The following is a 115,343-nucleotide window of genomic DNA, read 5'->3' on the forward strand; positions in this document are numbered from 1 at the left end:
GTACCTGTACCGCCGGTTACTGTTAAATCAACAGTACCGTTGCTGCCACCGTTGCAGCTTACATTAGTAGCTACACCCGCAGCTGAAAGTACAGTTGGCTCTGTAATAGTTACAGAAGCTGTACCTGTACAACCGTTGGCATCAGTTACCGTTACAGTATATGTACCGGCTGAAAGGCCTGTAAGGTCTTCTGTTACAGCACTGTTACTCCATACAAAAGTATAAGGAGCTGTACCGCCTGTTACAGTTATATCTGCTGATCCGTTACTGCCTCCGTTACAAGCAACATTAACTTGAGATGTTACTGAAACAGATGGTGCAGGCGGAGCAGTAATTGTTACGCTGTCAGTAGCTGTACATCCGTTTGCGTCGGTTACAGTTACAGAGTATGTTCCTGCCGCAAGGCCGGTTACAGAAGCTGTTATAGCTCCGTTACTCCATAAGTAGGTGTATCCGGCTGTACCGCCTGTTACACTTACTGTAGCCTCACCGTCATTGTTAGCACATGTAGCGTTATTATCTACAACTGCTGATGCATTAAGAGCAGTTGGCTGTGTTACAGTAGCTGAAACTGTACCTGTACATCCGTTAGCATCGGTAATGGTTACAGAATAAGTACCTGCCGAAAGACCTGTCCTGTCTTCTGTAGTTACGCCAACACCCCAGTCAAAAGTATAAGGAGCAGTACCGCCTGTTGGTGTAAGGTTTATTGCTCCTGTGTTACCACCGTTGCACGCCACATTGGTTACAACTGTTGTGCCCGATACTGCTGTTGTAGGCTCGATAACAGTAGCAGAAGCTGTGCCTGTACATCCATTAGCGTCGGTAATTGTTACAGAATAAGTACCGGCTGAAAGGCCTGTCCTGTCTTCTGTAGTTACGCCACCACCCCAGTCAAAAGTATAAGGAGCAGTACCGCCTGTTGGTGTAAGGTTTATTGCACCTGTGTTTCCACCGTTGCATGCTACATTGGTTACAACTGTTGTGCCCGATACTGCCGATGTAGGCTCGGTAACAGTAGCTGAAACTGTACCTGTACATCCGTTAGCATCGGTTATGGTTACAGAATAAGTACCGGCTGAAAGGCCTGTCCTGTCTTCTGTAGTTATGCCACCACCCCAGTCAAAAGTATAAGGGCCTGTACCACCTGTTGGTGTAAGGTTTATTGCACCTGTGTTACCGCCGTTGCATGCTACATTGGTTACAACTGTTGTGCCCGATACTGCCGCTGTAGGCTCGGTAACAGTGGCTGAAACTGTACCTGTACATCCGTTGGCATCAGTTATGGTTACAGAATAAGTACCGGCTGTAAGGCCTGTCCTGTCTTCTGTGGTTATACCTCCACCCCAGTCAAAAGTATAAGGAGCAGTACCACCTGTTGGTGTAAGGTTTATTGCACCTGTGTTACCACCGTTGCACGCTATATTGGTTACAACTGTTGTACCTGATAATGCCGTTGTAGGCTCGGTTAAGGTTGCAGAAGCAGTAGCTGTACAGCTGTTTGCATCTGTTACAGTTACAGTATATGTACCTGCTGCAAGACCATTAATAGAAGCTGCTGTTGCACCATTACTCCATAAATAAGTATATGGGGCTGCACCATTTGTTGCCGTAACCGTTAGGGCGCCTGTGGCTCCTCCGTTACACGCAATATTGGTTTGCGAACTTATTGAAGCATCTACACCTGAAACTGTTACGTTTACAGTGGTAGAAGCAGTTGCAAATCCGTCAGATACCTGTACAGTAAAGCTGTCGTTACCTGTGTAGTTAGCATTTGGTGTATAGGTTAAACCAACCGGAGTAACCTGGCCGCCATTACTTGAAGTACTGTAAGAAGCTGCCACAGTTCCGTTAGAAGCTGCTGAAGTTACACTCCACGTAAGGGTTTGGCCATTATTAGTATCATTTACTTGCAATAAGTTGTTTATAGAAACAGCAGTGCTGTTCTCACAAAGTGACAGTGCCTGGGTTGCCCCGCCTACAAAAGTTGGCGCACTGTTAGGGTTAGCAACAGTTACCGTAAATATTGTAGATGTACTGTTACATGTTGCAGTTTGTACCCTAACTGCTGCTACATATGTATTAGTAGGTGCGGTTGCGGGTACTGTTATAACTATTGGCGACGCCGGTAATGGCTGCGGAGTAGAAATGTTTGTAAAACCTGCAGCCAATGCCGTTGCCGACCATGTTATAGTATAGGTTACAGGGCTGTTAGTAGTTGCCGTATAAGGTAAATTTGCCGACGTAGAACCCTGAGGAACCGTAGGGCTTGTGCCAAGTGTTATGGTTGGCAAAGGATTTACCGTTATAGAGGCACTGCCATTCATGTCTTCCTGGCAACTGCCGCCATCGCTGGCTACAACTGTATAAGTACCTGCCGTAGTACGGGTACCAAACGAGATATTGTTTCCTGTACCGACTACCGGAGACCCTGACGGGTTAGCCCCAAGGTAAAGCTGGTAAGAAACACCTACATCAGAATCGGCAAGGCCGATAAATACGCCTGAACCTCCCTGGCAGAAAGAACCGCCACCGGTTACGTTATATACCGTTAAAGAACACGCAGGTGCATCAGGTGTAATATTAATACCTGAATAGTTTGATGGTAATATACCTAAATCAGTACTACCGCTATTTGTCCAGTTAGCAGGATTATTAATGGCTGCCCTTACAGTACTTGCAGTACCTGTAAGCGTGCCCGTATATTTATTGTAACCCACTTCAGGTCCCGGGTCAGGGAAAAGTGAAACACAGTTAACACCGTTTGTAAGCCCCGATGGAACTATAGATTCTGAACCAGCGTTAAGCGGCATAAGATCATTCCAAGTAGTGGTTGAATTATAGTTAGTACTGTTATAGTCACCATGCACACCCGAAATAAATGTAGGTGCAACGGGCCTTGCCCCGCTTGTACTTTGGTAGGCCAATATCTGGTCGCCACCAAGCAGGTTAAAGTTAACAGCAGAACCTGTAGGGTTTAACAGTGTAACCCCGTTTGAAGAGCCTGTAACCGTAAAGGTATTTGGTGCAGTTTCAACAACAGATACAATAGTACCTATTGTAGTTCCTGCGGGGATAACCCAGGATAAGTGAGGCTCAAACTCATTGTTCCAGCCGGTTGCACTCCACCCTTCTTCGGTAAAATAAAGGGTTTCTCCGGCAGGCAGATCCTTTAAAGCAATAATGGAAAAACCATCAGAGCCGCTAAAGTTATAACCTATAAAGGCTATATCTCCCGCCGCCAGCGATTGTGCACGCATACCCGTGACTGCAAAGAGCCCGAGGAGCAGCATCAAATAACAAGATAATTTTTGTTTCATGTAAAGATTGGATTAATTAATGACATAAGTAAGCGTTGTGCCAGCCCCCAAGCTTTGGAGGTACAGGCATTTGTAAAACCCTTTTCAGGAACCCCCCGTCATTTTTAAGGGTTTCAACCTGTTGAAATGAAAAATTGTTTTCGTCATAGGCAATTGTTTTAAATATATAATGGTTAAAAAATGTTCTGTTGGTTTCTTTATCAATAGTTATAATGCCCCTGGGCCCTTCTATAGCACAATTGGCAATAGTGCTGCACATAGCATCATAAGATTCCGCTCCTTTGCCAATTATTTCGCTCAATAGCAAATATGATTCATAGCCCAGCATTGCAAAAACAGTTGGCTCTTCGTTATGCTTTTCTTTAAAGGATGTATAAAAATCATCAGTAGCCATGCCGGGCATCCACGATGATACAACCAAAAATTCTCCTGCCGTATCTTGTTGAATAAAACCATTACTAATTGTAAATGGCGTTACATAATAGGGATAGCTGCCAAGCAGCGAAGTATTGGATATAAAATCTTTATGCTCCTGTGCATACAAACCGCTGTGGAAGGCAACAACCGCATCGGGCGAAGCTGATGTTATAGCCTGTTCCATACATTCCGGCTCATTTTCCCGTGGTTGGAATGGTGTAATATAATGCCCTGAAAATTGAAGTCCTGCCTCAGCAATACCACTTTCGAGCGCCATAAGCAAGCCATATCCGGCATCATAATATGACGTAGAAGTGCATATAGTATTGTACCCCTTTTCTTTTAGCGACCTGCCAAGCAGGTAAACCGATTCATTAAGTGCATAAGAGTTAATAAATACACCTTTTCTCTTTACAGAATTAAATGGCAGTGTGGCCCCCAGATCATTAACAATCAGTACAATATTATTCGATTCGGCATAACTGTACAGGTTATCAATATTGTTGTGCCCGGTAAAAGCAACAAAAACCTGCACATCGTCCTGCAAATGCATTTTCTGCATTTTGTCGATGGCAAGTTTATCATCATTCCCTATCCCAATACTCTCTATCAGAAATTTTACAGGCTGCTGCTTCAACTTTAAACCCTTTATAAAATCTGTCCCGATAGTTTTGTATTGTTCTGACAGCGGATATAAAACACCTATTTTTATCTGTTCACTGTTCATCAAAATATTTTTACAAAACAGGCCGGGGCAAACCTGTTACCCCGGCCTTATAATTAATTATCTCTTGGCGGAAAAATACCGTACAAACATATACTCGTATATACACCAAGATATGGGTCGCGTATATAAGTACTATTGTTATATCCTGAATTAGATGTACTGCCGGATATGGTGGAATGTGACGATATACCTCCTACTATATCATTATAGGTACCTCCTTCAGAAAATATATTAGGCGCACTACCGCCAGCCATAAAAGGCAGTGTTCCGCCATCTGTTACATTTATTCCCGGCCCTGCTCCTGTGGCAACTCTTGTTACAGTATTTATTGCTGCCATACCACTTACCAATTGATGGCTATGAGAGGGGAGGTTACTTAGTAGCAAAGTAACCGTTTCAGCCCCTCCTTTTTCACCTCTTGTTACTTGTGAAAGGCCGGGACCTGTGCCGGGGTGTACAATTGAGCGTCCACGTAAATCCGGAAGGCCAAATGTAGTTTGCCCGTCTCCCCCATAAGTAGTGCCAAGCAACGAATAAAGAGCCTGGTTTTGGGATATTGGCAGTAGCTGCCCGTCGCAAAAGGCCCATCCTTTAGGTGGAAAATTAAATCCGAAGGCCTTAATTACTCCTATAAATTCATCCATGTGTATTTCTGATTATAATTAATAATTAAATATTGCAGCTATTAACATACAATATTGCCTTTTTTAGTTCCTGGAAGGATATATTCCATATATACATATGCAGGTATAAATACCTAAATATGGGCTTCTTATAGAAAATGGCTGGCTACCGCCTGCCGCTCCTGTAGCGCCACTTATATAGCTTTGGCTTGTAATACCGCCTACAGTATCTGTTGGCGTGGCCGATTCTGAATACATATTAGGTGCAGAACCTCCTGCAGCAAACGGATAAGTCCCGTTATCCGGCACATTAACTAAAGGATCTCCGGCTACATTTACCTGCGTAGTTGTTGTTACAACTGCCTGTCCGTCAACTAAAACGTGGTTATGTGCAGGCATGTTAAGCACAGTTAGGGTTTCTGTTTCAGTCCCTCCCATTTGTCCCCATCTTATAGTGCTGAATCCGGGGCCTGTACCCGGGTGTACAATAGAGCGTCCCCGTAAATCAGGAAGGCCAAAAGTAGTGCGGCCGTCTCCGCCAAAGGTTGTTCCTAATAACGAAAAAAGCGCTGTGTTAGAAGAAATAGCCATTAACTGGCCGTCACAAAATGCCCACCCGCGTGGTGCGAAATTAAAGCCGAAAGCTTTGATTGCTCCCATAATCTCATCCATAATTGTTTAGATTTATTGGTTAATAATATTTTTTAGTTAAAAGTACCGTAGTACCCTGGATACATTGAACGCATTTATACCCGTTTTATAAAAACCGGTAAAAACACTTAATGCTGTAATTACAAAAAGTATATATAATTAAATAATAATTACAGAAAATACTGCAACTACAGCGTTATAGTAACTCTGCTAATATAAATAACATTTTATTATAATTAACATTTCATATTATATTTTTTAAGATAAAAAAGCATTCACAGGTAACTATATAACATAATAAGTAGTATATCTAAAAAGTTTTAAACATATTTAACAACAAAAAAAGCAGCTTAAATAAAGCTGCTTTTTGTAATATTTAATGTAAGTATCAATTACACCGCGCCTTGTGCCAGCATAGCATCAGCTACTTTTACAAACCCTGCAATGTTAGCACCTTTTACATAATCTATATAACCATCTTCTTCTGTACCGAAGGTTAAACATGCATAGTGTATGTTTGCCATGATTGACTTTAGTTTTTCATCCACTTCTTCCCTTGTCCAGCTAAGGCGAAGTGAGTTTTGAGACATTTCAAGGCCTGAAGTAGCAACACCGCCGGCATTACTTGCCTTACCCGGTGCAAATAACAGTTTGGCCTTCTGGAATGCTATTACCGCCTCAGGTGTACATGGCATATTAGCGCCCTCTGCCACACATATACAGCCATTTTTGATAAGCATTTCTGCCTCTTCACCATTAACCTCATTCTGGGTGGCACATGGCAGTGCAATATCACACTTTACTTCCCATGGCTGTCCGCCATCAATATATTTGGCATTGGTATATTTATCTGTATATTCTTTTATCCTGCCATAACAAACGTTTTTAATTTCCATGATGTATGAAAGCTTTTCTTCATTAAGGCCTTCTTCATCATAAATATATCCGCTGCTGTCGCTCATGGTTACCACCTTACCGCCAAGCTGCATTGCTTTTTCGGCAGCATATTGTGCCACGTTACCAGAACCTGATATAACTACTGTTTTACCGATAAAGCTGGTATCGCGGGTTGCAAGCATGCTCTGTGCAAAATAAACACAGCCATAGCCTGTAGCTTCAGGACGTATTAATGAACCACCGAAGCTTATGCCCTTACCGGTTAATACTCCTGTAAATTCATTACGTATCCTTTTATACTGCCCGTACATATAGCCAACCTCGCGGCCGCCCACACCAATATCACCCGCAGGTACATCTGTGTCAGCGCCAATATGTTTGCAAAGCTCTGTCATGAAAGCCTGGCAGAATTTCATTATCTCGTTATCTGATTTTCCTTTAGGATCAAAGTCAGAACCACCCTTACCACCACCCATAGGCAGGGTTGTAAGGCTGTTTTTAAACGTTTGCTCAAACGCAAGGAATTTTAATATACTAAGGTTTACAGATGGGTGAAAACGAAGCCCGCCTTTATATGGACCTATAGCCGAATTCATTTGTATCCTGTAACCCCTGTTTACCTGAACGTTGCCTGCGTCATCAAGCCACGTTACACGGAACATGATTACCCTTTCAGGCTCTGACATGCGCTCTAAAAGCATTTTACCCTGGTATTTAGGGTTCTTTTCTATAAACGGGATTACCGTTTCGGCAACCTCATGCACTGCCTGAAGGAATTCCGGTTCGTTAGGGTTCTTTTTAGAAACTGCGTCCATAAAAGATTGTACACTTCCACTCATATTGTAAAGATTTTAGTGTTTAAGAAAACGTTTTCGTTAATTACCGGCAAATATACATTTTTCTTATATACAGCTATATAATTTTGCCGATTGTTTATTTTTAAACCGTTATACTGTTAATGTTTTGCACAGCAACAGGTTAAAGCTGTATTTTATGCGTTAAAAGCCTGCTCCAGGTCGGCAATTAGGTCGTCTATATCCTCTACCCCAACGCTAAGCCTTACCATATCATCTGTAATGCCAAGTGCTTTCCTGTTTTCTTCGGGTATAGAGGCGTGTGTCATTAGCGCAGGGTGGTTGGCTAAAGACTCAACTCCGCCCAACGATTCTGCCAGTGTAAACACCTTTACCCTCTCTAAAAAGGCAATACTATCTTCCTTTTTACCCGATTTAAAGGTAAAGGTCACCATCCCGCCAAAGCCACCTTTCATCTGCTTTTTGGCAATGCTGTTATAGGGATGGCTTTCAAGCCCCGGGTAAAACACTTTACCTACCGCCGGGTGCTGCTCTAAATATTCGGCAACTTTTTGACCGTTTTCGCAATGGCGCTGCATGCGCAGGTGCAGGGTTTTGATGCCCCTAAGCACCAGGTAGCTGTCCTGAGGCCCAAGTGTGGCGCCGGTAGCAAACTGTGCAAAATGTAGCTTTTCGCCCAGCTCTTCGGTTTTTGCAACAAGTGCCCCCGCTATAACATCACTATGTCCGCCAAGGTATTTGGTGGCGCTGTGCATAACAATATCGGCACCCATGTTAAGGGGCTGCTGCAGGTATGGTGTTGCAAAAGTGTTATCTACTGCAAACAGCACCTGCTTTTCTTTGCATATAGCGGCAATAGCCTCTATATCGGCAAGCTTCATCAGCGGGTTGGTTGGCGTTTCTACCCAAACCAGCTTAGTATTTTCATTAAAAAGGCTTTTAAACTTATCAAGGTCATTCATATCCACAAAGTGGAACTTAATACCAAAGTGGCTGTATATGCGGCTGAACATACGGTAAGTACCGCCATACAGGTCGTCCATTGCAATAACCTCATCATTAGGCTTCAGCAGTTTCATAACACAATCGGTAGCGGCAAGCCCCGATGAAAAGGCAAGTCCGCGTGCGCCATTCTCTATACTGGCAAGTGCATTTTCCAGAGCGGTGCGCGTGGGGTTTGCCGCACGGCTGTACTCGTAACCGCTGTGAACGCCCGGGCTGGTTTGTGCAAATGTAGATGTCTGGAATACGGGAGGCATTACAGCGCCTGTAGCAGGTTCGTGCTGCTGCCCTCCATGAATGGCTTTTGTGTTAAATTTCATATAATTTAAATTCGTGTTTATATAAATTTTGAGCAAATTTACTGGAATTTGTTTATCCTTGCATAAGGATTTACCCCCTTTTACAAAACAATAACATTATTATGAAACATTACATAGCCCTGTTTATTGCTGCTTTTTTACTGTATGGCTGCAAGGATGAGAAAAAGAATACCGATGAAAACGAAGCCATTGAAAATGAAGCAGTAAAGCCACTAATCTTTGAAACCCGTTACTACAAGCAAACCAGCGATACCGACTGTAAGGAAAACTGCCCTATGGTAACTATAGAAGTACCGGAAGCCGCAGGCAGGCAGCCTGCTGCCGACAGCATTAACAAGCGCGTATTTGAGGTAGTGCGCTCTATAGTATATTTTGGAGAGAAGCCGTATCAGGCTAATTCTTATGATGAGATTATGAATTCTTTCATGAAATCGTATAAAGAACTGAAACGTGATTATCCAAAAGAAACCCTGGGCTGGGAAGGCAGGATTAAGGGTGAGGTTAGCTATAAAACCGACAGCATAATAAATATAAAGCTGAACAATTATATGTACACTGGCGGCGCGCATGGTTATGAGGGCAACCGTTCGCTTTTGTTTGACCCCGCCACCGGGCACAGCCTTACCCACCGCGACCTATTTAACGATGTTAAGGGCTTTACTGATTATGCCGAAAAGCAGTTCAGGAAAAAGTTTAAAATAAATGAAATGCAGCCTATCAACGGTACCGGTTTTTTATTTGAAGATGAAACCTTTGCACTGCCTCAAGCCATGTTCTTTACCAAAGAAGGCCTTTTGCTATACTACAACACCTATGAAATTTCATCGTATGCCGAAGGCCCTAAAGAGCTGCTGTTGCCTTATAAAGATATTAAGCAATACCTGAAAAGGATGTAATTAATTCCTGCCGTTTTCTTCCGGATACAGTTTATAAACCGGTTCGCTTTGCCAAAACTCTTTGGTATCGGCATCCATTACAGTGAGCGGGCCTTTAAAGGCAGCCCCGGTATCTACATTCCATATATTAGCTTTTAGTTGAGGCGTAGTCTCACCTATACGCGTTACAGGTGTGTGCCCTATAAAAATTTCATGATACAGCGTAAAACGCTTAGGGTACTGCGGGTGGTTATGGTCCAGCCTGTCATCAAGGGCAAGGGCTGTCTCCCAAAGTGTACGCTCCCAGTAAAACATGCGTGTAAAATACTCATGCTTAACCCCGTTGAGGTTGGTAAAACCGGCATGTACAAAAAGGCGGTTGTGCCCGTCGAGATAATAATCTTCCAGGCTTTCTAAAAAGAGTATATGCAGCTCAAGGCGGTCTTTACTTAAATCTTTATACTTTTCTGTAGTAAGCTGCCCACCGTGGGTAAACCATTGCTCTGTATATTCTCCTGTCTTAAGCCACTCCAAAAGCAGGTCATCATGGTTGCCACGCATAAAAATGCAGCGGTATTCTGATTTTAATTTAATAAGATAATCTATCACCTGCGGCGATTCTCCCCATCCGTCAACATAATCGCCTAAAAAAATCAGTTCGTCATTTTTTGTAACTTCTGCACGTTCCAAAACCTGCTGTAATGCCCTGTAAGCGCCATGTACGTCGCCAATTACAAGTGTTCTTCCCATAGCTCTTTTATATAATATTTATCAGCTAAAACCCTAAATCTATAATTTTTTTGTGTAAGTTAGTATTACCAGACCTGTTTTTTTGCCAATTATTTATTAAAACCTACAAAATTATAACTATAAAAAACAATTTGTTATGAAAGAAAAATTACTCGGTTTTTTACTGTTAGTTTTCACAGGTGCTTATGCACAAATACCTACAGAAGGATTTGAGCAGGCTTTTCCGCCTGCGGGTTGGACAATAACCGATAATGGTATTGGTGCCGGAGAAAGCTGGAGCCAAATACCTTTAGGAAGCCCTGCACTGCCACCTTATGCAGGCAATTATGCAGCCTACATACTTGGAGAGGATGTACCAACGGGAACTGCTGAAGACTGGCTTATAAGCCCTGCAATAACGGTACCGCCAAACGGAACTATTTCTTTTTACTCACGCCTGTTCCAGAATAATAACCAGGGGAGCCTGTACCGCATGATGATTACTAATAGCGACCCTCAGGATTTAAGCGCTTATACTTTGCTGCAACAATGGACAGAAACAGAAATTAATCCCTCACAAGCCACATATACACAAAAGATTGTAAGCATACCATCTGTATATACAGGTACACAGGTGCATATTGCTTTTGTGCTGGTTACAGATGATGGTGATGGCTGGCTTGTTGATGAGGTATCGGTTACAGAAGGTTGTGTGCAACCGTTAAATGTAATGATAAGCGAAGCAACAGGTACCGAGCTGACCGTAAGCTGGGAAGATGCGCCGGGCGTATCTGATTATGAGATAATAATTCTGCCTGCCGGAGTTCCCTTTACCGGGAATGAGCAGGGTATTGTTACAACCTCGAACTCTTATGTATTTACAGGACTTACAGAAGATTCCGTATATCAGGTTTATATACGCAGCCTTTGCCCGCAGGGAGGCGTAAGCGAATGGGCAGGGCCTGTTTACAGCGGTATTTTAACAAGCAACACACTTAGCGGCACAGTTACTTTTGATGCGGATGGAGACGATAATTGTGAGGAAGTAGATATTGTGCCTTTTGTGCCGATTGCTGTTAATATAGATGGACTGTTTGCTTACTACACCTATACTGATATGAACGGGGAATATACCATTTATAATATCGGAGATGGCGAAAGCACTATTATATTGCAGCCGGAACCGCAATCATTTTTTCCTACAGTAGAAGCTGTTACGGTATCGGTAAACTTTGACGGTTCAACGACAGAGGAAACTGCCGATATTTGCCTGCCTCAGCCCGAAAGCTTTATTGATGCTGCAATAACGCTTACCCCTATTAACGCTGCAAGGCCGGGCTTCCAGGCGTACTATAACCTGACCGTGCGTAACAATGGCAGTATGCCCCTTAATAACGTTACCGCTACTGTTACTTTTGATGATAACAGGTTTGATTATACCTCATCCGAGGGCAACAGTGCTGCAACGGGCAATATCATTACTTTTACCATTGGCGATTTAAATGCATTTGCTGCAGAACATTACATGATAGACCTCTATACGCTTGCACCGCCTGTAAATGTTGGGGGAGAAGTGGTTAGCTTTAACCTGGAAGTTATGCACGATGAAACAGATGACAATCCTGATGATAACACAGCCGTTACACAGCAAACCATAATTAACTCGTGGGACCCTAATGATATTATTGTGCATGAAGGCCCCGAAATACTTTTAGAACAGGCTGATGATTATTTAACCTATACTATCAGGTTCCAGAATACGGGTACGGCATCAGCTATAAATGTAAGGCTTGAAAATGAACTTGAGGAAAAACTGGACTGGGATACTTTTCAGCCGATAGCGGCAAGCCATGATTATACGGTTAACCGTGAAGAAGGCGATCTTGAGTTTTTATTTAATGATATAAACCTGCCGGATGATGAAAGTGACGAGCCGGGCAGCCACGGTTTTGTAACCTACAGGATTAAGCCGCAAAGCACTGTAGTATTAGGCGATATATTTTATAATGGGGCAGGTATATTCTTCGACTTTAACGAGCCCGTAATTACCAACACCGCCGAAACTGAGATTGTTGCCGAAACATCAGGGCTTACAGATGCCCTTCAAAACAAGGTCTCAATATATCCTAACCCGGTGGTTAATTACCTCAATATTAATACCGATGGCAGTGAACTGTATACCATCACTATTTACGACCTTAATGGCAGAAAATGCCTTACAGGGTCAGGTGAAAAGATGGATGTATCTTCATTAAGAGCAGGGTTATATCTTGCAGAAGTTACAACTCAAAATGGTACTTCGGTATTTAAGCTTGTAAAACAGTAGTATATTAAAAAACAGGAATTTTAAGCCGCACTTTTTGAGTGCGGCTTTGTTTTTATATTTACCAAAAAGGGAAAATTCATTTTGATTAAGCTGTAACTTACTCCGATTCAGCAGGCCTGTCATACTTCATTTTGCGCAGTACCCGCATGGCTTCCTTAAAAGAAACATATACCGAAGCGTCAGGAAATGCCTTAAGGTAAGGCTTGGCTTCCGCCAGTCTGTACTTGGCATCCTCAAAACCGTTGAGGTAACATATCATGAGCGTGTGGGGCAGGTTGCGCAGGTCGCGTTCCTCCCGTTCAGAAAGCGCTAATCCTTTCTCAAGCTTTGCAATAAGCGAAAGGTTGGCATTATAGATATGGTACATCATTTTGCGGTTGTACTGCGGTGGGTCGAACAACATCTGGCTCTCCATGTTATAGTAGCCGTTATCATGAAAATGGATGCTTACTTTTTCTAATGGGTAATAGCTGGTTTTGTCATTTAGCCCTAACGATACATATTCGGTTATAGAAAAAGTGTCATCTGTTAAATCGATGCTTACCTCATCCAGCGCCGAATAAAAAAGCTTTACCTGCTCATTAATCAGCTCTATATCTACACGTGAATAATAGGTGTTGCCCTTAACCACTTTTTTATTCCCTGCCCAGCATACAATAAACAGTTCTTTAAAAACCCTGTAGCCCGAAGCCATATCTTTGTGGCGATTGTTTAAAAAATCTATTACGCCTTCCAGCGTATGGCCTATGCTGTTCCGCGAGCTGTTCTCTATATCAATTACCGTAGCAGTATTCTGGTAGTTCATCTCTTCTGCTTTTTCTACGGGTACAGAATTGCTGCCCCTGCGCATAAAAGCAGTACCGTAGGGTATGGTGTGTACCGGCTTTTTAAAATAAGATATCTTGTTGTTGGGCCTTATGGTAACAAGGCCCACAACCTTGTCTTTTGGCAACCCGGGGAAGGGTACATTTTCATATTGTATGCGTGGCGGGTTATCAAGATAAGCGTTAACCAGGTTTTGTATACGGCTATCATCATAAAAGTCTGTGCCCACAATCTCATTATCCTTATCCTCAACCCCCACCACAATATAAGAGTTATTAGATGGGTTAGAGTTGCTAAGGGCACATATATGCTTCACGAATTTACCCTTACCCTCTTTAGTATGCAAGTTTAACTGACGCTTTTTGTCATAAAAACTGCTCTCATCATTGTGAGCCAGCAGGTTTTTTATGAGCAGGCGCTTGTTAATCATTACGGGTTACGGGTTATGAGTTGCGGGTTACGGGTTGCTGTTATAAATATACACACTAATAATTATATAAACCTTACTCAATAATAATGGTTCGGCTTCCATTTCGAGCTTGCCGAGAAATCTATCCCTTTGACAAAAAGATTTCTCAATTTCGCTTCGCTTCATTCGAAATGGAACAAATCTCAATTATACCGATTTATTCAAAATAGTTGCAGAGGCCTGTGCCGTAGGCAGTACCATTAAGTCAGCTATATTTACATGATACGGGCGTGTAACCACAAAGGTTATAATATCGGCAATGTCATCAGCTTTAAGCGGTTCGTAGCCTTTATAAACACCGGCTGCACGGTCAGTGTCGCCTTTAAAGCGCACTTCGCTGAATTCCGTTGCCACAAGCCCGGGGTTAATAGCACCAACCCTAATGCCATACTGGTTAAGGTCCATACGCATACCCTGATTAATGGCATCTACCGCATGTTTGCTGGCACAATACACATTACCGTTAGGGTAAACCTCTTTACCCGCAATAGAGCCTATGTTTATAATATGCCCATGCCTGCGCTCTACCATTCCGGGTATAATGGCTCTCGATACATACAGCAAGCCCTTAACATTAATATCCATCATCGAGTCCCAGTCGTTCAGGTCGCCGTTTTGTATCGGGTCAAGCCCATGTGCATTCCCCGCGTTGTTTACCAGTATGTCAATATTCTTCAGGTCATCAGGAATACTTTCTATCGAAGCGGTAATGGCCTCTTTATCGCGCACATCAAAGTTAAGGGTGTGCACGCGCGTTAGCGGTGCAAACTCATCCTGAAGCTCTGCCAGCCTGTCGTCGCGGCGCCCGCACAGTATAAGCCTGAAATGGTTCTTGGCAAAATATTTTGCCGTTGCCCTTCCTATACCGCTGGTTGCCCCTGTTATCAATGCTGTTTTCATATTTTTAATTTAAAGATTCAACAATTTAAGATTGAAAGATTGTGGATTCCCCCTTTGGGGTTAGTGGGCTCTACGGCACCTTCTCCCCCATGCTCTCCGTCCAGATGGCAAACCAGTCTTCCAGCTCAAGCTGCACATCGGCAGCCTTCATCTGGTTCTTTAACCTCTCAGAGTTTGCAGAGCCGGTTACCGGGATAATCTTTGCCGGGTGGCGCAGTATCCATGCCAGCAGTATTACATCAGCTGTAACCTCATATTTCACCACAAGTTCCATAAGCAGCGTCCTCAGCCTTTGTGTTTGCTCGGTATCCGTTTTAAACACACAGCCAATAGGGCTCCAAGCCAACGCCCTTATGTTGTTAAGGTGCATATAATCAAGCGAACCATCCAGCATCGGCTGGTAGGCCGTTGCCGAAAATTCTATCTGGTTACAAAAAACCTCGGTGCGCGAGCGTATAAGTTCCGTCTGGCTGTTGGTAAAGTTAGATACCCCGAAAGCTTTGATTTTTCCATCAGCTTTCAGTTGCTCTGCCGCTTCTGCAATTTCGTCAGGTTCCATAAGCGGGCTGGGGCGGTGCAACAACAGCACGTCGAGATAATCGGTTTGCAGGTTTTTTAAAGAACCTTCGGTAGATTTTATAATGTACTCTTTGCTATAGTCATAATGTTTAATGCGGTTGTTGCGGTTGCCCATAACGTGCTGTATGCCGCATTTAGAGATAAGCTGCATTTGCTCCCGCGCTATGCCGCTGTGCTTAAACGCCGCACCAAACTCAGCCTCGGTGGTATAGCCGCCATAAATATCGGCATGGTCAAAAGTGGTGATGCCATATTCCAGGCACGAATGTATAAGGGCTGCCATTTCGGTTGTGGTAAGGTTTTTGCTCCACACTCCCCAGTTCATGGCACCCGCAATTATAGGTGATAAGGTAATTTTCATTGAAAATAGAACAGTTATTATGATTTTAGAATGCGATGCTAAAAATAGGAAAAATCTGCTTGCTAAAGCTTTAGCACAGTGTAACATTCCGCCCGATTTAACAACTCATTAACAAGCAATACATATTAAATTTCAATTTGCACCGTTACTTTAACATTATTAACTTCACAGCACCAAAAGATAAATAATATGGAAGAAAATACTGCTACTTTAGACATAAGGGCAATTAATGAAAAAATAGAAAGGGAAAGTGCCTTTGTAGACCTCCTGACAATGGAGATGAACAAAGTGATAGTTGGGCAAAAGTATATGATAGAAAGGCTGCTTATAGGGCTTTTGGGTCAAGGCCACATATTACTTGAGGGTGTGCCGGGGCTTGCCAAAACCCTTGCCATTAACACGCTTAGCCAGGCAGTGCACGGCAGCTTCAGCCGTATTCAGTTTACGCCCGACCTGCTTCCTGCCGATGTGGTGGGAACCCTTATCTACAACATTAAGCAAAATGAATTCTCCATAAAAAAAGGGCCTATATTCGCCAACTTTGTTTTAGCTGACGAAATTAACCGTGCCCCCGCAAAAGTGCAGAGTGCGCTGCTGGAAGCCATGCAGGAAAAGCAGGTAACCATTGGCGAGGAAACCTTTAAGCTGGAAAAGCCTTTCCTGGTTATGGCTACCCAAAACCCGGTAGAGCAGGAAGGTACTTACCCGCTGCCTGAAGCACAGGTTGATCGTTTTATGCTGAAGGCGGTTATAGATTATCCTAAAATTGAAGATGAAAGGCTGGTAATACGCCAAAACCTGAAAGGCGCTTTTGAGAAAGTAAACCCGGTAGTATCGCTGGAGCAGATATTGCGTGCACAGCAGGCCGTGCGTGAGGTGTATATGGATGAAAAAATAGAGAAATACATACTCGACCTGATATTTGCTACACGTTTCCCTGAGCAGTACAAACTTGACAGCCTTAAGCCGCTTATCAGCTTCGGCTCATCGCCAAGGGGAAGTATCAACCTTGCCATAGCTGCCAAGTGCTACGCGTTCATAAAACGCAGGGGGTATGTAATTCCGGAAGACGTAAGGGCGGTAGTGCACGATGTACTGCGCCACAGGATAGGCATTACCTATGAAGCCGAAGCCGAGAACATAACCTCTATGGATATCATCAATAAAATAGTAAACCAGGTTGAAGTGCCATAAAATTTGTTCAAAGTTTAAGGTTTAAAGTTAAGAGATTAGCTTGCTCAACTTGAACCTGGAACATTAAACTTTAAACAAAAGAAAATGGATACAAAAGAGATACTTAAAAAGGTTCGGAAAATAGAGATAAAAACCCGTAGGCTGAGCGACCACATTTTCTCGGGAGAGTACCACACATCTTTCAAGGGGCGAGGTATGACCTTTAGCGAAGTGCGGCAGTACCAGTTTGGCGACGATGTGCGTGCTATAGACTGGAATGTTACCGCCCGCTACAACGAACCCTACATAAAGGTTTTTGAAGAAGAGCGCGAACTCACCATGATGCTTATGGTAGATGTAAGCGGCTCTGAAAGCTTTGGGTCGCAAAACGCTTTTAAAAAAGATATTGTTACCGAGATTGCTGCCACTATGGCATTCAGCGCTACGCAAAACAATGATAAAATAGGGCTGATATTATTTTCAGACCAGATTGAGCTTTACATACCACCCAAAAAGGGTAAAAGCCATGTACTGCGCATTATCCGGGAGCTGATAGAGTTTACGCCAAAGAGTAAAAAAACAGACTTGGCGCAGGCACTAAAATTCCTGAGCGGGGTACAAAAAAAGAAAGCTATTGTTTTCCTGATATCCGACTTTATTACTGAAGGTTATGAGCACACCCTGAAGATTGCCGCCAAAAGGCACGATGTAACGGGTGTGAGGGTTTATGACCACCGCGAGGAGCAGATGCCCAACCTGGGCATTGTGAACATGACAGATGCCGAAACGGGCGAATCGGTGCTTGTAAACACAGGCTCTAAGCAGGTAAGGCTACAGTATGAAAAGTACTATCAGGATAAGGTAAAATATTTTAAGGAAACCTTTAGCCGTTGCGGTGCAGGGGCGGTAAGCACCCGCACAGACGAATCGTATGTTACCAGGCTCCTCGGCTATTTTAAAGCCCGGGCATAATCACGTTGTTATACAACCATGAAACAAATAAAACTACATAAATACTTTACTGTTTTCATGCTTTTGGCGGCTGCAACATTGTTTGCACAACAGCCAAAAGTAGAAACGAGTATTGATTCTACCCGCATAAAAATAGGCTCGCAGTTTAACCTTACGCTAAAGACAACTGTTGATACAGCAGCTAAGGTAAACTTCCCCGAAGGTAAGAACTTCGGGCAGCTCGAGGTGTTGGAAAGCTACCCGGTAGATACCGTGCGCAAGGGGGCAATGTATGAGCTTGTCAAAAAATACGGGCTCACGCAGTTTGACTCCGGGCGGTATGTAGTACCGCAGCTACCTGTTTTTATAAACGACACCAATATAAAAACCGACTCGGTCGCGATAGAAGTTACTCCTGTAGCGGTAGATACACTGCAACAGAAAATGTACGACATTAAAGATGTGGCTACTGCATCGGGCAGTAACAGCTTCTGGATCTGGCTGCTTGCAGGCATACTCATTGCAGCGGCAATAGCTTTTGGTGTATGGTTGTTTATTAAAAAACGTAAAAAACCGGAAGTTAAAGAGGAAGAAGTGCATTATACTTCTCCTATAGAGAAAGCCACAACACAGCTAAAAGCGCTTGAAGGCAAAGCATTACTTCAAAAAGGCGCGGTTAAAGATTATTACAGCGAACTTACCGATATTGCCCGTACCTACATAGAAGAGGCCATACACATACCGGCAATGGAGAGCACCACCGGAGAACTGATAGAAGCCATGCGCAACGCCGTACGCCGCAAGAACATGAAGCTGACGCAGGAAACCTTTGAAGAGCTTGAGAAAGTACTCCGTAATGCCGATATGGTAAAATTTGCCAAGGTGCGCCCTGTTGACTTTGAGATTGCCGAAGACCGCAGCCGTATAGAAAAAACCATCGTTAAGATAGACCAGAGCATACCGGAGGAAAAAGAGGAAGATGAAGAGCATACCCTTTCATGGCTTGAGGCACAACGCAAAAAAGAGGCCATGCAGAAGCGAAAGAAAAAACGCATCATTATTATTGTTGCGGCAGTAGTAGTGTTGCTTACAGGTTTATTTTTCGTGGGCAGGGCCATTGCTTTGAAAGCTTACGGCGAAAGCAGCGAGCAGCTTTTAGCCGGAGAATGGATTAAAAGCGCCTACGGCAGTCCGCCAATAGTAATAGAAACGCCCAAAGTGCTCGTACGCCAGGATGTTGAAAAATTATATCCTGAAAATGCAATGGCAATTTATAAAGAAATGCAGGTGTTTAGCTACGGGACGCTGGGCGGCCATTTTAACGTAAGCGTAAGCACCATGCGCTATAAGCAGGAAATAGACCCCGACCTTGCCCGTACTGCCGAAGGCTACATACAGGTTATGGAAGCCGCAGGTAGCAGGGATATCATCGTAAAAACTGAGGAATTTGCCACTCCTGGCGGATTGCAGGGGTTACGTGCCTATGGTAATATGGCTACGCCGCACCCGGTAACCAAACAAATGCAGCGCATGTATTATGAACTGCTTTTCTTTAAGCAGGAAAACGGCCTCCAGATAGTATCAATTATGTACCGTGAGGGCGATGAGTATGGCGCACAGGTGCTTGACAGGGTTAAGAATTCCATCGAAATATATAAATTGAACTAACAATGGGAGACGTTACTTTTTTACATCCTCAAATGTTTTGGCTGTTCCTGCTGCTCCCTGCGGCAATAGGCTGGTACATCTGGAAAAGGAAACAGCAAACGGCAACGCTCACCATAAGCACGCTAAACGGCTTTAAGGCTGCCCCTTCTTTATTAGCAAAATTAAAACCTGCATTGTTCGTACTGCGGCTGCTGGCACTCAGCGCCATGATAGTAGCACTTGCCCGCCCGCGCAGTGTAGATGTAAGCAGCAAAATACGTACAACAAGAGGTATCGATATTGTTATGGCAATGGACGTTTCGGGCAGTATGCTTGCCAAAGACCTTAAGCCTAACCGCCTTGAAGCCCTTAAAGATGTAGCCGCCACCTTTGTAGATAACCGCCCTAACGACAGGATAGGGCTTGTTGTTTATGCCGGGGAGAGTTACACCAAAACTCCCGTAACCAGCGATAAAGAACTTGTCAAACAGGCAATACAATCGGTTAAGTATGACGATACCGTTTTACAGGATGGTACCGGTATTGGTGTAGGCCTTGCTACAGCCATTAACCGCCTTAAGGAAAGCAAGGCAAAAAGCAAGGTAATAATACTGCTTACAGACGGGGTTAACAATGCCGGTTTTATAGACCCGCGCATGGCTGCCGAAATAGCTAAAGAGTATGACATTAAAGTATATACCATTGGCATCGGTACAAACGGCAACGCTATGTTCCCCTATGCTAAAACTGATGACGGCCGCTTTTTATACCAGATGATGAAAGTGGAGATAGACGAATCGCTGATGAAGGAAATTGCCAAAACTACCGACGGGCAGTACTTCAGGGCAACAAGCAACAGCAAGCTAAAGGCTATTTATGACGAGATAAACAAGCTGGAAACTACCGAGATAAACGAAGAGAAGTTTTATAATTATGACGAAAAGTACCGCCCGTGGGTATTAGCCGCGCTAGGGCTGCTGCTTGCAGAGGTACTGCTTAGAAAAACCGTTTACAGAAGCTTTATTTAACCATGTACGAATTAGACGAACCCAAATACCTGTATCTTTTAGGCATAGTGCCCGTGCTGGTGCTGCTGTACCTCATCAACCTGTGGTGGCAGCGCAAAAAACAGCGCGAGTTTGGCAATACCGAGCTTGTAAAACGGCTAACGCCGGAGCGTTCGGTATTTAAGCCTGCGTTAAAGCTGGCATTTATACTGCTTGGGCTGTCAGGCATAATTATTGCGCTGGTAAACCCTAAAATAGGTACCAAGACCGAAACCGTTAAACGCGAGGGTATTGATATTGTGTTTGCCATAGATGTATCTAAGAGTATGCTGGCAGAAGATGTTGCGCCAAGCAGGCTCGAAAAGTCGAAGCAGATAGTATCGCAAATAATAAACGAATTGGGTAACGACAGGATTGGTATAGTGGGCTATGCCGGGAGCGCCTACCCTGTTTTACCCATAACGTCAGATTACAGCGTGGCTAAAATGTTCCTGCAAAACATGAATACCGATATGGTTTCCTCTCAGGGTACTGCCATAAGCGAGGCGCTGGAGCTTGCAACTACTTTTTTTGACGACCCGCAAACCAGCAAGCTGGTTATATTGGTATCTGACGGTGAAGACCACGGGCAGGACAGTATTGAAGCGGCAAGGCTGGCAAAAGAAAAAGGCATTAAAATAATAACCGTGGGCGTGGGTACCGAAAAGGGCGGCCCCATTCCGCTAAAGCGAAACGGTATTACAGAGAGCTTTAAGCGTGATAATAATGGCGAGGTGGTGGTTACAAAAATGTACCCCAACGAGCTTAAAGCAATAGCCGAAGCCACACAGGGAGGCTACGTTTATGGCGGCAGCACACGCGATGTAGAGCAATATGTGTCTAAAGCACTTGAGAACGTAGAAAAGACAGAATTTGAGTCGAAAGAAATATCACTGTATGAGTCGCAGTTTCAATGGTTTTTAGGAGCGGCTTTTGTTTTGCTGTTCCTCGAAATTTTTATGCTGGAAAAACGCACAGCGTGGATTAGGAAACTTAACCTGTTTAACGAAAAAGAACAATGAAGCTGAAAACCTCATTTACATACATTATGCTGCTGATGGCAGTGCTTGCTTTTTCACAGGAAGAAGATAAAAAATACCTGCCAAAGGGTAACAGGCAGTATAACGATAAAGAGTATGCCTCGGCAGAAGCCAATTACCGGATAGCACAATCTCAAAACCAGGGCAACAACAAAGCATCTTATAATCTGGGTAATGCCATTTACAGGCAGGGGCAGGAAATTGAGGCTGCCTATGCCTATCTTAAAGCGGTAGAAGGCTCTGACGACAAGTCGCTAAAGCATAAGGCATATCATAATATAGGCAATGTGCTGATGAAGACAAAAGATTATCAAAAAGCAGTGGAAGCCTATAAGAATGCCTTACGCAATAACCCGTATGACGAGGAAACCCGTTATAACTTTGCCCTTGCCAAAAAGATGCTGAAAGAAAACCCGCCCAAGCCGCAGCCTCCGCAGGACCAGAACAAGGACCAGAAAGACAAGCAGGACAAAAGCAAGCAGCCGAAAGACCAGGGCGGCGGTGGCGGTGGCGACAATAAGGATAAAGGAGACAAGGGCGACCAGAAAGATAAAGATAACAACAAGGACAAAGGCGATCAAAAAGATAAAAGCCAGGGCAAAGACAAAGAAGATAAAGCAGGCGACGGTGGCGAGCAGGAGCAGGATGGCCCAAGCCCGGGCAGGCAGCGCATGGAAAACCTGCTGGATGCCATGAACAATGAAGAAAAAAAGATACAGGACAAGGTTAACGCACGAAAAGTAAAGGTGCAGCCCAAACAGCCTGAAAAAGACTGGTAACGGCCTGATGATTGATACTGATTTGAAACTGTTTTCAGATTAAGGATTAGAGAAAGCAATGAAAAAACACATCTTACTATTATTGCTGTTGTGCCTGCAGGCAGTTCTTGCCCAGCAGGTAGAATTTAAAGCGGTTCCGAGTAAAACCACGCTGGGCGTTAACGAGCGCCTCAGGGTGGAGTTTACCATGAATGAGGACGGCGATAACTTTAACCCGCCTTCGTTTGAGGGTTTCAGGGCATCGGGACCAAGCCAAATGATAAGCAACTCGTGGGTAAACGGCAAGCGTACCTTTAGTAAAACCTATACCTATGTGCTTACGCCAACAGCACGGGGTACCTTTACCGTTGGGCAGGCAAGTATCGAAATTAATGGTGAAACCTATAAAACCATACCTTTTAAGGTTACTGTTACCGCAGCCGTAAAAAATGCCAATGATCCTAACGCACCCCAACAGGACGCAGGCGAAGGCATACATGTAGTGGCAGAGGTAAGTGACACCAACCCGTATGTAAATGAACCTATAAGCGTGGTTTACAAATTATATGTAAGCCCAAATGCCAGCGTGCGTGGCACCCGCCAGGTAGATGTACCGCAGTTTAACGACTTCTGGAGCCAGGATATACCCGTTAAAGATAATGGCGTGCAGCAGGGTACTTATAATGGTGAAAGCTATCGTTATGTGGTGCTTAAAAGGGTTGTGCTGTACCCGCAAAAAAGCGGCAGGCTTGAGATTGAGCCGCTTACTCTTGAACTGACTATTGATGTGCCGACAGGCCGCAGGGACTTTTTCGGGAACCAGTTCATGACGCAGGTTAACAAAAATATGTCGAGTGGTACCAAATACATCAATGTAAAACCGTTGCCGGAAAACGGCAGGCCGGCAGATTTTAACGGTGCAGTGGGTAAATTCGACTTTAAGGTAACGCCGAATAAAACAAAGCTTAATGCAGGCGAATCGTTACAACTAAATGTATCTGTAAGCGGTACGGGCAACCTTAAACTCTTTACATTGCCTAAGCCCGTAGTGCCATCTGCTCTTGAAATGTATGACCCTGAGCATAGGGAAAACATCTCAATACCGCTTAGCGGCATGCGCGGCAGCATATCTGATAATTATACCATCATTCCGCAAAATAAAGGCAAGTATCCTGTAAAAGCAATGTCGTTCTCTTATTTTGATACTTCGGCAGGCAGGTATAAAACCATCACATCTGATGAAATTATGATAGATGTGCAGGACGGGCCTGTATCTGCCGGGGGCGATGCTACCGCTATGGGCTCTGGCACAGCAAAGCAGGATGTAAAAACAAGGGAGCAGTTCCGCTTTGTTGATCTTGCTACATCTCTTAAGCCTATAGGCCAAAAAGACTTTTTTGGTTCGGGATTATTCTATGTGCTGCTTTTTGCACCTTTCCTTGCAATACCATTTATAGTACTGGCAAAAAGGCAAAAGCAGGCACGAGATAACGATGTTACAGGCAACCGCATACGCAAAAACAACAGGCTTGCCAAAAAATACCTGGGTGAAGCCAAAAAGCAACTGGGCAACAAAGAACCGTTTTATGTGGCGATGGAAAAAGCCCTGCACAACTTCCTGAAAGCAAAGCTGAACATTGAAACATCTGAAATGACGAAACCTAATATACAGGAGCTTCTGCTTACAAGAGGCGCTAAAGCCGAAACGGTTGAGGAGTTCATTAAGATAATGAACAGTTGCGAGTTTGCCAGGTATGCGCCATCAAGCGGGGCAGCCATGCAGCAGGATTATGACAATGCCGTTAAAGTAATAACTAAGCTTGAAAAAGAAATTTAGTACGTATTATGTATAGTTACCCAAGAATGAAGAAACTGATATATATACTTGCACTATTTATTACCCTGCACGGCTGGGCGCAGCAGGCATTTGAAAAAGGCAACGAGCTATACCGCCAGGGTAAATATAAAGAAGCAGCCGAAAGTTATGAAAGCATATTAAAAAACGGACAGGAGTCGGCTGAGGTCTATTTTAACCTTGGCAATGCTTACTATAAAATGAATAAGGTAGCACCTGCTATTTACAATTACGAAAAGTCGTTACTATTAAAGCCGAATGACAAAGACACTAAAATAAACCTGGACTACGCCCGCAAAATGACCATTGATAACATTGAGGCAGTGCCGCAGGTGGGCTTTAGTAAAATGCTGTATAATTTTACCGGCAGTTATCATTATGATACCTGGGCATGGGCAGCCATTGGAGGCTCTGTATTTTTCCTGCTGTTTTTTATAAGTTACTACTTTTCGGGCACTACGCTTTTAAAGAGGATTTTCTTTGTTGCCATGTTGGTTGCGCTGGTTGCAATAGTGGTATCGGTACTCTCGGCAGTTTTTGTAAAATCGGAAAGCAATAAAGAACGCCCGGCAATAGTATTTGATGAGGTGGTGTCGGTAAAGAGCGAACCTAATGATACCGCAACCGATGCTTTCATACTGCACGAAGGCACAAAGGTTTTTGTAGAAGAAACGTTAGGCAATTACAAGAAAATTAAACTTGAAGACGACAGCGAAGGCTGGATAATTAAAGATGCTATCCGAGAAATTAAATAATAAATCGATTTGGAAATATGAAGATTAAGATTCCTCGGCAAGCTCGGAATGGAAAACAGTTAGTACATTTTCAAATCTTCAGATTAATCAATTCTCAAATTGTATCAAACTGACCTGTCAAGTCCTTCAATGGGTTTCTCGTCTGTCGACCTTTCTTCGGTGTCAGGCTCTGCTGCGGCATCTTTAAAGTCGGCAACCCATTCTTCCAATACCGGGTACAGGGTTCGAGAAACCTTTAGTACCGGGTAAAAGAAAACAGATTTTTGAAGGGTGGCTTCATCTGCAAGTGCATTGCTGCTGTTCATCTGTAGAAAAAAGTTGAGCAGCACACTTACTATCAGTGCCCATTTAATGAGCCCAAACAATCCGCCCAGCAACCTGTTGAGCCAGCCCATCATAACCAGTCCGGCCATTTTGGTAAACACACGTCCCATTACGGTTACCACTACCACAACGATAGCAAACGTGAGGATAAAGGCAGCTATTTTAATGTATTTGTCTTCCCAGCCAAAAACGCCGTTTAGCCAGTTGCCCATATAGCCCGAAAACTTTATAGCCGCATAAAGCCCAAGTGCCAGCGAGAGTAATGCGGCAAGCTCGGCAAAGAGGCCTTTCCACATACCGCGGATGAGTCCGTACAGCAGGGCAAGCCCGATAAATATGTCTATAACCGCCATAAGGCAAAGTTAACTTTCCCTGCCGATTATGCAAACCAAAAAGCAGGCGGCATTAAATGCAAACGCACTATCTTTGCGCTTATAAACATGATATATGTCGCGCGACGAACAACTGAAAGAACGCTGGGAACAGCTTGTAACAATATTATCTAACCGCTTTGCCGATGGCGAAACGCTTGACCTTGATGCTATTATTTACCTGATAGGGGTGCAGGAACTGGGTAAGTTTAACCGCAAGTTTAAGAAAGATGAAAAGGTGAACCTGATGCACATTGCTATTTGCCGCCTGCTGGAACCATATGGTTATTATGAATTTGACTATTTTGATGAAGACGGCTGGCCCCATTATACTGTAAAAGAGCAACTGCCTGCACTTAAAGCCGGCGAACAGTCAGTTTTAATGAAAGGCGCTATAGTGGATTATTTTATCGAGAAAGGGGTAATTGAGTAGTAATTATTTTATATTTACTATTGAAAAACTACTATATGCCTCATAAACATATTGTTTCTTCGGTGCTATTATTGCTTATCTGGTTATCTGTTTTTGGACAAAACAATTCGGCGGATAAACAAAAGGAAGTTTTTGCTGAAATAAGAAAAGACAGAATTGAAATTTTAATTGATACAATATCCTTTAAAAATTTTCTATCCAGAAACTTAAGTGAGGCGATAATTAAATCGTGTAGACTTAATAACGTTTGTCCGTTGAAATTTCAAAATATAGCCGTTAAAAAACAGGAATCGGAAGAGAATGGTCTTGATTTTTTTTATGTTACAGCTATAAGGAATGGCAGTATTCAGGTAGCAAGGCGATTGAAGCAAATTGGAAATAAGCTTTACTTGGCAGATGATATAAACAACGAATTATATCACGTGTTCGCCATATCTTGTGGTAGCCAGGATTGCAAGCTAAAAATAGTTTCGATTAATGGCAAACTTTCATGGATAGGTGTCGTGGGTGATAATTATAACAATCGGTGTATTGTTGACATAGTTACTACCGGAAGCAAATTTTAGCGGAGTTCATATGCTTTCTAAGTTTAATTAATGGCACAACATTTTTAAAATGCCTAAATTTGCATTCGCTTTACTGAATAACAATGATAGATAAGATTAAAGGGTATATAGCCGAAGCCGAAGCTTTCAGCACGCAGAGCAAAGAAGAACTGGAAGCATTCCGTATAAAATTCCTGGGTAAGAAAGGAATTGTAAATGATTTTCTTGCCGAATTTAAAAACGTGCCTAACGAGCAGAAGAAAGAATTCGGGCAGGTAATCAACGGCCTTAAAAATGCGGCGCAGGACAAGGTAAAAGACCTTACCGAAGCCATGGAAAGCAAGGAAGAGGCTAAAGGCATTTATGGCGACCTTACGCGCCCCGGCGAGCCTTTTACTATTGGCTCCCGCCACCCTATCTCTATCGTTAAGAACCAAATTATAGACATTTTCTCTAACATAGGCTTTAACGTAAGTGAAGGCCCTGAAATTGAAGATGACTGGCATAACTTTACCGCGCTTAACCTGCCGGAATACCATCCGGCACGCGATATGCAGGACACCTTTTTTATACAAACCAACCCTGATGTGCTGCTGCGCACGCATACCTCATCGGTACAGGTACGCTATATGGAAAATAACAAGCCGCCCATCCGTACCATATCTCCGGGAAGGGTGTTCCGTAATGAGGCTATCTCATCGCGCTCACACTGTATCTTCCACCAGATTGAAGGACTGTATATAGATAAAGATGTTTCGTTTGCCGACCTGAAGCAGACATTATTATATTTTACCAAAGAAATGTTCGGCAAGAGCAAGATACGCCTGCGCCCGAGTTATTTCCCCTTTACAGAACCAAGCGCCGAGGTAGATATTTACTGGGGGCTTAAAACTGAAACCGACTACCGCATTACAAAAGGTACCGGCTGGCTGGAAATTATGGGCTGCGGTATGGTTGACCCTAATGTTTTGAAGAACTGCGGCATAGACGATACCAAGTATAACGGTTTTGCATTTGGTATGGGCATAGAGCGTATTGCCATGCTGCTGTACCAGATAAGCGACATCCGTATGTTTTATGAAAACGATGTGCGTTTCTTAGAACAGTTTAAGGCTACGATATAATTCAATAGGCTCGTTTTTACGAGCCTTTTTTACTGAATCTTACGAAGCTGGTACCGCGCTTGTGGCGCACCCTGCTCTTCATTGCCAAACTTATCCAGCTTTTTTAGCATGTTCTCCATTACCCTGAATTTAAGGTGGTCACCCTCTGCATCAAGGGTAATAATTGTTCCTTCTTCATTCCATGTAAAGCTGCCTTTAATTTCTCTTGGTTCTTTTTCCTGCCCCAGTTGTTGCAGCCATAAAGCATAGGTATTGTCATTATGCAGTTCAATCACGTGCTTGTAACCATCGCATCCTTGCCAACAAGGTAGTACGCCGCTGTATTTACCGGGCCAGTCGAGGGCGTTTTCGCTGTTATGCATATTGGGCGCTTTATCGTTTTCCAGTCCGGATGCTTCTGCCGAAGGTGCAGGCTTGTTTTGCGCATCAGCGGCATTTTTGCCATCTTTGCAGGCTGTCAGCCCCAATAAGGCAAACAGGCATATTAATTGTAAATATTTCATCTGTAAAGTGTTTATAGTAAAGGTAAAACCTAACCCGTAAAAAGTATATTAAAGAAATGAAAAAAGATATTGTTATCCCGAAAGTAGAAAATGTATATGTAGCTGCGCTGCAGGAGTGGAATGACGATTTTATGGAAAACACCTGGTATGCCTACCTGGTTAATGACAGCGATGAAAAACTGGAAACCGCCATTGTGGTAAGCAACGCGAGCGGGCTGATTAACGGCGAAGAACGCAAAACAAGCACCATGCGCCACGCATTTACCGAAGTTCCTGCCAACACAGCCGTAAAGATTGAAATATTAGAGGAAAGCGTGCTGGAGCTTAACAACAACTTTATGGTAACCTTTTTTAAAGGAAATACACTATATGATAAAAACTTCAGCTTTACTGCGGGCAGCATCAGTACAGATAACCTTACCGAAGTCCCTGTAATTTACAAGGACGGCGTACTGGCTAAATAGAACCAGATGAGAGGCAGTGGCCGCGCAAAGCGTGCTACTTTAAACAAGAAACAGCATCTAAATTCGTTATCTTAGTACACTGCAAACAACATGCTGAACATAACAATACATGCAATGAAAAAACTGCTGTTGGCTATCGCACTGCTTACTGCCATAACTGCACCCGCTCAGGAATACCACAAATACGTTAACCCGTTTATCGGTACAGGTGGACACGGGCATACATTTCCCGGGGCTACAGTGCCACATGGGATGGTGCAGCTAAGCCCCGACACACGTATAGATGGCAGTTGGGACGGTTGCAGCGGCTATCATTATTCCGACAATATCATTTACGGGTTTTCGCATACCCACCTTAACGGCACAGGTGTATCAGACTATGGCGATATTATGCTGATGCCAACTATGGGCGAACCCAGCCTTGACAAAAAAGAGTATTCCTCAACCTTTTCTCATGACAATGAAACCGCGAGTGCGGGTTACTATAGCGTACTGCTTGATGATGATGCTATAAAAGCAGCGTTTACCGCAACACAGCGCGTTGGGCTTCACCAATATACCTTCAGCAAAAAAGGGCAGGCCAATATAGTACTCGACCTTAACCACCGCGACCACCTGCTGATGGGTGAAGTCCGCATCATTGATGCTAAAACCATTGAGGTACTTCGCCAAAGCGAGGCATGGGCGCGAAACCAGTATGTATATGCGCGAATAGAGTTCAGCAAGCCTATGAAGGTTACTGCCGTAAACAACAATGCTTTTGCCCCTGCCAAAACTACCGATACTTTTTTTGCCGGTTCGTTGCTCGCGCTAAGTTTTAGTACCGAGGTTAAAAAAGGTGAGAAGCTGCTTGTAAAAGTAGCGCTATCGCCCACAGGTTATGAGGGTGCAGCAAAGAATATGAAAGCCGAATTGCCAAAATGGAACTTTAAAAAAACCAAAAAAGCTGCCGAGAAACTTTGGAATGAAGAGCTTTCTAAAATAGAAGTGACCTCATCGGATAAAGATAAACTCGCCATCTTTTATACCGCGCTGTACCACACCATGATGCAGCCTAACATTGCTATGGACGTTGATGGTATGTACCGCGGACGCGATAATGAAATACACAAAGCCGAAGGTTTTGATTATTATACCGTATTCTCTCTGTGGGATACTTTTCGTGCCGCGCATCCGCTTTACACGCTTATAGATAAAAAGCGTACTGCCGATTATATTAATACTTTTATTAAGCAATATGAGCAGGGCGGCAGGCTGCCGGTTTGGGAACTGGCCAGCAATGAAACCGACTGCATGATTGGCTATCACTCTGTTTCTGTAATAGCCGATGCTATGGCAAAAGGCATTAAAGGGTTTGACTACCAAAAAGCGTATGAGGCGGCAAGGCACAGCGCCATGCAGGAGCATTTCGGGCTTAATGCCTATAAATACCAGGGTTTCATTAGTATTGACGATGAGCATGAAAGCGTATCTAAGACCCTTGAATATGCCTATGACGACTGGTGCATCGCGCAAATGGCGCAGATGTTGGGAGAAAATGATGATTACCTATTCTTTATGAAACGCTCTCAGTACTGGAAGAATATATTTGACCCCGAAGTTAAGCACATGCGCCCTAAAAAGAACGGCGGTTGGGACACACCGTTTGACCCTCGCGAAGTAAACAATAACTTTACTGAAGGCAATAGTTGGCAATACAGTTTTTTTGTGCCGCAGGATATAGAAGGAATGATTGAAGCCTATGGCGGTGCTGACGCCTTTGAAGCCAAGCTTGACGAAATGTTTAACGCTCCCAGCCAAACCACAGGACGCGAGCAGGCAGATGTTACAGGCCTTATAGGGCAGTATGCACACGGCAACGAGCCGAGCCACCACATGGCATACCTGTACTACTATGTAGATAAACCTGACAAAACAAAAGAGAAAGTACATTACATACTTGATAACTTTTATAAAAATTCGCCCGACGGGCTTATTGGTAATGAAGACTGCGGGCAGATGAGCGCGTGGTATGTGTTGAGCAGTATGGGGATTTATCCCGTTACGCCCGGTAAGAAGATCTGGACGCCTGTACAACCCTATTTTGAAAACACTGTTATCCATTTAGAAGATGGTACCACCAAAACTACAGGAAAAGTAATGCCTGTTGATAACTTGCGTTTCTTAAATTACACAGAAGAAGAGTACCGAGGCAGGCCGACATCGGTAATAGATTCATCAGCAACAGATATTGTTCCTGTGCCTGTAGTGCTTGCAGGTGGAAAAGCTTTTAAAGGCAGTATGCAGGTTGAAATGAAAGCTCCTTTTGGTGCTGACAAAATGTATTACATCATCAATACAGAAAGTAATGAACATGAAAGCCGTACCTTCGAAGAATATACCGGGCCATTTGAGGTAACCGAAAGCTGCCAGATTCGCGCATATGCAGAGAAAGGCAGGACTATAAGCCATGTGGTAACGGCAAACTTTGTTAAGAAGCCAAATGACTACACCGTGAGGCTACTGTCTGAATACAACCGTCAATACCATGCAGGCGGGGCTGATGGGCTTACAGACGGTATTTATGGCGACGGTAACTGGCGCAAGGGCGACTGGCAGGGCTACCAGGGGCAGGACTTTGAAGCGGTAATAGACCTTCAAAAACAAATGCCTGTAAGCAGTATAGCTGCCAACTTTTTACAGGACAGCCGTTCCTGGATACTTATGCCTGTAAAAGTGGAGTATTATACCAGTGATAATAACAAAGATTTTAAGCTTATTGGCAGTGTTGATAATACCATTCCGGCAGACGACTATAACACGCAAATAGAAAACTTCAGCATTACTGCCGATGGTATAAAAGCCCGCTACATAAAAATTAAAGCCTACAATTATGGCACGCTTCCTGACTGGCACCAAGGACATGGCGGTGAATCTTTTATCTTTATTGATGAAATTACCGTAGAATAACACAAAAGCCTGCTAATGATTAGCAGGCTTTTGTGTATATATAATGGTGCACTAATCTATAACCATTTCAGGGATATCGCCTTCTATAATAAGGTTTCCTTCGGTAGCCTTTTTTATATCTTCTACAGTTACACCAGGTGCACGCTCCAACAATTTAAAGCCTTCCGGTACAATTTCAAGTACCGCAAGCTCTGTTACTACTTTTTTTACGCAGCCAACACCTGTAAGCGGCAGTGTGCAGCGCTTCAGCAGCTTGCTTTCGCCTGCTTTGTTAACGTGCATCATTGCCACAATGATATTCTCGGCAGAAGCAACTAAATCCATAGCGCCACCCATACCTTTTACCATTTTACCCGGAATTTTCCAGTTGGCAATATCACCATTCTCTGCTACTTCCATAGCGCCAAGTATGGTAAGGTCAACCTTTTGGGCACGTATCATACCGAAGCTAAGCGCCGAATCAAAGAATGACGCGCCGGGCAATGTGGTAATGGTTTGCTTACCTGCGTTGATTATGTCGGCATCCTCCTCGCCTTCAAAAGGAAACGGACCCATGCCCAGAACACCATTCTCACTCTGGAATTCAACTGAAATATCGTCGCGTACATAATTTGCCACAAGGGTAGGAATACCAATCCCAAGGTTTACATAGTAACCGTCTTTTACTTCTTTTGCTATACGTTTTGCTATTTGCTCTTTTCCTATTGCCATACTAGTTGCGTTGTCTGGTTGTACGTTGTTCTATCCTTTTTTCATACTTTTCGCCTTTAAAAATACGCTGCACAAAAATGCCGGGTATGTGTATCTGGTTAGGGTCAAGCTCACCTGCCGGGACTAATTCTTCCACTTCGGCAATGGTGATTTTTGCAGCACCCGCCATACATGCATTAAAGTTACGCGCAGTACCCTTAAATATAAGGTTTCCTGCCTCGTCGCCCTTCCATGCCTTAACTATGGCAAAATCGGCTTTATAAGCTTCTTCCAGTATGTGCATCTTGCCGTTCCATTCGCGCGATTCTTTTCCTTCGGCTACTTCGGTACCATAACCTGCAGGGGTATAAAATGCGGGTATCCCAGCCTGTGCGGCGCGGCATTTTTCCGCAAGAGTTCCCTGTGGCGTAAGTTCCACTTCAAGCTCGCCGCTTAGCATCTGCCTTTCAAATTCGGCATTCTCGCCTACGTATGATGATATCATTTTTTTGATTTGCTTTTTTTGTAAAAGCAACCCAAGCCCAAAATCGTCAACTCCTGCATTGTTAGATATACAGGTAAGGTTAGTTACATTCTTCCTAACCAGTTCGGCTATGCTGTTTTCGGGAATACCGCAAAGCCCGAAACCGCCAAGCATAATGGTCATACCATCTTCTATACCTTTAAGCGCATCTTCAACGTTTTGTATTTTTTTATTAATCATACAATTAATTTTAATTTTAGCGTATAAATATATAAAAAAACGCCTTCTTTTGAAGGCGTTCACTATTAAAAGTTAAATTCATCTATTTCGAGTTCCACATCGGTGGTATCTTTCACGGCAGGCTTCCAGCAATCTACTTTAATAGAAAGATTATCAGGCCGCTCAAACGGTTTTTGAGACACATTCAGGTTGTCGTCCGCATAGCACTTTTTCATGAAGATACCCCATATCGGCAATGCCATGGTAGCGCCCTGCCCGTAGGTAAGGCTCTTAAAGTGTGCCGAACGGTCTTCGTTACCTACCCACACACCTGTTGCCAGGTTAGGCACCATACCCATAAACCAGCCGTCGCTTTGGTTTTGTGTTGTTCCTGTTTTACCGGCTATAGGGTTAGTAAGGGCATACGGATAACCCGTCATACGGTGATAGCCTGTACCACCGGCACCGCCCCATCTCAGCCTTCCGCCCGAACCTGTCTCGGTTACGCCTTCCAGTAGTTTAATCACAGCATAAGCCACATCTTTGCTCATTACCTCGCGTGTAACAGGAGCATTACGGAAAAGCTCTACTCCATTCTTATCTTCTATGCGTGTAATAACCATAGGCTTAATATACATTCCCTTATTGGCAAAGGTACTGTAGGCCGCCACCATTTCCCTTACGGTAATTTCGGCAGCGCCAAGCGCAATTGCAGGCTGCTCCGGTATGTTGGATGTTATACCCAGTTTCTTGGTAAGGTCAACCACTGCTTTAGGCCCAACCTGGTCTATAAGCTTGGCAGAAACGGTATTTATAGAATGTGCCAGTGCATATTTTAGCGTAACCGGGCCTTCAAACTTCCCGTTCGAGTTTTGCGGGTGCCAGTCGGCATCAATACCATACTTACCTTTAGGCATACTGAATGGTGAATCTATAATAGTATCACAAGGTGTATAGTGCAACTGCTCTATAGCGGTGGCATATACAAAAGGCTTAAAGGTAGAGCCTACCTGCCTTGCACCCTGCTCTACGTGGTCGTACTTAAAATGTTTGTGGTCTATACCGCCCACCCATGCCTTAACCTGTCCGGTTTCAGGATCCATACTCATAAGCCCCGCCTGAAGGAAGTGCTTGTAATAGCGTATAGAGTCTAATGGGGTCATTATAGTATCGCGTTCGCCTTTCCAGCTAAACACACGCATTTCTGTTTTTTTGTTGAATGATGCACGTATCTCGTCCTCACTCTTACCCGCTTCGCTCATTATTCTCCAGCGTTCGCTGTTTTTCATGGCACGGTCGAGTATCCGCTTGGTTTCATCTTCAGATATCCTTACAAATGGTGCGTTTTCATTTTTCTTCTGGCCTATGAAAAATTCTTCCTGAAGGTTTGCGAGGTGATCTTGTACCGCTTCTTCGGCATATTTTTGCATGCGCGAATCTAACGTAACATATATTTTAAGGCCGTCACGGTATATATCATATTCGCTTCCGTCTTCTTTAGGGTGTTCCTTAACCCATTTTTTCATGAAGTCGCGCAGGTATTCCCTAAAATAAGTAGCTATTCCTTCGTTATGGTTTTCAGGGTTAAAATCGAGCTTAATAGATTCTGTAACAAGTTTATTTTTTATTTCTGGTTTTAAAAACCCGTTCTTAACCATTTGTCCTAAGACAACATTACGCCTTGCAAAAGAAGCCTGCTCGTGCGATTGCGGATTTAATTGTGAAGGATTTTTAAGCATTCCTACAATAACAGCTGACTCTTCTACACTAAGATCTTTCGGCTCTTTACCAAAATAGGTTTTAGCTGCAGAGCGTATTCCTACTGCACTATGAACAAAATCTACCGTATTAAGATACATGGCAATGATTTCCTGCTTAGTATATTGCCTTTCCAGCCTTACCGCTATAACCCATTCTTTGCCTTTTTGTATAACACGCTCTAAAATATTCCTAGAACCTTCACCATGAAAAAGGTTTTTTGCAAGCTGTTGGGTAATGGTACTGGCACCACCGCTGCCACCAAGTGTAAACACCGCTCTTAGCGTACCGCGGGCATCAATACCACTATGGTCGTAAAAACGTTCATCTTCGGTTGCTACCAGTGCCTGCACAAGGTGCTGTGGCAAATCGGCATACTTAACCGGAGTACGGTTTTCAAGGTAAAATTTACCGATGGTAACCCCGTCAGAAGAAATAATCTCTGTTGCCACATTACTGTCGGGATTTTCCAACTGGTCAAACGTTGGCATATGCCCCAGGGCACCCCATGACGCCAGAAGGAAAAAAAGTATTACCGATAAAAAGCCGACAATGAATATTGTCCAGAACATTTTTATGTATTTAAAAAATGTATTGCCGGCAGTATTATTTGATTTATTTGTTGCCATTGTATTATTCTGTAGTCTCTATGCGAAATCCAACTTCCATAACTCCTTCAAGCTCCTGTACGCCCGGTACCTGGCCTGCTTCTCTTACCGCCTGCTGTATGTTTACCTTATACTTGCCCGGCGTGGGGAAACGCTGCTTTTCTTTATACCAGAGCTTGCTTTCTTTAATATCCGTCATTCCCTCTCCCAAAAGTGTGCCATCGGCTTCAGCCATCTGGTACTCCAGTGTGTCAACTTGGGTAACATCCGTTCCCGGCTCCTGCATTTCTACAATAAGGTACAGGTTACTGAACGGGTAATCATTATTATTCCTGATGTTGATAAACATGTTATACAGCTTTACGGTATCCTGCTGCTCAAACTCAAAAGATACTATGCTGTCTTTATTCCAGGTTCCGTCAAACTCCTTATATTCATCAAATACGCGCTTTTTATCACACGAGCAAAACAGCAGTAAAGCCGCAAATAAAAAAATGCTATGCCTTATTTTCATTCCCCGGATTTTGCTTTTTTGGATTGTTATTATTCTTATTCCTGAACTTTTTATTTTTACCGCCGCCCTGTGGCCTGCCGCCTTCTCTTGCCGGTTTTATAACATTGCTGTTATTGTTGTTATTATCCCTGTTCTGTTTTTCTCTTGCAGGCCTGTCTTCTTTATTACCCGGCTCTGCTGTAACGGAATGTTTCTTGTTTTTATTGCCCGGCTTTTTGCGGCGCTTGGGCTTATCAAAGCGCGTAAGGCTGTCCTGCCCCACGGCATTCTGGAAGTTCTTTTCAACCTCTTCTTCAGATGAGGCCACCTCAAGCACAAAGTCTTCTAACGAAGCTACTTTTTGCCTGTTCTTGTTAAGCTCTACAATCTCCTTAACCTGCTCGGCCGAGATCATGTGCCAGTGCGCAGTATCATTTGCATAGGCAAACCACATGTGCCCTTTAAAGATATCTACCTTTTGGCAGTAGGCATCGCCTTTCTCAGTATATAATTTTGTATCAAGATCCGGAAGGCCTTTAATAGCGTCAAGATAAGTATCAAGCTCATAATTAAGGCAGCATTTAAGCTTGCCGCACTGCCCTGCCAGTTTTTGCGGGTTTAGCGAAAGCTGCTGGTAGCGCGCCGCCGAAGTATTTACACTCCTGAAATCTGTCAGCCAGGTAGAGCAGCACAGTTCGCGCCCGCAGGAACCCACACCACCAAGGCGTGAAGCCTCCTGGCGGAAGCCCACCTGCTTCATTTCTATCCTGATGCCGAACTCGCGTGCGTAATCTTTAATAAGCTGTCGGAAATCGACCCTGTCATTTGCGGTATAATAAAACGTAGCCTTGCTGCCATCGCCCTGAAACTCAATATCCGATATTTTCATTTCAAGGTTAAGGCGTATGGCAAGCTCACGCGCTGTAACCTTCATCGGTTCTTCGCGCTCTCGTGCCTCGCGCCACACATCAATGTCCTTCTGGCTTGCTTTGCGGTACAGCTTGGGCACTTCGCCTTCAGGGTTAACCCCCTTCTTTTTCATCTGTATCTTAACCAGCTCGCCGGTTAAGCTTATAATACCGATATCGTGCCCCGGAGAAGCCTCTGTAGCTACAATATCGCCTATGCTTAACGTTAAATTCTCTGTATTGCGGAAAAACTCTTTACGTCCGTTCTTAAAACGCACCTCTACACAATCAAAAGGTGCCTGGCCCCCGGGCAGGCTCATGTTGCTCAGCCAGTCGAAAACCGAAAGCTTATTGCAACTGTCCGTTCCGCAGGTCCCGTTATTTTTACATCCTCTCGGTGTTCCGTCTTTAGAACCCGTAGAACAATTTGTACATGCCATAAATTTAAATATATATAGTGGTCGCGGCCATAGCCGCTACTCTGTTGTCATAATCGTTTAAGTGGGTAAAGATAGTATTTTTTTATGTTAAAAGCCGAAAATGCAAAAGCCCGGGCAATATGGTGCTTGCCCGTTGATTTATAACTGCTTACCGCAACTTATATTACCTTACGCTTTCAGCGGGGGATAAAAAAAGCCCCCGCCTTGCGGCAGGGGCTTTATACGGTATCAATTTAATGTGCAGATACTAATCCAGCAGCCTGTACAGCTTATCTGACAACCTTACGCGGAACGGCACATTTATCGTAACCTTGTCACCGCTTTGGGCTACATCGCCGGGCTGACCGTTTACGCGCATACCCTCTACCACAAGCTCCTGCCTGCCGGTTGTCGGGCCCGCAATAAGAATGCGGTCGCCGGTTTTAATTTCGGCATTGGCGGCAAACTGGCCTACGCCCGCTTTCGTATAATAATGCTCGGCTTTGCCGATAAGTACTTTCCTTTCGCGTTTGCGCACCTGCTTTACTTTTGGCGCGGCTGCAAGCGGCATATCGCCAATAGCCTCTCCCGACTTTTTATAGGTTAACGCCGCCGATTTCCCTTTCTTGAAAACCTGGTTACCCTTCATAATACCCCTGCGCCTTGCCTTTTGCTCTTCTTCCGGAAGATGTATTACCTCTACACATTCGGTAGAGCAGCAGCCCTCCATAGTGGCGGCACACTCCTCACACTGAATAAACAGCAGGTGGCACGCCTCGTTAGCACAGTTGGTGTGCGTGTCGCACGGCTTGCCGCACTGGTGGCACTGTGCAATAATATCCTCGGTAATGCGCTCGCCCAAACGGTGGTCGAACACAAAGTTTTTACCTATAAACTTGCTTTCTATACCTTCTTCCCTTATTTGTCGGGTATATTCTATAATACCGCCCTCAAGCTGGTACACGTTTTTAAAGCCTTTGTGCTTAAAAAATGCCGAAGCCTTTTCGCAACGGATACCGCCCGTGCAGTACATAAGCAGGTTTTTATCTTCTTTATGGTCTTTAAGCTGTTCTTCTATAATGGGCAGCGACTCACGGAAGGTATCCACATCAGGGGTTATGGCGCCTTTAAAATGGCCCACTTCGCTCTCGTAATGGTTACGGAAGTCTACTACTATGGTATTAGGGTCGTCCAGCAGGGTGTTGAACTCTTTCGCCTTCAGGTGAATGCCTTTATTGGTTACGTCGAACGTTTCGTCGTTAAGGCCGTCGGCTACAATTTTATTGCGGACTTTAACGGTTAACTTAAGGAACGACAGGTTATCCTGCTCTACCGCCACATTAAGGCGGATGCCTTTCATAAAGTCGTAACTTTCAAGGTGGTCTTTAAACGCATAGAAGTTATCGGCAGGGAGCGAAAGCTGGGCGTTAATACCCTCTTTGGCTACATAAATGCGCCCAAGCACATCCAGTTTGTTCCATGCCAGGAAAAGTTCGTCGCGAAATTGTTGTGGGTCGGTAATGTTGGCGTAGGTGTAGAAAGACAGCGTAAGGCGCTGCTTGCCGCTTTCCTCTATAAGGGCGGCCCTTTCTTCTGCGCTTAAAGTGTTATACAGTTGCATGCTATCACAATTTAAGTAAGAAATTATTTTTCAGTATGTCGTGCAACCCCTATCGGCGGGATTGCGGTGGCAAAGGTATAGATTTTTACTTTATTAAATTTATATTTAAAATCAATTACAAAAGACTATCTTAAATTGTATTTTTGTATAAAAAATATTAAATAATGATTTTATATTTTAAAGTTGCGAACTATAAATCAATCAGTGAACCTGTCATACTGAATTTTAATGCGAGTTCAATAGAACAATATGAAGATTCTAACGTTATTTACGCTAACGATTCTCGATTATTAAAATCTATACTTTTATATGGTCACAATGCTAGTGGTAAATCAAAAATCCTTAACGCAATAGATTATTTCAAATGGTTTATAAATAATTCTGCCACAGAAAGCCAAGCTGGCGATGAAATAGAAGTCGAACCATTTAAGCTAAGTGAACTCTACAAAGGAAAACCTAGTTTATTTGAAATGGGTTTCATAATCGGGAAGACCAAATACAGATATGGTTTTGAAGCTGATACAAAAAAAATACATAAAGAGTGGTTATTAGAAAACAAAATAAAAAAAGAGTATCCTGTTTTTTTAAGAATTAATCAAGAATTTGATATTGATTTCAAAAGATTTGAAAACTCCGATAGTTTAAGTAAACGGACGAGAGAGAATGCTTTATTTTTATCTGTCGCTGCCCAATGGAATGTAAAAAAAGCACAAATAATTGATAAGTGGTTTAATAAAATATTCAATATCCATGGGATCGACGATAGGAATTACAGGAAAGTAACAATAGACTTATTAAATAATGATAAGTACTCAAATTTAGTTAATAAATTTATTCAAAGAGCCGACCTAGGAATTTCCAATATAGACTTTTTTGAAATCCCTTTTACATTTGAAGAAATAAAAGAATCATTCCCTGAAAACATGAGGGAAATGGCTAGGGAAACATTTGAATCAGAATCTAAAGCGATAATTTCAATTCACAGTAGATTTAATGGTAAAAATGAATTTTCTGGATTGGAACCGTTCGTTTTTGACAGAGCTGAATCAGATGGCACAAAAAAGTATTTCAACATTATAGGAATATTAATAACCGCAATATTGGAAGGCAGGATTGTCATTATTGATGAATTTGATGCTCGGTTACATTCTTTATTATCAAAAGCAATTATAAAATTGTTTAATTCAAATCAAATTAAATCAAAAGCCCAACTATTAGTTGCAAGCCATGATACTGCATTGCTTGATAATGAAATGTTAAGAAAAGACCAAATATATTTTGTTGAGAAAGATTTCAAAGGAGCGTCAAAAGTTACAACCCTTGCAGAGTTTAAATCTCGTGAAAAAGACAATCTATTCAATGAAAGCTATCTTGGTGGAAAATACGGCGGGATTCCTTTTATTAATGATTTAGAAAGTTTATTTAATAATGTCAAAGAAAAATAAAAAAGCCTCATTTTCGTTCAGCGACTTTTTAAGTGAGCTGAAAGAGAACTCTGTTTCCACTCCAAAAAATATAGAAAAATTTGAAGAAAGAAAATATTTTCTAATCGTCTGCGAAGGTGAAAGAACAGAGCCGGCGTATTTCAATTATTTCAAAAAGTTGCTACCAAAGCAGCTATTAGACACTATCCAAATACAAGGAGAGGGCGATAATACGATTAATATTGTTAATAAAGCTATTCAATTAAAGGAGGAAAGAAAATTAAATATACTTCTTCCGAATTATGACGAAGCCTGGGCAATATTCGATAAAGATGACTTCCCCAGTGAAAGGTATAATGAGGCAGTCAGATTAGCAGGAGAAAATGATATTAATAGCGGTCATTCTAATCAATCATTTGAGCTATGGTACATTCTCCATTTTGAGTTTTTGCAATCAGCTTTACATAGATCGGATTATATAAAGAAACTGACAAATCACTTAGGATTTAAATATGAAAAAAACGACACACGGGTCGTTGAATATCTTTTCAAAAACTGCAACATCGAGCGCGCAATACATTGGGCTAAAGAATTGGATTCTTTACATGAAGGGACTAGCGTGTCAAATGCGTGTCCGCATACCAAAGTATATGAATTGGTAGAAAAATTACGAGAATATTGCGAACCTGTTTAAATAAAAAAAAATTTAGTAGTTAAGATTATTTTCTTACATTGCGCTCTCAAATAAAAGCCGTATTTTTACTAAAAAATAAGACAATACTAATGAGCGCAGATAAAGAAGCAAAACTAAAAGCACTGCAGCTAACGCTGGATAAACTGGATAAAGCATACGGCAAGGGTACCGTAATGAAACTGGGCGACCAGGCCGTAGAGGAGGTAGAGGCCATACCTTCGGGCTCGCTGGGGTTAGACTTGGCACTGGGCGTAAACGGCTACCCACGCGGCAGGATTATAGAGATATACGGGCCTGAATCGTCAGGTAAAACAACCCTTACGCTGCACGCCATAGCCGAAGCGCAAAAGGGCGGCGGCATTGCAGCCTTTATTGATGCAGAGCACGCTTTTGACCGCGTATATGCCGAAAAACTGGGAGTTGATATTGAAAACCTTATCATATCGCAGCCTGATAACGGCGAGCAGGCATTAGAGATTGCCGAGAACCTTATCCGAAGCGGCGCCATAGATATTGTGGTTATCGACTCGGTGGCGGCACTAACGCCAAAAAGCGAAATTGAGGGCGAAATGGGCGACAGTAAAATGGGGCTTCACGCACGCCTTATGAGCCAGGCACTAAGAAAATTAACTGCTACCATAAGCAAAACTAACTGTACGGTATTCTTCATCAACCAGCTTCGCGAAAAGATAGGTGTAATGTTCGGTAACCCCGAAACTACCACAGGTGGTAACGCACTAAAGTTCTATGCATCGGTAAGGCTTGACATTCGCCGTTCGTCTCAAATTAAAGATGGTGAGAACGTGCTGGGTAACCGCGCCAAAGTAAAAGTGGTTAAAAACAAAGTAGCGCCACCGTTTAAAACCGCCGAATTCGACATTATGTATGGCGAGGGCGTGAGCAAAACAGGCGAAATATTAGACCTTGCGGTAGAGTTCGAGATCATCAGGAAATCGGGCTCGTGGTTCAGCTACGGCGAAACCAAGCTGGGACAGGGCCGCGACGCAGTAAAAGGGCTGATTAAAGACAACCCCGAACTGGCCGATGAGCTGGAAATCAAAATAAAAGAAGCCATTAAAGAACAATCGGCTTAAACACCATAACAACCCGGAGCATGCTCCGGGTTTTTTATTGGCATACAACATGTTAAAGTACGCAACCTTTTGTGCACTTTTGTATCTGATATGTAAACACAACCGTATATTTTTTTGATTGTTTGATTTTTATGAAAAAGCTGTTATTGTTATTAGTGCTTGTGGCGGGCCTTAGCGCCTGTTCTTTAGAAGAAGACACGCCGCAGTTTGAAGTGGCATTTTTGCCCGTAGAAAGCCTTGAGCTGCCCGAAAGCATGGTGCCCGGGCACACCTACCCTATAAAAATTTATTACAAAAGGCCGGACGACTGCCATTATTTTGACGGGTTTTATACAGAGAAAACCAACAATAGCGAAATACTTGCGGTACAGGCGCTTGTTATTCAGGATGCTAAGTGCAAGCCCCTGTCTACTGATGAGGCAGAATGGGCCATGTATGATTTTACCTGCCCCAACAATTTAGATATTACCCAGTACAGTGCTTATTCGTTCCAGATTTTTAAGGGTGTAGACAGCCAGGGCAACCGCATTTTTGAAACCGTATCTGTACCCGTGGGAGAATAAAGACCAAACACTAAAAACAATAACCGGATTTGGGTTTAGAGCAGCTTATACAGGAATGCCAGCGGGACAATATTAAGGCCCAGGAACAGCTTTACAGGCTTTTTGCCCCGAAGCTGTTTTCGGTATGCCTTAAGTATTCACGCAGCTATGCCGATGCGCAGGACAACCTGCAGGACGGTTTCCTGCTGCTGTTCCGCAAAATTGGGCAGTTCCAGTTTAAGGGTTCTTTTGAAGGTTGGGCCAAAAGGCTTATGGTGAATAATGTGCTGCAAAAATACCGCAGCCAGGGCGTGGTAGAACTGGTTAGCGAAAACATACCTGACGAACCCGAAGTAGAGATAGAAACAGAAGATGTGAGCATGGATTTTTTGCTCGGCATCATTCAGCAACTGCCGGACCGTTACCGCATGGTGTTTAACCTGTATGTAACCGATGGCTTTTCGCATAAAGAAATTGCAGAGATGCTTAATATAACAACTGGCACCTCTAAATCTAACCTTGCAAGGGCAAGGATGATACTTAAGGAAAAAATTGAAGCGCACCAGGGGAATTTAAAAAGTACCTACAGCAAATGAAAGAGAAAAAACACATAGACAGGCTTTTCCAGGAAAAGTTTAAAGATTTTGAAGTTAACCCGCCCGACTTTGTATGGGAAAACATTGAGGCGGAACTCCAGAAAAAGAAAAAGCGCCGCGTTATACCGATATGGTTCAGGCTTAGCGGCGTGGCTGCCCTTTTGCTTATAGGCCTGCTGCTGCTTAACCCGTTTAAAGAGGAGCAACAGCTAAGGCAGGAAAACAACCCGGTAGTAAAAAGCAGCGATGATAATGGCACTGTTAATAGTAGTAGCGGCAACCCTGCCAGCAACGCTACCGAAAGTAGTGTAACAAATGAAAATTATGGCTTAGTGAACAGCGAAACAACTCAGGGCACGACCGAAACCAATAACACAGGCAGCGGCACGCAGGAAAGTTATCCAAGCACATATAGTTCTAAGGGTAATAGTACTACGAAAACTAATAATTTTGGCAATACTCAAAGCGCCGTGGCTTCGCAGGGCAGGAGCAACAATGCTAATAATACTTCTGCTGCCACAAATGCAGATGCTGTGAACCCCAAGAATATAAAAAATACTGCAATCGGCGTTACTACTGATACGCAATCGGCGGTTGCTTTATCAGGAACAGAAAACAGCGCAACGGAAAAAAATAATTTAAACCAGAATAAGAACAACGGTACTGTAACGGGTATTAACCCTTCGGCTATAAATAACACTACAGAACAGGCTGTTGCCGAAAGTGATAACGGCACTACTACACAAGGTACCGATACAGTTGTAAATGAGAATCCGGCAGGCAATAACATTATTAATAAAGAAATTGCCATCGAAGAGGCCGTTGCTGAGACAGAAACAGATTCAGCTTCTGCAGAAGAGCCTGAAAATGAACTTGAAAAACTGCTTCAGGAAAAATTGAATGAAAAGAATAAAAACAAACTGGCACAGGCAGAAGTTAACACCAAATGGAATGTACGCCCTCAGGTAGCGCCTGTTTTTTATAACTCGCTCTCTCAGGGTTCGCCTATAGACGCACAGTTTGCAGGCAACAGTAAAGATTATAACAATAACCTGAGCTATGGCGTAGGCGTCAATTATGCGCTTAATGATAAAATATCAATACGCTCAGGGGTTAATACGGTAAACCTCAGCTATTCTACCCGCGGTGTAGAGTTTTACCCGAGTATGTCGGGCCAGACCAACAATGTGAGCAGTAAAAGGCCCGAAAGCGCAACAGCTAATTTTATAGTGCATTCGGTAAACGCTGCAAATGCATCTCCTAACGAAGCTGCCTCAAGCCAAACGTTCAGCGGGTCGCTTTTACAGGAGATGGGGTATATAGAAGTGCCAGTAGAAATGTCTTATGCATTGCTTAATAAAAAATTCGGCATAGAAGTTATAGGTGGTTTCAGCACCCTTTTCCTAAACGATAACCAGGTAAGTGTAGTAACCGACCAAGGCTATAGTTCTCCCCTTGGCCAGGCGGAAAACCTCAACAACATACATTTCAGTACCAATGTGGGTCTTGGCTTCAGGTACCGTTTTACAAAAGCATTACAGGCCAGCTTTGAGCCCACCTTTAAATACCAGTTAAATGCCTTCAGCAGCGATGCCGGCAATTTTAAACCTTATTTTATCGGATTGTATTCCGGTATAAGTTTCAGCTTTTGATATAGCTAAAGTTTTAGGCGGTCCCGTAACAGGGATAATTAGTAAAGCGCCCGTGCACATTTAGGGGCGCTTTATTTTTTACATAAGCAGCTTACTCATAAACTGTATCAAGCACTTCAAACGTGTCAGAAACATCAATAACAGTACCGTCTTCCATTACTACATGGAGGTCAAAATTATAAATGCCTTTCGCTTCATTTGTTTCAAGAAGTGCATTCCACCACAGCCTGTATATATCAGCCGTTTCAAATACCTGTTCGCAATTATTGCCAACGGTTAAATTTGCGGAAGTAATGAATCCTTCAGGATTAGTAACGGCACCATCTGCTGATTCTATAATGTTAGAATCACTACTTATAAATGATGTTCCGGTTTCCGTATTTTTAATATAAATCACAAAGCTATCACGAACGCCATCTCCGTTTGGGGTTACAAAATAAGGTACTGATACCGTATAGTTACCTGCGCTATAAACTTCTTTAAATCCAAATGAATGCTGGAACTCTTCAGAAATTGTAACTTCCATAGTTGAAGCAGGAATACATTCGGTTATGTTACTATTATTTCCTTGATCATCATCGCCCGAACACGAAAATAATATTGTTACAAAAGCAAGGGTAAGAAGTTTAATTTTCATTTGAATAGTTTATATAATGTTAATCCCGGTAATCTTATTTTTTAAGGTGTTTTTACCAAATTGGCATAAATAACCTGCCTTGTTTTATCCTTCAATTCTTTTTTATCATCAAGGGTTAGGCCTTCTGTCGAAACAAAAGGTAATACTCTTGCACGCATTACCCCCGGGCTGCCGCTAAGAAATGTATAACTGAAACGCTTCTTGTTATCCGGAAAAACCATTGGTACAATAGGTATCTGGTGTTCTATCGCAAGGCGAAACGCCCCATCTTTAAATTCATCTAAAACTATACTTTCGTCATCTGGCACACCGCCTTCAGGAAAAATACAAATGCTCAGGCCTTCATTAAGCCTTTTCTGCGCGCGCTGAAAAACCTCAAAGCGGCTTTTGCTGTTATTGCGGTCTACCAGTATGCTGGTGCGCTTATAAAAAAACCCGAAGATGGGTATCTTCGCAAGCTCTTTTTTACCTACAAAAACAAAAGGGTTTTTGCTAACCAGCAACATCAGCATAATATCTGCCATGCTGGTGTGGTTGGCTACCAGCATATAGCTTTTGCCTTTTTCCATTTGCTGCTCGCGGGTAATTTTTGTACGGAAGCCCATACCGAAAAGAATGATGCGCGCCCACAGCCGCGCCAGCAAAAAGAACTGCGGATAGGTTTTAGGCGAGAGTATGGTAATTATCAGTACCGGCGAAAGCACAATTATTGGCACGCCCAACAATACATAAAACCAGATGCGCCACAGCGTCAGCAATACAGGCTTAATAATTTTCATAGTGCCAAATGTAATCATTAGCCTCCTATCTTTATACCAAATCCGTTACCTTTGCTTAAAATTTTATACAAAGCAATGGCAAAAATACTTACAGGCATCCAGAGTACGGGTACACCGCATTTAGGCAACCTGCTGGGCGCAATTTTACCGGCTGTTGAAATGGCCAACAAACCTGAAAATGAATCGTATCTTTTTATAGCCGACCTGCACTCTGCAACACAAATTAAAAACGGGGCAGAACTTAGGGCTAATACTTACAGCGTAGCCGCAACATGGCTTGCCTGTGGGCTTGACATTAACAGGGTAGTATTTTACCGCCAGAGCGATGTACCACAAGTTGCAGAGCTTAGCTGGTACCTGAGCTGCTTTTTCCCGTATCAGAGGCTTACCCTTGCCCACTCATTTAAAGACAAAGCCGACAGGCTGGAAGATGTAAATGCCGGATTGTTTACCTATCCTATGCTGATGGCTGCCGATATACTTTTATATGATGCCGAGTTTGTACCGGTGGGTAAAGACCAGCTTCAGCATATAGAAATTACACGTGATGTGGCGGCACGCTTTAACCACCAGATGGGTGATACCTTTGTATTACCGGAACCTATTACAAGCGAGGAAACAAAAATTGTTCCCGGCACCGATGGTGAAAAGATGAGCAAATCGCGCAATAACTTTATCAATATTTTTCAGGAAGACAAACCGCTGCGCAAGCAGGTAATGGCAATACAAACCGACAGCACTCCGCTGGAAGAGCCTAAAAATCCTGATACGTGTAATGTGTTCGCTATGTATAAACTATTGGCCACACCCGAGCAAACGGAAGCCATGCGCGCGAACTATTTAGGTGGCAACTATGGCTACGGGCACGCCAAGCAGGCACTATTTGAGCTTATAACCGAAAGGTTTGCGACTGTACGAGAAAAATACAGCTATTATATGGCTAACCTTAATGAGGTAGATGCCGCACTAAAAGTAGGGTCTGAAAAGGCGGCAGCCGTTGCAAATGGCGTGTTGGCACGCGTAAGAGAGAAGCTGGGCTACCTTTAGATCCTATCTTAAATAAGCCTATCTTATAAATTTAAAAACATATCAGGCCTTTATATTCTTATTTTGAGTAACTTAGTGTTCATTAACAACTAATTACATTATTATGAGAATTAAAGGCCTTATAGTTTTATGCATTGTTGCACTAATGGCATTTAGCTATACAACTCCTGAAGAAACTGTTTATAACCTGTCACAAAAAATTACTGTTGGTGAGGTTAAAAACGGGCATGTTAAAGTGCTGATAAATGAAAAAGCCTTTTTAAAGGCTGCTAATGATGAAATGACGCTTACTCCAAAGCATCATGTTGATGCGCTTAAAATACTTAAAAACGAAGCCGTACCCGGCGGACTTTACTACATAGAAATGTCTTCATCAAAAAACAGCTTTAAACTGGTAAGGGCATTGTATAACCGCAACAACAAGCTGGTTATGGATAAAGAAGCCTCCGATAACGATTACCTTTTACATAGCTACTTTGTTAGCTGTAACGGCTACGGCTGCAGCCCTGCACTTGTATATGAAGACGAGCAGGCCTACTGGATTTGCGAAAGTAGTACCGAAAACAGCAGCTGCGAAAGATCGGTGAGCATTATCAATTAAACCGCTTCAAACATTTTACCGGGCAAGGGGCGTATCACGCCCTTTAGCTCCATTGTCAGTAACATAGATGATAATTTAAATACCGGCATTTCGCATGCCAGCGCAATAAGGTCGAGCTGTTCTTTGCCGTTTTTCAGCAGGTAATCATATACTTTCTGTTCATCTTCTTCAAGCGAAATGAATAACTGTTTTTGTACGGGCTTCTGTTTCTTTTCTTCCGTCTCCCAGTTCATGATGTAAATAAGGTCGGCAGCACCTGTAAGCAGGTTGGCACGCTGTGTCTTTATCAGGTTATTACAGCCCATACTATACTTATCGGTAATACGTCCCGGTACGGCAAACACATCACGATTATAGTCGTTTGCAACATTTGCAGTAATAAGCGAGCCGCCTTTCTCGGCGCTTTCAACAATTATGGTTGCCTCACTTAACCCGGCTACAATTCGGTTACGTTTTACAAAGTTTTCTTTGTCAGGGTTGCTGCTGCTCCAGAACTCGGTCATAAAACCACCGTTCTCCTCCATCTTCGCTACATACTTTTTATGCACTTTCGGGTACACCTGGTTTAATCCATGTGCTACCACGCCAATGGTTTGCAGACCTAAATCCATCGCCACAAGGTGAGCGTGAATGTCTATGCCATACGCAAAACCACTTACAATAACAGGATTTAGCGGCACCAGGTCCTCCAGCAGCTTGCGGGTAAAGTCAGCACCATAAGCGGTCATTTGCCTTGTGCCTACTATACTGAGCATCTTTCTGCCTTCAACATTAATATTACCTGAACTAAACAGCAGCACCGGCCCATCTATGCAATGCTTTAACCTTTCAGGATAGTCTTTATCAAGATAAAATGTAACTGAAATATTATTACCCGATATAAATTTCATTTCGGCTTCAGCCTGCTTAAATACTTCAGGATTTTTAAGATTATTATATAAAATATCGCCTACTCCCTCTATGGCCAATATCTGCTGGCGCTTTGCCTTAAAAACAGCTTCGGCACCACCTAAATGGTTAATCAGTTTTTTGGCAACTATATCGCCCACGCCCTCTACCCGCATAAGGGCGAGGGTATTCAGTAATTCATTTTCTGACATAAAAACATGATAAGCAGGCGGTTAATTAGTTTCGCTGCTTTGTTAATAAAATTTGTGAATAAAATTTTGCTTTGGCTGTTGAATGGTTAATTTTGTGTTTATGATGATAGAAAAATACATATCGGCACTACTATATCGTTACCAGTGTGTTACGGTTCCCGGCTTTGGAGCTTTCCTTGCCGAAACCAGTCCCGCAAGGCTGGACAGTACTACGCACACTTTCTATCCTCCTAAAAAACTCATTTCTTTTAATGCGAATTTAAAGAATAATGACGGGCTTTTAGCCAACCACATAGCCTTACAGGAAAATATTTCTTATGATGAGGCTGTGGCGGCAGTGCAAAAGCAAACCGCACAATGGCTTTATATGCTGGAAAGCGGGCAGCCGTTACCGCTTAAAAACCTGGGCCACATAGCCCGCAATGCCGAAGGCAACCTTGTATTTACACCCGATACTCCTGTTAATTACCTTACAGATGCTTTCGGGCTAAGTACTTTTACTTCTCCTGCCGTTAAACGTGAGGAATATATAGCTGTAAATGATACAGAAGAAGCCGAAGAAGAAGTACCTGTATTAGTAGCAGCGCAACGCAGGCGCAGCTACCCTTACCTTAAATATGCAGCCTTATTTGCCGTTGCTTTAACCGCAGGTGGTGCAGGCTACAAAACATGGCACGAGCAACAGGTGGCTAAAGAAACACTTTTAGTACAGCAGCAGGTACAGGAAGAAGTGCAGCAACGCATACAGCAGGCTACCTTTTTTATAGAAAACCCGCTGCCTGCGGTACAACTTACCGTAAAAGAAGAAGTAACCGTTATGCCTTACCATATAGTGGCAGGTGCTTACCGCAGCGAAGCTAATGCAGCCACGGCAGTTGCACAGCTTAAAGATAAAGGCTACACAAAAGCACGGGCTTTAGGAATAAACAAATTCGGGCTTTACCCGGTTATTTACGGAAGCTACAGTGATGCTGCCGAAGCGCAGAATGACATGAATGCCATAAGGAGAGGCGAAAACAGCGAAGCCTGGTTACTCATAAAAGAATTATAAAAGCATCCTCCGCCACGGAGGATTTTTTATTTACTGTAGTATCTTTGCCACAAAAATATCAGTATGCAGGTAAAATATCCTTTAGATTCGGTTTGCATAATGACCGATATGGTGCTTCCCGGCGAAACCAACCCGCTTAACAACCTTTTTGGTGGCGAGCTACTGGCCCGTATGGACCGTGCCGCAAGCATAGCCGCACGCAGGCATTCGCGCCGAATTGTGGTAACCGCCTCTGTTAACCACGTGGCTTTTAACCGCTCTATCCCTTTGGGAAGCGTTGTTACGGTAGAGGCTAAGGTTTCGCGCACCTTTAAAACCTCTATGGAAATTTTTATTGATGTGTGGACAGAAGACCGCGAAAGCGGGACAAGGGCTAAAGCAAACGAAGCTATTTATACTTTTGTTGCCGTAGATGAAACAGGCCGCCCGGTAGAAGTACCGCCAATAGAACCGCAGACAGAACTCGAAAAACAACGTTTTGATGCCGCCCTGCGCCGTAAACAGTTAAGCCTTGTACTTGCCGGCAAAATGAGCCCGCATGATGCTACAGAACTAAAGGCATTATTTGTATAGGGTTAATCCGAAACAATAATAATTAAAAATTCCATTTCTGCTGCAACAAGCGAAGAAATGGAATTTTTATTTTAAGTTATTTTATAATCCACTGTTCAGGGTTAAGCCTGCTGGTGTTGTGGGTTATCATCAGTTTTACTACAGTTTTACCGGTAACCGGATTGGTGTGCACTGTACCAAGATTTTGTTTTACAGAAACCTTTTCGCCAATGTTTACACTTGTGCTGCTAAGGTTAAAGTAAATGGATATATAGTCACCATGCTGCACAAAAACAGCTTTTGTACCTGTTCCCTGTATCAACTGGATATCTATAACCTCCCCTGAGAATATTGAGCGCACAGCAGCGCCTTTCTCGGTGGTTATCTCTATCCAGCTATGGTCTACCTCAACGGTAGAGGCAAACGGACTGCGCTGCAGGCCGTAGCCCATACTCATATAACCTTTTTCAACAGGCCATGGCAATTTACCTTTGTTAGCCTTAAAGTTATCTGCTATTATTTTACCTTCTTTGGTCAGCACAATCTTGTTAGGTGCTGCCGTAGCGGCAGAACTTTTGCTTGCCGTAGTAGCTCCTGATGCTGCCGCTTTTTTATTGGCAGCCGCAATAGCATCGCGTATAATTTTGTCAATCTTACGCTCAATATCTTTGGCTTCGCTCTGCTTTTTCTTAATATCGGCAGTGTAGCGCTTTTTATCTTTCTGTATGGCCTTTACCAGTTTCTCCTGCTCTTTTTTCTCTTCCTCAAGTTCTTTTTTAACTTTAAGGTTTTCTGCCAACAGTTTTTCTTTTTCTTTTTTCTGGATGTTCAGCTTATCCTGCAACCCTTCAAGTTCGGTTTTGGTAGCTCTTATCTCTTCCGCCTGAATTTTGCGGTAGCTTGCATATTGCTTCATATACTGCATGCGCTTGTATGCCTGCAAAAAGTTATCTGAAGATAATATGAACATTATACGGCTTTGCTGCGAACGGTTCTTGTATGCCTTTACCAGCGTTTGTGAATAGTCATCTTTAAGGACTTTAAGCTCGCGCCCCAGCTTGTTTATCTTTAGCTGGTTAAGGTATATTTCATCTGTAAGTATGCGGGTTTGCTTTTGGGTGTTGTTTATCAGCTTTTCGCTAAGCTTTATCTTTGCCTGGTTATCGGCAATTTGCGTGAGTACGGATTTCTCCTTTTTGTTCTCCTGGCTTAACAGGTTGCGGAACTCTCTTATCTCTTTTTCAATCTGCGCTTTTCGCTGCTCCAGTATCTTTTTCTGGTCCTGTGCAGAAGCCACAGCAGTGCAGGCTATAAGAAGTATGGTAAGGATCTTTTTCAGCATCATCAGCAAATTTCAGTTAGTTGATAAAAACCTGCTCAAACCCTTCGGGAACATCATAAGGGAAAGAGAAATCTTCGTCAAAGGTAACGCTATTGTAATCAATATTAATATTCACTTTATCATTTTGTACTGCCTCAATTTTTATAGAAGCAGGCATGATCCTGCTGCCAAACTCCCTGTGGGCAGGATATTGTATGTCGAGGCTGCGGGGTTCTTTACCTTCCTGGTATATATTTTCCTTTTTAAGCAGGTAATTTGCACCTTCAAACATAAACTCCTTACTGATACCACCCGATTTAGAAAAAAGCCTGTACAGGCCGTTCTCTATTTTTGCGGTTAGCTGTTCTTTTTCAAGGTTGTAAAGTGCCTGCCCTGTAAAAAGGTTCTGCACTTTTTTATAGTCAAGCTCTGTACCCAGCCAGCGGCTCAGCATTGCATAATCACCATCAAAATAAGTATTGCCAAGCTTTTCATAATAACTAACCCTGTCAGGTGTTATTAAAGCCTTAGCCATTGTTATACCTAAAAATTTTATGCTCACCAGTATCTTCTCATCCTTCTTTATACGGATGTCTGCCGATACTTTCTGCGCCAGGTTTTTATCAGTATAACGCGCATCGGCTTTTATGTAAAGTGTTTTAAAATCTTTGTTATTGGCATAATGCCCTTTTACAATTTCTTTGGCAGTACGGTCTTCTTCGGCTCCCTGTTCGCCCAGCACAGCCTGTTTCGGCTTGCATGAAACAAGCATTGCTACAGCAAATACTACGGCTGCAATTTTTCTCATCGGGTTCTTTTCTGTTTTAATACTTTTTCTGCCCTTGTTTTATAATCATTTGCTTTTTTGGTATCGCCAAGCCCTTCATAGGCTTTGGCAAGCTGTGTATTGAACCCTGCTTCCAGTTCGGGATCTTCCACTACAAAATCGGCTCCGCTTTCTAAAAAGTCTTTGGCTTTTTTAAACTGCCCTGCTGCATTGGCACCCACACCGGCAAAGTAGTATAAGCGCGCGTGTGTAGGGAAAATATCTATATAATCTGACGCTTTTTTAAGCAGCAATTCATTTTGTGCGCTGTTTTCATACGTATAAAGCAAAAGCTCTACAGCCTCTATATCATCACTGTTGGCGGCAAGCGATTTAGTAAAGTAATCGGCTGCCCTCTTATAATCTTTTTTATTGAAGAAAAATTTACCTACCTCTTTAGGCACGTTTACATTTTTGTCATCTTCAAGATACGACACAGCCTTATCTAGGTCATTGTTGTATTTCGGGTTGTTATTTACAAAAATCAGGAACTCATTAAAAGCCCTGTGCTTAATCTTCCCGTCAATTTTTTTACTTTCAAGCACCCTGAATAATGACTGCACGGCTTTATCGCCCTCATTATTATTAAGGTGGAATTTAAAAAGGCTTACTTGTGCCCAGTCCGAACCCGGTATTGCCTTCTCCAGTTTTTTGGCTACCTCCTCAGCCTTTTCTTCCTGATTGCTTTCAGAATACAGGTAGATTAGGTTAAGGTAGTTCGACTCTTCTTTAGGGTTCTTGCGGATTGCCTCTTCAAGCTCTTCTTTACGTGGTTTACGGTATTGCTCCTCACCCATTATCTGGAGCCTGTACATTTCCCTCTTATCCGATTTGCCTACTTTTTCATCAAGTTCGTTCATCAGCGCAATTGCCTTATCATACTGAACAGTGTACATATACAGTGAAACGAGGTCTTCCTGATAGTATTCTTTTCGCCATTCTGTAAGCTTTTGCACTATGGGTATGGCACGGTTCCAGTCCTGCATGGCATAGTAAACATCATATAATCCCTGCCAGTACCATCGGTTTTGAGGGTTCAGTTCTGTAGCTTTTTTAAAAGCGCGTTCAGCCTCCGGATAATTTTTTAATGAAAGGTAGTTTTTACCCAACTCATTATAAGCAGCAGCGCTTTCAGGCTTAAGCCTGATGCACTTTTGAAGCGACGTTACCGCCTTATCATAGTTTTCGATACCCTTTTGTTTGAGTGCCTCATAAAAACTGTTTTCAAACTCATCATTGGCAAGGGCAATCTGGTCGGGTTCCTCCTGCTGTGCCTGCATAGCTGCGGGGCAAAGCAAAAGGCCCGATAATGCCAGAATGCCTAAAAGGGTTCTTTTATTCATATATCTTATTCTAAAACCGAGTAGTCGCCTATGCTTATACTGGTAAATTTACCGTTAAACACGGCATTGCTGCCAATCATGGCATTATCTAACACGGCGTTTTTTATAACCGAATTGTTTTGCACAAGGCTGTTTTTAATGGTGCTGTCTTCTACCCTTGTGCCTTTGCCCAATGAAACATTGGGGCCTACTTTTGCATTTTTAAGCACCACGCCCTCACCAATAAAGCAAGGCTGTATTATCTCGCTGTTTTCTATAACGGCAGAAGCGTGTACCATATTTTCGCCGTCGGCATGTAAAAAGCCCAGCATGCGGGTGTTGGTTTCTACCGTAACGTTTTTGTTACCGCAATCCATCCATTCATCCACTTTACCGGGAACAAATTTCATGCCCTTTTGTTTCATGTTTTCAAGGCCGTCGGTAAGCTGGTACTCGCCGCCTTTCATAACATTATTGTCCAGCAGGTATTGCAGTTCGTCCCTTAGCGTTTCGCCGCTCTTAAAGTAATAGATACCTATAATGGCAAGATCTGATACAAACTCTTTGGGTTTTTCTACAAAATCTACTATCTCATTTTTATCATTAAGCTGCACCACGCCAAACGCGCTTGGGTCATCTACCTGCTTTACCCATATTACACTGTCGGCTGTAGTATCTAACGTAAAATCAGCACGGAAAAGTGTGTCGGCATACGCCACAACTATCGGCCCCTGCATGCTTTCTTTAGCACTCATTATGGCATGGGCGGTACCCAATGGCTGCTCCTGGTAATAAATACTGCCTTTTGCTCCCAGTTTTTCAGCTATGGCTATAAGGTCAGTTTCTACCTGTTTCCCAAAATCTTTATGTATAATAAATGCTATTTCTTCTATTTCCTGGTTGATAACACCTGCAATATCTTCTACAAGGCGGTGTACAATAGGTTTACCTGCAATAGGTATTAACGGTTTTGGTACGGTTAACGTGTGCGGGCGAAGGCGTGAGCCGCGGCCTGCCATGGGGACAATAATTCTCATTTTTACGGTGTTGGTTTGTGTTTATTTAATAATTGGTATTCTTTTACTTTACCCCTGTACTGCCAAAGCCTCCTGCACCGCGGGTGGTTTCGGTAAGTTCTTCGGCTACTGCCCATTCGGCACGCTCGTGCTTTGCAATTACAAGCTGTGCTATGCGCTCTCCGTCGTTTATGGTGTAAGCCTCATTACTGATATTTACCAGTATAACACCTATCTCTCCCCTATAGTCGGCATCCACTGTGCCGGGGCTGTTTAATACGGTTATCCCTTTTTTGGCGGCAAGCCCGCTGCGCGGACGCACCTGGGCTTCATACCCTATGGGAAGTTCTATAAACAATCCGGTTTTTATAATGGCACGGCCAAGCGGACTCAATACTACAGGCTCATCAAGGTTAGCCCTTAAATCCATGCCGGCACTGGCAATGGTTTCATAAGTTGGTAAATCGTGCTTAGACCGGTTGATAATCTTAATTGTCATTTTGTTTGTTTTATCTCTCAAATATCAAAATACTATCAGTAATAACCAAGACTTTAGCCTGATTATTTGTTACCTGCGCCTTATAATGCGCAGCAGTTTGTCTTTTTCGTTAAGGTAAATAAACACCCCGAAAAACAACAGCATGGCACCACCAACAATATAAGAACCCCTGAACTGGTAAAAGTAAACCAAAGAAAATACTATAGAAATACCCAGGTACAGGCTTATCATTTTAATATCATAAGGAATTGGGTAATACCTGCTGCCCAGTATAAAGCTAAGCCCCATCATGGTGCCGTATGCCGCTATGGTGGCAATAGCAGAGCCCATATAGCTGTACTGCGGTATTAAGGCATAGTTAAGGGCAAGCGTTATTACAGCGCCTACAATAGAGATATATGCGCCCATTTTAGTTTTATCGGACAGCTTGTACCATACCGAGAGGTTATGGTAGATGCCGAGGAAGAAGTTTGCTATAATAATAAGCGGCACTACCTTCATCCCCTCCCAGTAGGCTTCATCGCGAATGATGAGTTCTTTCAGAAAATCGGAGAACACAACCACCACCAGTAAAATAACTGAACCGAATACTACAAAGTATTTGGTTATCATGGCATAGGTTTTGGGGGCATTCTCATTTTTGGCATGGCTGAAAAAGAATGGCTCTATACCCAGGCGAAAAGCCGTTGCAAAAAGCGTCATAAAAATGGCAAGCTTATAGCAGGCAGAGTATATACCTACTTCGGCTTCGGCATAGCTTTCTCCTGATATTGCAGTTAAAACATTTTGCAGAATTATCCTGTCGAATGTTTCGTTTATGGCAAAGGCAATACCGGCAACAAGCACCGGCAGGCTGTAGCGCATCATGAGCTTCCAGAGTTCTTTATCAATATGCCAGGAAATATTAAAGTAATGCGGAATCAGCACGATAAACGTGAGCAGGCTCGCAATCAGGTTAGCTATAAATATATACCCTATCTGGAAGCCCGGTACATACATGGTTTCTATTATACTGCCCGGACAGGCCTGTGCCAGCTTAGGCAGGTAAACCAGAAAGAACACGTTAAGCCCCAGGTTAACTGCTACATTACCAATTTTGATAGCCGCATAATACATGGGCCTGCCTTCTGCACGCAGCTTTGAGAATGGTATAATAACCAGCGCATCGAGCACCAGCACCCAAATAGTATAGATGATATAGTTGACATCAATGCCCGAAGCCTCTGCCAAATAATCACGTGCCAACAGTGCACCACCTAAAAATAAAACAGATGACCAGAACAGTGATACTGTAGAAGTCGCCTGAACCTTGTCTTTATCCTCTGCATTGGAGTAAAAACGGAAAAAAGAAGTCTCCATGCCATAGGCAAGGATAACATTAAAAAGAACCATCCATGAAAAGATGATAGAAACCTCTCCGTACTCATCTTCGGGCAATAAATCAGTATAAAGCGGCGTGAGCAAAAAGCTGAACATGCGCGGCACCACCGTGGCTATGCCGTAAATGGCTGTCTGCTTAAAAAGGTTTTTGTAGAGGCTCAAAGGGTTACAGGTTACTTTTTATAAACACAAAAGTAGAGAATATTTGGGTAAGCTTTTATAATAACTGTAAATGCTGTTATAACAACCGCATATCCCATGTAAAATCTTCTGCGCTGAGCAATTTTACTTTTGCCGGAAAATCAGGGTGGTGGGTGTTAATTACATAATTAAATTCCTGCGGCACTATTGCCGAGGGCACTTTAAGCAGCAGGCTTTTTGCACCCCAGTACCAAACAGAACCCATATCCTGCAGGTGGGAATAGGCTTCCAGCGCACGCCAGTTTTTGGGTAGTTTTGCAGCAGGTATTTCCTGTATCGTGGCATCGTCGGTAACTTCAATAGCCATTAGCTTATAGGGTTTCTGTGCCATAATACTGCTGCGATGGGCTACCATCTCTAATGTGGCGAGCGATATACTGCTGCCGGCATACAGCACAAATTCGTCTTTGCGGTTCCAGCGGTTGGCAACGCCCGATGCAGTTAGGCTTTGGGCAAACTTGTCGCGGCAAATTTTATAAACAACCATGTGCCGCCTATACGTTATCCCCGTGCTCTATGGCGGTAAGCCTGTCGTCTATAAACTTGATGCCCGAAATGGTATCAAGAAAATCTGTTGGAGATTTCATATCCAGCGTGTAGTTTGGTGTAGTTAGCCACCTGTCGAAGTTGTCCTGCCCCTCAAACACATCTATACCATGCTTGTAAAGGGCAATAAGCGCCACTACGTGCTCTTTTGTGTTGTGCTTAAGGGAAGCGCCTGCTTTGCGGTAATTGCGGAAGGTGCGCGCGTTTATACTCAGCCAGCCCGAAATGATATCATCGCTAAGATTGGTAAGCGCCTTAAGAAAGTTAAGGTAGCGCGCGTTTATATCATGGCTGTTTACATACAAGAAAAGCTTGGTAAGGTCGGTTATTTCGGGCACGCCCTCTATGCCTTTTCGTGTGGCTAAGTCTATCGCTGCATTCATCTTCAAAATTTTATGTAAAGATATGGAATATGTTCCATTCAGCAACGGAAAATATTCTTTAGCGTTTTAAGGTGTATTTATTTTATATTTTACTGAACAGAGCATTACCTTTTTCAAATTCAAGAACTACTGTATTAGTATATACCTCACAAAGAATGTCCGACCTTTTATCATCACGATCTCTTATAACGACTGCTTCCAATATTATAGGCTCCTTACTTATTATGCCCTGTATTTATAGTAGCTGCTATATTCGGCCAGTCATTTTTAATTGTATGGTATAAATCAAGCTGGTAATTCGTTACAGCCGAATCATAAAGGGTAAAGTCAGGTTGAAATCTCCCAATTCATTTGAAATTTTTCTTGATACCACATTTCTTCCTTCTTTGCGTGAAATTATAAATTCACCAAGCTCAGGTGTAATTAAAGTTTTCTTTTTACTGAAAATATGGAATATATTCATTGTGTTGTCTTGTTATAACTAAGCCTCTCCTTGCTAAGCCTTTTTATAATACTCAAAGTATTCTTGCATCAAATTGTAAAGCTTATCGTAAGATACCTTTAACCCGTTTGCAGTAATGTGAATTGGACTACCTGACATCCTATAATTTAGAATTATAAATTTGCGCTTAATTATATTTTTTTGAGCATTAATATACTTTTCGGGATCTTTAAGATATATGATTACAAAGCTTTGGTTCATAACATTATAGTCAGCTACTGCATTTACATCACACCATAAAATTTCTCCCGCATTAATTCCGGATGAATTGTCAATAAAACCTTCAGCATGTAATATAAGCCCTACTTTCCTGCTAAAGAGTTTTCTTAATAAGAATACTGCACAAGTTCCAAAAAAAAGCACTCCCAAAATGCCAAATATAAATATAGATTCTTTTGAAGCACGCCAGCTTACATAAGTTGCCGTATTTCTAACAAAATCAATTCCAATAAATACAAACAGCAAAGAACCTAACAATAGTAGTAGTATCTTTTTTTTACTTAAAGGAATTTCTATTGTCTCCATGAATGATATTAGAATGTTTGCTAAAATTAAACAAAAAAGGCCGCCTTACGGCAGCCTTCCCTTCTTTATGCTTGTTTGTTTGTAACCTTAGTTATTTAAAGCCTCGGCACCACCCACAATTTCTAATATCTCGCCTGTAATGGCCGCCTGGCGGGCTTTGTTATAGGTAAGCTTAAGCTGGTTGCGCAGCTCGGTAGCGTTGTCGGTTGCTTTGTGCATAGCCGTCATACGGGCACCGTGCTCTGATGCAAAAGAATCGCGTATGGCTTTATACAGCTGCGTTTTAAGCGACAGCGGTATAAGGCTTTCTACAATCTCTTCTTTAGAGGGTTCAAAAATATAATCTGTTTCGCCTGTTGCGGTCTCATCAGTAGTAGCAGGAACCAGCGGCAAAAACTGCTCTGTAAGCACTATCTGCGTTGCGGCATTTTTAAAGTGGTTGTACACCAGCTCTATCCTATCATACTCACCGGCGGCAAACCTGTCCATAAGGTCCTGTGCCACATCGGCAACATTTTCAAATGTAAGCTCATCAAACAACGAGCTTTGGTTACCTACAATTGTGCAGGTTTTTTTAAGCACGTCGTTACCTTTTTTACCAACGGCAAGCACATCTACCTTTTTGCCGGCATAAGCCGCCTGAAGCAGTTTTACCTGCTTTATAACATTACTGTTAAAGGCACCGCACAAACCCCTGTTAGAGGTAATGGCTACAATAAGGATTTTGTTTGCCTCGCGCTGCTCGGCAAATGCACCACCGTTATCACCCTCAAGCGTAGCGCTCAGGTTTTGCAGTAGCTCGGTAAGCTTTTCGCTGTACGGCCTCATGGCTGTAATAGCGTCCTGCGCTTTTTTAAGCTTTGCTGCCGACACCATTTTCATGGCGCTGGTAATCTGCATCGTAGATGAAACGGAAGCAATCCTGTTACGTATTTCCTTTAAGTTTGCCATTTTATAATTTGAAAATTAGGCAATCTGAAGATTTGAAAATACGATTGGCATCTTCAAATCTTCAAATTATCAAATTAAAATCTTAGTATTTTGCAGCGATTTCGGCAGCGGCTTTTTCAAGCACATCTGTAAGTTCGTCGCTAAATTTACCTGCCTTAAGCGCATCAAGGGTATCCCTGTGCTTAGCGTTAAGGTACTCCAGGTAATCTCTTTCAAATTCTTTTACTTTACTTACAGGCACTTTCCTTAAAAGGTTTTTAGTACCGGCATATATAATAGCAACCTGGTCTTCAACCTTAAACGGGTCGTTAACAGCCTGCTTAAGTATCTCTACGTTCCTGCGTCCTTTTTCAATTACGTTAAGTGTAGCAGCATCAAGGTCAGAACCAAACTTAGCGAAAGCCTCAAGCTCGCGGAACTGTGCCTGGTCAAGCTTAAGCGTACCCGCTACTTTTTTCATCGATTTTATCTGAGCGTTACCACCCACACGCGATACCGAGATACCTACGTTAATTGCCGGACGTACACCTGAGTTGAAAAGGTCAGACTCAAGGAATATCTGTCCGTCAGTAATCGAAATAACGTTTGTTGGGATATAAGCCGAAACGTCTCCCGCCTGTGTTTCGATGATAGGAAGCGCAGTTAAAGATCCGCCACCTTTCACGATTGGCTTAAGTGCCTCCGGAAGGTCGTTCATGTTCTTAGCAATATCATCATCGCCAATTACCTTAGCGGCACGCTCCAGTAGCCTTGAGTGAAGGTAGAATACGTCACCAGGATACGCTTCACGTCCCGGTGGACGGCGAAGTAGTAGCGATACCTCACGGTAAGCAACAGCCTGCTTAGAAAGGTCATCATAGATGATAAGTGCAGGACGGCCCGTATCACGGAAATACTCACCGATAGCGGCACCGGCCATTGGCGCATATACCTGCATCGGTGCAGGGTCTGATGCGTTAGCGGCAACAATAATGGTATAAGCAAGAGCTCCTTTTTCTTCAAGGGTCTTAGCGATACCCGCTACAGTAGAAGCTTTTTGGCCTACTGCAACATATATACAGAATACAGGCTTGCCTGCATCATAAAATTCTTTCTGGTTAAGGATGGTATCGATACAAACAGTGGTTTTACCAGTCTGACGGTCGCCAATTACAAGCTCACGCTGGCCACGGCCTACCGGGATCATGGCATCGATAGCCTTAATACCTGTTTGTAGCGGCTCAGTTACCGGCTGGCGGTAAATTACACCCGGTGCTTTACGCTCAAGCGGCATCTCATAAAGATCGCCACCAATAGGGCCTTTACCATCAATAGGGTTACCAAGGGTATCTACCACACGGCCAACCATTTCTTCACCTACTTTAAGTGAAGCAATACGCTGTGTACGCTTAACGGTAGAACCTTCCTTAATACCTTTTGAAGGGCCAAGCAATACTACGCCCACATTGTCTTCCTCAAGGTTTAATACAATACCTTCCAACCCGTTATCGAACTCCACCAACTCACCATACTGTGCGTTAGAAAGTCCGTAAACACGGGCAATACCGTCACCTACATTAAGAACGGTACCTACCTCTTCTAATGTAGCACCCGATTCAAAACCGGACAATTGTTTCTTTAATATTGCTGAAATTTCAGCAGGTTTAATTTCTGCCATGTCAAATTATAATTTAAACACTTATGTGTGGTAAATATTAATTACTTAATTCTCTTTTTAGCGTGGTAAGGCTGTTTGCAACAGATGCATTATACTGCCTGTCTCCCACTTTTAATATAAACCCGCCGATGATAGAAGGGTCTATAACATTTTTTAGCACCAGCTCTTTATCCGAAAGTGTTTTTGCCCTTGCAAGCACTTTGGCTTCAAGCTCGGGGGTTAACGGCACTGCGGTAGTAACCACAGCTTCTTCCCTTCCGTTAAGCTCATCAAACTGTATGGCAAACTGCTCTGCAACCTGGCCCAGTATGTCGAACCTTTTGTTTTCCTGAAGCAGCCTGAAAAGCCCCTGTGTAATATTTTGCGAACCTGCAAATATTTCCTTAAGCGCCGATTCTTTCATTTCGGCCTTAACGTTAGGGCTTGCTATAAAGTTCTGAAGCTCTTTGTTATCGTTAATTGTTGTTGCTATAAGGGCCATATCGCTGTTCACCTGTTCGGCGTTGCCTGCACCCTGTGCCATTTCGAGTATTGCCTTTGCATAGCGTATAGCGGCTCTTGAACCTTTCATTACCTTTTACGGTTTAGTTTAGTTTTACGTCGTCAAGCATTTTATCTACCAGGCTTGCCTGTGCCGCAGCATCAGAAAGCTGTGTTTTAAGTATCTTTTCTGCAATTTCTACAGAAAGGGTAGTAACCTGGTTTTTAAGCTCTGCCATAGCAGCTTTCTTCTCGCTGTCTATAGTAGCTTTTGCCTGCTCTATCATTTTTTCGCCCTGTACCTGAGCTTCAGCCCTGGCATCGGCAACCATTTTCTCTTTAATCTCACGGGCTTCTTTCAGCATGGCATCCCTTTCAGCCCTTGCTTCCTGAAGTATCCTTTGGTTATCGGCCTGCAGGTTCTGCATTTCTTTGCGTGCAGCCTCAGCAGCGGCAAGCGCAGCGGCAATACCTGCTTCCCTTGCAGTGATAGAAGTCATAATTGGCCTCCATGCAAATTTTACAAGCAGTAAAATAAGCACTACAAGAATTACAGCCTGCCAGAAGAATAAACCTAATGAAAAATCATTTACTAACTTATCCATTTTGTATCGTTATATAAGTGTATAAAGTTTAGCTTTTTTAATCAATCACTACCTGTAACCAACCGTTACAGGTAGTGTTGAATTCCTTTTTGTTATTTTCCAAGGATTAGGGCAGCAAATGCCAAACCTTCTAATAACGCAGCGATGATAATCATCGCAGTCTGAATCTTACCGGCTGCTTCAGGCTGACGAGCGATAGCGTCCATTGCAGAACCACCAATCTTACCTAAACCTAAACCTGCACCGATTACAACTAGACCGGCACCTACTAAGTTAAGAACTCCTACTTCCATAAGTATATATTAAAAAATTAAACTTCAGATTAAATTATAATAGGCTCTTCCTCTGTATGAGCGTCGTGGTCTTCTTCATGGTGGTGATCTTGTACTGCCATACCGATAAACAGAGAAGACAGCATGGTAAAGATAAACGCCTGAAGAAATGCTACAAGCAACTCAATAACAGAAATGAATAGTGTTAAGCCTAATGATATTGGCATATCTGCCACAAGATTTTTACCTACAAACATCATTGCAATAAGGCTCATAATAACCACGTGACCTGCAGTAATGTTTGCAAACAAACGTATCAATAGCGCAAACGGTTTTGTAAGCGTACCTAATATCTCGATAGGCATTAAAATTATCTTCATCGGAACCGGAACATCCGGCATCCAGAAAATGTGTTTCCAATAATCTTTATTAGCACTAAACTGCGTAATGAAATAAGTGAAAAGCGCAAGGCAAACAGTAACTGAAATGTTGCCGGTTACGTTTACTCCCAGCGGCGTCATGCCTAAAAGGTTAAGAATCCAGATGAAGAAGAAAACCGTAAGCAGGAATCCCATATATTTTCTGTACTTTTTCTCGCCAATGTTTGGCACTGCAACCTCATCCCTTATAAATATTATAAGCGGTTCTAAAACCCTTCCAAAGCCAGTTGGCAGAGGACCTTTTTTATATGACTTTGCAAGACCGACAAACATAAGGAACATTAATACGCAAACAAAAAGCATCGTGATAACATTCTTTGTTATTGAGAAATCTAATGGCTTTTCATTTTCAGCATGTCCGTGCTCATCAAATTTCATTGTACCATTTGCATCAGTCTTATATATTTTGCCATGATGCATTGCATAATAATTTCCGTCTACTTCGGCTACTTCTTCACCATGATGAAACCTTGCAGATGAAAAAACGTGCAACCCATCATCAAACACAATTACAGGAAGCGGAAAACCATAGTGTTCGCCTGTTGATTCATCAGAAAAAAATACGAAGTCATGAGAATCCTGAAGGTGATGATCAATATAGGCGTTTATTTTATCATTTTTGTCCTGCGGAGCATGCTCATCTTGGACCGCATGCTCTTTTGTATAAGCTGTAGATCCGGCCTTAATATTAAGGGTATCCTGATCTGGATTAGCGAAAGAAAGCAAAGGAAATACAGCGATAAGGGCTGTTAATGTATTCTTGATAAATTTTCCGGAAAACACCATCTTATTCTATATCTTAATTTTACAGTCCTGAAATTTTGTGCAAAGGTACATTTTTAATCGACATCGCAAGATGATTGCGGAAAAATTTTTGGGATTATTTCAGCCAGATTAATTGTTTGTTACTTATTGTTTAATAAACGTGCTGTATAATAAGCTTCTATTGCCAAAAAAAGAATGAATACCACAAAAAAGTTGATTTTTTCGGTTGGGTCATCAATCGTTTTAGTAAGTACTGGTCGCGCCATAAAATAACTTGCCGCCATTTTTAAGGCAGTTAAAAAAAGAAAAGCATAACCTATCTGCTCTTTGTTTTTAACGCTTATTTTAAGCAATACTGCCAGTATTATAACTGTAAAGCCAAAGAAGAAAAGATATACAAGCCAAAGCGGGTAAACAAAGTTATCTGTAGCGCTACTCAGCTCCGGGAGCCGGTATAATAAAGTGTTGGCTATAAAAAGTATGATAGTGGCAATGGTAATGCCTGCAAAAAATTTTATGCTGTTTTTCATTACAGTTATTTATTGAGCTGGTTTACCTGCCTTATTACATTATACAGGGCTATGAACACCCCAAGCAGTGTAAATATAATACGGTAAATGTTTTTGGGGTTGGGGTATTCATCATCCAGCCAGCCCCCAAACCAGGAGAACAGGAAAATGATTATACCCATTTGTATAGGGATATTGATAAGTATAATCCACTTGTGGCGGTTGTTGTTATCCCGCTTGTTGCTCATTTACTTTAGATATTTGCTTTACCGCATTTTTCATAGAACAGGTAGCGGTAAACTCTGCACCCGGCTCTACCATAAGTTTGCCTGTTATAACCTCTCCCATTATAACCGCACTGCTTTTAAGGCTAAGTAACTCTTCTACTTCTATCCTGCCTTTAAAGCGCCCTTCTATATCGGCATTTTTACAAATAATATCACCTGTAACCTTACCGGCAGGGCCAATAACTATTTTACCCCCCGAAGTAAAATTACCCTTTAGTTCTCCGTCAAGCCTAAAGTCGGCTTGCGAGGTTATGTCTCCTGTTATAATAGTACCCTCAACTATCCTGTTGGTTTTGCCGAGGTCCGGGCTTGTTTTTGGTGCTTTTTCAAACATGGTGTGGTGTTTTATTTTATGGCTGTAAATTCTGTAAAATTTTTCTTTACCTGTACCACCTTATAATCTTCACTTGAGATGACATAAGGGGTTTCAGCAATTTTATAGTCTTTATAGTCTTTCAGTACAGATATGGCATCCTCTGCGGCTACTTTGCTGTTAAACCCGTGCATAACCAAAAAGTCAGATTCTGCTGTATAAACATCCTGCGTAAGGATAATTTTGTTGTTAAGCCCTTCCTTAATATATTTCTGTATCTTTTCTTTCAGTGGCTTTATGCGTGGGTCATTAGGGTTATCAAACTTAAAGATAACCTTCCAGGTACCTGCCGGTGCGCCAAAGGCAAGCTTTTCGAGCGCGGGGATATCCGTTTTAAGGGTAGCCTCGGCCTCTTTGCCTTCTTCGCTGTTAGGGTATGTAAGCGCAACATAATTAAGCCCCTGCTTATAAGCCTCTATACCCGCAAGCCTACCGTCGGCACGTGCCTTTAATAATTCAAACTTAGAAACTATCGGTTCTCCTGTATAAATATCTACAGCCTCTTCGGTAAGCGGAAGCACTTCGCGCACCTCGCCATTCTCATACCTTTTAAATAAGGCTGCATAAGCCGCCTCAGGGCTTTGGGTTTTACCCGCGCCCAGTTCAGGGTTCCTGATAATCTCGGCATACCTGCTGTCAGGATATTCCGCCAGTATCTGATTTTTGTAAAGCGCTGCCCTTTCAGGATTTATGATTTCATAAATTTTATACAGGTTGTATTTAGATGGTAAAACAAGCCTTTCTTCAGGATTGCTAACCAAAAGTTTTTCCAGCTTATCGGCAGCACGCTGGTATTCCTTAAACTTCTCTTTGTATATCAACCCTAACTGGTAGTATGCAAAGTTACGGTCTTTGGCAAGGCTGTCCAACACGGTTTGCGAAGTTGGCAACTGGCTTATGTAAAATTCAGGTGTAAATCTTGGCTCGGCTAATGCGGCATCATTTCCGGCAACGGTAGTAAGCGTGTCTGCATCGTCCGGTTGGTTATTGCGTGCCACATTGCGCAACTCTGACGCCCAACGCCAGTTATCGGCCTGCGGGCGGTTGCCCCATTTCTTCTGGAATTCTATCTTACCGTATGAAACATTTGCCGTGTTGTAAAAGTAGAATTTGCCGCCACCGCCGCCTGAGCTGCCCGGTGCGCCGGGGCCGATACTGCCGGGCTGCCTTCGCGCAAGCTGATTGCTACCCGCTGCCTGTGCTCCCTGCTTTTGTGCAGATAAGCTGTTACCCCTGTTGGCGGGAACCGTTGCGCCCATTAACGCATCATTACCGCCCGGTGAGCCCATAGGCTGGATACCGCCGGAACGCGCTATATTTGCCTGTCTTTGTGCTTCCTCTTCAAGCCTTTTGCGTTCGGCTTCTTCCTTTGCTTTAAGCCTTTCTATATATTCTTCATAATAGGTTACCCTGCCTGCTTCAGACAATGAAACAACATGTAAAATACTGTCGTTGCGCTGTGCTATGCCTTCATATTTAATTACATCGGCAAGGTTATCCCTTTTCTTTTTGATGCTCCTGAACTCCCTGCTCATTTTGTCGAGGTAGGTCATGGTACTGTCATAATAAAACCCCGCAACAGGATATTTGGCATTCTCGAAATTAATTTCCGCGATATTCCTGTAGTTGGAAGCCCTCATATAACGATCCTGCGAAGTAGCCCTTAACGACTTGTTATAGTAATAAACCGCTTTATCATCTATATCCTGCCTGTCATAAAACAAGGCCACCTGATGGTTTATAATGTCAAGGTATGGCCTGTTCTCCCTGTCTTCAAGAAGGTCGCGGTATTTCTCCATAAAGGCAAGGGTATCTCCTGCTTTATAATCAAACTGGCCTGCCTGCATGGCGTGTGCCTGTATTACATACCGCCTCGGCGATTTGCGCTTCATGTCTATCACCTGCTGAAAATAAGCATAGGCGCTGTCTGGCTTTTTAGTCTTGCCATACAGTTGTCCTATTATAAAGCGGTAGCGTGCTTTTTCTTCATTCCGGGTAGTATATTCAACTGCTGTTTTAAGTGCTACGATGGCGCTGTCGGGCATTTCTGTTTTTAGGTATCCTTCGGCAAGCATGGCATTTGCGTCTGCAAATACCTGGTCGTCAAACTCTTTATCCTGTGCCAAAAGCTCCCTCAGGTTTTTAATGGCTATTTCATCATTGCCCAGGCGCATGTTGGTTTTTTCACGCCACACTTTGGCAAGGTCTATCTTATCGCTGGTTGGATATTTGTATAAAATGTAGTTAAAAGCCTCTAATGCGGGAACAAAACGGTTATCGTAGTACCGCGACTGCCCAAGCAAAAGGTGCGCCTCGTCCATCTGGGGGTTTTTCTCGCTGCCGCCAATGTACATAGAGTGTTTTTGTATGGCTTTGGTAGCTTTGGTCTCAGCCCTTTCAAAATTGGCATTCTTTTTACCGTCCGGCGCCATTTCTTCTTTGGTTGGCTGCATGCGTTCTACCGGCAGCACCTCCCAAAAGTTATCGTTATACGTGCCGTTAAGCTCTTTAACGCCTGCATCAAGCGCTATGTTGCCGTTATATAAAACATTATATTCTGTTGTAACCGCATGGAAGTTACGGTTAACAAAATTGTTTTTTTTGGTAGAGCATGCCAAAAAGGCTCCCGCTGCACCAAAAAGGAGAATATATTTATAGGTACTGGTTTTCAATTGTATACAATTTTTATCCTTTTAACTGCCAAAAACGCATTTTAGTATAAAGAGGGGTAAAAATACACTTCTTTTTGATAAGAGGGAAATTGTGAGTGCCAAAATTGCAGAAGCATAAAAAAACCCTGCCTTATGGCAGGGCTAACTTTATTTTTAGGCGGCAAAAAACGCTTCGAGTTCGCGGAGTGTTTCGGCAGATGTTTGTATATCTTTAACCACCTCGCCTTTTTGCAACGCCACTATACGGTTACTTACCTCTATAGTGTGGGCAAGGTCGTGGCTCGATACCAGTATGGTAACTTCCGGGTCATCTGCCAGTTCCTTAAGCACCTTTTTAAGCCTGAATTGTGTGGTAGGGTCTAAATTGGCAAAAGGCTCATCCAGTATAATTACTTCCGGCTTACCTATAAGTGCTGCGATAATTCCCACTTTTTTCTGGTTACCCTTGCTCAGGTCGCGCAGGTATTTCTTTTTCTGGAGTATCTCGCCGTTAAAGAAATCTTCATATTGGGTAAGGAAAGCATCCACATCGGCTTTATTAAGCCCGCGCAGGTCGCCTATGAAATAAAAATACTCTTCCGGCGTAAGGTAGCCTATAAGAAAGGTTTCATCAAGAAAAGCAGAAGTAAACGGTTTCCATCCTTCGCTTTCGTTTATTTTGATATTATTAGATGTAATATATCCTGCCGATGGCTGTATAAGGTCGAGCAGCAGGCTGAAAAAGGTTGTTTTACCTGCACCGTTATTACCCACAAGCCCAAAACTTTCTCCTTTAGGTATTTCAAGGCTTGCTATGTTTAAAACTGTTACGCCGTTATATGCTTTTTTAAGATTATGAACCTGTATCATGATTTGCGTGTTTTAATTTTTTTGTTTGTATGAATGAAGCGTGGCATATTTTTCTGCCTTATAAATCTTCTCTATCATAGAGAATACCTTATTGCGGAAGGCAAAACCGGCTACACCTGCCAGTATTACCAGTATGCTTCCCCACCATTGCCCTATAAGGTTTTCGCCTATTACATACAGCAGCATGGGTACAAGCATTTTAGGCAGCGATATCAGCATGGTTTTTACATTAAACGCTTTTTTGTCGCCAAAAGCCTGCTTGCTCGAAGCAAGGTCTATAGGGGTTTTTATGTAAGCACCTCCTAACAGTACAAGGTGCGAGTTTACGCCTATATTAAATACTGCCCCTGCTATTATCATTACATATATGTCCCAGCCATAGTACAGGTAAAAAGAAGCCAATAATGTAGAAGCCAGCGTACCGATTACCACCAGCCACCACTTGGCCGAAATATACTCGCGGTACTGTATGTTCTGGCTCATCATCAGCGGGTAATAAGCACTGTCCCAGCTTGGCACAAACTGCCCAAATGTAAACAGGAATCCCCCCGTTACAAATATGGCAGCAAACATTTGCAACATACTGTTGTCATACATTTCCATTGCACCGGTAAAGAACAGCAGCCCGTAAAACAGGAATACCACACTCATTATTACCGTTGTTTTAGAACGCTTGTTGCGCCTTATAAGCCTTATGTCATTTTTAAGGAAGGTACCCAGTGTGCCATAGCGGTTGAGCCAGCTGTAATTTTCAGTACGGGCTTCTTCCTCTTTCTGCGAAAGCCCTGTATCCAGGTGCAGGTTACCGTAAAAATATTTATATGTAAGTACCCACAGCGCCAGCAGCGCAATTACAGGTATTACAACCATGTAATAAGTAGCATAAAGCCCATGGTAAAAAACGCTGGTATAGGTGGTAACATCAAAAACGCTGTAATATTGCAGTGCGCCAAAACCAAGCAGTAGTGCTGTAAACACAGCCAAAAGGCTGTCTTTATTGTTTAAAAGTATATTGAGGAAGTTATTGCAGTAAATAAATGCAAGTATGCCTGTAAACCAAAGCATGGCATTTAGCGGGTCGTAACTCTCTTTAATTAAAACAATTGTAAACGGCAGCAGGAAAAACAGGTGCGACCAGTTAAAAAAGGAAAGCAGTGTTTTGCCTATGGCAAAATTTACAATAGTGCTGCGCTTTATGGGCAGTGGCAAAAAGGGCCGGATGTTAATTACCGGCAGCTTTTGCAGGAAAAGCCTGAACACAAGGTCGAAAACAAGGTAGTACAGCATGTATTTGCTTACTACGGCAAGCGGATCTGAAGTAATGTCAAGCAGCAGGTAGTACCCTCCAAAGCCAAAGGCAAGAAATATGGCTATAAAGTAGAGTGCACCAAGAACTTTAAACACTGTTAGCACCACATTGCCTGTAAGTGCCGACGACCTGATAAAAGCTTTCCACTCGAGAGCGATAAATTTTCTGAACATTTTTTGGTGGTTTTATAGTGTTAGTAGCAAAAAGGCACCAAAAGTTACAAAATTTTTTCTGCTATTGCTGCAACAGCCTGTACTCAGGGTAGGTTTCGGCCAGATGTTTTTGTGCGTTGTGCGGCAATATATATAAAGCAGTATATTCAAGAAGCACAACTACCGCTATAAAAACGGCGAGCCCCCATCTTATCGGCTCTGAAAGATAATAATCTGCCAAGTGGAGGTTTAACTGCATAGGCAGGTACAGCATAGGGCCAATGCCGCCACAGCTAAAGATAATATCTTCTAAGAGCCAGCGCCTTCCGGTGGACTGTGTCTTTTTATGATACATTTTCTTTATCTTAAAAAGCCTTACCAGGCTAAAAACCATAACAATAAAAAGCAGTGCACTGTAAATGTATGCCGAGAGCCCAAGCAGGAAATATACCGCAACAACAGCCGCGATGCTGCCAAACACCTGCGGAAGCTTTAAATAATTTTTAAAGTAACCCCAAAGCAGCTTATAATACTTTTTGGTAAGGGCATTCTGGCGCTTCTCCACAATATCAGAGAAACCGAAAATACCGAACTTTTTAAATTCGGCGGTAAGCGCATCTTCAAAACTGAGCTCAGGGTGCTGCTGCCACCGCTCTTCTATGGCATTGGCAAGGTGGTCTGCCAGTTCTGCCTGCAGGTCATAATGCTCTACAAAGTGCTGCCGTGTAAACCGGAACAGCCTTTCTATCTCTTCTGCAGATACTTTTCTTTTATCGGTTTCCATCATATAAAAGTTTATATTTAGCTGCCAGCGTATAAAAAGTGTAGATACCCGACAGCATAAAAACCGTAAATAATGTATAATAGCCAATGAGCCAGTTAGTATCGGATATCAGCTTATCGGGGCGGATGAGCACAAAAAGTATATAAGCCGTACTGGTTAACGCTGAACCCAGTTTATCTACCACCGAGAATTTAGAATATCCTCCCTTTAAACCAAATTTTGCCAACAGTACCATTACAAACAGCAAAAGCAAATAGACTACTGTAAGCGCATCTTTTATGGTTTCGGGTTCATACACATCAATTGCAAGCTTAAAAATAATTACCAGCAGGGCCGTAACTGCGAGAAATCCGGGTTTAACCATAGTTTTTAGCAGCGCTTTAAAGGCACGGCGCCTTGCCTGCTTTGCAAAAACAGTATTATTATTAAGCAGGCTTTTTTTGTTCTCCACCATATAATGCCGGAAGTTCTCCATAAAGTCTCCCTCCTGTTTTTCGAGCGCGGTAGCCACATGGTCAACCATTTCAAAACGGATGTCGGTATATACCACGCCCGAGTTACGGAGGTAGTTGTCAATAAATTCTATATGTTGGTTAGTCAGATTCATTTCTTACACATATCGGGACTTATAAAGTTTATACTGCTTTTCAGATGTTGCTATCATGGCAAACGTAACAGTATTAATGAGTGCGTAATAAACCGACACAGCAAGATTACCCGACTCAGCAAGCCAGTCTCCTGCATAAAGGGTTGTATATAAAATAACAAGGCTGAAAATACTGAAGCCTACTGCCCCGGAGTAGCTTCTCCTGGTATAAAATGCACGGAACAAATATTTGACTGACAGGTACAATGATACAATGCAAAAAATAAAAAAGCCTATCCTGCCTGCATTTTCGGCAACCATAAATTGTAACAGTAACTGCATCAAACCAAAAAAAGCAATAAATGCGATTAGAAATCCCGGCCTGGTAAGCGTTTTAAACACTTCTGCATAGGCCCCGGCAGATGTGGCAAAGAACATTTTGCGGTTGGTGCGCCTCAGGCTCTTTTTATTCTCTTTAATGTAACGGTTAAGCTCTGCTTCAAAATCGCCGCCTCCGGCTTCAAGCTGTGTTGCAACGTGGTCGGTAAGCTCGCAGCGAATGTCTAAATAAGCAATACCTATTTTGCCGAGGGCTTTGTCTATTTCAGTAATTTGTTCAGGTGTAAGTTTCATAGTTAAAATTGTAAGTCAGGATTAGGTTTGTTATTTACAAGCGTTTGCATGTTCCGGATAAACTCTTCAAGCTCAGCCAGGCGGTTCACGGTTTCTTTCTCGCCATTCTCGGTAAGCTTGTAGTATTTGCGCATGCGGTTATCTACACGCTCTACCTCTACATCAAGCAGCCCTTCGGCTTCCAGCTTGTGCAATGCGGGGTAAAGCGCCCCCTCTGTAATGCTAAGCTCACCGTTGGTAATCAGTTTAACTTTCTGGGTAATTTCATAGCCATACATGCGGCCGTTCTCTTCCAGCAGCTTCATGATTATCGTGTTGAGGCTTCCTTTATAAAGGGGTGAGTTTTTCATTCTGGTATTATTGATATATCACTACAAATATATACATAATTTTCTTATGCATAATAAAGTTAGGTATAAAATATTGTCAAGATATATGCTTCGGCTGTAAGTAATGCTTAATTTTGCAAGTAAATTCTATACAATATGTCAGATTTTCATACTTTAAAAATAAAAGATATCCGCAGGGAAACCCCGGGGGCAGTAAGCATTGCCTTTGATATTCCTGAGAACCTTATTAACGATTATAAATTTACAGCAGGACAGTATATTAATCTTAAAACCCAGTTTGAGGGGCAGGAAGTACGCAAAGCCTACTCTATCTGCTCTTCGCCTAACAGCGGCGAACTTCGCGTGGCCATAAAGGCGGTACAGAACGGTGGTTTTTCTGATTATGCGAATGAAAAACTTGCGGTGGGCGACACTATGGAAGTAGGCACACCCGAAGGTAAATTTATTTTTGAGCCGAAGCCTGAAAGGCAGCGTAACTATGCAGCCTTTGCTGCAGGCAGCGGTATAACGCCTGTGCTTGCCATTATACAATCGGTTTTAGAGGGCGAGCCCGAAAGTACTTTTGTACTTGTTTACGGCAACAAATCGCCCGAAGACACTATTTTCCACCAGTTCCTGCACGACCTGCAGCTACAGTATGTAGGGCGCTTTTTTGTGCATTTTGTGTACAGCAAGGCACGTGCTGAAGAATCGCTTTTTGGCAGGATAGACCGCTCTGTGGTAAACTTTGTAATTAAGAACAAACACAAGGAGAAAGAGTTTTCTAAATTTTACCTGTGCGGGCCTGAAGAAATGATTAAGACGGTTAATGACGTATTAAGGGAAGCCAATATACCTGAAAAGAGTATAAAGTTTGAGCTGTTCTCTACGCCTATTGCCGAAAAGAAAATTGATGATAACCTGGAAGGGCACTCTAAAATTACGGTATTGGTTGACGATGAAGAGACAACCTTTGTAATGTCGCAAAAAATGACAATACTGGATGCTGCGCTTAAGCAGGGTGTAGATGCGCCATACTCCTGCCAGGGCGGTATTTGCAGCAGCTGTATGGCACGCATTACCGGCGGTACAGCCGAGATGAAAAAGAACGCCATACTTACTGACAGCGAAATAGCAGAAGGCCTCATCCTTACCTGCCAGGCACACCCCACCTCTCCGGAGATTTATGTGGATTATGATGATGTATAATCTTAGCTACAAGCTAAAGTAAAAAGAAAGCACTGTTTAAATTCCATTTCAACCACATAAAAGCGTAGCCGGGAAACTCTGTAATTGCTTAAAGAGACTTCTCCTTCGACGAATAGAATTTAAACAGTGCTTTTATAATTTATTAAAGTTGAGATGCTTTGCTACTGCTGCCACAACCGCTTCGGGCTCTATGGTGCGCATAGCGTCTTCATAACCTGGTACTTTTTTATTACCGTAAACAGATGTAGGCAGTTTCGGGTACCGTTTCCTGTCGGCAGTAAGGGCATTGGCTTCAGGCTGGTTGAATGGTGCAAAACCCGCAAACGGGTGTGTTGCGCCCCAAAGCGTAACCACATTAATGCCATACATAGCTGCAATGTGGGCATTACCGCTATCCATGCTCAGCATAACATCAAGATTGCTTATCAGTTGCAGCTCCTGCTTAAAGCTCATTTTGCCGGCTACTACCAAAACATTTTCTTTACCCTGCGCTAAGCTTTCCAGCTTTTCTATTTCGTGGCTTCCTGCACCAAATAAAAACAGCCTGTTAGCGGGTTCTTTTGCAAGGCCGTCTATAACCTGCTGCATTAAATCTGTAGGGTATATTTTAGAGCGGTGCTTGGCAAAAGGGGCAATACCTATCCAGTTTCCTTTGCGAGGGCCGGTTATCGCCAGTACATCAGCCGTAAAATGCTGCTTCTCCGGAAATTCAATTTTGCTTAAATTGACAGGAAAACCGAGCTTTTCAAAAACTTCGGCATAGCGCTCTGCTACGGGCACAATAGGCTTAAACACCTTATTATCAGGCCTTACAAGCGCTGCACGCTGAGAGCGGGCTTTATCAAGCGTGGCGACTTCTTTGCCGCGCAGCCTGAACAGCAGCGATATAACTTTGCTGCGAATAACATTATGCAGATCGGCTACATGGGTGATGTGCAGTTTTTTAAGATCCGAAAACAGCCTTAGCAGTCCGCCAAAGCCTTTGTGCTTTCCGTTAGGCTCGGCAGCAAAAAAGTTAACGTTCTTTATTCCGTTAAAAAAAGGCTTAAAAAAACTCCTTGATACTACGGTTACCTTTACTTTTTTATGCTGGGCTGTAAGCGCCCTTAGTACGGGCACCATAATAGCAACATCGCCCATGGCAGAAAGCCTGAAAACCAGGATATGCTTTTTTTTAGGCATTAAGCAATACTACTTTTTGTTTTGGTAAAGAACCGGATTAAGCTCTTCATCATTATACATTTTCATCTGCTTATACACCTTCATGTATTTGTCGCCGTTCTCAATATCAGTAAGCAAATCGTCAATGGCAGAAGAAAGGTCTTTTTTCTGTTCCAGCAATACGTTCAGTTTTTCAGTACACTTCAGCCTGTGCTCCGGCGATGCATCCTGCCTGTTGGCCTCTTCGCTCATGTGGAATATTTTAAGTGCCAGTATGCTTAGCCTGTCTATTGCCCACGCAGGGCTTTCGGTGTTAATGGTAGCCGTTTCCTTTACCTGTACATTGCTGTACTGCTGTAAAAAGTAGCTGTCTATATATTCCACCATATCGGTACGTTCCTGGTTGCTGGCGTCAATACGCCTTTTTAGTGCAAGCGCCTCTACAGGATCTATCTGCGGGTTGCGAATGATATCTTCCAGGTGCCACTGCACTGTGTCTATCCAGTTTTTGGCATACAAAAGATGCTCTATCTTATCTTTACGGAAAGGGTTATTAATAGGCTGATCTACATTATCATACTGATGATAATCTTTAATACTCTGTTCAAAAACAGGAAACGCTATTCTGGAAAACATAAGTTGTATTTTATTTACAAATATAGTTTTAATACTTTTATCCTGCTAAACAAATATTAAAACCCAAATGCAGGTACATTACATATCCCAGCAAAACAGCATCCTTAACCATTTTGTAGGCCAGTTGCGCGATGTGCAGGTGCAGAAGGACAGCATGCGCTTCCGTAAAAACATAGAGCGCATTGGCGAAATTATGGCTTATGAACTGAGCAAGACGCTTGAGTATAAAGATGTGGAGATAACCACGCCACTTGGCATTAAAAATACCACTGCGCTTAAAGATGGTGTGGTGCTATGCTCTATACTCCGGGCAGGATTGGCATTGCATACCGGGTTTATGAACTTTTTTGACGATGCCGAAAACGGTTTTGTTTCGGCATACCGCCACCACCCTAACAATGACGATGATTTCGAGATACTCGTAGAATACCGCGCGGCGCCTTCTTTTGAAAATAAAAACCTGATACTGGTAGACCCCATGCTGGCCACCGGGCAGTCTTTAGTGGCTGTTTTTAATCAGCTTACGGAAAAAGAAACGCCCAAGGAAATACACATAGCGGTTGTTATTGCCGCGCCCGAAGGTGTTGCCTGGCTGGAGGAGCACCTGCCAGACAGCTGCCATTTATGGATAGCCGCGCTTGACGACTGCCTGAATGAAAAGAAATATATAGTACCCGGGCTGGGCGATGCGGGTGACCTTGCCTATGGCAGTAAGCTATAGCTGCATTAAAAATAGCGCGATGGCGATAGCAGTTATAATAATTGTAACCGCCTCTTTAAACCAGTTGTTTTGCTGCGCCTCAAGATAGTTGGCTCCCATTATAGCAAGCGGCGCAAAGGTAAACGCCAAAAAGCTGTTGTTTTTATCATCTGAAAGCACATAAATAGCCACGCCTATTAAAAACGAAAACAGTATTTTTTTGTGCGATGACTGCAGGTTAAGCGGCTTGCTGCTTATAGAAACAATGTATGGAAACAGGAACAGCACCGATACCGAGGCAAAAATAGCCAGCGCAATATTCTGGTAAATATTCTCAAAATAGGTAAAATCGAAGCTAACGCTTATCTCGCCCAGTACATGACTGAAAAAACCTTTATCAATAATTAACGCCGCCATTAAATAAAGTACTGATACAGCAAAAAAGGCTATAAAAGGTATTATCCAGTTGCGGTAATCGCGTGATACGTGGAATATTATTGAGATGAATACCAGAATAATATAGATGATACTCCAAAAGTGGAATACTGCAGCAGCAAATATCCAGAAGGAAGCGTCAAAAATCTTTTCTTTTGGCGTTATAAGTGATTGTAATGAGATGAGCCTGCGCAGCGCCAGCAACAGGAAAAAGTTGGAAATGATAATATTTGTATTTACCAGTATGGTGGGAAACAGTATTAAAAACACCATAAACAGGTACATAGCGTAGGTGTTTGCCTTACTGAGGGTATTTTTGTGGGTAACAAAATTCACCAGGAAAAGCGAAAACGCCAGCAACAGCAACAATCCTGCTTTTTGCAGTACTAAATAGGTATACTGCGCCCAGTAATCGTCTTTAAAAAGATACAAAAAGTAAAAGATAACAAGTGTACTGCCTATCAATACATAGTTTATAGGCCTCGATTTATTAAAAACACTTGCTAACATGTAGAAAAATTATATACTTTTGTGGATGTAAATATAATACTTGTTTAAAAATGAGAGCATTTTTTGAAGGAATAGGCTACCTTTTTGAGATATTGTTTATCCCGCTTGACTTTATCCGTAAGCTGGAGCTTGATAACTGGTGGATTGCCAACATTATAACCTGGATATTTATCATTATTTGCTGTGCAGCTACATGGTACTGGATCAAGCAGCTGCAGGTATTTAAAGCAAACAACGACGACGAGCAGGATACTACGGCTCACTCGTTCCTGTCTTAATTACAGGTCGAAACCGATATCCTTACGATAATACATCTTATCAAAATGTAGTTTTTCTATATTTTGGTAAGATTTTTTTATGGCATCTGCCCAGGTATCTCCATAAGATGTTACGGCCAGTACACGCCCCCCGCTGGTAACCACGTTTCCGTTTTCAGTTTTTGTCCCGGCGTGAAATACTACAGAGCCTTCTACATCCGCTAGCCCTGATATAGCCTTGCCTTTTTCATAATCTTCCGGGTAACCGCCCGATACTACCATTACGGTAGTGGCGCTTCGCTCATCTGTTTCGAGCACTGCATCACCAAGCCTTTCTTCAGCTACGGCTTCAAACAGCTCAACAAGGTCGCTTGTAAGCCTTGGTATCACTACTTCGGTTTCAGGGTCGCCCATGCGCACGTTATACTCAATTACATAAGGTTCATCACCTACTTTTATAAGCCCGATAAACACAAAGCCCTTATATTCTATATTGTCGTTTTTAAGCCCCTGTATGGTAGGCTTTACTATGCGCTCTTCTATCTTCTGTAAAAACACCTCATCCGCAAACGGAACCGGCGAAACGGCGCCCATACCGCCTGTGTTAAGCCCGGTATCGCCCTCGCCTATGCGTTTGTAGTCTTTAGCCATTGGCAGCAGCTTGTAGCTCTTTCCGTCGGTAAGTACAAAACAGCTAAGTTCTATACCGCTAAGAAATTCTTCTATAACCACTTTAGCACTCGCCTGCCCGAATTTAGCCCCTACAAGCATATTACGCAGCTCCTGCTGCGCTTCCGCAAGGTCATTCAGTATAAGTACTCCTTTTCCTGCTGCAAGCCCGTCTGCTTTTAATACATAAGGCGCTTTAAGCGTTTCTAAAAAGCGGCAGCCATCTTCCACCGTTTCTTTACTAAAGCTGCTGTATGCAGCAGTAGGTATATTATTTTTAATCAGGAATTTTTTTGCAAACTCCTTGCTGCCCTCAAGCTGTGCACCATGTTGCGAAGGCCCTATAACGGGAATGTGTTTCAGCTCATTATCATTTTTAAAATAATCGTATATCCCTTTTACAAGCGGATCTTCGGGTCCAACCACAACCATATTTATAGCCTGTTCTACAGCAAGTTGCTTTACTGCTTCAAAATCTAAAGGGCTAATATTAACGTTTGTGGCTATTGCATCTGTACCGGCGTTACCAGGGGCTACAAAAAGCTTATCGCATTTTGGGCTTTGCAGCATCTTCCATGCCAGTGCGTGTTCCCTTCCTCCCGATCCTAAAAGTAAAATATTCATGTTGTGTGTGTTGTATGTTATCAGTATGCTTTCTCATCGCCCGTAATCATGTTTGATACGGTTTGTATTATAATCTTTAAATCGAGCAGCAGCGACCAGTTCTCTATATAAAATACATCATATTTTATACGGTTAATCATGTCTTCATCTGCATTTATCTCTCCGCGTGCACCCCTTACCTGTGCCAACCCGGTAATGCCCGGCTTAACGCTGTGCCTGAAAAAATATTTTTTTATCCTGCCTGTGTACATGGTATTGATAGAACCGATGTGTGGCCTTGGCCCTACCACCGACATATCTCCGAGCAATACATTAAGGAACTGCGGCATTTCGTCTATACTTGTTTTCCTGATAAACTTACCGATGCGGGTAATGCGCGGGTCGCCTTTAACGGTTATACGCTCTGTATTATTATTTACCTGCATTGACCTGAACTTATAGCACGAAAAATGTTCGCCATTTACCCCTGCCCTGCTTTGCTTAAAGAATACCGGGCCTTTAGATTCGAGTTTTATAAGTATTGCCATTAGCGGTATCAGCCACGAAAGCAGCAAAGTTACAACCAAAAGCGAAAATATAATATCAAAAATGCGTTTGATGAGGCTTGCCACCGGGTCATGCAACGGAGTTTTACGTAACGACAGTACCGGGAAAACCTCATAATAATCTACCCGCAGATTCTTCGAAAAGATTTCTTTGGTATCGGGTATAAACTTAATGGTCTTGTTGTTCAGCTCGGCATACTCTACAAGGTCTTTAAGCATGGCATTGTCAAGCTCATTGATGGAACAGTAAATGTCGTCTATATTATTAAGCGTGGCAAAGTCTTTTATTTCATCAAGCCCGCCTACTATCTGTGCATTTTTTTTAGTATCAGAAAAATACCCGAAGAAACGGTAGCCGTAGTCGGCTCTCTTGTCAAAAAGTTCCTTAAGATTTATTGCTTCCTGGGTAAAGCCTACAATTATAACATTGCGGTAATTACTGCCGGTGGTAATACGGTATCTTTTCAGGTAATAAAAAAGCAGGAATTTAAATATACCAATAAGGCTAAAAGCGGTTATCATGTATTCGGCTATCTTCTGCCCGCTGAAAATTGTGGCTTTCTGGAACGGGAAAAAAGCAATTACCACAAGCAGGAACAATATCCCCTGGCGCACCAGCTTGGTAAAAATTTGTATTGCGGTACTGTAACGGTAAACTTCATAGAAACCAGAAAAGTAGGATATGATAGACCAGCACGCTACCTGGTAGGCAGTAAAATGAAGGTTGTTTACACCAAGATCTTTAAAAAAGTAACGGTAAAGCAGGCTTATAACCAGTATATCAAACAATACACTGATAGGCCTTAAATACTTTGAGTACCTGCCCCTGCCGGATAAAATCATTTTAATGTATAAATCCTGAAAAATCTTTGTGTTCTTCCTTTAAAAGCTCCTCTTTCGACAGCGATTTAAAGTAATCATATGTACGCTTCATACCTTCTGCACGCCCTACCTTTGGTTCCCATCCCAAAAGCTCTTTTGCCTTAGTTATATCCGGCTGGCGCTGCAGCGGGTCGTTTTCCGGCAATGGCTTATATATAATTTTTTGCTGTGTGCCGGTAAGTTTTATAATTTCTTCGGCAAAATCCTTTATGGTAATTTCATCAGGGTTGCCAATATTTACCGGATATGCATAATCAGAATTAAGCAGCCTGTATATACCTTCTACCTGGTCATCTACATAACAGAAAGAGCGCGTTTGCATACCGTCACCAAAAACGGTTAAGTCTTCGCCACGAAGCGCCTGCCCGATAAAAGCCGGAATTACACGTCCGTCGTTTAAGCGCATGCGGGGGCCGTAGGTGTTAAATATACGCACAATTCGCACATCTACATCATGAAAGGTATGATATGCCATTGTAATAGACTCCTGAAAACGTTTAGCCTCGTCATACACACCACGCGGGCCAATGGTGTTTACGTTACCATAATAATCCTCCGTTTGCGGGTGTACCAGCGGGTCTCCATACACTTCTGAAGTTGATGCAATTAAGATACGGGCTCTTTTAACCCTTGCCACACCCAAAAGGTTGTGGGTGCCTAATGAGCCAACTTTTAAAGTTTGTATCGGAATTTTCAGATAGTCTATAGGGCTTGCAGGAGAAGCAAAGTGCAGTATATAATCAAGATGCCCCGGAATGTTTACAAACTTGGTAACATCATGATGGTAAAACTCAAAATTTTCGAGTTTAAACAAATGCTCTATGTTCTTAAGGTCGCCCGTTATAAGGTTATCCATGGCTATTACATAATAGCCTTCTTTTATAAACCTGTCACACAGGTGCGAGCCAAGAAAACCTGCGGCTCCGGTAATCAAAATTCTTTTCATAATGCCCTATTATTTTTATTTACCGGCAAAAGTCCTGTGTTGAACAGGCAGTAAAACATGGTAAAGAAAACCACTCCCCTTTGCCTCCACAGGAATGACTCTGTCAAAAATAAACTTATCATGAGAACTGCAAAAGCAATATGAATAAATTCTTTGTTTTTTATGGAATTTTTAAGGTTTACAACTAACAACACAACAACAATAAGCAACCCGAAAATACCCAAGTCGGCAAAGGCCTCTATGTACTGGTTGTGGAAATTTATTTTGTTATAAGTTATTCCACCCTCGCCCGTATGGATAAGGTTATGCTCCACTCCCTTTCGCTCGATGTGCGGAGATGAAGCATCTAAACCATAGCCGGTAAGAAAAATATTGTCTTCCTTAAGCATCTCGTTAAATATGCGTGCCTGATACACTCTAAGTGTAGTACCGGTTAGATAATCATTAGCCGTAAATGTTTCCCTGCTCCATGCTTCATCAAAACTAACATGATGAATTTCAGCATTATCATTGTCAATACTGTTGTAGTGAAATTCTGTGGCTAAACGTTCGCTTATTTTTCCGTAATAGCCCAGTGCTCCCGCCATACCAAAAAACACCAGCAGCGCTATCATTTTAAACTGCCTGCCCATGCCCGAATAAAAAATATAATAGACAGCTACAAGCAGCACAGATGTAAGAATAATTATTTTGGAAGACAGCAAAAAAAGAAATATCATTAAAAACAAAAGGGTAAGGTATCCCCAAAACGTTTTGTTCTTTTTGCATAAAAAATGAAAAGCCGCCATAGCCACCATTACAGAAAGGTAAACCGCGCTAATATCTTTAGTGGCAAGCTCATGGTAAAAAAATACTTCGGTGTTGCCTGTGTTGCTATACCTGAAAACCGCCTTTACCATTAAAAAAACAGCAAAAAGGAAAATCATCAGGCTATAGTTGTTGAGTATTTTACGCACGCCTCTTTTAGAGAGCTGCATGTTAAGGCAAAATGCAACAGGGATGAACAACAGTGCAGATTCCCTGCCAAGCGCCTTAAATGTGGCTTTTATATCTTCTGACCAGATGGCTGAAATTACCATAAGTGCAAAGAACGCCAGCAGGGGCATTAACACAGGGCGCAACTTTACATTTTCTTTATTGTAAGATAATAGTGTATAGGCCACAAACAGTATAAGCGTTAAACTATTATACACATGCGGAAGCGGTATGGTGAGCAGCCCTGCAGAAATAAAAAAGATGAGCAGTTTTTTACTTGGCGGAAGCCCGGCTCTTTTTAGCAATGCATGCCTTGAAAAGTAATTATCTCCCATGTTTAAAACGCTTTACAAAATTTTTATAGTGGTCTTCTAAATTTTGTATTGTGTTTAATATGTTATAATTTTCTGTGAATTTTGTAAAAGATTCTGCCCCCATTGCTTCCCTTTTGGAATTATCATTTAAAAGGGTAATGATCTTTTCAGCATATTGAGCCGGGTCTTCATCATCAATTACATAACCATTAACACCGTCTTCAATTAAGTCGCGGTTACCGTCGCAATTACTTACTACACAAGGTTTACCTAATGCTAAACTTTCTATAACGGAATATGGGAGTCCTTCGTATCTGGATGTTGAAATATATAGAGCAGAATTTTTTATGATGGAAAAAACATCATTACGAGAGGTCCAGTCTAAAAGTGTAATACTATCTTCCAGTTTCAGGTCTGTAATAAGTTTCTTTATCTTTTGCAGATCTTCACAGTAGTGCCCTACACCCATAATTACCAAATGAATGTTTTGCTTTTCTTTTACAGATGCGATAACACGTATTAGAAGACTGGTATTTTTTTGATAGCTGGGCCTCCCTACTGTACAAATATACTTATCAGGCCATGTTTGTGGTATAGACAAAGGTTTAGCAGATTGTGGCGGCTCAATACTATTGTTGTAAAGCAGAATCCTATCTTTTGTAAAACCAACATCTAAAGCACCTCGGTTTGCCTCTGACGGCGATGTGGCAAGCAATGCTGAGTTACCTCCCCGAAGCAGTTTCTCTATAAATATATATATGTTTCGCTTTAACGGATTGTTAGTGCTTAAATAAGAAAATGCATTAGGAGTATATAGGGAGGGTATGCCCGCCAACTTTGCCGCAACTCGGCCAACCACTCCACCTTTGGCACTATGTGCATGAACCAAATCGGGCTTAAGCTTTTTAAGAAGTTTAAAGGTACTGTAAATTGCCTGCAGGTCTTTTAAGGGTGATATTTCTCTGTATATTGGGAGTTTATAGTCTTCCAGTATATTTCCGTCTTTATCAGTAAATGGTGTTTTTGCATCATCTGTGCTGTGGATGATAATATTCTCAATTTCTTTATTGTTTACATTGGTAAGCAATGACCTTAAGTACACATCTATCCCCCCAACCGCATTAAGAACGTGTACTACCCTGATTTTTGACATTGTAGGTGTATGAATTTATTGAAATAATTGTGGCAAATATACTAAAAATGTAACAGCCTGCCTGCCGGTACAACACGTTCTCTACCAACAGAAAAAGCACCACAGCAATTAATATAGCCGTATAAAAAAAGTTTTTGTGCACATGTAGCCAAAGGCTTATCAAAAAGCCGGAAAAAAGCAATAAACCAAGTAACCCCTGTGAAAGAGCAATATCTATAAATTGGTTGTGAGAATTAAATTTTTCCGAAAGATAATATTCTTTTTTAGACGGGTTTTTGATTACGCCTGAATAACAATTTATAAAATTAGTTTCTATCTCTTTGTTTGTTTTAAAGCCAGTTAGCAGGTTAAATGAAGGTTTTTCTGTCATGCGCGCTGCACAGGGCCAAATAACTATTCGTGGCTCATAATCTGATGCCACTGCGACAGATTCTTCCCAACTTTCTTCTATAAAAAACCTTTTGGCCATATTATCATTAAAAATAAATAATACTATTACGATTGCTACAGAACCTGCTATTATGAATCCTCTTAGCTTACCCGGCAGTTTAGAGTAGAAAAGTATATACATCCCCAACATAATAATCAGGGTTAAGAATGATATACGCGCAGCTATAAGCAGGACAAATAGTACCGTTATAACTGCACTTGCTATTAAACAGGCCTTGTAACGTGGATGTTTGTTAACAAGATTAAGTGAAAATAAGAACCCTAACACCGCAAAAAATCCGGCATAGGGCCTCTCCATCACCAAAAGCTGGTTTACCATCTCTCCATTGGTAAAAGGAAGGCTACCGGTTGTAAGATAATTAATTGTTATAACTGCAATACTTACCCATATAACTAACTGAACACATATAACCATCGATACTTTTATAATGTTAATATCCTTAAGGTTAAGAAGTAATATAGGTATTATGAATATTATTAGATATTTTTTGAAGTGCGACCATTCTGTAAAAATATTCTGAACAACTAATCCTTTAATAAAAATGTAAACCAGCAGCACATATAGCAGTACTACTGGTGGCTTTAACAGCGGCTTAAAGTTTACATTTTTTATATTGAGCAAAAACAGCAGGCCTAAAAGAGGCAATAATATATTAGGCAATGCCTTACTGAATGGCAACCCGATAAGGAGTATGGCAAAAACATAATCATATATGCCAAGAATTTTTTTCATCTGAAAATTTTGCTTTTTATAAATAAGATTATATCATTTGGCATATAGTATAATACTATATTTCTTAATAATCCATAAACAGGATAAAAACCGAAGTAAAAATTATGCTTTATTACTTTTATCCGGCTCGCTACCTGCTGTTTTCTGCGAGTGGCAGAAATACCATTAGGATTTAATTCTATTTTTACGAGATATTCAGGGATATTATAAACCTTATAGCCTTTAACAAACTTAAAAAAATAGGCATAGTCTTCGGCTGACTTATATTCTATTGGATATTTGCCTATTACCGACAGCATGGCCACCCTAAACATAACAGCAGGATGAATAAACATACAGTTTACATAAAATTGCTTTCGAATTGCCTCTGTTGTAACCGGAAATTTAAGGTTATAAAACATGTCCCCGTTGATGGTGGCCATTCTGGCAAAAGAGCCTATTAGCTTTACATCTGGATTATCCTGCAAAATTTTTTTTTGTATTGCAAACCTTTTGCCGATGTTTTTATCACCGCAGTCTAAACGCGCTATGTAAGTATAAGAGTTTGATTCAATATAATCCAATCCACGATTAAGAGCGTGCTCTATACCGCGGTTTTGATCCATATAAATAAAAACCAACTTTCCTTTTGCAGTAAAAGCAGTTACAGCTGCCGCCTCATCCGGCTTTTCACGACTTCCGTCGTCTACCACAATAACATCAACCTCCTCTGATGAGTCAATCGATGTAAGTGAGGCAACCAGCCCTTCGGGATTATTATAATGTGGTATGAGCACTGCTATACTGTTCATTCTGTATAGGGTTTTGAATTAGTTTAATAAGTATTGCTGCCGAAAGCCAAAATCCATATATCCTTAAACTATCTACCTGCATCCAGTTAAGCAGAAAACCAACAAAGCTCATTAGGAGTATTGTAGCTATTACAGTATCGGGAGATAGATGTTTAGCTCTCAAGATCTTTAAGCTTTTCCTTATAGCATAAATAAACCATGATAGTAGTATTATAAAGCCAATAATGCCTGTTTCGGCAAGATAACGGGTATAAAGATTAAATGCAGGCGGGAATGAAGGTTCAAGCTGGTTTTTATAATATAAGTCAAACTCATAATTATTTTTTGTAGCCCATAGCGGATATTCGTGCCTTGCATGGTAGGATTGCTGGCCATAACCGACACCGACTATAGGGTTTTCCGCGAAAACCCGTAATGCGGCAACCTGCATACCAAAACGTGATTTATTCGATACGCTTTCGGTAAGGTTATTTTTAAAGTCAAGCGAATCCAGCCGTTCTTTAAACGCCTCAACTAATGTTTTACTGTTTAAAAGTAAAACAATAAATACTAAAGCTGTACCATACTTAAATGAATTGATTATTAAACGCTTGTATGCAGGCATCTGGTACAGGATTACTACAAATATACCCGCCTGGATTGTTATTGTAATAAGTGCAGTGCGCGACCCGGAAAAAAAAGTGAGCAGCAATACCATAATACCCGGTATAAAACGATAAATGCTTTTATGCGTTAATATATAGCTGAACATCCAGCCGGAAATGGTAATCAGGTATATAGCAAAGAAAGGCGGTTCAAATGCTACCGATGAAATCCGGTTGTCGTGATAATGGGCCCTAAAAATCGGAAATATATCAAATGCTTCATACAACACTCTAAAAGCGGAAATATGTACTATTGATATTGCTGCCTCAATTAAACCATATCCGCCTACCAGAATAAATGAGTACAAAAAGATTTTCCTTATTTTGATAAGCAAATCTTTGTTGCTCATCCGCCATATTGCATTGACAAATAAAACCGGGAAAATAAAAGCAGCTATCAGTAAGGACAGGTACTGCCTTATAAACCTTTCTATGCCTCCTGTCATTTTAAAATAGTTGGTAGATACCGTATTATAATTTAAAATCGTACATATAAAACACCAGGAAATAAATAAAAGTATTAATAAAAACAACCTGTCTTTATAGGGTATAATAATATATCGCCCAAAAAAAAGTGATAAGAACCCAAGCAGGAAAAAATAGGTGCCCAACTCATTACTGTACTCACCTAAAAAGGAGAGGCCTTCAAAATCATTGAACGGGAAGAAAAATAATCCTAGTGTAAATAACACATAGGAAAAAGTTTTTGCTTTACTTGCCCCCGGCTTATAATGTCTTTCCATCAGTTCTACATAATATTTCCTGAAAACTGTTGCTTTTCATAAATGTATAACTGCTGTAAGCAACAGGAACAAATATAGCGGCTTTTTTAAAACTATACATCTGTCCTATTAAAGCTCTAACTTAAAACTGATCTTTTAACTTCACGCTTTGCATACCAGTACATACCAATGCTTATAAAAATATGAGTAATTATTAATGCTACCGCTGTTCCCCTGTAGCTGTACTGATAGGTTAAATATAAGTTTAAAGTCAGGTTTAATGCCGCCGCTGCCGATATTACCCTAAAGTACAAATTGTCTTTGCCAAGTGTCAGCAGTACCTGTTTGCCAAACATATTGTCTATAAAAGCGGCAACAGGTATAAATAATAATATCCTGAAAATCAGAGATGCATTTTCCATACCCCTGCCAAACAGTATTTCCATAATAAGGTCAGACCATATAAAAGATGGTATCAGTATTACCAAAAACAGCAGTGACCCCGTTTTTGTAATTTTAAGTATATCACTATAGGTTCTTGCTTTGTCCTTGTTCATGTTCTTAACCATATAAGGAAAGAGTGCCAAAGTTAAAGGCGTATATATATTTCCTATAGCCCGTGCAACTTTTTCGGCAGAGGCAAAATAAGCAACAGCCGCTTCACCTGCTATAAATCCTAATAAAAGTGTGTTAGTATTGGTAAACAAAGATATTTTGAGTTCTGATAAAAAGAGATACCTGCCTATTTTAAGCTGCTCTTTTACCTTTTTAAAGGATTTTCGCTGAAACGGAATCTTAAACAGTTTTTTTATATAAATTAAAGAAACAATACCCGCAGAAATATAGCCGCACGAAGTAAAAAGCGGCGCAAGCCAGGCATCCTCAGGTCTTTTTACAAAAACAAAAATGGCTGCCGTAAAGATAATTTTACATATAAAGTTGAAATAGGTAATGTATTTCATTTTTTGCAGGCCCTGAAAGAACCATACCGGAAATATAGCCAGCCCTATTACATTACCGAAAGTAAGCAGGTATATTAACCGCTGCTCCTCGAAAAACGGAATTGTAAATACCAGAATTGCCATTACTACAGAGCTGCCTGCAAGTAAAAACATTTTTGTAGTAAACACTTCATTAAATATAGAATGCAGCTTATTAGTATCGTTTGCATGTACAGATACATCTTTGGTAGCTGTCATGTGAAAGCTATATTCTGTGAGCATCTGAAAATAGTAGGTTATAGCTGCCGCATGCAAAATAGTTCCGTATAAGTCTTTACCCAAAACCCTTATCAGGTACGGATATGTTAAAAGCGGCAGCAACAGGTTAAGCCCCTGCAGTATTGAGAGCGAAAACATGTTTTTTACAACAGTCCTTCTTTCTGCCGACTTAAATAGTTTATGGAACAGTTTTTTAATCATGGGCAGGTGTTTTAAACCTCGTTATACGACTTTAAAACAGCAGCAAGGCTTTCCTGCCAGCCTTTTATACTCAGCCCGAAAACTTCTTTTATTTTGCTTTTATCCATAACGCTATACGCCGGCCTTTTAGCAGGAGTAGGATAAGCTGATGTAGGTATGGGCTGTAAGTCTATCAAAACATTATTTATCCTGAATATCTCTCCGGCAAACTCATACCATGTTGCTACTCCCTCATTACTGTAATGATAAATGCCGTAAGCCTTTTTACCACGTGTTATTATCTGTAGCAGGGCTTCTGCAAGGTCATTGGCATTGGTAGGTGTGCCGGTCTGGTCATTAACAACGCCCAGTTTATCGCGCTCTGCGGCAAGGCGGAGTATCGTCTTCATAAAATTATTCCCATATTCAGAATACAGCCATGATGTGCGTATAATATAATGCTGCGGCAATATCTTTTCTATTTCCTGCTCGCCTTCTCTTTTGGTTTTACCATAAACACCCTGCGGATTGGTTGCATCATCCTCGGTATAAGGGGTGTCTTTATTTCCCTCAAACACAAAATCGGTAGAAATATGCAACAAGGTTGTATTAAACTGCAGGCAAACTTCAGCAAGGTTTTTAGCCCCGGTAACATTTATGGCATAAGCTCTTTCCGTCTCGATTTCTGCCTTATCTACTGCGGTATAGGCCGCGGCATTAATACAAAAGCCGGGCTTTACTTCATTAAAAACCTCTTCAAGTTGCTGCCTGTCAGTTATATCCGCTTCCGCAGATGTCTTAAAAACAAAAGTAAGATTATCATACCGGTTCGCCTGCGCTTTAAGCGCCTGCCCCAACTGACCTGATGCGCCTGTAACAAGTACTACCATACCGGCCTTGCATTTTCAAGATTAGGCAAAACGGTGTCTTTAGATGATATGATATAATCATCGCTATCCATCCCCCAGTCGATACCAATAGCGGGGTCATTATATATTATACCTCCTTCAGATTCTTTATTGTAGTAATTATCGCACTTGTAAAAGAAAACAACTGTCTCACTCAATACCAAAAAGCCGTGTGCAAATCCGCGTGGCACAAAAAGCTGCCTGTGGTTCTCTGCCGAAAGCTTTACCGCCACATGCTTTCCGAAAGTTGGCGAACCCTGGCGAACATCTACAGCCACATCCAGCACCTCGCCGTGTATAACGCGCACAAGCTTAGCCTGGGCATGCTCTCCCGTTTGGTAATGCAAACCTCGCAGCACCCCCCTCACCGAATAAGACTGGTTATCCTGCACAAAATGTACCTGCTGACCCGTTATATCGGCAAAGCGTTTTTCGTTATAGCTCTCCATAAAATACCCGCGCTCATCAGGTATAACATTAGGCTCTATAATAAAGCAGCCTTTCAGGCTGGTTTCTTTAACTGTCATATTATGCTATTAAACTCATCAGGTGCCTGCCGTACCCGCTCTTTAAAAGCGGCTCTGCAAGCGCCGTTAATTCTTCTTTGGAAATATATCCCATTTTATAAGCGGCCTCTTCTATAGCGCCTATTTTAAGCCCCTGTCGCTCTTCTATTACCTGCACGAACTGTCCTGCCTGCATAAGCGAATTAAACGTGCCCGTATCAAGCCATGCAGTGCCCCTGTCCAGTATACTCACCTTTAACCTGCCGCGCTTAAGATATTCTTTATTAACGTCGGTAATCTCGAGTTCGCCGCGGTGGCTGGGTTGTATGTTTGCTGCAATATCCAGCACTTCATTATCATAAAAATAAATGCCCGGCACCGCAAAGTTAGATTTTGGCTTTTCGGGTTTTTCTTCAATAGACAGTACTTTACCGTCTTTATCAAAATCTACCACGCCATAACGTTCAGGGTCATGCACATGGTAGGCATATATAATGCCGCCTTCGGGGTTGTTGTTACTCTGCAAAAGGTCGGCAAGCCCGGTACCGTAAAAAATGTTATCGCCCAGTATAAGCGCCACTTTATCGTTACCCACAAACTCTTTCCCTATTATAAAAGCCTCTGCAAGACCATTGGGATTTTCCTGCACGGCATACTCAAAACGGCAACCCAGCTTGCTGCCATCGCCCAGCAGGTGACGGAACAGCGGCAGGTCGTGCGGAGTGGAAATGATAAGTATTTCCCTTATTCCTGCCCACATAAGCGTGCTTAGCGGGTAGTATATCATAGGCTTATCATAAATAGGCATAAGCTGCTTGCTCACTGCCAGCGTAAGCGGATGCAGCCTGGTGCCCGATCCTCCTGCTAAAATTATTCCTTTCATGCTTTATTATATTTTGCAAGGTACCATTCTATCGTCTTAACAATACCCGATTCAAAATTTTCATCAGCTTTCCAGCCCAGCTCACTTTCTATCTTATTGGCGTCTATTGCATAACGCAGGTCGTGCCCCGGCCTGTCGGTAACAAAAGTTATCTGCTCTTTATAGCTGCCGCTTTCTCTCGGAGCCATACTATCAAGCAGTTCACAAATTTTGTTGGCAATGTATAAGTTGTTACGCTCGTTCCTGCCGCCAATGTTATAGGTTTCACCCGCCTTACCATTTTTATATACCAGCTCTATGCCCTTGCAATGGTCCAGCACATAAAGCCAGTCGCGCACGTTCATCCCGTTTCCGTAAATAGGGATGTTCTGCCCTGATATGGCTTTACGAATAATGGTGGGTATCAGCTTTTCGTCGTGCTGCTTCGGCCCATAATTATTAGAACAGTTGGTGGTAACCACATCCATGCCGTAGGTATGGTAGTAGCTGCGCACTATCATGTCGCTGCCTGCCTTGCTTGCGCTATACGGGCTGTTTGGCGCATAAGCTGTTTCTTCTGTAAAGAGCCCTTCTTCGCCCAGCGTGCCATATACCTCATCTGTAGAGATATGATGAAAACGGCAGCCTTTGTAATCTTCTTTATATTGATGCGGGGCATCCATCCAATATTTCCTTGCTGTTTCCAGCAGGTTGAATGTACCCAGCACATTGGTTTTTATAAATGCCTCAGGGCCTGAAATAGAATTATCAACATGCGATTCTGCCGCAAAATGGATTACCCCCCGTATATCGTGATCTTTAAACAGCGACTCCAGGAATGGCCTGTCGCAGATATCGCCCTGAATGAACAGATAATCTGCATTACCCTCAATTTCGGTCAGGTTATCCTTATCGCCGGCATAGGTTAGCAGGTCGAGGTTAATTATTTTGCAACCCGGATTAGCGGCTAAAAAATGCACTATAAAATTTGAGCCAATAAATCCTGCTCCTCCTGTTATTAATATATTATTCATTACTGGCAATCTTTTTTCTTTTATTTATTTGTTTTTTATAATAGGCTATGAATAAAGATATAAAAACAAACAGCATGATAAATATGAAAGGAACTATATATTTCATCTTGCCGGATGTAAAAGATTTTTTCTTAATATTAAGCATGGTACTGCTTGGCTTAATTATATTTTCGTAATTAACCTTTTTTATCATGTTGTTACCCTGCTCTTCTACCAGCTCTGCCTTTGTTTTTATCAGTTCATTAAACTGCGTATTGGTATTGTAATACACAAGGTTTTCGCCTGCCGCTCTTGCATCTTTATTAAATGTATTGATTATGGCATCTATCTGGGCAATTATACTGTCTTTGGCTTTAATCTCCGCATCAAGGTTTTTTTGCCATTGTTGCTTAATTTCACCATAATATTTATCTGCATTCAGATAGGCAAGTATCGGGTTAACCACCTCATCCGCATCAGCTTTGCCGGAGGTGGTAATAGTGACAAGGTGCTGCGGATAGTTACGGGCAGTAGCCATGTCTTTCAGTGTTTCCTCAACACTGGCATTTTCAGCCAAAATCCTGAATAATTGCAAATTGCGTTCATGATCTTTTTCAGATTCAATGAAATCATAAACTTCCACTATTGGCTCAACTTCCATTTCTATAAATATACCAGGATCTTTGATGCCAATGCCCTGCAAAAACTCTTCATCCCGCGTTTGAGATTTAGACGTTAAAAGTTCAGCCGTTTCATACAGGTAATCTACACTTTTAAAGTTTGGTATTACTATCAGTTTTTGCTCATAGGTTTTTTTACCCTTATCAAAATAATAGCCAAGTGCTCCACCGGCAATAAATAAAACTGCCAATACAATTATATTGCGCTTAAGAAACAATATACCATCAAAGAAATAATCGTTAGCGCGGGATGCATATCCTCTTAATCGGTCTGACACCCTAACCATGTCTATTTCCTGATCCCTGTTGTGCTGATAGTTTTCCATTACTGTTATTTGCAGTTAAAAATTTGTTCCAGTATTTTTATTGTTATCAGGTATGTAGGCTTAACTCCTGTAGTCCCCAAGCCACCTGATGCAAGCGTGCTGCCGGTTTCAAGTGGGTTATCCGATGCATAATAGGCATAGCGCACTTTAACATCAGGGTTAATACTTTTCCTGATTTTTGAAGCCGACTGTATGGCTTTCTGGTAATAGGCGCCTTCCATTTCAAGCCCAATAACGCCCCAAGTAGAGCGGTTAAAGAATTTGAGAAGGTCGCGGTTTTGCAACGATGTACCCAAAACAGTTACCATAGGGCCGCTGTAAACCGGTATACCCTGCCCTTCCAGCATTTCTGCCTTCAGTTCGTTTTCAAATGGGTAATTATCACCCGTACCTTCGTTTATGTGTGCAGACGGTATCATTATATCGCCCTTATTTCCTTCCAGTATCCCTGCTTTACCCATTATAGAAACCGATACCACGTTAAGGAATGTTTTGGTATCATCCTCTTTATATGGCTTTAAAAGTTCGTCGATGGTTTCATACGCCTGCTCGCCAAAGGCATAGTCCATGACTACTATAACAGGCTTTTCTTCTCCAACCTGCGCATTGGGGAATGCCGTAAGCGAAAAATCAATTTTGGCAGCATCAAATATCTGCACATCTATATTAGTACCCGATGTATCGGGCATAGCTATCATACCATTTTGCAGGGCAAATTCTTCTACTTTGTTGCGAAGCTCTGCATTACCTGATTTGCTGAGGTCTTCATAAATATAAAAGTCAGGCTTGCCTTTGTACTTGCCCTTGTGCACATGCGTAGCAAATATAGAATTCATTACACTGTGCATGTTTGCGCTGATGATATGTATAGGCCTTTGCAGCAGTCCGTTTTGTTTTAGTACCGCCTTAATGTTATCGGCCCATATCTCGCCGTGTATGTGGTGCCCCAGCCTTTCGCGTAATATCGGGCTAAAGGTGATAGCACGTTTAGGGCCGCCTAGCGCCTCATCTATAGCAAGCTTACCCAGCCAGTATATTACATGCAGGAACCTGTCGGGCGTTTCGGTATTACCAAAAGCATCATAAATGTCTGTAACTTCGGCAAATGTGCGCCCCAGTATATTTGAAACGTGCGATATGGCTGTTTCGCGTTCCTCAAGGTTCAGTTTTTTATTCTGCAAAATAACCTGCTCCAGCTTTTGCCAGTCGCGCGTCATCTCGCCATTCTCATCAATAAGTACCCTGTTGCGTATCTTGTGCGACTCTATAAATACAAACGTAAGGTGGGTAAGGATGTCATAAATATCCGATCTTCCCCTTGTTATCTCAACGTTCATCTGCTCCTCATCTATGCGGTAGCAGTTGCGCCTTCTTTTTGGCGGTACAATAGCCTTAAAATGCGACTTTGAATATCCTTCGTCTGATGTAAGGTTTATAAAGCGGCACTGCTCTATGCCCACAGGTAAACGCTCTATAACATAAAGCAGCCCGTTAAGTTCTGCTTTTTCTTCGGCGATGGAGCCGTATATTTCCGGGCGAAGGTCTAAAAGTGCCTCGCGCAGTGTCTCTCCCGATATACCCATTGGCTTGTAAAAGCCGCGGTTAAACAGGTGACGCATGGTTATGTATAAACGCTCTATGGCAGCAGAAGATTCCTGTGCCCTGGTGCGTGATATATTTTTTAATTTCTGCATTCTCATTTGTGTTTTGTGAGCAAATGTAGGATTTTTATTTTTAACAGTTTATTATTAAAAACTACTCAATACATCCGCAATTTTCCTGTCATTGCTAAGCCTGGGCAGCTTGTTTTGCCCGCCAAGTTTGCCGATGGACTTCATGTACTCCTGAAAGCCGTTTTTTGCAACAGGAGTTATTACTACTGTGCGGAGTATGTTACCTTTTATAAGGTCGTCATAATACACATTCTGTTTGCGCAGAGCAGCATCTATCTTAAGGGCAAAAGCATCCATATCCTGCGGCTCCTGCTCAAACTCGATGAACCACTCATGATACGGCAGTCCGCTTTCAGGGTTAATTTGCGGGGCTACGGTAAATTCGTTCACCCTTACATTAGTTCCTTCCATCGCTTCATTAAGGGCGCTTTCTACCTCTTTGCCAATTACGTGTTCGCCAAACGCAGATATAAAATGTTTTATCCTTCCGGTAACAATAACCCTGTAGGGTTTTAAAGAGGTAAACTGTACTGTATCGCCTGTATTGTAAGCCCAAAGTCCGGCGTTAGTGGATATGATGAGCACATAGTTTATGCCCTGCTCTACCTCGCCGATTGTGTAACGCTTCGGTTGATCGGTAAAGAACTCATCCGACTTTATAAACTCGTAAAAAATACCTGAATTCAGCAACAAAAGCATTCCCCTGTCGCCCTGCCTGTCCTGGTAGGCAAAAAAGCCTTCGGAAGCGGGAAACAGCTCAATGCTATCAACCCTCCGCCCGATGAGGTTTTCAAATTTGGCACGGTAGGGTTCATAATTAACCCCGCCATAAATAAACAGGCTGAAGTTCTTAAAGATATCGCCCACTTTTTTATTGCCCTTTTGTTGCAGCCTTTCAAAATACATTTGCACCCATGAGGGTATGCCCGAAATAACAGTCATATCTTCCTTATAGGTTTCCTCTACAATGGCGTCAACTTTTATTTCCCAATCGTCTATAGTGTTGGTTTCCCAGCTTGGCATACGGTTGCGCTGCAGGTAGCCCGGTACGTAGTGGGCTACTATACCGCTGAGGCGGCCGAATTTTATCCCGTTTTTTTCTTCGAGTACGGGGCTGCCCTGCAAAAAAATCATCTTGCCGTCTACAAAAGCCGAATTACCTGTTTCGTGGATGTACATAAGGATGGCGTTGCGTGCCGCCTGTATGTGATAGGGCATTGATGCTGCCGTAAGCGGTATATATTTTGCCCCGGAGGTAGTGCCCGATGTCTTGGCAAAATACAGCGGCCTGCCGGGCCACAGTATATCAGGTTCGCCCTTAACTACCCGCTCAATGTAGGGTTTCAGGTCTTCATAATCCCTAACGGGTAGGTTGTCCTGAAAGTCTTTATAGCTTTTTATAGCACTAAAATTATGGTCTTTGCCAAATGCCGTGTTGCGGGCATCAGAAATCAGTTTACTGAATACCTGCTGTTGTACCTCAACGGGTTTAGAAGCCCATTTTTGGGTATCTTTATATACTTTTAAGGCAAACAGCTTGGCAGCAAACGATTTTAAAGACATAAGCAGGTGTTAGTTAATCAGGAAATTTTGTTTTAAGTGCTTTTTCGGTAGCATAAAATATATATACTGCACCAAGTATCAATAAAGCTACTCCCGAAATAACAATAAATTCTTGGTTTTCTATAAATAATACGTTTATAATGCCCGTAATTAAAAGCACCATGCTTACCCATAGCATTTTAACTGATGAACAGCGCTGTGCAAAATCCCATGCCTGCTGCGATTTCATAGATCGGGAAGTCCTGTAGCCATACAGGTAGTTGATACCCCTTGGCGAAAACAATATCATCAGTAAAGCTGATGCCAGTAGTATTACCCCTACCAGAAAAGCAGTATTAGAGATAAAGTTTTCTAAAGTTTGTTCCATACTACTCAAAATTTATGTATTGTGTCGGGTTTATCGGGTAGCCATCCTTCCACAATTCAAAATGCAGGTGCACACCGGTTGACTGCGAACCTGTGCTGCCGGCCAGCGCAATCGCCTCCCCTGAACGCACCACATCGCCCTGCTCTTTGGTTAATGCCGCACAATGCTTGTAAACTGATATAATACCGTCTTTATGGCGGAGGATAATTACATGCCCGTTGGTTGGCGTCCAGTCGGCAAACAGTACCGTTCCTGCCGCAACCGATTTAATGGGGGTATCTTTAGCCAGTGCAATATCTACTGCAAAATGTTTGTTCTTGCTGCTGTAAGGCTCTGTAATGTGGCCTTTAACCGGGGCAAAAAGCACCAGGCCAACACGCGGCTGGGCTTCTTCAAACAGGTTATACTTATCCTCCAGCGCCACTTCCTCCCGCAGCTTAAGGTCGGCTTCAGAAGGTTTCATGTCAATATCCGGATGCTCTTTCTGCTCCGGCACATAAATAGAGTCACGGCTCAGTTTACCGCTTTCAAGGTCGCCCGTAAGTACTTTTTTAATCGAGGCCATATAGGCTTTCTCTGCCTCCAACTCCCGCAATAGCGAATCTGATTTTATAGCATTCTGGGTAGCTTCGCGCTTTAGCTGCGTAGAAGAATAGCCGGGGATATATTCGCGCAACGGGGTACCCGCAATAATGTAGGTAGTAAGGGTAATCATGATGATGCTTACCACGGTAATTACCACAAACACATTCATAAGGTTAAGCCTCAGGGAAAATTTCTCCTCAAAGTTTTCCTCATCAAGTAGTACCAGCCGTATTTTGTTAAACAGCTTTTTTTTGATTACCTGCCTTTTAAGCCTTTTCTTCGACATAGTAACGGTTTAATTCGCAAATATACTAATACTGCATTATAAAGAGATTTAATGCCTTAGAAACCTTACCTGCAATTTTGTTTTATTTAACGCAAACCACAATCAAATAATTGTCGTAAATAATTGTAGTGTTTTAATTTATAGTTAACTTTGTATCGTTTGAAATTGTTGTTTCAATATTAATTTAATTCTTATTTATCATGTTTCAGAAATTCGGAGCCTTTGAAATAATTTTGATTGTTGTGGTTGTACTGCTTCTTTTCGGGGGCAAGAAAATACCGGAATTAATGAAGGGGCTTGGCTCCGGAATTAAGGAATTTAAAAATGCCGCTAAAGACGAGCCTAAGGCTGAAGCAGCCAAAAAGCAGCAGGCACAGGAAGAGAATAAACTTTAGTTTAAAACAATATCATTATACACCCCGCAGTAATGCGGGGTTTTTTGTTACAGCCATTTCGACTGCGCTCAATGTGACAAGTAACTCAATATTCAGAAAGTTGAATTCATAATTTATTCTCCGAAACCCAAAACACGCAACCCGTAACGCGCAACAAAAAACATCAGACATCGGACCACTGCCACGGCACCCTACAAAACCATACTCAACGCTACCCTTTTGCGGGCTTCATCTACTTCAAGAACCTTTACCTGAACATACTGGTGCAGCTTTACTACTTCATTCAAATCGCTCACAAAGCCTTCTTTAAGCTACGATATATAAACCAGCCACTTTCCTTAATGCCGACATCCACAAAACAGCCAAAGGTCGTAATGTTGTTTACAATGCCGGGCAAAACTTTTTTATGTGTAAATCAAGATTATTTACTTGTTACCTTTACAATACCCTGGCGGGTGGCCAAATATAAATTTCCGAAACTATCGAAACACATATCTCCAATGTATGATGTAGGAATATCCGAATTAAGATTATGATAGTTTTCCCAGCCACCATTTAAATCATATCTTATCAGTCCTGCCCTGTCGGTAGAAATCCAAAGGATTTTTTCTTTTCTGTCATATAAAACACATGTAGTGTGATTGAATGGTATTCCAGAATTTTCAGTTGTAAAATGTTCCCATGATCCGGATTTACTGCATATCGCAATACCTTCATTCCTATTGACAATTTTACGGTCAGCCGGATTAAACTCATAAAGTCCAAAATATAGATTGCCTTCTTCATCCTCAGCCATAGAGGTTATACAATAATCCTTTAAAATGTGATTGGTATCTTTAAAGCTAATTACTTTCCCATCGTTATCAATCATAACCGAGCCATCATACGTACCTATCCAAAGCCTGTTTCGTGAATCACGCATTGCAAAACTAACACGATTTGAAGGGAGTTCTTTTATTTTAGATTTATCAAGCATTTCAAAATGATTTGATTTGCTAATTATTAAGCCATCTTTTGAACATATAAATAATTCACCTGTTACTGAATTATATTCAAACGCATATGCGTTATCAACACCTAATTCATCCGTACTGTAAGTTTTCCAATTATTATTATCAAGACTAAAAATTGATGAAAGGCCATCTAACCATATCTTGTCCTGAGCATCTACACCTAATGCGAAATATTTACGCTTCTTGGCTTCCTCTATCGTTGGGTTAGGAGGAGGTAATTTAATTACATTTTCATTAAGCACTATCAATTCAGAATCTGAAATAGCTATAATATTGCCCTTAGAATCCGCAACAATATGGTTAACACTGTTATTGGGTAATTCAGAATTAGAGGAGTTCCATATTGTAAATTGATAGCGGCTTAGATTTTGATTTGAGTAAGTGTAATTTTTATTAAAAATTTCAGGGTTTTTAGGATGATCAAAAGATTTCGCAAATGCTTCCATATCCACCCGCTCTATTTTACCATCAAGAATTCCGTTTTTAATTGTAAATATTAAATTAACAGAATTTCTATCTACAGGCTTACCCTCGCTATATGCAGGCTTCCAGTCTTTAAATTTATTAAGCTCTTTAACAATTTCATCAGTTATACCAGCCTTACTCCTGTCAGTATGGCTTAATACACAACCCCTGCCATTTGCTTCAACTAGTACCTGTACTTTAAGAGTACCCTCAATCTTACCTAAATTTAATTTCTTGTTTAATCTTTCCAGTAGCTTATCAAATTTTTCTTCATCATAAGAAGATTTAATTTCGCCGCAATCAAGGCAAAAACGTTCAGTATTACAGTTTTCCAGTTTTACCGGAAATAAATTTTGTGCAGATGCAACACTGGCTGCAAAAACTAAAAAACAGAAAAAAAGGTTTTTCATTTATAAATACTTTAATTGTTAACTATCATACTCAACGCTACCCTTTTGCGGGCTTCATCCACTTCAAGAACCTTTACCTGAACATGCTGGTGCAGCTTTACTACTTCATTCACATCGCTCACAAAACCTTCTTTAAGCTGCGATATATGAACCAGCCCGCTTTCCTTAATGCCCACATCTACAAAGCAGCCAAAGGCGGTAATGTTGTTTACAATGCCGGGCAGCACCATTCCGGTATGTAAATCGGAGATAGTCTTCACATTCGGGTCGAATTCAAAAACCTTTGCCGACTTCCGCGGGTCGAGTCCCGGTTTTTCCAGTTCTTTTAAAATATCCTTCAGCGCCAGCACACCCACATCTTCGGTGGCATAGGCTTCGGGTTTTATTTTGGCAATAGCCTCTTTGTTAGAGATAAGTTCCTGCGTTTTCAGCTTCAGGTCTTTTGCCATTTTTTCGACAATACTATACGCCTCAGGGTGTACCGCACTGTTATCCAACGGATTTTTAGCATTGGGTATGCGCACAAATGCCGCCGCCTGCTGGAAAGCCTTCTCCCCCAGCCTGGCAACTTTCTTTAATTGTTTACGGTCTTCAAACGGGCCGTTCTCGCTGCGGTAGGCCACAATATTCTCGGCAAGCTTTTCGCCTATGCCCGAAACATACCCCAACAGCGACTTACTCGCCGTGTTAAGGTTTACGCCCACGCTGTTCACGCAGCGCATAACCACCGTGTCAAGCTCTGCCTTAAGCTGGCTTTGGTCTACATCGTGCTGGTACTGGCCCACGCCGATTGCCTTTGGCTCTATCTTAACCAGTTCGGCAAGCGGGTCGCTGAGCCTGCGCCCGATAGACACTGCACCGCGCACGGTAACATCATAATTCGGGAATTCATCACGGGCAATTTTGGAAGCGGAATAGACCGAAGCCCCCGCCTCGCTTACCACAAACACGTGCACGGGCTTATCAAACGCTATTTTTTTAATAAACTGCTCGGTTTCGCGGCTGGCAGTTCCGTTGCCTATCGATATGGCATCTATCTTATAGGCATTTACCATAGAGCGTATTTTTTTCATGGCCTGGGCGGTTTCACGCTGCGGCGCATGGGGGAAAATGGTTTCGTTATACAGTAGGCCGCCCTGCTCATCAAGGCACACAATTTTGCAGCCGGTGCGGTAACCGGGGTCTATCGCCAGTATGCGTTTTTCGCCCAATGGTGGCGCTAACAATAACTGTTGCAGGTTTGCGGCAAATACCTGAATGGCTACGGCATCGGCTTTGGTTTTAGCCTCCTGTAATACCTCGTTGCTAATGGCGGGTGCCAACAGGCGTTTGTAACTGTCGGCGATGGCTTTTTGCAGGTGGGCTGCCGTTTCCTTTTTCGGGTTTTTTATGACCGACTCCTCCATAAAGCTTAGCGCTTCGGTGTCGTCTATTTCTATTTTGAATTTGATAATGCCCTCAGCCTCGGCGCGGAGCATGGCCAGGAGGCGGTGCGATGGCGCTTTAGCCAGGTTTTCGCTCCAGTCGAGGTACTGCTCAAACTTCTGGGCTTTCTCCGGGTCGGCGGCTTTAACGGGTTTAGTGGTAATGGCGGCTTTGCGGCCAAAAATACGGCGCAGCGTTTTCCTGATATACACGTTTTCGTTTACCCATTCGGCTATAATGTCGCGCGCGCCCTGCAGGGCTTCGTCTTCGTTGGCTATGTTGTTATTCAGGTATCTGGAGGCGATGTAGTCTATATCGTCGGCGTTTTGCGCCATGATTATTTTGGCGAGCGGTTCCAGGCCGTTCTCCCTCGCGGTGTCGGCTTTGGTTTTGCGGCGTTTTTTGTAAGGCAGGTACAGGTCTTCCAGCTCAGTAAGGTTAAAGCTGCCCTCAATTTTAGCCGATAGCTCGGGCGTTAGCGCACCCTGCTCCTCAATGCTTTTGGCAATGGCTTCCTTGCGTTTAACAATGGCTTCATAATCACGGCCGGCTTTGGCTATCTGCTCTATGGCTACCTCATCAAGGTTGCCGGTGCGGTCTTTACGGTAACGGGCTATAAAGGGTATGGTGCAGTCTTCCTGAAGGAGCTGTAATACGGCTTCTATACTTTTGGCGGGCGCGTTTACCTGCGCCGCTATATATTGTGTAATGGTCATGCTTTGCGTTTAGGGTGCAAAGATAAAGGGATATTTTGGGAGGGATATTTAAAAAATGATTTTAAGATATCTTTTGTAAGATAATATTTTGTATGTTAGTAGTCTAACTTTAAAATTCCATCTTACTAATGCCTGGTAAAAGAAAAAAATTTACCGAAAATAGCAATTTGATTCTGCTTGCACAAGTGGATAGTATCTGTCCGCTTTGCCCTAAACCATTAATATATGAGAAAAATGGGAAGAATTACAAACAGTTCGAAATTGCTCACATATACCCGTTAAACGCTACAAAAGAGGAAAAAGAATTACTAAAGGATGAGGAAAAATTAAGTGAAGATTTAAACGATCTCAATAATTTAATTTGTTTATGCGTAGGTTGTCACACAAAATATGATAAGCCTCGAACAATACAAGAGTATAGAAATCTGGTTGAAATAAAAAAACAAAAACTTAAAGAACACAAAAGCAAACTTCTATGGGAAACTTCGAATCTTGAAAAGGAAATTTCTGAAATCATCCAAGTATTATCAAACCATGATTTTAATTCCTCAACAGATGATATACTGAATTATAATCCTAAAACTATTGATGATAAAGTAAATAACACTATAACATTATTAACAAAAAGGAAAATCCATAGAAACGTTCAAGATTACTACATTATTGTAAAGAATAAATTTATAGAATTTGATAAAACGCATCCAACTACAACCGAAATAATATCATCACAAATTAAATTACATTATCTGCATTTGTATAAGCAAAGCGATGACAAGGATCAAAAAGAAATATTTGATCAATTAGTTAAATGGATTTCTAAAAAAGCAGACTTAAAAAATTCGGATGCAGCAGAAATATTAATATCCTATTTTGTTCAAAATTGCGAAGTTTTTTAAAATGATATATCCTAATAAAAACATCAAACTGCAAGATTCGATAATCTTCAAAATGATAAAACTGTTACAAAATAATGATAGTAGAATAGATATTCATAACCTATACTCAAATACAATTAAGGATTTTAATAGTATTGATGAATTTATACTATCTCTTGATGTTTTATACATTTTAGATATCATTGAAATTGATTTTCCAACCGAAACAATAACATATGTTAATAGAAATACAGTGTGACAAGTTTATCACCAAAAAAATTAAATTTAAAAAGGGGCTTAACGCTGTCTTGGGCGACAACCTTTCGACAAATTCTATTGGGAAATCCACTATGCTAATGATAATTGATTTTATTTTTGGTGGTAGTAGTTTTTTAAAAGAGAATTTCGGTTCTATAAACGAGTTAGGAAACTTAGAGTTTAAATTCTTATTAAAGTTTGGAAGATACTCATACTTTTTCATAAGATCAACTGAACACGATCAAATATTATTTCGTTGTAATAAAGATTATCAAATTACCGATGAAATTGAAATAGATGAATATACATTAATGTTAAGGAATCTATACAATCTAAGTCCCAATTCTTCTTTTAGGGCAGCAGTAAATCCATATTCTAGAATTTGGAAAAAAGACAATTATAGCGTTGATAAACCAATTACGAATCATCCAAAGGAAAAAGAGCAAACGGCTATAGAAAATCTGATTAAGTTATTTGACCTTTACGATAATATTTCTTTATACGTAAAGGAGATAAAAAATAAAAGTCAATCTAAAAAAGTTTTGGCTGGAGTATTTAGTACTAATCTAATACCAAAAGTTACAAAGAAATTATACATACAAAATCAAACGGAGATAGAATCTGTCGAAAATGAAATTGCGCATATAAAAGATAGTCTTACAAAGTTTACCTTAAACGTAGAAGGACTCTTAAATAAAGAAATCTTAGAGCTTAAAAGTTTAAAGTTTAATTTAAATGAAACTCTTTCGGTAATCAATGGGAAGCTTTCCAGACTTGATTTAAACTTAAATGAGAATAGAATTAAATCTATACACTTTAGTAGATTATCACAATTTTTCGACAATCTTAATGAAGATAAAATCTATAAAATTGAAGAATTCCATAATAAAATTAGTGAAATCCTTAAAAGAGAATTGCTAAATACCAAGAAAACGTTGATTGAGGAACAGTCAAACATTGAATCACAAATTCAGAAAATAGATGAAAGATTAGATAAACTTTTCTCTAAAATTGATACACCAGATTTTATTGTCGATAAGATTTATGACTTGACATTAAAAGCAAGTAAACTGTCGGAAATAAATGAATTTTATGATAAAAAGGAGGCTGTAACTGAAGAAATAAAGCAGCTTTCAGCTGAGTATACCGATGAACTCGGAAAAATATTAGGAGATATCGAAAGCTTAATAAATGTAGAATTAACTTTACTCAATAAAAGAATTCATCATGCAAAGAAAAAGGTACCTAAAATAATTTTAAAGCCGAAAACCTATAGATATGACCATTCTTCCAACACTGGCACTGGAAAGTCTTTTTCCGATTTGATAGAATTCGACTTGGCTATCTTAAATTTAACTAATTTACCATTTCTAATACATGATTCAATATTGTTTAAAAATATTGAAGATAAAGCTATCGACAAAATCATCGATCAATACTCTGAATTTAATAAACAGATCTTTATTGCTATTGATGGAATAAACAAATTTTCTATGAATTCTAAGCAAATTCTAAATGAGAGTTGTGTTATTCAACTATCTGATAGTAGAAGATTGTTTAATAGGGATTGGAGTTAATCTCAGTGATATGATTTCTGTTTGAGCATAAGTACTTAAAAGCCCTGATCTCTGTCTCAACTCCGCTGCGCTTCATTCGACATGGAAAGCAGCTTTTTTTTAAAATCAAAAAATATAATTATGAACGATATGATTATAGGCTCGTTTTATCTCCAACTTACCATAAATGGTAATCTTACTGGAGAATTTGTTAATCAGCATTCTCAAAGGGCTGCGACAGAAAGTGCAGACAGAAGAAGTGGTGCTATTGACAGATTTGTTGGAACTTATAATTCTACATGGTTTGACGGTCAGGCACAAAATATGACTTTGACTATAAATGAAAAAAGGGATAATGCCGGGGATATTCTATTAAATATTTTCAGGTTGAGGTGGTCAGATGGTAACAATAGAACCGTATTCGTTGGCAAAGGCTTTTTAGCAAATAATATGTTGTTGGGCGTTTATGCAGATAATGTTTTAGACAATCATATTGGAAACCTGTTAACCAGAGAGAATTAGAGATTCTCCGCTGCATTCTGAATGACAAACGCCGCTGTTAACCCATAGAACAAAAGCCATTACTACCCGGTATGCTAAATTTAATATAGCCTTCCGGGTATTTTAATGTATATTTGGTTAAAATCAACCTTACATGAGCTTTTTTAAAAGAATTTTCGGTAAAAACAACCCACAGCAAGAACAGGACGTAAACCATAACAACACTCCGCCAACTAACAGCAGCCCCGAGGAAACGGCACTTCAGGAAAAGTTTAAAGTTGAGATGTATGAATCGTTAAAGCGCTACTATTATGAGCCTGCTCTGGATTTTAACCTCAACTTTACCGACAGCAACGGCAATGTGTACCAAGAGCATGAAGCGTTTGGCGGCACTTATCAGGAATGGAGCGGTGTGCGCTCTTACTGGGACAGGATGGGGATATTTTATAAACAGTGGGATGATACCGAACTGCAAAAGCTCGCCAAATGGCAGGTTATTCAGCGCTATGTTAACGACAGGATGCCACTTGAGGCGCTCGACTTCTTTAAGAACAAGATTACACAGGACGATTATATGGATATAAGGCTGCCTGTGGCACTTTCTAAGATGAACCGAAGCCTTGATGCCATTGCCAATGCAAAACTGTTTGCAGAGGGCGCCTATAAGCTTCGCCCGGACCTTGATATGGTAAAAACGGAACTGGCAAGTGTGCTGCACCTTTCAGACGACCAGGCTGACAAAGAGAAAGCACACCAGCTTATGCAGGAGGTGCTCGAAAAGAAAATAAAAGCATCGGGCGAGCAGGAAATTGCCCTGCTTAATTTCTTCCTTTTTGATAATGATTATATAGATTCATCTGTATTCGCGGCTTTATACCTAAACGCAGGCGAAGCCGGCCTTGATGCCTGGGACACTATGGCGAATGAGTATTACTACTGCCCGCATTTCAGGTATGAGCACGCAGTGGTATTGCATAAGAATAACGAGACTGTGCGCATGCTTGCCAAACTGGATTCGCTTACGGGTGAGTTCCCCTGGTTTAAAGCCGGTGTGAATACTTATGCCGATGCGATACTGTCGATACGCCAGTCGATGAACAACCCTGATTTCATGACTGAAGAACTGGCAAAGCTGGATCAGTACAAAGCCATGTGGAAGAATTAATATCCGGGATAAATTAATCCTGTACTATAAAGTCTTTCGGGTCTTCTTTTTTGTATTCGGGCTGTATGTTCACATGGTTAATGTTGAATTTGTGGTACAGCACGTCTTCTATCTGCATGAGCAGGTCGTTAAATTGGGAAAGGGTTATATCCTCACTGCAATCTAAATGCGCTTCAAGGTGCAGCTCCTCTTCATTAAGGTGCCACACGTGTATGTGGTGCAGTTTGTTTACGCCGGGTATCTTATGCACTTCACGCACCATCTCTTTAATATCGATAAAATCGGGTGTAAACAGCATCAGCATTTTAGTGGAGTCGCGCAACAGCCCGCCGCCCACCACTATCAGGTAAAGGGCTATCAGCAGCGTCATCAGGCTGTCTACCCAGTACAATTCCCAGTATTTCATGGCAAGCCCGCCCACCAGTACGGCTACTGATGCCATCATATCGGTAAGCAGGTGCAAATAAGCCGATTTCATATTGAGGTTATGGGCTGCATCTTTTTTAAGCAACAGTACCGAAAGGCCGTTTACTACAATACCTAAAACAGCAAGCCATATTACCAGCCCGGGCTGTATAAACACAGGCTCATAAAAGCGCTGTACGGCCTCTATAATCAGGTAAACGGCTACACCTACCAGTATGAGCGCGTTAATAAAAGCTGCCAGCAGTTCTGAACGTTTGTAGCCAAAGGTTTGCTCTATCGTGGCCTTGCGGCGCGACAGCTTATGCCCCACATAACTGAGTATGAGCGATAGCACATCGCTGAAATTGTGCAATGCATCTGAAAGCAGCGCAAGGCTGCCGGAGATTAGCCCCCCAACAACCTGTGCAACTGTTATAACTATATTAAGCAGTATAGAAAGGACAAGGTTTTTGCCCTTTACTTCATGTTTATGTATGTGTGGGTGATTGCTCAATCAGTAATTTTTAGCAGGGAATTTTATTTACCCGGTTTTGGTGGCGTCCGCCTTCAAACGCGGTGTTAAGGAATGTATCTACCATTTCTACTGCCTGGGGTATGGCGGTAAAGCGTGCCGGTATACTTATTATGTTGGCATCATTGTGCTGGCGCGCCAGCGCCGAAATTTCTTTGGTCCAACATAGCGCCGCCCTAATTTTCTGGTGTTTGTTGGCTGTCATGGCTACACCATTACCGCTTCCGCAGATGATTATACCAAAATCGGCTGTGCCGTTTGCCACATCATTGGCTACGGGGTGCACAAAGTCGGGGTAATCTACGCTGTCATAACTGTCGGTACCGTGGTTAATAACTTCTATACCTTTGCTTTCAAGGTGTTTTACAATGGCCTGTTTGTAGTCGGGCCCGGCATGGTCGTTGCCAATTGCTATTTTCATAGGTGTTGTTGTGTTGTGTTACGCGGCAAAGTTACCAAAAGAAATGATAGTAAAACCTTAAAATATGCTAAGGGATTGATAATCAGAATAAAGATATTTTCAGCTTAATAATTTATCATAATAATTGTTAAAATCCTATACTGTTAATAAATAATAAAACTATCTGTAAATAAAGGAGTTGTATTTGTACAAGATTTGTTGATAAATCGTCAGCTAAAAATTGAAAGTTTTTTAGGTTACTTAACAATTTTTTTACATACACGAATCAAACTGAATTTTGCAAGCGGAGTTTTCATTTTTTTAGAAAAAATTATCAGCAATATATCTACATTTATTAACAGAAATTAACAAGTGAAATTTTCCATAATTGTCAATGCAAAATTGGTATTAACAGTTGTTGATAATTTGATTTGCAAAATTTAAAGTAATATAAATTTCAGCACTTTACGTTAAGTTAACATTGTTGATTGTTTTGGATAACTAAGCATAACCATTAAAACAAGCATCCTCAAAAAAAAGTTTTACCTGTTTTCAACAAGCCATAATAACCATCATAAAATTTAAATTTTTAAAAAATCTCTTTTTTGTTTTTAAACAGTGTTGAAAACCTTCTGCTGTTGTTAAACAATTTTAAGGTGGTTATCTGAAAGATCTTTCAGTATAGCAGTAACAGTTTCTAAATCGTTAGGGTGTACTTTAAGCTTTATGCCGCCAAGGGCGAATGAGTAAAACGGGACTATACCCGTCATGGTTTCGTTTTCGAAGAAAAAAGATATGCCGGCTTCAGTTAGCAAGTGCTTCAGTATGGTAATTTCGTGCGGATAGCTGAAAACGGCTGCGGTTACAAAATCTTTCATTTGCAGGATGTTATTGTTTATAAAGATACTGAATTTAGTGTTTTTTGTAATTCATTTCTTAAAACAAAACGTTATTATTTCTTTAAAGCCTCTGTTAAATGACATATAAATTGTAATTTTCAGCGATATTATATTAAAATTTATGAGTAAGAAAAACGGAAAACCGAAGGTGAAGAAGGAAAAAGATTTTTCTCGCCAGATATATAAAATATTGTCTAAAGACCCTAATAAATCATTTAACTATAAGCAGATATCGGCTGCGCTGGAACTTAACGATACCAAGAGCCGTAACGAAATAATTAAAGAGCTTAAATACCTGGCCTCGAAAGAAAAGATTGAAGAGGTGGAAAGAGGTAAGTACAGGGTTATTACCAAAGCTGATTATGTAGAAGGTACTATTGATATGACAAGCCGTAAAACGGCCTACTTTGTAGCTCCTGAGCTGGAAGATGATGTTTTTATACCTACCAATAACCTTAATAAAGCCCTTGACGGTGATAAGGTTAAAGTGTATATATACAACCGGAGAAAGGGGAGAAGGCCTGAAGGCGAGGTTGTTGAAATTATAGAGCGTGCCAAGACAGATTTTGTAGGCGTTATAGACATACAAAAGAATTTTGCTTTTGTAAGCACAGCCAACCCTAAAATGTACACCGATATTTTTATCCCGAAGGATAAAATGGGCAATGCTGAAAATGGTGATGTGGTACTGGTTAAGATTGAAGACTGGCCTGCAAAAGCCGACAGCCCGTTTGGCGAAGTAACAAGGGTACTGGGTAGGCCCGGTGAACATGATACCGAGATACATGCCATACTTGCCGAATATGGCCTGCCTTATGATTTCCCTATTGATGTTGAAGCCTATGCACAAAAACTGGATACAAGCATTCAGGAAGAGGAGATTGCCCGCAGGAGAGACATGCGCGATGTACTGACATTTACCATAGATCCCCGTGATGCAAAAGATTTTGATGATGCTTTATCATTCCGAAAGCTGGAGAACGGTAATTATGAAATAGGCATTCATATAGCCGATGTATCACACTATGTGCAGGAGGGGACCATACTGGATGAAGAAGCATATAACAGGGCAACATCGGTTTACCTGGTTGACAGGGTAGTGCCTATGCTGCCGGAAGTACTGTCTAATTTTGCGTGTTCATTAAGGCCACATGAAGAAAAATATACTTTTTCGGCCATATTTGAGCTTACAGAAGGTGCAGAGGTTAAAAATTCATGGTTTGGACGCACTGTAATCTATTCAGACCAGCGTTTTGCCTATGATGAGGCCCAACATATCATTGAAACGCAAAGTGCCACCATACCGGCTGAAATTTCGCTTTCAGGCGAAGATTATTCCGTTAGCCATGATATAAGGGATGCTGTGCTTAAACTGGATGCCCTGGCTAAAATAATGCGCCGAAAAAGAATGGCAAACGGAGCTATATCATTTGATAAGGTTGAAGTAAAATTCAACCTGAATGAAAAAGCCGAACCGGTTGGGGTGTACTTTAAAGAAGCTAAAGATGCTAACCACCTGATTGAAGAATTCATGTTGTTGGCAAACAGGAAGGTAGCCGAATTTATTGGCAAGCAAAATAAAACGTTTGTTTACCGCATTCACGATGAACCGGACTTAGATAAACTGATGAACCTGCAAACGGTTATCTCAAAATTCGGTTACAGCTTAAACTTCAAGACAAAAGATACCATTTCAAAATCACTGAACAAGCTGATGCAGGATGCCCACGGCACCAAAGAGCAGAATATGGTAGATACGCTGGCTATCAGGAGTATGAGCAAAGCCAAATATTCGGTAAACAATATAGGGCACTATGGCCTCGCTTTTGATTATTACTCGCATTTTACATCACCTATCCGCCGTTACCCCGATGTTATGGCACACAGATTGCTTCAGCATTATTTAGACGGTGGCAAATCGGTTAATGATGAAGATTACGAAATTAAATGCGGCCACTGTTCTGACATGGAAAACCTTGCTACCAATGCTGAACGCGACAGTATCAAGTACATGCAGGTTAAATACATGCTCGACCATAAGGATGAAGAGTTCCTTGGGGTTATATCAGGTGTTACAGAATGGGGTATTTATGTAGAGATCATCTCGAACAAGTGTGAGGGTATGTGCCGCATAAGGGAAATTAAAGATGACTACTACACCTTTGATGAAAAACAGTATGCCCTTGTGGGCCAGGTAACGCATAACCTGCTGCAATTGGGTGACGAGGTTTATGTAAAGGTAAAGAATGCCGACCTGGTTAAAAAACAGCTCGACTTCCAGTTTTTAGGTAAAAAAGAGCAGTAGTGTAACATTTGCGCCAATAAAGTGTCTTTTAACTAAAACACAATAATGAAAAAAGTATTTTTTATTGCCCTGTTCATGGCAGCTCAGGCAGGATGGGCACAGGAAATAACACGTAAGCTGGGAGATTTCAGTACTATCAGGGTATTCGACCAGATCAATGTTACCCTTGTTGCCTCAGATGAAAATAAAATTGTAATTAAAGGCAGCAAGGCAAACGAGGTAGAGCTGGTTACCAAGAACGACGAGCTTAAAATAAGGATGGATATCGATAATCTTCTTGAAGGGGAAGATGTTGAAGCAACTGTTTACTACAAGAAAATTTATGTTGTAGAAGCAAGCGAAGGTTCTTTTGTAGGCTCGGCAGATGTATTTAAGGCTACAGCTTTTGAAGTAAGCGCAAAAGAAGGCGCTATTGTAAAACTCAAGCTTGATGTGCAAAAACTTACTTTAAAAGTTTCATCTGGCGGTATGGCCGAGCTAAGCGGCACAGCACAAAACCATGATGCCATTGTTTTGGCAGGCGGTATTTTAAAGGCAAAAGAACTGGTTACGGCACAAACAGATGTTACTGTTAATGCCGGCGGAGAGGCCACCGTATATGCTACTGACTTTGCAAAAGCAAAAACAAGGGCAGGGGGTAAAATAGATATTTACGGCTCACCAAAACAGACTGACGAGCAAACGGTGCTTGGCGGAACCATCAACCTTCATAACTAATCCGGGTTTTAGCAGCTTTAAAAATTAAAATGTTATCTTGCAGTTTCAATAGAAGATACTGAATGATTGACGATATTCTTGCGGCTATACCCCTGGGATTTTTTCTCAGTTTTATGCCGGGTGCCGTTTTTTTTGTTTTACTGGAAACCAGCGTTATAAAAGGATTCAGGGCTGCCCTGGCTTTTGATATTGGGGTAGTGCTTGCCGATATTGCCTTTATCTGCATTGCTTATTTCAGCAGTTACAGGCTTATACAGAGCATTAAAGATGAACCTGCGCTGTTTATATTCGGAGGAATTATTTTGCTTACCTATGGGCTTATTTCGTTTATAAAACAAAAGCGTAATTCACGCAATGAACTGATAAGCCAGAACTCCCGCGAGATAATAAAGAAAGATTACCTGAGCCTTTTTATAAAAGGGTTCCTGCTTAATTTTATAAATGTGGGTGTGCTGGGTTTCTGGTTAGCCATCATTATAACCATTGGCCCGCAGCTTGATATGGAAAAGAGCAGGATGCTAACCTTTTTTGCCTCTGTATTAGGTGGCTATTTCCTGACCGACATTGGTAAAATACTATTGGCAAAGCAGCTAAGGAGCAGGCTAACATCACGTAATATTATAAAAATTAAAAAGGTAATAAGTATTATACTTATGGTCTTCGGGCTGGTACTGCTGGCTCAGGGCTGGGCGCCTGCCGAAGAGCGCAACTATGTTATAGACAGGCTGGAGAACCAGGACTAAATAAAAAAAGCTGTTACAAACGTAACAGCTTTTTTGTTGAGGCATCGAGCGGATTCGAACCGCTGTACGAGGTTTTGCAGACCTCTGCCTAGCCACTCGGCCACGATGCCCTTTTGATGTGGATGGCAAATTTACATATATTTTATTCTAACGCAAGAAAAATACTTAAAATTTGCCAATTTTATCATGTTCGGAATTCTTCAATCTGTACTGTTACGGATGCCACATCGCCGCCAATAGGGGGGTTAACTTTAGAAACCGCTATCATTATCCTTGATACTGAAGCTATTTCTGTAAATATTCGGGCAATGATGCGTTCTGCCACATGCTCCAGCAATTTAGAGCGTACAGCCATTTCTTCCTTTACAATCGCGTTCAGGTGCACATAATCTACAGTATCAGCAAGCTCATCGCTGTGCCTTGCTTTGCGGAGGTCGGTCTTTACTTCAAGGTTTACAAGGTAGTCGCTGCCTATTTTAGCTTCTTCATCAAGGCAGCCGTGGTAAGAAAAGGTACGTATGTTTTCAAGGCGGATAATTCCCATAATTTAAATTTAAAATGCTATTGTAAAATTAAGCATTTATCAGCTATTAACTGTTCGTTTAATTATGTAAAAGCACCCTGTTTGTCCGCTTTTTTTAAATAACTTTGCAGCTTTGTAATACAACAAATTATATGTCTAAAGAAGAAAGATCGCTTAATTTTATAGAGCTTATAATAGAAGAAGACCTGGCAAAAGGCATGAAGCGCGACGATTTGCGTTTCCGTTTCCCGCCGGAGCCTAACGGTTACCTGCACATTGGCCATGCCAGTTCTATATGCCTTAATTTTGGTTTGGGCCTCAGGTACAATGCTCCGGTAAACCTGCGTTTTGATGACACCAACCCGGCAAAAGAAGAGCAGGAGTATGTAGATGCCATTAAACGTGATGTAGAGTGGCTGGGCTTTAAATGGGCAGAGGAGTGCTATGCGTCAGATTATTTTCAGGAACTTTATGACTGGGCTGTAATGTTTATAGAACGCGGCCTTGCATATGTAGACAGCCAGACAAGTGAACAGATGGCGCTGCAAAAAGGTACGCCCACACAACCGGGTACAGAAAGCCCTTACCGCAACAGGCCCATAGAAGAAAACCTGGAGCTGTTCCGTAAAATGAAAGATGGCGAACTGCCCGAAGGCAGCCATGTATTGCGTGCAAAAATAGACATGACATCAAGCAACATGCTGATGCGCGACCCTATTATGTACCGCATACTACACAAGCACCACCACCGCACCGGCGACAAATGGCATATATACCCAATGTATGACTGGGCACACGGAGAAAGTGATTATATAGAAAGAATATCGCATTCCCTTTGTACGCTTGAATTCGCGATGCACAGGGAACTTTACGACTGGTTCCTTAACCAGATATATACAGAAGGTAAAATGCGCCCCAAACAGCGCGAATTTGCCCGCAGAAACCTTAGCCATACAGTTGTGAGCAAGCGTAAGTTATTACAGCTCGTTCAGGAAGGGCATGTAAAAGGGTGGGACGACCCGCGTATGTCTACCATATCAGGACTAAGGAGAAGAGGCTACACGCCTGCTTCAATACGCAATTTTGCCGATACCATTGGTATTGCTAAGCGTACGAACCTTATAGATGTTTCGTTGCTTGAGTTTTGCGTTAGGGAAGACCTTAACAAGGTTGCACCACGTGTTATGGCGGTGCTTGACCCTGTAAAGCTGATTATAGATAATTACCCGGAAGGGCAGGAGGAGTGGCTGGATGCCGAGAATAACCCCGAAGATGAGAATGCAGGTTCGCGTAAAGTGCCTTTTAGTAAAGAACTTTATATTGAGCGTGACGACTTTATGGAGAACGCCAACAGCAAGTACTTCAGGCTTACACTGGGTAAAGAGGTACGCCTTAAAAATGCCTACATCATAAAAGGGGAGAGCGTAGTTAAGGATGAGAATGGTAATATTACCGAAATTCATGTTACTTATGACCCTGATTCTAAAAGCGGCAGCGGTACCGAAGCCAGCCTTCGCAAGATTAAAGGTACTATCCATTGGGTATCTGTAAACCATGCTTTAGAAGCAGAGGTACGTGTATATGACAGGTTGTTTACCCACGAAAACCCTGATGGCGATAAGGAAGTAGATTTTAAGAGCTACATTAACCCTGACTCGCTAAATGTAATAACGGGTTATTTAGAGCCAAGCCTTGAAAATGCAAAAGCAGGGGAGAACTACCAGTTTCAGCGTTTGGGTTATTTTTGTGTAGACCCTGACTCAACAGCACAAAAACTGGTTTTTAATAAAACCGTTGGCCTTCGTGATACATGGGCAAAAATCGAAAATAAAGAATAAGCTGATTATAGTTATATCTTATGAAACCACTGTGAAAGCAGTGGTTTTTCTTATTATAAACAAATCTTTTAATCTTCTGTATTTACAATAGTTTCCGGTTATTGAAATTGACCTTTTTATTTGTCTTTTAAAGCATTTTATTTTTTGAGATAGCTATTCGTATAGCTTTATTGATAAAAAGGCATCAGGAGGCTTTATTTTATTTTAGGCATACTTTAAGCTGGAATTAACTACACCTTAACAACCCCTAAATGTTAATTTTCCTTACCTTTATATAAGAAAATTTTTAACTTTAAAATTAATTTATTATGGCTGGTAAATCAGGAACTATAGCCGCCGTACTTGCAGGTGCGGCAATTGGTGCAGCATTAGGAATTTTATTTGCACCGGATGAAGGTACTAAAACTCGTAAAAAAATTAAAGAGGGCTACGGAGCAAAACGCGACGAGCTAAAAGACAAGCTAAGCGAACTGACCGACCAGGTTAAAAACAGGTTCTCTACCTCTAAAGAAGATCTTGAAAGCGGTTTTGACAGGCTTGTTGCCAGTGTAGAGGAAAAGAAAGATGATATTATAGATACACTTGAAAGAAAGCTGGAAGAACTGAAATCTTCTGCTGCAAAAGCAGAGACTGCAGGAAACAACAGCAATAATGGTACTGCCAACAAATAATATAAGCTGATATGGCATTTGAAGAAGTAAAGGAAAACGTAGAAGATTTAAAGCAACAGGCAAAAGAGCTGCTTGATGCCAATATAAGG

General features: G+C 41.9%; 113 protein-coding genes, 1 tRNA gene and 1 pseudogene (1 of these 115 running past the window's edge). 40 read left to right on the top strand and 75 right to left on the bottom strand.

Going from position 1 to position 115,343, the window contains the following annotated elements; genetic code table 11:
* The 6 genes from KJK34_RS10815 to KJK34_RS10840 all read right to left on the bottom strand — a co-directional run.
* The coding region (locus tag KJK34_RS10815; protein ID WP_223053899.1) for a beta strand repeat-containing protein at positions 1 to 3,320 on the bottom strand (3,320 nt) is incomplete at its 3' end.
* A 16-nt stretch (positions 3,321 to 3,336) separates the two neighbouring features.
* The gene (locus KJK34_RS10820; RefSeq protein ID WP_223053900.1) at positions 3,337 to 4,464 is read right to left on the bottom strand and encodes an ABC transporter substrate-binding protein; all 1,128 of its coding nucleotides are present in this window, start codon (positions 4,462 to 4,464) and stop codon (positions 3,337 to 3,339) included.
* 53 nt (positions 4,465 to 4,517) lie between these two features.
* Entirely contained in the window at positions 4,518 to 5,108 is a 591-nt protein-coding gene (locus KJK34_RS10825; RefSeq protein WP_223053901.1) for a phage tail protein, read from the bottom strand.
* Between the two features lie 63 nt (positions 5,109 to 5,171).
* Positions 5,172 to 5,759 carry a phage tail protein gene (locus KJK34_RS10830; protein ID WP_223053902.1) on the bottom strand — a complete coding sequence of 196 codons (588 nt, stop codon included), beginning with the start codon at positions 5,757 to 5,759 and terminating at the stop codon, positions 5,172 to 5,174.
* 371 nt (positions 5,760 to 6,130) lie between these two features.
* Positions 6,131 to 7,474: an NADP-specific glutamate dehydrogenase gene (gene gdhA / locus KJK34_RS10835; RefSeq protein WP_223053903.1), complete on the bottom strand. Its 1,344-nt coding sequence runs from the start codon at positions 7,472 to 7,474 to the stop codon at positions 6,131 to 6,133.
* A 152-nt stretch (positions 7,475 to 7,626) separates the two neighbouring features.
* Positions 7,627 to 8,793: a cystathionine gamma-synthase gene (locus KJK34_RS10840; RefSeq protein WP_317196881.1), complete on the bottom strand. Its 1,167-nt coding sequence runs from the start codon at positions 8,791 to 8,793 to the stop codon at positions 7,627 to 7,629.
* Between the two features lie 80 nt (positions 8,794 to 8,873).
* On the opposite strand from KJK34_RS10840, the gene KJK34_RS10845 reads away from it, so the two are divergent.
* Entirely contained in the window at positions 8,874 to 9,668 is a 795-nt protein-coding gene (locus tag KJK34_RS10845; RefSeq protein WP_223053905.1) for a DUF3298 and DUF4163 domain-containing protein, read from the top strand.
* Here the strand turns inward: KJK34_RS10845 and KJK34_RS10850 are convergent, their stop codons facing one another.
* On the bottom strand, positions 9,669 to 10,397 hold the full coding sequence (locus tag KJK34_RS10850) for a metallophosphoesterase family protein (RefSeq protein ID WP_223053906.1): 729 nt from the start codon (positions 10,395 to 10,397) through the stop codon (positions 9,669 to 9,671).
* 136 nt (positions 10,398 to 10,533) lie between these two features.
* Between KJK34_RS10850 and KJK34_RS10855 the strand changes: the two genes are divergently transcribed.
* A complete protein-coding gene (locus KJK34_RS10855) occupies positions 10,534 to 12,702 on the top strand; it encodes a T9SS-dependent choice-of-anchor J family protein (protein WP_223053907.1) in 2,169 nt (722 codons plus the stop codon).
* A 97-nt stretch (positions 12,703 to 12,799) separates the two neighbouring features.
* Here the strand turns inward: KJK34_RS10855 and KJK34_RS10860 are convergent, their stop codons facing one another.
* The 3 genes from KJK34_RS10860 to KJK34_RS10870 all read right to left on the bottom strand — a co-directional run bounded on the left by KJK34_RS10860 (position 12,800) and on the right by KJK34_RS10870 (position 15,836).
* Positions 12,800 to 13,957, bottom strand: coding sequence for an ATP-binding protein (locus KJK34_RS10860; RefSeq protein WP_223053908.1), 1,158 nt, complete (start codon positions 13,955 to 13,957; stop codon positions 12,800 to 12,802).
* A 186-nt stretch (positions 13,958 to 14,143) separates the two neighbouring features.
* Positions 14,144 to 14,896 carry an SDR family NAD(P)-dependent oxidoreductase gene (locus tag KJK34_RS10865; protein WP_223053909.1) on the bottom strand — a complete coding sequence of 251 codons (753 nt, stop codon included), beginning with the start codon at positions 14,894 to 14,896 and terminating at the stop codon, positions 14,144 to 14,146.
* A gap of 70 nt (positions 14,897 to 14,966) precedes the next feature.
* Positions 14,967 to 15,836: an aldo/keto reductase gene (locus KJK34_RS10870; protein WP_223053910.1), complete on the bottom strand. Its 870-nt coding sequence runs from the start codon at positions 15,834 to 15,836 to the stop codon at positions 14,967 to 14,969.
* A gap of 189 nt (positions 15,837 to 16,025) precedes the next feature.
* On the opposite strand from KJK34_RS10870, the gene KJK34_RS10875 reads away from it, so the two are divergent.
* The 8 genes from KJK34_RS10875 to KJK34_RS10910 all read left to right on the top strand — a co-directional run bounded on the left by KJK34_RS10875 (position 16,026) and on the right by KJK34_RS10910 (position 25,061).
* Complete coding sequence (locus tag KJK34_RS10875; RefSeq protein WP_223053911.1) at positions 16,026 to 17,030, top strand: AAA family ATPase; 1,005 nt, start codon at positions 16,026 to 16,028, stop codon at positions 17,028 to 17,030.
* An 84-nt stretch (positions 17,031 to 17,114) separates the two neighbouring features.
* Positions 17,115 to 17,981, top strand: coding sequence for a DUF58 domain-containing protein (locus KJK34_RS10880; protein WP_223053912.1), 867 nt, complete (start codon positions 17,115 to 17,117; stop codon positions 17,979 to 17,981).
* Positions 17,982 to 17,999: 18 nt separating this feature from the next.
* Positions 18,000 to 19,628 carry a BatD family protein gene (locus KJK34_RS10885; protein WP_223053913.1) on the top strand — a complete coding sequence of 543 codons (1,629 nt, stop codon included), beginning with the start codon at positions 18,000 to 18,002 and terminating at the stop codon, positions 19,626 to 19,628.
* Between the two features lie 2 nt (positions 19,629 to 19,630).
* Complete coding sequence (locus KJK34_RS10890; protein ID WP_223053914.1) at positions 19,631 to 20,635, top strand: vWA domain-containing protein; 1,005 nt, start codon at positions 19,631 to 19,633, stop codon at positions 20,633 to 20,635.
* 2 nt (positions 20,636 to 20,637) lie between these two features.
* Positions 20,638 to 21,675 carry a VWA domain-containing protein gene (locus KJK34_RS10895; protein WP_223053915.1) on the top strand — a complete coding sequence of 346 codons (1,038 nt, stop codon included), beginning with the start codon at positions 20,638 to 20,640 and terminating at the stop codon, positions 21,673 to 21,675.
* Complete coding sequence (locus KJK34_RS10900; protein WP_223053916.1) at positions 21,672 to 22,472, top strand: tetratricopeptide repeat protein; 801 nt, start codon at positions 21,672 to 21,674, stop codon at positions 22,470 to 22,472. The genes KJK34_RS10895 and KJK34_RS10900 overlap by 4 nt, the downstream gene beginning before the upstream one ends.
* Positions 22,473 to 22,530: 58 nt before the next feature.
* Positions 22,531 to 24,288: a BatD family protein gene (locus KJK34_RS10905; RefSeq protein ID WP_223053917.1), complete on the top strand. Its 1,758-nt coding sequence runs from the start codon at positions 22,531 to 22,533 to the stop codon at positions 24,286 to 24,288.
* 26 nt (positions 24,289 to 24,314) lie between these two features.
* Entirely contained in the window at positions 24,315 to 25,061 is a 747-nt protein-coding gene (locus KJK34_RS10910; RefSeq protein ID WP_223053918.1) for a tetratricopeptide repeat protein, read from the top strand.
* A gap of 104 nt (positions 25,062 to 25,165) precedes the next feature.
* Here the strand turns inward: KJK34_RS10910 and KJK34_RS10915 are convergent, their stop codons facing one another.
* Positions 25,166 to 25,738 carry a CvpA family protein gene (locus KJK34_RS10915; protein WP_223053919.1) on the bottom strand — a complete coding sequence of 191 codons (573 nt, stop codon included), beginning with the start codon at positions 25,736 to 25,738 and terminating at the stop codon, positions 25,166 to 25,168.
* A gap of 94 nt (positions 25,739 to 25,832) precedes the next feature.
* Between KJK34_RS10915 and KJK34_RS10920 the strand changes: the two genes are divergently transcribed.
* The 3 genes from KJK34_RS10920 (at position 25,833) to pheS (ending at position 27,858) form a co-directional block, all read left to right on the top strand.
* Entirely contained in the window at positions 25,833 to 26,189 is a 357-nt protein-coding gene (locus KJK34_RS10920) for a hypothetical protein (RefSeq protein WP_223053920.1), read from the top strand.
* A 35-nt stretch (positions 26,190 to 26,224) separates the two neighbouring features.
* On the top strand, positions 26,225 to 26,755 hold the full coding sequence (locus KJK34_RS10925; protein WP_223053921.1) for a hypothetical protein: 531 nt from the start codon (positions 26,225 to 26,227) through the stop codon (positions 26,753 to 26,755).
* An 83-nt stretch (positions 26,756 to 26,838) separates the two neighbouring features.
* Entirely contained in the window at positions 26,839 to 27,858 is a 1,020-nt protein-coding gene (gene pheS, locus KJK34_RS10930; protein WP_223053922.1) for a phenylalanine--tRNA ligase subunit alpha, read from the top strand.
* Positions 27,859 to 27,887: 29 nt separating this feature from the next.
* On the opposite strand, the gene KJK34_RS10935 is transcribed toward pheS, so the two are convergent.
* Positions 27,888 to 28,361 carry a copper resistance protein NlpE gene (locus KJK34_RS10935; protein ID WP_223053923.1) on the bottom strand — a complete coding sequence of 158 codons (474 nt, stop codon included), beginning with the start codon at positions 28,359 to 28,361 and terminating at the stop codon, positions 27,888 to 27,890.
* 56 nt (positions 28,362 to 28,417) lie between these two features.
* Between KJK34_RS10935 and KJK34_RS10940 the strand changes: the two genes are divergently transcribed.
* Positions 28,418 to 28,825: a hypothetical protein gene (locus KJK34_RS10940; RefSeq protein ID WP_223053924.1), complete on the top strand. Its 408-nt coding sequence runs from the start codon at positions 28,418 to 28,420 to the stop codon at positions 28,823 to 28,825.
* A 114-nt stretch (positions 28,826 to 28,939) separates the two neighbouring features.
* Positions 28,940 to 31,774, top strand: a complete 2,835-nt coding sequence (locus KJK34_RS10945) for a GH92 family glycosyl hydrolase (protein ID WP_223053925.1) — start codon at positions 28,940 to 28,942, stop codon at positions 31,772 to 31,774.
* 51 nt (positions 31,775 to 31,825) lie between these two features.
* On the opposite strand, the gene KJK34_RS10950 is transcribed toward KJK34_RS10945, so the two are convergent.
* The 6 genes from KJK34_RS10950 to trhO all read right to left on the bottom strand — a co-directional run bounded on the left by KJK34_RS10950 (position 31,826) and on the right by trhO (position 38,974).
* Positions 31,826 to 32,485, bottom strand: a complete 660-nt coding sequence (locus tag KJK34_RS10950; RefSeq protein WP_223053926.1) for a 3-oxoacid CoA-transferase subunit B — start codon at positions 32,483 to 32,485, stop codon at positions 31,826 to 31,828.
* 1 nt (position 32,486) lies between these two features.
* Positions 32,487 to 33,188 (bottom strand): CoA transferase subunit A, encoded by a 702-nt coding sequence (locus KJK34_RS10955; RefSeq protein WP_223053927.1) that lies wholly within the window; start codon positions 33,186 to 33,188, stop codon positions 32,487 to 32,489.
* A gap of 65 nt (positions 33,189 to 33,253) precedes the next feature.
* Positions 33,254 to 35,554, bottom strand: coding sequence for a penicillin-binding protein 1A (locus tag KJK34_RS10960; protein WP_223053928.1), 2,301 nt, complete (start codon positions 35,552 to 35,554; stop codon positions 33,254 to 33,256).
* A gap of 4 nt (positions 35,555 to 35,558) precedes the next feature.
* Positions 35,559 to 36,047: a gliding motility lipoprotein GldH gene (locus tag KJK34_RS10965; RefSeq protein WP_223053929.1), complete on the bottom strand. Its 489-nt coding sequence runs from the start codon at positions 36,045 to 36,047 to the stop codon at positions 35,559 to 35,561.
* The gene (locus tag KJK34_RS10970) at positions 36,031 to 37,374 is read right to left on the bottom strand and encodes a PSP1 domain-containing protein (protein WP_223053930.1); all 1,344 of its coding nucleotides are present in this window, start codon (positions 37,372 to 37,374) and stop codon (positions 36,031 to 36,033) included. The genes KJK34_RS10965 and KJK34_RS10970 overlap by 17 nt, the downstream gene beginning before the upstream one ends.
* A gap of 247 nt (positions 37,375 to 37,621) precedes the next feature.
* Positions 37,622 to 38,974 carry an oxygen-dependent tRNA uridine(34) hydroxylase TrhO gene (gene trhO / locus KJK34_RS10975; RefSeq protein WP_223053931.1) on the bottom strand — a complete coding sequence of 451 codons (1,353 nt, stop codon included), beginning with the start codon at positions 38,972 to 38,974 and terminating at the stop codon, positions 37,622 to 37,624.
* A gap of 164 nt (positions 38,975 to 39,138) precedes the next feature.
* On the opposite strand from trhO, the gene KJK34_RS10980 reads away from it, so the two are divergent.
* From KJK34_RS10980 to KJK34_RS11005, 6 genes are all read left to right on the top strand, one after another.
* Entirely contained in the window at positions 39,139 to 40,419 is a 1,281-nt protein-coding gene (locus KJK34_RS10980; RefSeq protein ID WP_223053932.1) for an AAA family ATPase, read from the top strand.
* The gene (locus KJK34_RS10985; RefSeq protein WP_223053933.1) at positions 40,403 to 41,092 is read left to right on the top strand and encodes an RloB family protein; all 690 of its coding nucleotides are present in this window, start codon (positions 40,403 to 40,405) and stop codon (positions 41,090 to 41,092) included. Before KJK34_RS10980 ends, KJK34_RS10985 begins: the two co-directional genes overlap by 17 nt.
* A gap of 89 nt (positions 41,093 to 41,181) precedes the next feature.
* Positions 41,182 to 42,186 carry a recombinase RecA gene (gene recA / locus KJK34_RS10990; protein WP_223053934.1) on the top strand — a complete coding sequence of 335 codons (1,005 nt, stop codon included), beginning with the start codon at positions 41,182 to 41,184 and terminating at the stop codon, positions 42,184 to 42,186.
* 131 nt (positions 42,187 to 42,317) lie between these two features.
* Positions 42,318 to 42,749, top strand: a complete 432-nt coding sequence (locus KJK34_RS10995; RefSeq protein ID WP_223053935.1) for a lipoprotein — start codon at positions 42,318 to 42,320, stop codon at positions 42,747 to 42,749.
* Between the two features lie 29 nt (positions 42,750 to 42,778).
* Positions 42,779 to 43,324: an RNA polymerase sigma factor gene (locus tag KJK34_RS11000; protein ID WP_223053936.1), complete on the top strand. Its 546-nt coding sequence runs from the start codon at positions 42,779 to 42,781 to the stop codon at positions 43,322 to 43,324.
* On the top strand, positions 43,321 to 44,976 hold the full coding sequence (locus KJK34_RS11005; RefSeq protein WP_223053937.1) for a hypothetical protein: 1,656 nt from the start codon (positions 43,321 to 43,323) through the stop codon (positions 44,974 to 44,976). The genes KJK34_RS11000 and KJK34_RS11005 overlap by 4 nt, the downstream gene beginning before the upstream one ends.
* Before the next feature lie 91 nt (positions 44,977 to 45,067).
* On the opposite strand, the gene KJK34_RS11010 is transcribed toward KJK34_RS11005, so the two are convergent.
* Both KJK34_RS11010 and KJK34_RS11015 read right to left on the bottom strand, forming a co-directional pair.
* On the bottom strand, positions 45,068 to 45,613 hold the full coding sequence (locus KJK34_RS11010) for a hypothetical protein (protein ID WP_223053938.1): 546 nt from the start codon (positions 45,611 to 45,613) through the stop codon (positions 45,068 to 45,070).
* A 41-nt stretch (positions 45,614 to 45,654) separates the two neighbouring features.
* Complete coding sequence (locus KJK34_RS11015; RefSeq protein ID WP_223053939.1) at positions 45,655 to 46,392, bottom strand: lysophospholipid acyltransferase family protein; 738 nt, start codon at positions 46,390 to 46,392, stop codon at positions 45,655 to 45,657.
* 75 nt (positions 46,393 to 46,467) lie between these two features.
* Here KJK34_RS11015 and trpS point away from each other — a divergent pair, with 75 nt between their 5' ends.
* Both trpS and KJK34_RS11025 read left to right on the top strand, forming a co-directional pair.
* Entirely contained in the window at positions 46,468 to 47,439 is a 972-nt protein-coding gene (gene trpS / locus KJK34_RS11020) for a tryptophan--tRNA ligase (RefSeq protein WP_223053940.1), read from the top strand.
* Positions 47,440 to 47,542: 103 nt separating this feature from the next.
* On the top strand, positions 47,543 to 48,040 hold the full coding sequence (locus KJK34_RS11025; protein WP_223053941.1) for a hypothetical protein: 498 nt from the start codon (positions 47,543 to 47,545) through the stop codon (positions 48,038 to 48,040).
* Here the strand turns inward: KJK34_RS11025 and dprA are convergent.
* Complete coding sequence (gene dprA, locus KJK34_RS11030) at positions 48,037 to 49,140, bottom strand: DNA-processing protein DprA (RefSeq protein WP_223053942.1); 1,104 nt, start codon at positions 49,138 to 49,140, stop codon at positions 48,037 to 48,039. The genes KJK34_RS11025 and dprA overlap by 4 nt on opposite strands.
* A gap of 100 nt (positions 49,141 to 49,240) precedes the next feature.
* On the opposite strand from dprA, the gene KJK34_RS11035 reads away from it, so the two are divergent.
* Both KJK34_RS11035 and KJK34_RS11040 read left to right on the top strand, forming a co-directional pair.
* Complete coding sequence (locus KJK34_RS11035) at positions 49,241 to 50,191, top strand: HU domain-containing protein (RefSeq protein WP_223053943.1); 951 nt, start codon at positions 49,241 to 49,243, stop codon at positions 50,189 to 50,191.
* A 63-nt stretch (positions 50,192 to 50,254) separates the two neighbouring features.
* Entirely contained in the window at positions 50,255 to 50,764 is a 510-nt protein-coding gene (locus KJK34_RS11040) for an acyl-CoA thioesterase (RefSeq protein WP_223053944.1), read from the top strand.
* A gap of 76 nt (positions 50,765 to 50,840) precedes the next feature.
* Here KJK34_RS11040 and KJK34_RS11045 read toward each other — a convergent pair whose 3' ends face one another.
* The 25 genes from KJK34_RS11045 to KJK34_RS11165 all read right to left on the bottom strand — a co-directional run bounded on the left by KJK34_RS11045 (position 50,841) and on the right by KJK34_RS11165 (position 72,938).
* Positions 50,841 to 52,085 (bottom strand): murein hydrolase activator EnvC family protein, encoded by a 1,245-nt coding sequence (locus KJK34_RS11045; protein ID WP_223053945.1) that lies wholly within the window; start codon positions 52,083 to 52,085, stop codon positions 50,841 to 50,843.
* A 16-nt stretch (positions 52,086 to 52,101) separates the two neighbouring features.
* Complete coding sequence (gene lolB1, locus KJK34_RS11050) at positions 52,102 to 52,872, bottom strand: lipoprotein insertase outer membrane protein LolB1 (RefSeq protein ID WP_223053946.1); 771 nt, start codon at positions 52,870 to 52,872, stop codon at positions 52,102 to 52,104.
* Positions 52,869 to 54,233 (bottom strand): tetratricopeptide repeat protein, encoded by a 1,365-nt coding sequence (locus tag KJK34_RS11055; protein WP_223053947.1) that lies wholly within the window; start codon positions 54,231 to 54,233, stop codon positions 52,869 to 52,871. The genes lolB1 and KJK34_RS11055 overlap by 4 nt, the downstream gene beginning before the upstream one ends.
* A 5-nt stretch (positions 54,234 to 54,238) precedes the next feature.
* Positions 54,239 to 55,249, bottom strand: a complete 1,011-nt coding sequence (locus tag KJK34_RS11060; RefSeq protein WP_223053948.1) for a sugar nucleotidyltransferase — start codon at positions 55,247 to 55,249, stop codon at positions 54,239 to 54,241.
* A gap of 43 nt (positions 55,250 to 55,292) precedes the next feature.
* Complete coding sequence (gene dut / locus KJK34_RS11065) at positions 55,293 to 55,727, bottom strand: dUTP diphosphatase (RefSeq protein WP_223053949.1); 435 nt, start codon at positions 55,725 to 55,727, stop codon at positions 55,293 to 55,295.
* Between the two features lie 69 nt (positions 55,728 to 55,796).
* Complete coding sequence (locus tag KJK34_RS11070; protein WP_223053950.1) at positions 55,797 to 57,269, bottom strand: oligosaccharide flippase family protein; 1,473 nt, start codon at positions 57,267 to 57,269, stop codon at positions 55,797 to 55,799.
* A 76-nt stretch (positions 57,270 to 57,345) separates the two neighbouring features.
* Positions 57,346 to 57,795: an RES family NAD+ phosphorylase gene (locus KJK34_RS11075; RefSeq protein ID WP_223053951.1), complete on the bottom strand. Its 450-nt coding sequence runs from the start codon at positions 57,793 to 57,795 to the stop codon at positions 57,346 to 57,348.
* 7 nt (positions 57,796 to 57,802) lie between these two features.
* Complete coding sequence (locus tag KJK34_RS11080; protein WP_223053952.1) at positions 57,803 to 58,237, bottom strand: Xre family toxin-antitoxin system antitoxin; 435 nt, start codon at positions 58,235 to 58,237, stop codon at positions 57,803 to 57,805.
* 496 nt (positions 58,238 to 58,733) lie between these two features.
* Complete coding sequence (locus KJK34_RS11085) at positions 58,734 to 59,264, bottom strand: STM3941 family protein (RefSeq protein WP_223053953.1); 531 nt, start codon at positions 59,262 to 59,264, stop codon at positions 58,734 to 58,736.
* Between the two features lie 87 nt (positions 59,265 to 59,351).
* Entirely contained in the window at positions 59,352 to 60,215 is an 864-nt protein-coding gene (atpG, locus tag KJK34_RS11090) for an ATP synthase F1 subunit gamma (protein ID WP_223053954.1), read from the bottom strand.
* An 82-nt stretch (positions 60,216 to 60,297) separates the two neighbouring features.
* Positions 60,298 to 61,872 (bottom strand): F0F1 ATP synthase subunit alpha, encoded by a 1,575-nt coding sequence (gene atpA / locus KJK34_RS11095; protein WP_223053955.1) that lies wholly within the window; start codon positions 61,870 to 61,872, stop codon positions 60,298 to 60,300.
* Positions 61,873 to 61,909: 37 nt separating this feature from the next.
* Positions 61,910 to 62,443: an ATP synthase F1 subunit delta gene (gene atpH, locus KJK34_RS11100; RefSeq protein ID WP_223053956.1), complete on the bottom strand. Its 534-nt coding sequence runs from the start codon at positions 62,441 to 62,443 to the stop codon at positions 61,910 to 61,912.
* Between the two features lie 13 nt (positions 62,444 to 62,456).
* Positions 62,457 to 62,957, bottom strand: coding sequence for a F0F1 ATP synthase subunit B (locus KJK34_RS11105; RefSeq protein ID WP_223053957.1), 501 nt, complete (start codon positions 62,955 to 62,957; stop codon positions 62,457 to 62,459).
* 92 nt (positions 62,958 to 63,049) lie between these two features.
* Positions 63,050 to 63,250: an ATP synthase F0 subunit C gene (atpE, locus tag KJK34_RS11110; RefSeq protein ID WP_223053958.1), complete on the bottom strand. Its 201-nt coding sequence runs from the start codon at positions 63,248 to 63,250 to the stop codon at positions 63,050 to 63,052.
* A gap of 29 nt (positions 63,251 to 63,279) precedes the next feature.
* Positions 63,280 to 64,455, bottom strand: a complete 1,176-nt coding sequence (gene atpB, locus KJK34_RS11115; RefSeq protein WP_223053959.1) for a F0F1 ATP synthase subunit A — start codon at positions 64,453 to 64,455, stop codon at positions 63,280 to 63,282.
* Between the two features lie 119 nt (positions 64,456 to 64,574).
* The gene (locus KJK34_RS11120; RefSeq protein ID WP_223053960.1) at positions 64,575 to 64,964 is read right to left on the bottom strand and encodes a DUF6168 family protein; all 390 of its coding nucleotides are present in this window, start codon (positions 64,962 to 64,964) and stop codon (positions 64,575 to 64,577) included.
* Positions 64,965 to 64,969: 5 nt separating this feature from the next.
* The gene (locus KJK34_RS11125; RefSeq protein ID WP_223053961.1) at positions 64,970 to 65,191 is read right to left on the bottom strand and encodes an AtpZ/AtpI family protein; all 222 of its coding nucleotides are present in this window, start codon (positions 65,189 to 65,191) and stop codon (positions 64,970 to 64,972) included.
* Complete coding sequence (locus KJK34_RS11130; RefSeq protein WP_223053962.1) at positions 65,172 to 65,564, bottom strand: bactofilin family protein; 393 nt, start codon at positions 65,562 to 65,564, stop codon at positions 65,172 to 65,174. The genes KJK34_RS11125 and KJK34_RS11130 overlap by 20 nt, the downstream gene beginning before the upstream one ends.
* 11 nt (positions 65,565 to 65,575) lie before the next feature.
* Entirely contained in the window at positions 65,576 to 68,275 is a 2,700-nt protein-coding gene (porW, locus tag KJK34_RS11135) for a type IX secretion system periplasmic lipoprotein PorW/SprE (protein WP_223053963.1), read from the bottom strand.
* Positions 68,276 to 68,428: 153 nt separating this feature from the next.
* Positions 68,429 to 69,124 carry an ABC transporter ATP-binding protein gene (locus KJK34_RS11140; protein WP_223053964.1) on the bottom strand — a complete coding sequence of 232 codons (696 nt, stop codon included), beginning with the start codon at positions 69,122 to 69,124 and terminating at the stop codon, positions 68,429 to 68,431.
* A 12-nt stretch (positions 69,125 to 69,136) separates the two neighbouring features.
* Positions 69,137 to 70,606 (bottom strand): DUF5687 family protein, encoded by a 1,470-nt coding sequence (locus KJK34_RS11145; RefSeq protein WP_223053965.1) that lies wholly within the window; start codon positions 70,604 to 70,606, stop codon positions 69,137 to 69,139.
* Between the two features lie 61 nt (positions 70,607 to 70,667).
* Entirely contained in the window at positions 70,668 to 71,369 is a 702-nt protein-coding gene (locus KJK34_RS11150) for a hypothetical protein (protein ID WP_223053966.1), read from the bottom strand.
* Entirely contained in the window at positions 71,356 to 71,976 is a 621-nt protein-coding gene (locus KJK34_RS11155; protein ID WP_223053967.1) for a hypothetical protein, read from the bottom strand. Before KJK34_RS11155 ends, KJK34_RS11150 begins: the two co-directional genes overlap by 14 nt.
* Positions 71,977 to 71,979: 3 nt before the next feature.
* Positions 71,980 to 72,588 (bottom strand): hypothetical protein, encoded by a 609-nt coding sequence (locus tag KJK34_RS11160; protein WP_223053968.1) that lies wholly within the window; start codon positions 72,586 to 72,588, stop codon positions 71,980 to 71,982.
* A 2-nt stretch (positions 72,589 to 72,590) separates the two neighbouring features.
* Positions 72,591 to 72,938: a PadR family transcriptional regulator gene (locus KJK34_RS11165; protein WP_223053969.1), complete on the bottom strand. Its 348-nt coding sequence runs from the start codon at positions 72,936 to 72,938 to the stop codon at positions 72,591 to 72,593.
* Between the two features lie 135 nt (positions 72,939 to 73,073).
* Between KJK34_RS11165 and KJK34_RS11170 the strand changes: the two genes are divergently transcribed.
* Complete coding sequence (locus tag KJK34_RS11170) at positions 73,074 to 74,126, top strand: ferredoxin--NADP reductase (protein WP_223053970.1); 1,053 nt, start codon at positions 73,074 to 73,076, stop codon at positions 74,124 to 74,126.
* Between the two features lie 132 nt (positions 74,127 to 74,258).
* Here KJK34_RS11170 and KJK34_RS11175 read toward each other — a convergent pair whose 3' ends face one another.
* Positions 74,259 to 75,308, bottom strand: a complete 1,050-nt coding sequence (locus tag KJK34_RS11175) for a glycosyltransferase family 9 protein (RefSeq protein ID WP_236937639.1) — start codon at positions 75,306 to 75,308, stop codon at positions 74,259 to 74,261.
* A 9-nt stretch (positions 75,309 to 75,317) separates the two neighbouring features.
* Positions 75,318 to 75,923, bottom strand: a complete 606-nt coding sequence (locus KJK34_RS11180) for a DUF4254 domain-containing protein (RefSeq protein WP_223053971.1) — start codon at positions 75,921 to 75,923, stop codon at positions 75,318 to 75,320.
* 67 nt (positions 75,924 to 75,990) lie between these two features.
* Here KJK34_RS11180 and upp point away from each other — a divergent pair, with 67 nt between their 5' ends.
* Positions 75,991 to 76,644 carry a uracil phosphoribosyltransferase gene (upp, locus tag KJK34_RS11185; protein WP_223053972.1) on the top strand — a complete coding sequence of 218 codons (654 nt, stop codon included), beginning with the start codon at positions 75,991 to 75,993 and terminating at the stop codon, positions 76,642 to 76,644.
* Here upp and KJK34_RS11190 read toward each other — a convergent pair.
* Positions 76,639 to 77,568, bottom strand: a complete 930-nt coding sequence (locus KJK34_RS11190; protein ID WP_223053973.1) for a DUF6427 family protein — start codon at positions 77,566 to 77,568, stop codon at positions 76,639 to 76,641. The two genes, upp and KJK34_RS11190, sit on opposite strands and share 6 nt — an antisense overlap.
* Before the next feature lie 50 nt (positions 77,569 to 77,618).
* On the opposite strand from KJK34_RS11190, the gene KJK34_RS11195 reads away from it, so the two are divergent.
* The gene (locus KJK34_RS11195) at positions 77,619 to 77,846 is read left to right on the top strand and encodes a DUF6341 family protein (RefSeq protein WP_223053974.1); all 228 of its coding nucleotides are present in this window, start codon (positions 77,619 to 77,621) and stop codon (positions 77,844 to 77,846) included.
* Here the strand turns inward: KJK34_RS11195 and purD are convergent, their stop codons facing one another.
* The 18 genes from purD to KJK34_RS11285 form a co-directional block, all read right to left on the bottom strand.
* On the bottom strand, positions 77,847 to 79,118 hold the full coding sequence (purD, locus tag KJK34_RS11200) for a phosphoribosylamine--glycine ligase (RefSeq protein ID WP_223053975.1): 1,272 nt from the start codon (positions 79,116 to 79,118) through the stop codon (positions 77,847 to 77,849). It lies immediately after the preceding gene.
* Between the two features lie 20 nt (positions 79,119 to 79,138).
* On the bottom strand, positions 79,139 to 80,506 hold the full coding sequence (locus tag KJK34_RS11205; RefSeq protein ID WP_223053976.1) for an undecaprenyl-phosphate glucose phosphotransferase: 1,368 nt from the start codon (positions 80,504 to 80,506) through the stop codon (positions 79,139 to 79,141).
* 1 nt (position 80,507) lies between these two features.
* Positions 80,508 to 81,491 (bottom strand): UDP-glucuronic acid decarboxylase family protein, encoded by a 984-nt coding sequence (locus tag KJK34_RS11210; RefSeq protein WP_223053977.1) that lies wholly within the window; start codon positions 81,489 to 81,491, stop codon positions 80,508 to 80,510.
* Positions 81,488 to 82,801: an O-antigen ligase family protein gene (locus tag KJK34_RS11215; protein ID WP_223053978.1), complete on the bottom strand. Its 1,314-nt coding sequence runs from the start codon at positions 82,799 to 82,801 to the stop codon at positions 81,488 to 81,490. Before KJK34_RS11215 ends, KJK34_RS11210 begins: the two co-directional genes overlap by 4 nt.
* Positions 82,791 to 83,933: a glycosyltransferase gene (locus KJK34_RS11220; protein ID WP_223053979.1), complete on the bottom strand. Its 1,143-nt coding sequence runs from the start codon at positions 83,931 to 83,933 to the stop codon at positions 82,791 to 82,793. Before KJK34_RS11220 ends, KJK34_RS11215 begins: the two co-directional genes overlap by 11 nt.
* Positions 83,902 to 85,116 carry an O-antigen ligase family protein gene (locus KJK34_RS11225; protein ID WP_223053980.1) on the bottom strand — a complete coding sequence of 405 codons (1,215 nt, stop codon included), beginning with the start codon at positions 85,114 to 85,116 and terminating at the stop codon, positions 83,902 to 83,904. Before KJK34_RS11225 ends, KJK34_RS11220 begins: the two co-directional genes overlap by 32 nt.
* Positions 85,113 to 85,907: a glycosyltransferase gene (locus KJK34_RS11230; protein ID WP_223053981.1), complete on the bottom strand. Its 795-nt coding sequence runs from the start codon at positions 85,905 to 85,907 to the stop codon at positions 85,113 to 85,115. The genes KJK34_RS11225 and KJK34_RS11230 overlap by 4 nt, the downstream gene beginning before the upstream one ends.
* On the bottom strand, positions 85,873 to 87,243 hold the full coding sequence (locus KJK34_RS15320) for an O-antigen ligase family protein (RefSeq protein ID WP_223053982.1): 1,371 nt from the start codon (positions 87,241 to 87,243) through the stop codon (positions 85,873 to 85,875). The genes KJK34_RS11230 and KJK34_RS15320 overlap by 35 nt, the downstream gene beginning before the upstream one ends.
* Before the next feature lie 167 nt (positions 87,244 to 87,410).
* Positions 87,411 to 88,694, bottom strand: coding sequence for a flippase (locus tag KJK34_RS11240; RefSeq protein WP_223053983.1), 1,284 nt, complete (start codon positions 88,692 to 88,694; stop codon positions 87,411 to 87,413).
* 11 nt (positions 88,695 to 88,705) lie between these two features.
* A complete protein-coding gene (gene rfbD / locus KJK34_RS11245) occupies positions 88,706 to 89,563 on the bottom strand; it encodes a dTDP-4-dehydrorhamnose reductase (RefSeq protein ID WP_223053984.1) in 858 nt (285 codons plus the stop codon).
* On the bottom strand, positions 89,557 to 90,108 hold the full coding sequence (gene rfbC / locus KJK34_RS11250; RefSeq protein ID WP_223053985.1) for a dTDP-4-dehydrorhamnose 3,5-epimerase: 552 nt from the start codon (positions 90,106 to 90,108) through the stop codon (positions 89,557 to 89,559). Before rfbC ends, rfbD begins: the two co-directional genes overlap by 7 nt.
* Before the next feature lies 1 nt (position 90,109).
* A complete protein-coding gene (rfbA, locus tag KJK34_RS11255; RefSeq protein WP_223053986.1) occupies positions 90,110 to 90,970 on the bottom strand; it encodes a glucose-1-phosphate thymidylyltransferase RfbA in 861 nt (286 codons plus the stop codon).
* Entirely contained in the window at positions 90,967 to 91,983 is a 1,017-nt protein-coding gene (gene rfbB / locus KJK34_RS11260; protein WP_223053987.1) for a dTDP-glucose 4,6-dehydratase, read from the bottom strand. Before rfbB ends, rfbA begins: the two co-directional genes overlap by 4 nt.
* Positions 91,976 to 92,968, bottom strand: coding sequence for a hypothetical protein (locus KJK34_RS11265; protein WP_223053988.1), 993 nt, complete (start codon positions 92,966 to 92,968; stop codon positions 91,976 to 91,978). Before KJK34_RS11265 ends, rfbB begins: the two co-directional genes overlap by 8 nt.
* A 5-nt stretch (positions 92,969 to 92,973) precedes the next feature.
* Entirely contained in the window at positions 92,974 to 94,662 is a 1,689-nt protein-coding gene (locus tag KJK34_RS11270) for a DUF6909 family protein (protein WP_223053989.1), read from the bottom strand.
* 54 nt (positions 94,663 to 94,716) lie between these two features.
* The gene (locus tag KJK34_RS11275; RefSeq protein ID WP_223053990.1) at positions 94,717 to 96,204 is read right to left on the bottom strand and encodes a GH3 auxin-responsive promoter family protein; all 1,488 of its coding nucleotides are present in this window, start codon (positions 96,202 to 96,204) and stop codon (positions 94,717 to 94,719) included.
* 13 nt (positions 96,205 to 96,217) lie between these two features.
* Entirely contained in the window at positions 96,218 to 96,571 is a 354-nt protein-coding gene (locus tag KJK34_RS11280) for an SdpI family protein (protein ID WP_223053991.1), read from the bottom strand.
* Between the two features lies 1 nt (position 96,572).
* The gene (locus tag KJK34_RS11285) at positions 96,573 to 97,442 is read right to left on the bottom strand and encodes a M23 family metallopeptidase (protein ID WP_223053992.1); all 870 of its coding nucleotides are present in this window, start codon (positions 97,440 to 97,442) and stop codon (positions 96,573 to 96,575) included.
* Positions 97,443 to 97,642: 200 nt separating this feature from the next.
* Here KJK34_RS11285 and tatA point away from each other — a divergent pair, with 200 nt between their 5' ends.
* Positions 97,643 to 97,837, top strand: a complete 195-nt coding sequence (gene tatA / locus KJK34_RS11290; RefSeq protein ID WP_223053993.1) for a twin-arginine translocase TatA/TatE family subunit — start codon at positions 97,643 to 97,645, stop codon at positions 97,835 to 97,837.
* Positions 97,838 to 98,028: 191 nt separating this feature from the next.
* Here the strand turns inward: tatA and KJK34_RS11295 are convergent.
* From KJK34_RS11295 to KJK34_RS11305, 3 genes and pseudogenes are all read right to left on the bottom strand, one after another.
* Positions 98,029 to 98,237, bottom strand: a pseudogene (locus KJK34_RS11295) (S1 RNA-binding domain-containing protein); the annotation flags it as partial.
* Between the two features lie 21 nt (positions 98,238 to 98,258).
* Positions 98,259 to 99,725 (bottom strand): ligand-binding sensor domain-containing protein, encoded by a 1,467-nt coding sequence (locus tag KJK34_RS11300; protein ID WP_223053994.1) that lies wholly within the window; start codon positions 99,723 to 99,725, stop codon positions 98,259 to 98,261.
* A gap of 11 nt (positions 99,726 to 99,736) precedes the next feature.
* The gene (locus KJK34_RS11305; protein WP_223053995.1) at positions 99,737 to 101,866 is read right to left on the bottom strand and encodes a Tex family protein; all 2,130 of its coding nucleotides are present in this window, start codon (positions 101,864 to 101,866) and stop codon (positions 99,737 to 99,739) included.
* 128 nt (positions 101,867 to 101,994) lie between these two features.
* Between KJK34_RS11305 and KJK34_RS11310 the strand changes: the two genes are divergently transcribed.
* The 5 genes from KJK34_RS11310 to KJK34_RS11325 all read left to right on the top strand — a co-directional run bounded on the left by KJK34_RS11310 (position 101,995) and on the right by KJK34_RS11325 (position 106,221).
* Complete coding sequence (locus KJK34_RS11310; protein WP_223053996.1) at positions 101,995 to 102,762, top strand: ABC-three component system protein; 768 nt, start codon at positions 101,995 to 101,997, stop codon at positions 102,760 to 102,762.
* Position 102,763: 1 nt separating this feature from the next.
* A complete protein-coding gene (locus tag KJK34_RS15400; RefSeq protein ID WP_369075506.1) occupies positions 102,764 to 103,000 on the top strand; it encodes an ABC-three component system middle component 7 in 237 nt (78 codons plus the stop codon).
* The gene (locus tag KJK34_RS11315; protein WP_223053997.1) at positions 102,978 to 104,576 is read left to right on the top strand and encodes a DUF2326 domain-containing protein; all 1,599 of its coding nucleotides are present in this window, start codon (positions 102,978 to 102,980) and stop codon (positions 104,574 to 104,576) included. Before KJK34_RS15400 ends, KJK34_RS11315 begins: the two co-directional genes overlap by 23 nt.
* Positions 104,577 to 104,696: 120 nt before the next feature.
* The gene (locus KJK34_RS11320; RefSeq protein WP_223053998.1) at positions 104,697 to 105,077 is read left to right on the top strand and encodes a hypothetical protein; all 381 of its coding nucleotides are present in this window, start codon (positions 104,697 to 104,699) and stop codon (positions 105,075 to 105,077) included.
* 133 nt (positions 105,078 to 105,210) lie between these two features.
* On the top strand, positions 105,211 to 106,221 hold the full coding sequence (locus KJK34_RS11325; protein WP_223053999.1) for a hypothetical protein: 1,011 nt from the start codon (positions 105,211 to 105,213) through the stop codon (positions 106,219 to 106,221).
* A gap of 13 nt (positions 106,222 to 106,234) precedes the next feature.
* On the opposite strand, the gene KJK34_RS11330 is transcribed toward KJK34_RS11325, so the two are convergent.
* The 3 genes from KJK34_RS11330 to KJK34_RS11340 all read right to left on the bottom strand — a co-directional run bounded on the left by KJK34_RS11330 (position 106,235) and on the right by KJK34_RS11340 (position 108,436).
* Positions 106,235 to 107,140: a cation diffusion facilitator family transporter gene (locus KJK34_RS11330; protein WP_223054000.1), complete on the bottom strand. Its 906-nt coding sequence runs from the start codon at positions 107,138 to 107,140 to the stop codon at positions 106,235 to 106,237.
* 10 nt (positions 107,141 to 107,150) lie between these two features.
* Positions 107,151 to 107,579 carry a ribose 5-phosphate isomerase B gene (gene rpiB / locus KJK34_RS11335; protein ID WP_223054001.1) on the bottom strand — a complete coding sequence of 143 codons (429 nt, stop codon included), beginning with the start codon at positions 107,577 to 107,579 and terminating at the stop codon, positions 107,151 to 107,153.
* Between the two features lie 620 nt (positions 107,580 to 108,199).
* The gene (locus tag KJK34_RS11340) at positions 108,200 to 108,436 is read right to left on the bottom strand and encodes a putative signal transducing protein (protein ID WP_223054002.1); all 237 of its coding nucleotides are present in this window, start codon (positions 108,434 to 108,436) and stop codon (positions 108,200 to 108,202) included.
* 142 nt (positions 108,437 to 108,578) lie between these two features.
* On the opposite strand from KJK34_RS11340, the gene rnr reads away from it, so the two are divergent.
* From rnr to KJK34_RS11355, 3 genes are all read left to right on the top strand, one after another.
* The gene (gene rnr, locus KJK34_RS11345; protein WP_223054003.1) at positions 108,579 to 110,762 is read left to right on the top strand and encodes a ribonuclease R; all 2,184 of its coding nucleotides are present in this window, start codon (positions 108,579 to 108,581) and stop codon (positions 110,760 to 110,762) included.
* Between the two features lie 45 nt (positions 110,763 to 110,807).
* Positions 110,808 to 111,479 (top strand): head GIN domain-containing protein, encoded by a 672-nt coding sequence (locus tag KJK34_RS11350; protein ID WP_223054004.1) that lies wholly within the window; start codon positions 110,808 to 110,810, stop codon positions 111,477 to 111,479.
* A 62-nt stretch (positions 111,480 to 111,541) separates the two neighbouring features.
* Positions 111,542 to 112,222, top strand: coding sequence for a LysE family translocator (locus KJK34_RS11355; protein WP_223054005.1), 681 nt, complete (start codon positions 111,542 to 111,544; stop codon positions 112,220 to 112,222).
* Between the two features lie 39 nt (positions 112,223 to 112,261).
* Here the strand turns inward: KJK34_RS11355 and KJK34_RS11360 are convergent.
* A tRNA-Cys gene (locus KJK34_RS11360) sits at positions 112,262 to 112,332 on the bottom strand.
* 74 nt (positions 112,333 to 112,406) lie between these two features.
* Positions 112,407 to 112,766 carry a dihydroneopterin aldolase gene (gene folB, locus KJK34_RS11365; protein ID WP_223054006.1) on the bottom strand — a complete coding sequence of 120 codons (360 nt, stop codon included), beginning with the start codon at positions 112,764 to 112,766 and terminating at the stop codon, positions 112,407 to 112,409.
* Between the two features lie 131 nt (positions 112,767 to 112,897).
* Here folB and KJK34_RS11370 point away from each other — a divergent pair, with 131 nt between their 5' ends.
* The 3 genes from KJK34_RS11370 to KJK34_RS11380 form a co-directional block, all read left to right on the top strand.
* On the top strand, positions 112,898 to 114,583 hold the full coding sequence (locus KJK34_RS11370) for a glutamine--tRNA ligase/YqeY domain fusion protein (protein ID WP_223054007.1): 1,686 nt from the start codon (positions 112,898 to 112,900) through the stop codon (positions 114,581 to 114,583).
* A gap of 308 nt (positions 114,584 to 114,891) precedes the next feature.
* Entirely contained in the window at positions 114,892 to 115,254 is a 363-nt protein-coding gene (locus tag KJK34_RS11375; RefSeq protein WP_223054008.1) for a YtxH domain-containing protein, read from the top strand.
* 11 nt (positions 115,255 to 115,265) lie between these two features.
* Positions 115,266 to 115,343, top strand: partial view of a competence protein gene (locus tag KJK34_RS11380; protein WP_223054009.1) — the start only. 276 nt of this gene lie beyond the right edge of the window; only the first 78 of its 354 coding nucleotides appear in the window; it begins with the start codon at positions 115,266 to 115,268; the stop codon falls past the right edge of the window.

This window comes from Flavobacterium coralii (assembly GCF_019891545.1).
Classification (GTDB): domain Bacteria; phylum Bacteroidota; class Bacteroidia; order Flavobacteriales; family Flavobacteriaceae; genus Flavobacterium; species Flavobacterium coralii.

Bases quoted from the DNA above. Each gene is read 5' to 3' on its own strand.
- KJK34_RS10820 (WP_223053900.1), bottom strand. From the start codon at position 4,464: ATGAACAGTGAACAGATAAAAATAGGTGTTTTATATCCGCTGTCAGAA.
- KJK34_RS10825 (WP_223053901.1), bottom strand. From the start codon at position 5,108: ATGGATGAATTTATAGGAGTAATTAAGGCCTTCGGATTTAATTTTCCA.
- KJK34_RS10830 (WP_223053902.1), bottom strand. From the start codon at position 5,759: ATGGATGAGATTATGGGAGCAATCAAAGCTTTCGGCTTTAATTTCGCA.
- gdhA (WP_223053903.1), bottom strand. From the start codon at position 7,474: ATGAGTGGAAGTGTACAATCTTTTATGGACGCAGTTTCTAAAAAGAAC.
- KJK34_RS10845 (WP_223053905.1), top strand. From the start codon at position 8,874: ATGAAACATTACATAGCCCTGTTTATTGCTGCTTTTTTACTGTATGGC.
- KJK34_RS10850 (WP_223053906.1), bottom strand. From the start codon at position 10,397: ATGGGAAGAACACTTGTAATTGGCGACGTACATGGCGCTTACAGGGCA.
- KJK34_RS10855 (WP_223053907.1), top strand. From the start codon at position 10,534: ATGAAAGAAAAATTACTCGGTTTTTTACTGTTAGTTTTCACAGGTGCT.
- KJK34_RS10860 (WP_223053908.1), bottom strand. From the start codon at position 13,957: ATGATTAACAAGCGCCTGCTCATAAAAAACCTGCTGGCTCACAATGAT.
- KJK34_RS10865 (WP_223053909.1), bottom strand. From the start codon at position 14,896: ATGAAAACAGCATTGATAACAGGGGCAACCAGCGGTATAGGAAGGGCA.
- KJK34_RS10870 (WP_223053910.1), bottom strand. From the start codon at position 15,836: ATGAAAATTACCTTATCACCTATAATTGCGGGTGCCATGAACTGGGGA.
- KJK34_RS10875 (WP_223053911.1), top strand. From the start codon at position 16,026: ATGGAAGAAAATACTGCTACTTTAGACATAAGGGCAATTAATGAAAAA.
- KJK34_RS10880 (WP_223053912.1), top strand. From the start codon at position 17,115: ATGGATACAAAAGAGATACTTAAAAAGGTTCGGAAAATAGAGATAAAA.
- KJK34_RS10885 (WP_223053913.1), top strand. From the start codon at position 18,000: ATGAAACAAATAAAACTACATAAATACTTTACTGTTTTCATGCTTTTG.
- KJK34_RS10890 (WP_223053914.1), top strand. From the start codon at position 19,631: ATGGGAGACGTTACTTTTTTACATCCTCAAATGTTTTGGCTGTTCCTG.
- KJK34_RS10895 (WP_223053915.1), top strand. From the start codon at position 20,638: ATGTACGAATTAGACGAACCCAAATACCTGTATCTTTTAGGCATAGTG.
- KJK34_RS10900 (WP_223053916.1), top strand. From the start codon at position 21,672: ATGAAGCTGAAAACCTCATTTACATACATTATGCTGCTGATGGCAGTG.
- KJK34_RS10905 (WP_223053917.1), top strand. From the start codon at position 22,531: ATGAAAAAACACATCTTACTATTATTGCTGTTGTGCCTGCAGGCAGTT.
- KJK34_RS10910 (WP_223053918.1), top strand. From the start codon at position 24,315: ATGAAGAAACTGATATATATACTTGCACTATTTATTACCCTGCACGGC.
- KJK34_RS10915 (WP_223053919.1), bottom strand. From the start codon at position 25,738: ATGGCGGTTATAGACATATTTATCGGGCTTGCCCTGCTGTACGGACTC.
- KJK34_RS10920 (WP_223053920.1), top strand. From the start codon at position 25,833: ATGTCGCGCGACGAACAACTGAAAGAACGCTGGGAACAGCTTGTAACA.
- KJK34_RS10925 (WP_223053921.1), top strand. From the start codon at position 26,225: ATGCCTCATAAACATATTGTTTCTTCGGTGCTATTATTGCTTATCTGG.
- pheS (WP_223053922.1), top strand. From the start codon at position 26,839: ATGATAGATAAGATTAAAGGGTATATAGCCGAAGCCGAAGCTTTCAGC.
- KJK34_RS10935 (WP_223053923.1), bottom strand. From the start codon at position 28,361: ATGAAATATTTACAATTAATATGCCTGTTTGCCTTATTGGGGCTGACA.
- KJK34_RS10940 (WP_223053924.1), top strand. From the start codon at position 28,418: ATGAAAAAAGATATTGTTATCCCGAAAGTAGAAAATGTATATGTAGCT.
- KJK34_RS10945 (WP_223053925.1), top strand. From the start codon at position 28,940: ATGAAAAAACTGCTGTTGGCTATCGCACTGCTTACTGCCATAACTGCA.
- KJK34_RS10950 (WP_223053926.1), bottom strand. From the start codon at position 32,485: ATGGCAATAGGAAAAGAGCAAATAGCAAAACGTATAGCAAAAGAAGTA.
- KJK34_RS10955 (WP_223053927.1), bottom strand. From the start codon at position 33,188: ATGATTAATAAAAAAATACAAAACGTTGAAGATGCGCTTAAAGGTATA.
- KJK34_RS10960 (WP_223053928.1), bottom strand. From the start codon at position 35,554: ATGGCAACAAATAAATCAAATAATACTGCCGGCAATACATTTTTTAAA.
- KJK34_RS10965 (WP_223053929.1), bottom strand. From the start codon at position 36,047: ATGAAAATAAGGCATAGCATTTTTTTATTTGCGGCTTTACTGCTGTTT.
- KJK34_RS10970 (WP_223053930.1), bottom strand. From the start codon at position 37,374: ATGGCATGTACAAATTGTTCTACGGGTTCTAAAGACGGAACACCGAGA.
- trhO (WP_223053931.1), bottom strand. From the start codon at position 38,974: ATGCAACTGTATAACACTTTAAGCGCAGAAGAAAGGGCCGCCCTTATA.
- KJK34_RS10980 (WP_223053932.1), top strand. From the start codon at position 39,139: ATGATTTTATATTTTAAAGTTGCGAACTATAAATCAATCAGTGAACCT.
- KJK34_RS10985 (WP_223053933.1), top strand. From the start codon at position 40,403: ATGTCAAAGAAAAATAAAAAAGCCTCATTTTCGTTCAGCGACTTTTTA.
- recA (WP_223053934.1), top strand. From the start codon at position 41,182: ATGAGCGCAGATAAAGAAGCAAAACTAAAAGCACTGCAGCTAACGCTG.
- KJK34_RS10995 (WP_223053935.1), top strand. From the start codon at position 42,318: ATGAAAAAGCTGTTATTGTTATTAGTGCTTGTGGCGGGCCTTAGCGCC.
- KJK34_RS11005 (WP_223053937.1), top strand. From the start codon at position 43,321: ATGAAAGAGAAAAAACACATAGACAGGCTTTTCCAGGAAAAGTTTAAA.
- KJK34_RS11010 (WP_223053938.1), bottom strand. From the start codon at position 45,613: ATGAAAATTAAACTTCTTACCCTTGCTTTTGTAACAATATTATTTTCG.
- KJK34_RS11015 (WP_223053939.1), bottom strand. From the start codon at position 46,392: ATGAAAATTATTAAGCCTGTATTGCTGACGCTGTGGCGCATCTGGTTT.
- trpS (WP_223053940.1), top strand. From the start codon at position 46,468: ATGGCAAAAATACTTACAGGCATCCAGAGTACGGGTACACCGCATTTA.
- KJK34_RS11025 (WP_223053941.1), top strand. From the start codon at position 47,543: ATGAGAATTAAAGGCCTTATAGTTTTATGCATTGTTGCACTAATGGCA.
- dprA (WP_223053942.1), bottom strand. From the start codon at position 49,140: ATGTCAGAAAATGAATTACTGAATACCCTCGCCCTTATGCGGGTAGAG.
- KJK34_RS11035 (WP_223053943.1), top strand. From the start codon at position 49,241: ATGATGATAGAAAAATACATATCGGCACTACTATATCGTTACCAGTGT.
- KJK34_RS11040 (WP_223053944.1), top strand. From the start codon at position 50,255: ATGCAGGTAAAATATCCTTTAGATTCGGTTTGCATAATGACCGATATG.
- KJK34_RS11045 (WP_223053945.1), bottom strand. From the start codon at position 52,085: ATGCTGAAAAAGATCCTTACCATACTTCTTATAGCCTGCACTGCTGTG.
- lolB1 (WP_223053946.1), bottom strand. From the start codon at position 52,872: ATGAGAAAAATTGCAGCCGTAGTATTTGCTGTAGCAATGCTTGTTTCA.
- KJK34_RS11055 (WP_223053947.1), bottom strand. From the start codon at position 54,233: ATGAATAAAAGAACCCTTTTAGGCATTCTGGCATTATCGGGCCTTTTG.
- KJK34_RS11060 (WP_223053948.1), bottom strand. From the start codon at position 55,249: ATGAGAATTATTGTCCCCATGGCAGGCCGCGGCTCACGCCTTCGCCCG.
- dut (WP_223053949.1), bottom strand. From the start codon at position 55,727: ATGACAATTAAGATTATCAACCGGTCTAAGCACGATTTACCAACTTAT.
- KJK34_RS11075 (WP_223053951.1), bottom strand. From the start codon at position 57,795: ATGGTTGTTTATAAAATTTGCCGCGACAAGTTTGCCCAAAGCCTAACT.
- KJK34_RS11080 (WP_223053952.1), bottom strand. From the start codon at position 58,237: ATGAATGCAGCGATAGACTTAGCCACACGAAAAGGCATAGAGGGCGTG.
- KJK34_RS11085 (WP_223053953.1), bottom strand. From the start codon at position 59,264: ATGGAGACAATAGAAATTCCTTTAAGTAAAAAAAAGATACTACTACTA.
- atpG (WP_223053954.1), bottom strand. From the start codon at position 60,215: ATGGCAAACTTAAAGGAAATACGTAACAGGATTGCTTCCGTTTCATCT.
- atpA (WP_223053955.1), bottom strand. From the start codon at position 61,872: ATGGCAGAAATTAAACCTGCTGAAATTTCAGCAATATTAAAGAAACAA.
- atpH (WP_223053956.1), bottom strand. From the start codon at position 62,443: ATGAAAGGTTCAAGAGCCGCTATACGCTATGCAAAGGCAATACTCGAA.
- KJK34_RS11105 (WP_223053957.1), bottom strand. From the start codon at position 62,957: ATGGATAAGTTAGTAAATGATTTTTCATTAGGTTTATTCTTCTGGCAG.
- atpE (WP_223053958.1), bottom strand. From the start codon at position 63,250: ATGGAAGTAGGAGTTCTTAACTTAGTAGGTGCCGGTCTAGTTGTAATC.
- atpB (WP_223053959.1), bottom strand. From the start codon at position 64,455: ATGGTGTTTTCCGGAAAATTTATCAAGAATACATTAACAGCCCTTATC.
- KJK34_RS11120 (WP_223053960.1), bottom strand. From the start codon at position 64,964: ATGAAAAACAGCATAAAATTTTTTGCAGGCATTACCATTGCCACTATC.
- KJK34_RS11125 (WP_223053961.1), bottom strand. From the start codon at position 65,191: ATGAGCAACAAGCGGGATAACAACAACCGCCACAAGTGGATTATACTT.
- KJK34_RS11130 (WP_223053962.1), bottom strand. From the start codon at position 65,564: ATGTTTGAAAAAGCACCAAAAACAAGCCCGGACCTCGGCAAAACCAAC.
- KJK34_RS11140 (WP_223053964.1), bottom strand. From the start codon at position 69,124: ATGATACAGGTTCATAATCTTAAAAAAGCATATAACGGCGTAACAGTT.
- KJK34_RS11145 (WP_223053965.1), bottom strand. From the start codon at position 70,606: ATGTTCAGAAAATTTATCGCTCTCGAGTGGAAAGCTTTTATCAGGTCG.
- KJK34_RS11150 (WP_223053966.1), bottom strand. From the start codon at position 71,369: ATGGAAACCGATAAAAGAAAAGTATCTGCAGAAGAGATAGAAAGGCTG.
- KJK34_RS11155 (WP_223053967.1), bottom strand. From the start codon at position 71,976: ATGAATCTGACTAACCAACATATAGAATTTATTGACAACTACCTCCGT.
- KJK34_RS11160 (WP_223053968.1), bottom strand. From the start codon at position 72,588: ATGAAACTTACACCTGAACAAATTACTGAAATAGACAAAGCCCTCGGC.
- KJK34_RS11165 (WP_223053969.1), bottom strand. From the start codon at position 72,938: ATGAAAAACTCACCCCTTTATAAAGGAAGCCTCAACACGATAATCATG.
- KJK34_RS11170 (WP_223053970.1), top strand. From the start codon at position 73,074: ATGTCAGATTTTCATACTTTAAAAATAAAAGATATCCGCAGGGAAACC.
- KJK34_RS11175 (WP_236937639.1), bottom strand. From the start codon at position 75,308: ATGCCTAAAAAAAAGCATATCCTGGTTTTCAGGCTTTCTGCCATGGGC.
- KJK34_RS11180 (WP_223053971.1), bottom strand. From the start codon at position 75,923: ATGTTTTCCAGAATAGCGTTTCCTGTTTTTGAACAGAGTATTAAAGAT.
- upp (WP_223053972.1), top strand. From the start codon at position 75,991: ATGCAGGTACATTACATATCCCAGCAAAACAGCATCCTTAACCATTTT.
- KJK34_RS11190 (WP_223053973.1), bottom strand. From the start codon at position 77,568: ATGTTAGCAAGTGTTTTTAATAAATCGAGGCCTATAAACTATGTATTG.
- KJK34_RS11195 (WP_223053974.1), top strand. From the start codon at position 77,619: ATGAGAGCATTTTTTGAAGGAATAGGCTACCTTTTTGAGATATTGTTT.
- purD (WP_223053975.1), bottom strand. From the start codon at position 79,118: ATGAATATTTTACTTTTAGGATCGGGAGGAAGGGAACACGCACTGGCA.
- KJK34_RS11205 (WP_223053976.1), bottom strand. From the start codon at position 80,506: ATGATTTTATCCGGCAGGGGCAGGTACTCAAAGTATTTAAGGCCTATC.
- KJK34_RS11210 (WP_223053977.1), bottom strand. From the start codon at position 81,491: ATGAAAAGAATTTTGATTACCGGAGCCGCAGGTTTTCTTGGCTCGCAC.
- KJK34_RS11215 (WP_223053978.1), bottom strand. From the start codon at position 82,801: ATGGGAGATAATTACTTTTCAAGGCATGCATTGCTAAAAAGAGCCGGG.
- KJK34_RS11220 (WP_223053979.1), bottom strand. From the start codon at position 83,933: ATGTCAAAAATCAGGGTAGTACACGTTCTTAATGCGGTTGGGGGGATA.
- KJK34_RS11225 (WP_223053980.1), bottom strand. From the start codon at position 85,116: ATGAAAAAAATTCTTGGCATATATGATTATGTTTTTGCCATACTCCTT.
- KJK34_RS11230 (WP_223053981.1), bottom strand. From the start codon at position 85,907: ATGAACAGTATAGCAGTGCTCATACCACATTATAATAATCCCGAAGGG.
- KJK34_RS11240 (WP_223053983.1), bottom strand. From the start codon at position 88,694: ATGATTAAAAAACTGTTCCATAAACTATTTAAGTCGGCAGAAAGAAGG.
- rfbD (WP_223053984.1), bottom strand. From the start codon at position 89,563: ATGGTAGTACTTGTTACAGGCGCATCAGGTCAGTTGGGGCAGGCGCTT.
- rfbC (WP_223053985.1), bottom strand. From the start codon at position 90,108: ATGACAGTTAAAGAAACCAGCCTGAAAGGCTGCTTTATTATAGAGCCT.
- rfbA (WP_223053986.1), bottom strand. From the start codon at position 90,970: ATGAAAGGAATAATTTTAGCAGGAGGATCGGGCACCAGGCTGCATCCG.
- rfbB (WP_223053987.1), bottom strand. From the start codon at position 91,983: ATGAATAATATATTAATAACAGGAGGAGCAGGATTTATTGGCTCAAAT.
- KJK34_RS11265 (WP_223053988.1), bottom strand. From the start codon at position 92,968: ATGGAAAACTATCAGCACAACAGGGATCAGGAAATAGACATGGTTAGG.
- KJK34_RS11270 (WP_223053989.1), bottom strand. From the start codon at position 94,662: ATGCAGAAATTAAAAAATATATCACGCACCAGGGCACAGGAATCTTCT.
- KJK34_RS11275 (WP_223053990.1), bottom strand. From the start codon at position 96,204: ATGTCTTTAAAATCGTTTGCTGCCAAGCTGTTTGCCTTAAAAGTATAT.
- KJK34_RS11280 (WP_223053991.1), bottom strand. From the start codon at position 96,571: ATGGAACAAACTTTAGAAAACTTTATCTCTAATACTGCTTTTCTGGTA.
- KJK34_RS11285 (WP_223053992.1), bottom strand. From the start codon at position 97,442: ATGTCGAAGAAAAGGCTTAAAAGGCAGGTAATCAAAAAAAAGCTGTTT.
- tatA (WP_223053993.1), top strand. From the start codon at position 97,643: ATGTTTCAGAAATTCGGAGCCTTTGAAATAATTTTGATTGTTGTGGTT.
- KJK34_RS11300 (WP_223053994.1), bottom strand. From the start codon at position 99,725: ATGAAAAACCTTTTTTTCTGTTTTTTAGTTTTTGCAGCCAGTGTTGCA.
- KJK34_RS11305 (WP_223053995.1), bottom strand. From the start codon at position 101,866: ATGACCATTACACAATATATAGCGGCGCAGGTAAACGCGCCCGCCAAA.
- KJK34_RS11310 (WP_223053996.1), top strand. From the start codon at position 101,995: ATGCCTGGTAAAAGAAAAAAATTTACCGAAAATAGCAATTTGATTCTG.
- KJK34_RS15400 (WP_369075506.1), top strand. From the start codon at position 102,764: ATGATATATCCTAATAAAAACATCAAACTGCAAGATTCGATAATCTTC.
- KJK34_RS11315 (WP_223053997.1), top strand. From the start codon at position 102,978: ATGTTAATAGAAATACAGTGTGACAAGTTTATCACCAAAAAAATTAAA.
- KJK34_RS11320 (WP_223053998.1), top strand. From the start codon at position 104,697: ATGAACGATATGATTATAGGCTCGTTTTATCTCCAACTTACCATAAAT.
- KJK34_RS11325 (WP_223053999.1), top strand. From the start codon at position 105,211: ATGAGCTTTTTTAAAAGAATTTTCGGTAAAAACAACCCACAGCAAGAA.
- rpiB (WP_223054001.1), bottom strand. From the start codon at position 107,579: ATGAAAATAGCAATTGGCAACGACCATGCCGGGCCCGACTACAAACAG.
- KJK34_RS11340 (WP_223054002.1), bottom strand. From the start codon at position 108,436: ATGAAAGATTTTGTAACCGCAGCCGTTTTCAGCTATCCGCACGAAATT.
- rnr (WP_223054003.1), top strand. From the start codon at position 108,579: ATGAGTAAGAAAAACGGAAAACCGAAGGTGAAGAAGGAAAAAGATTTT.
- KJK34_RS11350 (WP_223054004.1), top strand. From the start codon at position 110,808: ATGAAAAAAGTATTTTTTATTGCCCTGTTCATGGCAGCTCAGGCAGGA.
- KJK34_RS11355 (WP_223054005.1), top strand. From the start codon at position 111,542: ATGATTGACGATATTCTTGCGGCTATACCCCTGGGATTTTTTCTCAGT.
- folB (WP_223054006.1), bottom strand. From the start codon at position 112,766: ATGGGAATTATCCGCCTTGAAAACATACGTACCTTTTCTTACCACGGC.
- KJK34_RS11370 (WP_223054007.1), top strand. From the start codon at position 112,898: ATGTCTAAAGAAGAAAGATCGCTTAATTTTATAGAGCTTATAATAGAA.
- KJK34_RS11375 (WP_223054008.1), top strand. From the start codon at position 114,892: ATGGCTGGTAAATCAGGAACTATAGCCGCCGTACTTGCAGGTGCGGCA.